Source organism: Brevibacillus brevis, from assembly GCF_001039275.2.
Taxonomy (GTDB): Bacteria; Bacillota; Bacilli; order Brevibacillales; family Brevibacillaceae; genus Brevibacillus; species Brevibacillus brevis_C.
Map to the genome: position 1 here is coordinate 3842108 of NZ_CP030117.1, position 111482 is coordinate 3953589.

The window sequence follows — 111482 nt, forward strand, 5'->3', positions numbered from 1 at the left end:
ACCCCGCTGCTCCCAGATGTAGCAAAGGTTACTACTACGTCACCCTTTTTCAAAACAGCGTTTGATATTACCGCCCCAACTCCCAGGGCTTCGTAGGCTTTTGAAATAATTGACAAGATTATTCCTCCCTTCTATACCAGATACACTTTCTTATTCTTGCTGTCATGCTTTGTAGCCCCGTTCAATAGGGTTACATCTTCTACATCTATAAAGGATTCAATATAAATATTGCTTGTCAAACCATTTAAAATTGCCCCTTTTACCGTCTCCAACTCAAGAGCCATTTCCAAAATGTTTTTTTCATTAATATCTGCCCTCCAATGCAGATGAGCTATCTCTGACTTTGCTACAGTTTCTAATTGCTCTATTTTTGAATCGATCTGATCAAAGTTTTCGTTAATTTTTTTAGCCCCTGTCAAAAGACTGTCAGGGGCGCTTGGATCGATAGATATACGATTCTTCATTTACGTCACATCCTTATGAGGTATGCACCATCAATGCCCGCGCTTTCGGAGTTATTGTCATTACAGTCGTGTTCTGCTTTATTCGAATTCTCAGCTTTGTGGAGGATGAAACAGTGCGTTCAAACTTCAATCGCGTAAACTCGTCATCAATAGGCGTTTGTTCGGTTGCCGATCCCATAGCCGCCCACGTCTTCCCACCATCGATGGAGTATTCAACAGTTTGTGACGTACCACTTGGTGTACTCAACTCCACGTATACAGTAACTTTCGTAAATGGGGCTGTTGCTGAAATTTCTCGACTCATATATACGCCATTCTTTTTATAGGCCATCGGGATTAGACTTACACTCGACTGGACGACTGGTGACGAACCAGATGTCTTAAATAAAGCCCGTACATGTACCTTGTTCGTTGGCTGCGTTAACCATGTCACATCCAAATCATCAAGTGCATACCAATTTCGCTCATCTATGGAGTATTGCCACAACAGCGCCGAATTTCGAGGTACAAGTTGACTTGCTGAAAGGACAAGTTGAGTCACTTGGTTGGTAGATACAGGATTAAATTGGAGCTTTGCATCGTTCATAAATTTGGCTCCGTAAAGCTTAAACTTCAAGTCGGAGTCCTGATGTGCTGTCCATGCCGAACCGTTGGAGCTTGAAAACAGGACACCCACGTCATATGGCTGGCGTGAAACAGTTTTCCTAGACAGGAGGTCTTGTGCACTCATTCGTGCTACAAACGCTCTATATTGACTAGAAGGTGTCAGAAGCACGATCGCATACTCCGTATTCGCCTGTAGTAAGATCGGCTCAGGAAACCTTACCTTTGTTGCCCTACTACTATCATTGGATACGTTCACCTGAGAAGAATTGATCGCGACTGAAGATAAGATCGTCATAGAAGGATAACCATTCACTACTGTGCGAAGTTGTACCGTTAAGTCCGCTACCGGGTCCTTCGTGCCCAAGTACAAATCAACTGATGTCACAAACCGCTCATCTGTAAGCATAAAGGTTTGTGCAAGTGGATCAGTCAGTCGCCAAGATGGAATCTGCCAAAACGTCTGCTCGACCACCTGCTTCCTACCAGTCCCTACATAAGACGCTTTCGCTTCATTTTGTTTGGTAGCCATCCTTACACCTCGTTCCAGAAATAGACTTCACGGGTTCCTGTGCGTACATTAGCTGGGATTATAAATGTGCAACTGAATCGTCCTTGAGCATTCGCTCTCACTGTGTTGGGCAGCGTACCGGCTGCCGATCCGTTTATCGGAGTAAGGTTTACCGGGATGCCATCAAATGTCGCCTTGATATTGTCACTGTTCGGTTCAAAACCTTCCCCGACCACTGTTACCTCACGCTGCCGTATGAATGGAACTTGTTCATCTAAAATGACCTTTGTTTCAGTCCGAGTCGTTCCCGTCGATCTCCAATCCGCCCACCATCCCCAAACGGATTGTGTAACTGTTGACGTCTCCACCCAGGTATCATGAGAAGGGGTCAAACGAATTGTGGCCAAATTCCCGAACACTTGATATGGATTTACATTCATGGTTTCTGTTGCAAAAGGTTGATCAATGAGTACCTCTTCGGTATATGGCAAGGTAATTAACCGCTCATGGAATCGCACGGTAGATGCTGCTTGATTTACTTGCATCTCTATAAAGCTATTCTCAACTGCTAACTGTACCGTTTTTTCACGCGGGTTAATCATTGCGTTAAAGTCAGGATGGGTAACGTCGGAGCGTTCAAAATTGGTGAAGTTATCTGTAAAAACACCCTTTTTCGCTAGTGACGGATCAGAGTTTTGCGCCGCCCGATCCAGGTCTGCCAACGCTTGGTTGTACTCTGCACGTTCTAAACGATCAAGGAGAGAACGCAGCTCGAGCATCGTCAATCGTTTAGGTTTCCGATTCGAAACTACAACAGCATCTGAATTTGGAGGTAGATAAAGCTCTCCTAGTTCTAAGACATCGGGTGGTGAAGAAGGAGGGTAAGGATTCATGTCCGACTGACCATGTATGACATGAACTTCTCCTTGATAAGTAAGGTAGTAAACATCTTTCCGCCCGAGAAAAAATTCATAGGTCGTCTGGAAAGTCGAGTTCGGTACAGGCCTATCACTTCCAAGCCATTTTACCCCGTTGTTATCCAACGTTACATCTGTCCCAATAACCATCAGTTTTGTATAGCGATACGTGACTGTATACGACGTCCCACCTGATGGCTCGGCACCTGCCAATGACCAGTCTACGGCATCACCTGAGAGTTGAAAGTCTGTCCCTTTGACATAACTTGTACTGCCGGCCTGTATCGAAACAATATCTACAACAGGTGTCATTGGTAAAAGGTCTGAGGTTCCTGCCACATTTCCCCGAGTAATTGTCTGTGTCTTCTCTACGGTTGCTGTAACCGTCTGTAAAGCTTTCACAGGCTTTGAATTTAGCGGGTAAAAGGATGTATTAGACAGATACGTCTTCGTTTCATTAACAACCACACGGGTGTCCAGTGCTTTGGGAATAGCAAGTCGCAGGGGAACCAGCTTATCAATTTGATATCCAAGAACATAGGCTCTGCCTGCGTCGATTACGAGCGTTACGTTCGCTGCATCCCTTGGCTCTATATATCCATCCATTCCTGAGACCAAGAATGAACCATTTGTGTCGTAGCTTCTACGAGCTAGAATCGGGGTAAATCCTTCGAGCTCAGGCGGTAATTTGGATGTGATGAGATCCCCGTTCACCAGACGATACATATGAGTTGCTTCTGGATCATCTACTACCCAAGTCGGATTCAAAATGGTTCGCTGAGCACCAGGCATGCCATAATTAAAAAACCCAACCGCAGGATCATACAGGGTTGGGTCATCTTCATATGTGATTGTTTCTGGATTGACCCGCAACCCAATGCTTTCCTCTCCAGTTCCCTTTATCCTCAGTGTTGTTTCCGGTACATCGTGGATGATTCCCCCTAGATATACCCGTGCTGCTGATACGATGACAAGCGTTTTCTCCTTATTAATCAATAACTGCCCGCCCTCTAAGATGTGACCTGATCCGAAGATTACGTCCCCTATTTGCTTATCCCGATAGAGTGACATGGCTTGTAGTTCGTTCAGCTCAGCAGTTTGAACCCGGCGACCGCCGACAAAATCAACAGACTTCCATCTATTCATAGGATCGAATCGGTTGTATACTTCCTTTGCCATCGTTACCCTCCTTACAGCTCCAAGATATACTCAATGCTTTCGCGATGGGTGACTTCCCGTTGCAGTGGCGACTGATTCGTCACAGCTAACAAGAAACCTATATCCTTCACTTCATCCGGTTTGACTACCTGTTTATTTACCGGTGACCCATCTACCAAGATCGTGCCCGCATATACTCCTGTTTGACGATAATTACATATTGGAAACTCGTCATACCTCAACCAAGCCTGTACATATAGCCAACGGCAATCAATTGCCCGCGCTTCAACTTCCTCAATGAGGCGCCACTTCTGGCCACGTTGTATGATCGTTCCATTTGTATCATCTGGCGTTACAAACCTCACTTGGTCAGCTCGCTTCAACGCAACAATCTCTGTCATCGTCTGACCATAGGAGACATCTGGAACCTTCTCGGAGTTTTCAGGGTTCCACGGAGATGTTTTTCCCACAGCGATAAACACATTCTTGTCCCTGTACAGATTAAAGGTCTGATACGTTTTCATGCCTTTTACATCACTTGTTTTTGAAGGCAACTCCTACACCCCCTAATTTGTTTTCGTAACCTTTGATTGTTGAATATAGAACACTTCGTCAACAAACGTTACGTCATCCGTAAAAAATACATTCGGTGACCACCAACTCATGCGATCATGCTTTATGCTTTGAAACGAATACTGAGTTCGCGAGTGGTTTGTCATTTTTTCCTTACCGCTCAGCTCATCATCCCCATGGTCAGTGGTAAGAATTGCCCCATATCTATCCATACTTTGACTTGCTGATCCTCGTTCATACTCGATCTTGTGAGATAACGCAATCGAAAATAAATATCGAAAGCCTGCTGGTCCCATTAATTTGACAATTCCTTGTGCTACACCAAGTGTCTCAGGCGTTGTGAAGATGACTGCTGTTAACGGGGCAAATTCCCAACCATCTGCCATTACTCCAAACTCAGAGAGTTCAACACCATCTTCAGGCATGAGGCGATAAGATTCTTGTAAGCCATATCCTTGTGAAAGAATGGATTCAACTGTCATCCTGCCATTGGTTGCTCTTAGCTTTGCAAGCAGGTCCTCATCATCGGCGGCATCTAATTCACGCCTCCAGAGCTCTAAGGAGTCCTCATACATGAGGTGAAGAAAAAAGGCTTTCCATATATCACTATCCACTGGCAAATAGTCGGAGACAGCGCTCATAATCGCACGCATATGTCTACTTTTTTTATAGTAACTAGGTAGTTCACTCAATAGAGCATTGACTTGCTCTTCGCTCATACGATAGTCACCACCGGATCAATTTGAGCATCTGGCCTTAGTGTAATGCTCGTTGTTGGTACTATAATTTTGGCATCCGTTGCGCCAGCCCCAACTAATACAGCAAATATCTGCGCTAAAAATAGCGTTCCTCCGACTCCAATCGAATTGGTATATGCCAGTATTGTTTGTCTGGCTTTTTCTTTGTCTATTCCCGTTACCACAACTTCAATAGGTACAGTTTGTCTACTGACATGTCTAACGACAAGATCAAGCCCTGGTGTTTTACGGCGATCAATTAATTCTCGAACTGTCTCCAATAAGTTAGGAATGGTGCCGCCAACAACCAAGTCAGCAGTTCCGATCCCTCTTATCAAGTTCAGTCCCCTTGCGTAGTTTACACCAGGTATTGACAGCGCCCAACGTTCATAGTCAGATAACGCTCCACCACGCTCAGGATTACGTTTATGGCGCAATATTCGGTTGCGTAAATCCTCCGTTGGCTCGTTTTTATCTAGTGCTAACCCGTAATCTATTGCCATGAGCTCTAGGTACTTCCTCGTTGCAGTTACAGCAAATGCTTGTTCGATGATCTTGCCACGTTCTTTATGATGTTTGAATAAGGCTAGTGCAATCGGAGCAAGAGCATCGTAAATAATTGAACCTTCACTTCTGTCCAGATCTTCTGGGACGGTGAGAAGCATTTCATATAAAATTTGCTGGAAGGTTGAGCTTTCCAGAAAGCTAAGATCAGTTTCAGACATTGATACTCATCTCCAAGACCCCTTCCTCAGTAACCATCAAAAAGGATATTTTCATGGTGTTACCTACCCACTCAAAAGAGAAATTCTCGCAACGTTCTATCCCATACAAATATTCCAAAGCCTCCTTTACCAACCGCTTAGCCTCTGCCTGCTTCCACGCTCTCGTTCCATCACTCCTAATCACTTCTTTCAGTTCATTCCCATAATCTGAGGAATAAATAGAAAACATATAGCGATCAGTACGTAATGCTTTTGTGGCTTTTTGGAGTAATGCCTCTTCTCCATCAATCATTACCGACTTGCCGTCAGGTCGAACGGCAAACTGTCCTGTTTCGAAATCAAACTTATACGTTCTAAGCACATTTTTAATGGGTCGTAGTTCCTGTGCTGGGCTATCATCTTTCACTGGGAAAACCGGAAAAATACTCATGGGCGTTTCACCCTATCTAGGATGTAATAGGCAGAGTCCACAGATAACACGTGTACTTTATCGTTCAATTTCAAAACGTCCTCAAATTGCAGTAACAAATAGTTATGTTTAAACGAGGTAAACGGCGCAGCCACGTCATCCGTGTCTAAAAAATCTTCCTTTTTCATGTCACCCAAATCACGTTCTGCTTTTTCTTGATGGGTAATCGTGACAATTCGTGTATGTCTCGTCAAGTGTTCTAAGACAGTAATAAACTCTTTCCCAATTGGTTCTGTCATACCATCTATCAAGATTTTCAAATCGGGTGGTGGCTTAATGACAGTTGCCAACTCTATCCGTATATCCTTTGGGGGTGGATTTGTCCCACCAATTCCTTGTTTTTGATTGGCACCTGAAAGTACGTGAGCAAGCTTTTGAAAGCCATTCACCTTCCATTCACCTCCATCTGCAAATCGAGTTTCATTTCATGGTAGCCAGGTCGTATCGTATGGCTGTCGCCGAAAACAGTAAACACCCCTTGTAGCTTCGTGATTTCCTCGTAGACTTCAATTTTTGTCCCTGCAATGACGTCATCGATGCCCAAGGAAGTAACGGAAGCCTGCTCCTTAACTCGGCTTAGATTCTGCAATTCTTGCTTAGCCACCTCAATTTTGTTTCCCCGGTCTTCATCTTGTATTTCTATCACCTTAACAAGATGGCCGTACCGTTTAGCGTTGATAGAATCAACTTCATCATGAAGGACAGAAATGTATTCACTGTCGCTTCCGACCACTCTTACAACTGTTCTCATGTCTGCAATTGATCGTTTCCGTTCCGCGTTTAATAGATTACTTCCCTGCTGGACTTTCCACTGAATTGTTTGCCCTCGCTGTGTTCCCACATAAATCTTCCCTTGGTCAATCCAGCACCAATACCGAACACCAGTAGAGCGAAACACTTGATTGAGGACGTCTACAACTGCATCCCATACACTCTTTCCGCGAATGACTTGTTTTTCCACGGCAGGCATTGCTCCTATGCCCCCAACAGGAATGCCATGCTGCGCGAAAATGCGCTTTAGAAGCTGATCGGCAGCCTCACCTGTTGAAACCACAGCTACATCGTTATTGAGTAAATAAAAGCCGAAATCATATGCTACTGCGTTGATATCTCCTTTTGCTGTCCTTCCTAAGTCAACAATCATACCTGTGAAAAGTGAGCGTGGAGTGCCGGACATAAAGGAAATCAACTCTATCAGGTCGCCTTCTTCTACATTCACATCAGGCCAAAAGCGATCCCGACCATTGTTGGTTTTAACAGCCAGAGAACGCTTTGCTTCCTGACGACTTCCGGACCATGTTGCTTCTGAGAAGGGAAGGAGCAGCGCTTGCTTACCCGGCTTTTGAAATCGAACCTCGTAATGATATCTTGGCAGCATCAGTCTCCCACCTTTCCGCCCAAGATTTCATCGTGAATTATACTTGTCAACCAATGATTTTTTTTCTTCTTTTTTCTTGGTGGCTGACACCTTCGCTTTTCGTGTATCCGGTCGCTTCCCTTTACCCGTTGTTTGGAAAGGAATGCTCACTTCAGTACTCTCCATGGTCACGAACCGATACTCTTTCAGTGCTAACTTGAAATCTATGTCAAACCCGTCCCATTCATAGGAAAAATCACGTATGGTAACAGCAGCATTGATTTCGCTACCTGTGACGGTAAAACGAATTGGATACCCTGAGTTTTTCCAACGTTTCATGGTTTCCACGAACTCCTCTGGGGATGGAAAACCATCATAATCGCACAGTCCCGGATCATATGTTTCAGGCCAAAAGGTAGAAAAAGAATACTCTTCCAAGGTTGGCTCTCCGATGATAGTCGCCTCTCCTATGGCGACAAGTTCAATATCGATGTAGCTGTGCCCGATCTTTACTGCTATTTTGGGTGGAATGACAGGAAGACGAAGCTTTTCAACGTTATTGTTCCAGGCTAACCAGAACTCAAGGTGCTTGTATTTCACTTGTTTCTATATCTCTCCTCTCAACATAAAAAGCACACCCGTTTGAGTGTGCTTCTACTTTATTAATCTCCTAGGCTTTTTAAGTGGAAACGCCTATTCTTGATTGACAATTGCTGTAATGGAAAAAATCCAGTAATATAAGTTATATAACTGGATTACACTAAAAATGACCGCAGGTGTTCCAGCACCTACGGCCTATACAACAGACGTTCCCTACATGGGGGCGGCTCAAGGATTAACTAGAGATAGACCTCTCCGGATTTGGACCCAAGGGAGGTCTATTTCTTTTTGGGGAAAGACAGGATCGCTACCACGAGCATTGCGAATGAAATCATCAACGTCAATGCTTGGAACACTGTCACAGGCGTCACCTCCCCCCGTTTCCGACATGGGAGATGAGCCGACCACCCTTGAGGAGCCGCTTCTGTTGTATATGGAAGATTATAACACGTGAAAGCTTCGGTATGAGAATATATTTCCTCTTATTCAAGCACGATAGAACCTGTACCAGCTAATACGTGTCCGATTTTTTCTGCAAGCAAATCAGCCATCTTCTCACATAAGCTCTCTAATTCTTCCTCAGAATTCTCTATTGTTGATTGCCCAGTCAATTGAATAGTGGGACGGAAGTCTATATAAAAAGAAGTTGGCTGCCCACTTGGACTTGTATACTGTGCCTGAGTTCCACTTGCTATAGAAGGTGTATAACTTGGAACCTGACTAAAAGCACCATCCAAAGCTGAAACTAATGAGTCACTTGACGCTTCAACACCCATTGCCATAGTCTCAGGAATAGCCATCCCACTATCTGTAAGGCGAGAAAAAGGACCCAGCTCAGCATCAGAATGTGGTAAGAATTGATCAGCCCATTCTAATGCACTGGCAATAGCATTTGCTACTTCGTCCTTAACAGATAAGATCCCGTCAACGATTGTCAGTATGATTTTTTTGCCGCTATCAAACAAGCCACTTATCCACCCATCAAACCAGCCGTCGATCGTAGTAAAGGCGTTGAAAAAAGTTTCCTTTATTGTCTCCCAAGCCCCCGACCAGTCACCTGTGAGGAACTGAATAAATGCTGTGAACAGACCTTTCCAGAATTCAAATTGCATTTTGAAATATGCTGTAATTCCATCCCAAACTGCTATCCCCGCATTTTTAACCCATTCCCAGCCTGCTACTAGATAAGCACTGACCATATCCCAATTTTCGTAGAGCCACCAGCCAATTGCTATTAAAGCTATTATCGCAGCTATTACAAGAAGAATGGGCCACAAAGCACTTATCGACGCTATGCCAAATCCAGCCATCGCACCTGACATTGCTGCAAAGCCTGCTGATACAGGCATCCATATTCCAGCCAAAAAGATTAATGGTCCCACCAATAAAGCTAGGGCAGCCATTACCATCAAAAATGAAACTGCCACCTTCGTGATGAACGGATGCTCTTTTGTAAATGACCCAATCCCCTTTGCAATTTTCGCAAGAAGACCAACAATTGGTTTTGCCACTTCTAATACGGAGTCACCTATCGGATCAATTGCTAGCTTCATTTCGTTTGCCATCGCTTGCCATTCATTCGAAACTTGGCCAACTATTTCAGTTGTTTTTCCTGCAAAATCTTCAAGTGGACCAGCATTAAGCATGGACATTAAAGCCTTCCGTCCAACATCTTCATACTGAGTTCCAAAGACGTTTCCCAAGACGTCATCTTGTAACTTCTGATCCTTGATAGAAGCAATCCCTGCTGTAATCGTCATGATCGCATTTTCTGCTTCTTTTCCACCGGCTTTGATTTGATCGAGCATTTTGAACAGTTTATCCTCACCGAAAATACCTTCAAGAGCGCCTAAGGCTTTCTCATCCAGCGCTTTGTTCAACCGAATACCAAATGACTCTTTAAAAGCATCACCAAGCTTGTCAAAATTGAGCGCCCCTTTTTCGGCTCCTGCAACGAACATACCCATCATCTGCTCTGCACTTAAACCTGCCTCTTTAAACTGTGGCGAGTATTCCCAAATAGTATCAAGCAGGTCGTCAGCCTTGTCTCCGACGCGATGGTATGCCGCAAAGATCATATCCAAACCTTTAATCGGATCAGTTGCCCATTGCTCCTGCATCATATCTAGAGCTTTGGCAGTCCCTGCTTGATCAAGATTTCCGAAAGAAGCCTTTTCGAGAGCAAGGGCTCCTTCGGCCACTTTTCTAATCTGTTCGTCTGTCCCCTCAAGTAACTGACGAAACCGTCCATAGGCTTCTGCTGCTTCCATTGGTGTTTCTACCAAACCTGATGTGAATACCCCTTTGGCGCTTTCTGACAAGCTTGACATCTCAGCGTCAGTAGCACCTACATTCGCCTGAAGAATACCAAGAGCTTGATCCATGTCATGCGCTGCCATAGCAGCAGTCGACAATCCTGCTGTAACGACAGCGCCTCCTGCTGTTGCCAGCCCGCCAATTTCCTCAAGGTGTCCTGCTACGGCATCTACATGTTCAAGTGATGCTGCTGCTTCATCACCAGCTTTTGCAGCTTCGCGCAGAGCTCTTTCCAGCCTCGAAGCCCCTTTACCATCAACGGCACTGGCTTCTTGATCTACATCAGAAAGTTCCCGGGATAGTCTTGTTGCTTGCTGGTAAGCGTCATCCAAGGCACGTTCCATTTCCCTGATCGCGCCGTCATCCATGTTTTCAATCGCATCTTCCACATCGCTTGCAGCATCTTCCACATCATCGAAAGCATCTAGGGTTTTGCCGAGCAAACGCAGGAGAGAAGTGAGTTGCCGACTTATCTTGTCTTCAAAGGCAAGAGTTGTTGTCGCTGCCATTGGTTATCTCCTCCTCCCCTTTACCCGCCGACCCTTTTGTCGTTCTAGTTTCTTTGCCTGCTCTGCTTTACGCTCCATTTCCATCGCTGTGGAAACCAAGACGAACTGTTTTTCGCGTTCTGGTAGGCATAGAATTTCTGACGGTAGCCTTTCTTTCTCTTGCCAGATATAAGAAAAGAGAGCCAACTCAGGACTCTCTTTTATGAGTTTTTTACCTCTTCCTCAGCCTCCTCATCATCCGAGAAATCGCTGATCTTAGAGATTGCCTCATGAAGTGCATCAATTTCATTCGGACTGAAAATGCAAGGGACTACATCAACAGCAGCAATCTTACCGAACTTCGCAAGCACTTGTTGAGAATCAATGTGAAAATCTGTACGATCCGTATCGATACCTGCAATGATGATCTCTGCTTTCAAACGCAAGTCATCAAACTCCACTTTCCGTTCTGCTTTACTCTTCTTACCGGAAACAGAAACTTTCAATGCTGCCTTTCTTGCCTTGAAATAAACTTCACCGGAGACCGAACGGATCGGTAGCTTAACGCCTTTCTTCTTCCAATCCCATACGTCCTTTACGACTTCTTCCGTATTCATGTTTAAAAAATCTTCCATCGTCAAAAACTGACTCATTTGAGATTCCTCCTTGGAATAGCCCTGGTATTTCAAATAAACTCGTAGTCGTCAACTGTACCTTCGAGGGTTGTATCCTCATCCAGTTCACCGTGACTCCATTTTGCTAATGACAGAGAGTCGGGACAAAAACCAGTCACTGCGACGCGATACTTGCCAGCAATTTTGTCGTCGAGTTCCCCAATGAAATTCACTTTCTTTTCGGGGTTTGCCGAGATTTCCATGATGAGCTGCTGGATATCCGATGTACGTTCAAACGTAGCTGTCATGCTAACAGATGATGCCAGCACACGATGTCTTTTCCGAAGCTTCCCAGCCCTCTTACTTTCACCCTTCTCAAATTCCTCAGAGAGCTCAAAGCCAATGCACTCGGGGAGTTCCCTTCCATTCTGGTCATAAAAATGCCCATGGGTACCGGAATACGTTTCTTTCATGCTGTATCACCTCACTTTGATTTGTTGTAGATATAAATTTTTTCGAGAGCATCTTGATGGCGGAAGCCAGCAATGAAATGGCCCGCATTACGAGCTGGTGTGTAAATCGGGTCCTCCCCGTGATATTCGGGGTCTTCAATGAATTCGTAATCATTCGCGATGACTTCCAGCATGGCGAGTGGTCTAAAGACCTCTTGCTTCATCATCTGGCAAAAGGCAGCGCGGCGAGCAGGGCTGTTGCTGTTTGGCTGCTGACGAATCCACTCCTTTCCTGCTTCCTCTTCTGCATGGAGAATGGTGTGGAAGGTGTCAGCCACCCGAATCTTGCCGTAATCTTTTGACTGATCAGGCCCCGGAATTGTCAGGGTATTTACAGGCTCCTGGATGATAACCTGCCGATTGTCCATGTTCAGCATGAGCACGCCAGCTTGCACCATTTCGATTAAGTCCGTATCCGGGTCCCACTCATGCGTTAAGGATTCGAACGGGGTAATGTACAATGCCATCGTGTAATTGAGAGGCAGTGAAGCCATCAGGGATGCAATGTAAATTGCCACTTTTGAACTCGCATAGGTGTTGCCTTTCCAACGTGCTCCACTTCCTACATTGACAACAGCCATGTGGTTCACATCGGTAGATGCTTTCATGATGGTTTGCTTGTTTTTATCCCTTGTTTCATCGCCGCCGAAAACAAACTTGATGTAATTACCTAGCGCATTTTGCTGTTTAGTCCAGTCTTCTGCTGCCGCATTTAAGGCAGGATCAGCAATTCCAAGAGTAAATACACCGTACTTGCCTTTCTGAGTCGCAAGGGCATTTTGATATGCCGTGTATTTTATTGCCTCCACACTGGTTCCACTGTTACCCCCAGTCAGGTTTACACCTGCTGTGGCTTCGGGAAGCGTATCAGCTATCTTTTTCAAGACAACAAACTCGCTATCACTGAAAGCCTGAACCAGCTCATCCACCGTTTTCGCTGCCCGACTGTCCACCAGCTCCGCTCCCCGATAGATCAGCAACTCTGTTTTAGTAGCATCCAACAAACTGGGCTGCACCACGACTTTCAAGTTATTACCTGCCTCGCCTTTGTACTTGGCTTCCACAAGTAGAACGTCAGTTGCATTCCTCTTCAAAGTAACACTTGCAACGGCCGCATTATCCCCTGCCACGCGGTACAGCAATACCTCCATTGGATAAGGGTTAGCTGCCCAAATCAAATGAAACGCTTCTGTGACTCCGAAGATTTTCTCAGCGGAAGCCTTGGTTCGGACTGTTACAAATTCCCCGATTGGGCCCCAATCCGCGACGATTGGTAATGCAAGCTTTCCACGATTGCCGATTGTTGTTTGCTCTTTGATGAAGGACTTCAAAAAGGAGTAGACACCGGATAAGACCTTGTTTTCTCCCAACTGATATTGTCCGGCCATTTACTTCACCGTCCTTTCCTTGAATTTCTTCACGAATTCCTCTGCCTGATCGACTGTCATCTCGTCTGGAGCATCAAAAAAGGTAGCAATTGCTTCGGTTCGGTTTAACCCGAACTTCTGCTCCGCTACCTGCAATATTTGCTCTTTTTTATAAGCTGGTTTATCCTGCTCCTGTTTGCGAGCCATAACGTTTGTCTCCTTTCCTCAGTGATTCATCATAGCGTGTATGAATAACTTCTAACGGGTCGTAAACCACCGGAGTATAAGGGATATAAGCGGTGTACTTCAATTCAAACGATCGGTCTAAGTTATCTGGCTTGCTCATGGTCAACCGACACTCTCGCAGATATCCCACTTGCTTCTTGTCCGGGCCGTAGAGTGGAAGAATCCAGCTCCGATCCGCAAGGTCTTGACTGACAGCCAAAGATAACCTCGTAAGTTGCTCTATATCCTTTGCCATCAGAACAAAGTTCATCGTCCCTTTCTCTCGGTATGCATCAGCACGCCGTGGCTCCGGAATACGAAATGGCTCTTCAACAAACCAAATGGGCCGTTTAAAGTCCTTGGGTACAGAAAGGTTCTCTGTTTGGATTCCTGTCAAAGAAAATAGCCAGTGTCGTACAGACAGCACATCATCCCCCATCTGGAAACAGCCTCCTTGCTAAATCATCTAGCTCTTCTTTTACCAACTCGTCCATGATTGACTCAACCTCTGCTGTCGATCTCGCAAGATAGTGAACGCCAGGAACGCGCTTCCCTTTCAAGATCATGCCGTCTGGATGATCAGGGACATAAATGAATTTTTCTCGATCCCAGTACCCCGGCACAAATTGCCCTTTCCTCTGAGTGAACCCTTCTTCCACGTAACGCGCATATGACAGGTTGGTGCCTACCGTGATTTCAGCTCGAAGCCCACTTAGGACCAAATCAAATACATTTTCCTTGTGACCAATAACCAGAGAGGCTCGAAGAATCCCGTCCCGTACTGGAACCCTATCTTGAGCTCCCCGTAACACCTGCATACCAGCCATACGGGCAACCCGATCCATAGAAATCTGTACTTCACGTTTGTTATGCTTTTTCAAACGTTTGTACATACGCTCCAGCTCTCTCTTATCTACCTTTGCCATCAGATTTCCGGTTCCTCTCCCGTGACAGGATCGATCATTGTAATCACTACTTCGTAATGATGTAAGCTTTCAGCTCCATACACAGGATAAGGGAGACTGACTACATACAGGTTGCCTGCGAATTCAGGTTGCTCAATCATGAGGCGCATACCTGCCTTCAAATCTCCATACAGGGTGTGCATGAGGAAGTCCTGAGGCGTCGCCTGTCGCCCTGTAAGCTGCTGAATGCGACCGGGGGAACCAGACACCCTGCAAGGCACTTTCTGAACAACAGGAAGCCATTCTGAGCGGTCTTTCCCCCCAGTGAAAGGGTCAGCTTCCCCCCCGACATTCAAAAGGGTAAAAGAGTGGCACAGAAGCCGCTTATATTCGGTTAGATCATCCACAGCTTCTGCCCCCTATTCTTGTTATATTTTTTGAGGATACCTTCGACTTTTGGATCATTGCTCACATAGGAAAACGTCTCCTGATAATCCCCTTGCTTGGTACTGCTCAATCGTCGATCTTGGGCCATGTCTTTGACCACCATTGCAACGGCCAGTTTCAATTCGAGAGGAACAGGATCAGGTACCGTCACCTGTCCCTCCACATAAACATTCGCCCGTAGAATGACTGGATCAAGACGACTTAGCTCCCACGAATCAAATTCAGCATAAAAACCGATCAGCTCATTACTTGTCAGAATTGCCATCGGTATTCACCGGCGTCTCTTCATCTGCTACAGGGTCATCTTCCAGCTTGTATCCCAATGGTTCGTACACGACTTCAAATGCTTTCCGCGTCACTTTTATTTTTTTCTTGTCCTTGCCAGTGGTGATTGTCAGCATATCATTTGGTTTTTTCATGAACGATAGCTCCTTTCTATAATTAAGGTGTAGGTACAAATCCGGTAGGACGCAGGACAGCAAATGCCCCTTCTTTGATTACAAGGAATGCAACTTGGAACGTAGCTTTCAATGCAACCATGTCTTGCTCAGCAAGAGAAAGAGGCTTCCCATCTGCTCCAGTAATGGAGTGAAGAGTCGCCTCACGTAAGATTTCATACTCAATATTTTTAAGAATGCCTGTCTTGGCCTTTTTGAAGTCACCAGCAATCAGGTCAGCTTTTGTTTTGTCCCAAGCACCATTTCTGCTGTACTCAATCGGCAGCGAATACAGTGAATCTTCAGCTACTCCTTCGCGTACAGATGAAAGGTAAAGAGGATCACCTTGGCTATTTTTCAATCCGCGCAAGGATGTCTTTAATCCGGTATGCCCAACAAACGCTCGTGGCTCTTGGTCATCAGCTTCAATCAGTGCCATGACATTGTTTACATCATCGGCCAGATTCTGACCCGCGACAGAACCGCGAGTAAAGCTGTTCCCCACATTGATAGCTGCCCCCAAGATATTAGAAGTAAACGGAGACTCCGTCCCCATGATCGTAGCTGCATCCAATTTAGTATGGAATGCTTCAACAATGTACGGCTTCAGTTCTTCAAACACATCGATTCGTGAGCGATCCAGTGCTTCCTTTGTCATTGGAATGATGACAGCCAGCTTCTTAGCGGTCAATGTAACCTGTGTCCAGGAAGCTGTCGAGGTTTTGATACGTTCTCCCTCCCCGACCCAGTAAGCCCCAGGCTTATCTAGAAATACTGGAATCTTTTTTGTTGCTGTTGTCATTGGTTCCAGTTCGGAAAGTTTCAAAATAGCCGAACCGCGGACTACATCCTTGATGATCTCTTGTGATGTCTCTTCCGGAATCAATCCGCTAAGGCTGCTGCTGAACGTTACTCCCTCATTGAATCTTTGCAAATCGAAATGAAGTGGTGCTCGTTTTACTAGTACCATGCTATTCATGAATGATTGCCCCCTTTTAGATGCGCTGCAATTTACGCAGGTCTGAGATATTTGGAATAGTAGACTTTTGGCTAGCTTGTGGCTTTGCTCCAGGAGTAGTTCCCCGCGGTGTTTCGTCTGACTTCAACCAGGGTTTGGAAGTGATCAACTCAGTCACATACTTATCGATGTTTTTAACCTTGCCTGCATCCGTCACTTCCACCTTAGACAGATCAGCCAGACGAATCGCATCCGACAATTTATCTGGGTCAATCCCCTGCTTTATTGCCTCCAAAGTGAAGGCATTTTCAATCCGGAGGGATTGGATTGTACCATTGGCGTTCTTCAGGTCAGTTTCCCGCTCTAACAACTTTTGTTCAGCAGTTTTTTCAGCCTCTTGCTTTTGCTTATGGGAATCAACGATCCCCTTTAAGTCATCTGTCTTTTCGATGCCCAGCCCTTTCAAGAAGTCCCTGACCGCTCCTTGTAGTGCGGAATCGTATTCCTCTTGTGAGGAAAAGGCTACCGCAGGCTTACTTTCCCCGCCCTTATCGCCGCTACCATTTTGTTGTGCGCCTCCGTCATTTGCTCCAGCAACTCCACCGGAACCACCGCCTCCATCGTTACCACCTTGCCCACCTTCCCCTTCGCCATCATTGAATCGTTGCAAACGGAATAACCATTGAGACTTTTTCACTTTGTTCCTTCCCCTTCCAGATTTTGAATTTCTAAAGACACATAATCCGGGTATTGTTGTGCTATTGCTTGAATCCCCAGCAACGCGGTTTGCATGATGGTAGAAACCCCAGCACATACAATGTCCTTGCCATGCTCAGCATAATTCGCATGACCAATGGCATGGATTTTCATTTCACCGTTGTCCAGAAATGCTTGAATCTTGATCACATCGATCTCGCCTCCTTTCAATACCAAAATAAAAAAACCGCCAACATAGCTCGGTTTTCTACAGTAAAAAAACATGGTATAATCTACCAGGATAAACCTCCTGGAGGATTGAGGAATAAATGGTACATCATCTTAAAAGAGCCTTTATCTTTTCAATCATTATTAATCTTCTTTATTACGTTGTTGTACCTATCATTTCAGGCATGTTCTTAACACATTTCTACGTACCTGATGTTGTTAATGCTTATGATAATGTGAAATATTTACAAAACGAAGTTGAGTTTGGCGTAATTAACAGAACAAACTTTTCCAGCATTCTCTTAAGTCTTCTTGCTGGCATAGGCATTTACGGTTTACTCATCACAACTATTCACTTTTTCAAAAAAGGCCGTCCTTAAAGTAGGCTAAACCGAAATCCCTTTCTCCCGTCTCCATTCCTCGTATGTTCGAGCTGAGGTGTATCCTCTCTCCTGATCAATCCGGTAAGAGCGCTCGCGTTCCAACTTCTCCAAGACCTTCGATTTCAATACTGGCCGCCAGTACGATCGGCAATTTGGATGATTTGGTATGCGTTCACCCTCACGCCCTGGATTGTCGGCTGTATCATAGTCAAGCGGATATCTCTTGCCGTCTAGCTTGCGGCACTCGGAAGAAGTCCACTTGTCCAACGTGGCACAAAATTCTTTTTCACTCACAATATCTGAATTAGCTTGGTAAGCCATCGTTTGCCCTTGGGCAGCAGCCCGGTTTAGTTCTGTACGAGCAAGGCGTTGGGCGCTTGACCAACTCTCTGATGTTCTTTTCGTAATCTCCTTAGCTGTTCGGGTCACACCCCATCCCTGAGTTGCACCCTGAGTAATTACATCTTCCATGGCTGCCGCCAACAGGTCAGTACGCATGCGAATCCGTATGGAAAAATGCCTGCCTTTCCATGGTCGCTCCAATGCAGCAAGTACCATCCCGGTATTGATCTGTGGAAGCCGAACCTCTACTTGTGCATCCTGTTCAATAAAATAGAGGTGATGGAACAGGCTGAGCTTGTACTCTTCCGCCCATTTGATTCGTAGTTGCTGCTCTTCTTCCATTCGGAGGGTGTGCAAGATAGTTTTTATGCTTGTCATGATGAGGTCGAGCCGTGCGGCGTTATAAATCAAGGACACTAGTTCTTCTCCGCTTTCAGCAAATCGGGCGTGGAGGTCAGTGATTTCTTGCACAATGCTTTTATTGGCTTTGGAGAACAGCTTTTTTAATTTGACCCCATGCTTTTCAATTCTCGCTTCCATTTCCTCTTGATAGCGTTCCTCTCTGCTCATGCAGCGTCACCGTCTGGACTGTTTTCATCGTCAGGGGGCGCATCATTATCTGTCGGCTCCTTGTCCTCCAATGCGTCGGGGTCGAGTATCCTCATTCTGCGTTCGGCCTCTTCGTCTTGTTCTTTCAGCAGCTTTTCACGAGATGCACGCGGATCATCCACAAACGGCAGCAGTGCCAGTCTTTCCTCATGGGACAACTGACCAACCAGTTTCGTCACGATCTCCACCATTTCCACCAGATTCACTGGCATGTTCTTGCTGAACTTCACATCGACAGCTTGATAATCCCACTGTTTTTTGTGTTTTCGATTCAGCATGCCAGTAAGAATACGAATTCGATTACGAAACCCTTTTCCGTACTGGCGCATCTTTATGCCCGCCTTAATGTCGGCATGGTAAAAGATGATTTTCAACGCGATTCCTGACGGAGCAGTCCCCACTTGGTCAGGGCGTAGGTGTGGTGTTCCAGTTTGATCCAGCAAGGATTCAATTAGTCGATTGATTGTGTTTTCTTCATGCTGGTCCTGCAAATCCCAAGTGATCGGCACCGCCTTACCACCAACAAGAATTTGCGATGTTGACCACATTTTCGCTAGATATTGCTTTTTCTTCTCTACATCGGTGATCAAACTCCCTTCCGAATCGTAAAGAATCAAATCGTCCAAATCGAGGTCCTCAAACAGCACTTTCGGATTTTTGAAGTATTCCTGCACATCTACCTTACCAGTGACAGCCTTGTTAATCGCGTCCATAAGATGCTTCAGGTCTGAAAGATCGCCCATCCCCTCAACCATCCCATCATCGCGGTTTTGCTGATGTTTCCGACGCCGATTGACGTAGTGCGTCCAAGGGACAACGGGCTTCTGCTGAAACTTACCATCTTGGTCCTTTACGCGGACAGTGATATTATGCGAGACGGGATTCTGTTCCCTGCTCATATCCAGAACAAAGGCAGTCCCTTCTTGTCGGAGGTAAGTAATCTCGTTTTCATCGTAAACTTCTACCAACATAGTTTTGGTGTTTCTGCTAACATCCGTCATCGTATAGTACCGAATAACCGCAATCAGCTTAGCTTTAACCGTTGTGTCATACACAGCAATGCATTCGTCAGCTTTGAACTCAGCAATGCATATCTGACCATCCTCGTCGAAGTAGTAGTATTCGAAAACCTCTCCGTCAATTGAACCGTCTTCGATAATGTCATAAGACAAGCTCTCTTCATCATTAGCCATCAGGACAGCTTGCAGCTTTTTAACGTACTCTTCTACGTCTGTCCCTGCCTCATTGGCAGAATAGCGAATAGGGTTACTCGCAATGTATGAAGTTCCGAAATCGATGATTTTCCGAGCAAAATTCAAGACTATTTTGTTATTCGGTTTGCCCTTTTCCTCTTGCTTGTAGAGAATGTCCTGGTCTCCATCGACATACCTTCGCATGAGCGAATAGTCCTTCGTCTGGTGTTTTTTTATTAGGTCTGATACCCAACGCCACGAATTATTTGCTTTGTTCTCTTCGTAAAACTCCTCTAGGAGCATCGTTTGCATTTTCATCACCCCCTGAATTGTTTTTTGGAACCATAACCATAACTGGACGTATACAATTCTTGAGGTGATTGAATTGGCTACGTTTTTCTCTTTTTTGTGTGCGATTTTTTTATTTGCAACGATTATCTTGGCTATCATTTTCAGGAGAAATAAAACGGCAAGCCTTGGAATTATCCTAGCAGGCTTAATGGTTTGTATCCCACTATTTTTCCTTGCAGATTGGGGATTAAAAAACCAACACAAGGCCGAAATAAATCGTGTAATTACAAAAAATCATGGTACGGTTATTGAAATTGATAAAGTAGATGCAAAGGAAACTCCTTTTTATCCGGAAGCCAGTGCATCCAACCGTTATTACAAGGTAACTTTTGAATTGAACAACGAGAAAATCATTGGCTGGTATAGAGCTACTAATTACATCAATGACATACACGCCACACCTTCAAAAGGATATCCTGAAAGGTGGATTTTACCTGGGTCTTTTGATACCAGTCACTAGGCCACTTTCCAAGGAATGACCTTGAATCTACTGATAAGCAACTGATGGAACACCTTGCTGTTCCAAACCAGATACCGAAGACCATCCATAGAGTGATCATTTTCCTTCACTGGCACCTCAGCGCGGTCGCCTGTAACATCTTCCGGATATCTGTAGTTCGTCAATTCTTGGATAACCTCTTTCAAATGATCGGAAATGAAAATGTTTGGCCTACCGTTGTCACTCTTCACTTTGAACAGAGTGGAGACAGCCCGTATGCCTTCTTTCAAGTGCTTCTGAGCTGCTTTAGCTGGCAAACCATTAGTCAGATACGTTTTAATGTTGCTGGCGTCCTCTGAGTCACACCAAAACATTTTGATCTTCCACTTCTTCATGATCTCCTTGTCTTGAGCCACCCAGCAATCTGAACTGCCGGGGACAAGAATCTCCATCTGAGCCTTGTAGATGGCATCAACAATCCACAACTCTCCGTTGGCGGTCATTGCCCCAACGAGAGTAACCCCGGGGTTGGTAAAGCCCCAGTCTTTGCCCGCCTCAATGTGAACAAAATGTCCGTCTTTGAACTTCTGCTCGCAAAGCGCGTGCGGTACTACATGTATCGATCGGTCAAATTCCTCATAGACCTGTCCAAAAAACACATCGAACCGGGCGAAAATCTCCCGGTCAACATATCGTTTCGGCATGGTTTCAATCATGCGCTGAATATTCTTTTGTAATTCTGGCAGCGGATTGTCTTTACTCGTCCAGTAAAAATTGCACCATTCAGGATCATTACGATATTCGTCCAGTTGCCCGCCTGCCTGCGTATGCTGCCCATTCAATACGATGTCATGATAAAACCAGTTCATCCCCTCTGGCGTAGTCGTCCAAACACTCCAACCGCCTTTATCAGCGAGAGCATAAGAGAGGTATCCGCTCCAAGTCTGCTCCTTCATCTTGGAAGCCTCATCAAGCCACACACCATCCAGCCCTTTACCAACTAGCGTCTTCGGATTGTCGGCAGATTTAAACTGAATGAGGATGTACCCTTTCAGCCACACTCGATTCTTAGACAAGTCCCAACTCTCGATCATTTCCTCAGGAATGACCGCTGCCAGCTCTTCCTGCTGAATCTCTGACATGGAATAGGTCGGAGATACACACCAGTATTCAAGCCTTGGCTTTGGCTTTTTCATAACCTTCAAATTCCGAGGGGGCTTATATGGTAAACCCTTGTCTGCCTCAAAGTCTGCTAGGATGTTATCGAAAAACTTTCGGGCTCCCACGTTCGTTTTGCCACCGCGTCGCCCGCAGTTCATAACCACGTTCCGGACATCACATTCCATGACTTCGATTTGCTTGCGATGCGGTGTCCATCCCTCAAATGGATCAAGATCAAGTGCCAGATTTGTCACGCGACCACCTCCGCACAATGATCTCCTTCTCAGTACCACCGCCATTACTCAACAGTTGCGCTTTCAGTTGAATAGCCTTCAATTTTTTGTCTTGGACCCTGGTCAGTGCTTCTTCAAGCGATAGGATATCTTCAATCGTTCGATACTCAGTCTCTTCGATTTCAGTAGTAACCAACTCATTACGAGACAGCACGACCGTCTTGGATTGCCCAGACTTTTCATCATGAACCTGTACAGGCTCTTTTATAGCGACTCTCTCTTGAAGGACCCGACGTTGCTTCTCAGTCAGCCCTTCCTTCAAGTCACGAATGCGGATCATCATTTCACGTTCACGCCATGTAAACAAACGGATCTCTTCGTCCGCCTGCTGCACTGGATCAAGGTTGATCCTATCAAATATCTCTACTTGCTCTGGAGTCAAGGCGTCCATCCAAATCGACTGGTATTCGCCCGTCTTGACTGCGTTGGTATTATGCTGTGGTGCACCGCCTCCAGCACCGTGGAAACGGCACACATCCCAGCCCGGCTTAGCCCAGTTTTTGCATTGCTCATGTCGTTGTTTGCTTCTTGCCTTGCATCTTTGTTTGTCCGGATTTCTTGCCATCTACATGACCACCACCTCACCACTTCATGGGGTTGTTTTCAAAAAGAAAAGAGCGCCCGATTTGGACACTCACTTATAATCATGATATTGTCTCAAAAAGACTCCAAATTCAGACATGAACGATTCTAAATATCCCCTCATCTGTTTGAAATGGTTATCATATTCTTTGTCGCGCTCTTCCTGATGATTAGAAAGCCAATCAGGATCCATCTCGAGTATGAATTGATACCATATTTCGGCCACCATAAGATAAGAATCAACAGCCTCCTGAGCTTCTACACTAATGGCAGCAGCCTTATAAAGTAAATCATGTTTATCCATAGTCAAATGGTTCAATATTAAAACTATAGAGTGATACTGACGCTCTACCATGCAGTTGACTAAAAGATTGAATGCATCTACGAGTTTCTCCTGTACATACTTTCCATCCCTGTATCTTAAAGAGAATGAGTTGAGAAATTCCCTTCTATGCTGGTCTTTTATCGTCATCCTCACCCCAATAAGAGTAATTGCTCCACCAATAATTGATCCTAAAAAACCAACCCCTGCTATAAGAAGATCTCTTTTGATATCGATAAAAGCATCAATGACAGCCAAGGTCATTGTTCCAACAATAACAATCATAGAGCCAAGTCCAAAATAAGCTTTAAATTTATCTATAGTATCTGCTCTCATTGCCTGATCCCTCCAACAGTAAATTTCAACAATGAGAGACAATATCCTACAAATATTTTAGAAATCGTCCTTCTGCAGCTCAATGTCCAACTCTATCAGCTTTTTCAGGTCATCTACTGTTTTGATCTCGATGTGGCCTAATTGGAAGTCCTTAACCCACTTTGCAATAGCTGCTTTCACGACTTTTCGATACTGCTCTTTTGATTCAAGAATACTCTCCATTACTCCGATCTCATACTGAAGAAGAAGATCGCCATCAGAAACACAGGAACGTTTGTTTGTATTTTTCATTGTGACACCCTCGGCTTTCCTGTAAAATGGAAGACGAGATAGCGAGTGAAGACAACTGCGGCCGCAGGTATCGCTATCTCAGCCGGGGTGACCCGGGTGATCAGGGGGACGTTAACGCGTCTCCCTCTTTATTTTGGGTAAGGTTTATGCAAAGCTAGAAGCTTTTTACGAATTTTCTTGTTCAATGGCATGAGGTATTTATGTTTTCCTTGTGTTGTGTAATTTTCAGCATGGGAATCAATATTCTTTCTGATCCACTCCAATCGTTGGCTTCCCTTCCCATACCTCGAATGAATTGATTTCCCATGAGTCTTTTTCCCATGGATGATGAAATAATGTTCACCACCCGTTTTGCCTTCATAAATCCAATTGGTTGCCTGATAAATCCCGCCATGATGATTCTGTTCAACATCGGCATAGCTCACAATCAATTGGACATTGGGTGACTGCTCTTTCAAGAATTTGATTGCCTTAGCCAATATCTCTGAGACAAACGATTTGTGAGTGGTAAGAGCTACTCTTGTGAGTTCACAACACTCTTTCTGATTCAGACCATAAGGTGAACCAATTCTGCTATTGGCCCCACGACTAAAAATAACAACTCCGATGAACTTACCATCTTCCCAAGCCCCTATTTTCACTGACTTGCCAGCAGGCAAGCTTTTGCTATAGTGGAAATTCTCACAAGCAAACTTTGCAGCCTCATGTGTCGCCCAATCGACTTTCAAATCAGTCATGCTCGAATTCCTCCCCGCAATGCGGGCAAATCACCAACTTGGAACTCAATACTCCCAGATCTCCTTGGTCCTCTACTGTTCCAGCTTCGAAATTCGGTATCTCGATCTCTCCCACCATTTGCTTGAGGTCTACATCATCAAAGCCCGATAAGGCAATGTCTACCCCTACCTGCTGCAATTCAACAAGCAATCGCGTGAGAGCGTCTGTGTCCCAATCACCGCTGATCTTGTTCAATGCAACATTCAAAACCTTCTCTTGGATTTCATCCAAGGACACAACAGAAACCTCTATTTCAGTAGTTCCTTGCTCTACAAGGATTTTAAAGCGTTGATGCCCGCCGACGAGATTACCTGTTTGTTCATTCCAAACCAGTGGCTCGACGTATCCAAACTCTTGAATGGATCGTTTCAGCTTCTCATATTCGATGTCGCCCGGTTGCAAATCTATTCTTGGGTTATACGGGGCTGGATTGATTTTAGAGACTGGTATTTTCCGTATGTCCATGCTGTTCAGCTCCTTCGTGGCGATAAAGTAAGAATAAAGAATATTGCCAGTCCTTAAATTGCTGCATGCCTTGATGTTGTTGGGCTGACAATGTTTTTTCCCGGTGAAACGAAACAGCTACTATTCAAACGGAAAAGTATATGTTTTCTTTCACCGCAAATAATGAGGTTGACGCTTAGAGCCTCATGCATTAGCTGGCTGTTGGCTTCTGGCGACCCCCTAGTCCAAATTGGGGTCTTCGCCTGCCTCTGTGATCTCCTGGCTGAATAGGTGCAGGAGCCACGCCTCTGCTGTCTTCCCGTTGAGAGAATACAGGGGGTTAATAGCTAATGCTGACCGTCCATCCAAGTCAGTTCGGCGCATGATGTGTAGCTCAATGAATGTCTTCACAATCTTGCGTGCTGTTGGATAGGAACAGTCTGCGATGCGGGCAAGGTCTTTGACGGTAAGCGGCGTCCCCTTTTGCCCGCGCTCATTGTCGCCTTGCAGGAGGTTAGTTCCCTCGCTGGCATAAGGTGCGATCTTCAACAAAAAACCAGCCTCAGCGAGTGACAGCTTTCTAAGCCGTCGCTTTGCCTTTTGGCTGGCTTTGATCTTCACGAATTTTGAGCTGCGACCTACTGGACGAAAAACTTTTACAATCTCGTCCGACCGGCGCAGCACTTCCTCCGTGTAGTATATTTCTCCTGTCACTGAGTCGACATACTGACGCACTACATTTCACCCACCTCCATGAAAAAAGCACCACGTGGGTGCTTTTAAATTGCCTCATCATCGGCCTGTTCTTCTAAATCAATCCCGAAAATGACTGAAATCCAGTTATTAACTGTATCTACATAATCTTCTTCATCCAAAGTCAATTGAAGGTGATCCGTCATCACATTTAACCACTCTGCATATTCACCCATTGTTAATCTTGCTACATTGTCAATCTCTACTTTTTTGCAATAAGAGAAATGCGTAGTCAATTTTCCAACCTGATCTCCGCTATTACCTTCTAACGAGAGAATAGCAGCACCTGGTGCATAAGAAATTTCCTTTTCGCAAACTGGACAATTGCATACCTTGTTTAAATATTCAGGCCGTGAGAATCCTTGTCTCTCAATTATAGTTGAGGCTTCGATTGTTCTGATTCTATGCCGTAAATTTGAAATATAAAAATAATGAGCAGGGCCGCCACCTTCATTTTTCCCATTTTTATGCAACTGGTAGTGGACGCCATGCGTTATTGACCCTAACCCATGATACATCATCATTATTTGAGCCGTTCCACCATACATCGATAGTACATGTTTTGATGCAGACAACTGAAGATAAAATTCTTTGAGATTCTCCAACTCATCATCGTTAGCAGCGGTCTCATCAAAATTATCAATCCACACGGCAACTGCTTTACATTCTACCTCTTTCAAAGCGTCAGCTATTTTTTCTAACCTACTTGGACGATTAAGAAGTTCATTGGATAAATAGAGGTAAGCAATTACTGGTAGCCCAGTTTTATTCACTTTTAACATCGTCTTAATAATTTGCAAATGAAATTGAATTGAACCAGAGAAGTTTTCTTCACCAATTAACATATAAGGGCAAAGAATAGCAAGTGGTAATAAAGAAGTGCCGTCACTTTTTTTAAGTGATGTTTGGATTTCGATATTTGCCTTGCAAAAATCAATTAGTTGTAATGCATCGAAGTTTGACGGTTCCGCCTTTTTAATGCCAAACGTAGTTTTAATCTCATCTGGCATGAGTTGAGCCATCTCATGAAGCCATGCACGTGGCTTTTTTTGTTTAAGGTGATACTTCCGAGGAAAAAAATAACGGTAAGTCTCTGGATCAATCAAAAATGGTTTTCCATTTGCCTCAATAGTACTCCCTAGGCTGTTTCTCATTTTTAAGGCATAAGGCTGACTAACCATTAGCGCTTCTGCATTCTGTAAAGCATAGGCTGCAGAAGACATCTCATTTGAAGCGGCCACACGGATAAAATGTTTTGGTAAGGAAACCATCGTCATCAAGAATAACCTCCATTTCTGGATTTAAATTCTCGATTATGCCTTTCTTCACATCCTCTACAAGAATGCTGCTTTTTTGTGCTTCAAAGACTTCAACTGCTTTCCCATTAATGGACAACAGACCAATTCCAACATTCTCAAAATAATCGCAATGATCTAGAGCCCTATGAACATACTGCTCAGGCATCCCAACATATACATAATCTGCAGCAATTGGATAAACTTTGGCCTGTTTATATGCCTTCTTCCAATCAGTCAGTTTTAACTCAATTGCTACGGTTACATTCGTAGCCTCATTCACAAGGAAAATATCAATCCACCGCGAACTAAGTTGAACTTCCGCAAATGCTCGGTAGCCCATTTTTGAGTATGTTTTTACAAGAGGCGCAATCAAATCTGTCTCTTTCATAGTCATATCGCCCTATCCACAAAAAATAAGCAGGTATTTGGCACCAATCGAGTTAGTTAATATTTCCAACTAACCCATCAATATCCCTGCTTTAGTTTTTTAAACACCTGACTTATTTTGCCAAACATTCTCAAGTTTGTCACTAGGGGTATTTTGTAGTTTCTTGTAGATTATATTCTTCGCTACTTTTTACAACAGTATTTAGCTCACCGAACAGGGAGCGAGTTGCCTGAGCCTTACCTCGCAAATATGTACCTGTCTGCTGGGCGCACAAAAGAAAAAGCACCGCTTGAGTGCTATGGAGAAACTTTTTGATTGTAAACCTCAAGAATACTCCAAAGTCCATAGGCAAAGAAAGCATAGAGACTTAAAAGTATAACGAGGACCAAGCCTAACATGAATACCTTCCCTCTTAACTTTATAAACCAAGCGATAACAGAAAAAATTAGAAGCGGCCCCAAAACATACATAGCCAATACTTCAAATATTGCAGAAGCTCCAGCATGCATTAAATTACGCATACCTTCAAAAAAATTTTGTTCAGACAATTGCATTCCCTCCCTATTCCATTTTGAGGTAATCACAGGAGGTTGTCTATATCAAAAGCCCCACTTCCTTCGGCAGGGGTCTCCGATGCTAACCAATCCTTACCTGCTGCGGTCACATGCTAAGGAGGTGCAAGATTGTGAAACCTTCACCAATTGTGTTTGATTTTGCAAAAAAAGCACCTCATTAGGTGCTTATTTTTTTCGCCTCGAATTTCAATTGGTTTTCATTAAGAACATACATTATAATTTGCCTCATTTCATCCCGAGTTACATAAATTCCAATTGATTCGGCATACTCTTCGATTTCTTCTGTCGTAAACGTACCGTTCTGATTTTTCTCCGTGATAAATCTACGCATTTTATTTAACTCTCTTGCAGACAATTTGCCAATTCCTCTATCACCACGAAATGCGTATGGTACATCTTTGATAGATAATAATTTTAACATTTTTTCCTCTAAAGCATCGAAACGAGTCACAAGATACTTGTCCGCATCGGATACATCAACGCTTTGGATGATACTTTCGCTTTGTATAGCTCTGTATATTGGGTTGTCAGGTTTCTCATCTAAAGCAGCTTGGCTAACCATCCGTTCGAAGACTTCTTTCAACTCGACTACACCTTTCATGTCATTAGTATAGAAGATCGTTCTTTGCTCGTTTATATCGAACGGAAGCGTCGTCCCTTTCTCGCAAAGCTGAACTAAAGGCTTTCTAACGGCATGCCTGATCGCAAGTTCATACATTACGTTAGGATTTAAACCAGTTAAGTTTGCCACCACAAGGTCGGCACTTAGAATTTGTTCGATTACCTGTCGAGTAATTGACCCTCCATCACTCATCCTGTGAGCAACTACTACCTCGAAGCCAAGCTTCTCAAGAACTGGTCCCAATACGGCATCAATTACCCCATCTGCTTGCCTTCTTATCAATGATTCGTCAGGACCAATGGGCGTAATAACAAAACAAATCTTCTTAGCATTCTCCAAAACGTTCAACCTCCCTTTTATGACTCCTTTCGACACAAGGAAGGTATTTCCTTTTACCCAGTCCCTCAACAGGAATATTGCCCCATTTGTCGAATCGTCTGTGTTAGGGAAGGTGATATCCTGTCAAGAGTCGCCTTCTCTAGCCTAAGCGACCAGAAGAAAAGGAAGGGTGAAGCTGTATGTTTGTTGCGCAGTTCGACAGAATAGCTGAATATAATTGGCTATCAAAAAAGTTCGCTGATGCTGTAAAGAATCTATACCCTCATCCAGTTGCTATTGTGACTCAACAGCTCTTTGATCCTGTGCTTTTTAACCAGTTCGTAGTTTTGAATGACACTACGATTGATATCGTTACTGGTAAAACAGAGAATAACTATGACACAAAATTTTCATGCTCAATCGAATCCTACCCAATCAAGTCGGTCCAGAAAATCTCAGCAGAATTTTCGGAGACTGCACTGATTCCAAATGACAAATTCGATATTAGCGCTTTAAAACAAAAGCTAACCATCTCCTTTCATGGGGGGCAAGAAATCGTAATTGACTATATGAAGGCACACCCATATTATCTGCAAGCGTTACTTAAAGAATTAGACCTATTCTCCAAAGAATTAAAAGCTAGAATGTAAGCCGCCAAATGGTGGCTTTTCTTATTTTTTATCATTGGAGACTCTTCAACTTACGACAAAGTTAGTTCATTCTTCCTCCGGATCACAGTGCCCGCCCATGCCTTCTTTCCTGACGATTACGTGGTGAAGCTTATTGCATGGCAACTGCTCTTTCACTTGTCGTCATAGAACGCTGGTCGGAAATTCCAGTATCTCGTCTTGGCTGGCTATTGTTAGCTTCACTACAACACCACCACCTGATTGTTTGTGTTTGTTTTGGGAAAAGAAAAAGCTACCCAGCCGAAGGCAAGTAGCTCATTCACAATTTTTCATGCTCTCATATTAACAGGGGTGAAGCCTAGTTTTGGTACAAGAAAGGTTCAGATTATGTACGAAAAACGCCCAATGGAAAAGACGGCTCAGATAATGGCAGCCGCCTTTAGGATGAATGTCACTTTATCTATTGCTCTATTCTTGTGAAAGTCATAGGTGCTCTTTGGCAAGCGTAGCTCAAACTCATAGATATGCTTGTCCCGTTTTTGTTCGAAAAAGCATTTCTGGATTATCTCCCGTCCTTCTACATGGAGTGCTCCAACTGCTCTTTCAATTGCCATGCATTTTTGCTCGTAGTTGCGGATCATCAACGGGCGTTCTTCCCTGAGAATGATCGTGTTACCGACAATATCGCGTCGAGTACCACGGCCATCAATATCCCCTCTCGTACCATTTCCCTCGATATTTGCCATATCTATTTCCGTGAAGTCGAACTGCTCAGGGAAATACTTCTCAACACTGTAAATCTCTACGGCAGCTTTCATCGACGGGTAGGCTTTTAATAGCTCACGTGCTTTCTCTTTGTCTTGAGCATTAACGAACAAATCTAATTGTGCGCTCATCTTTCCAATTCCCCCTCGTGGCAGCCCATGCTATAATTTTCTTGGCGAAAGAAATTATTAGGGCTCCCTGTTTGGGGGCTTATTTTTTTGTCATTTTATTTGAATCCAGAAATAATGTGTAAAATAAGATACACTTCTCGCAACCCCAAATTTTGGATACAATTAATAATATTAATGTTAAGGTTGGTGTTAATCATGACAATGATCAGAGGTTTCTTATACGCTTTAGCTAGGATTAGGTTTGATATTCTCGATAACTTTGCAAACGATGTAGAGGAGGCTATCTCAGGCCAGCGAGACTCCTACATTAAATACCTTGAAGAAGAAGCATCAAAGTTATCAGAAGAGGATAAAGATGTTTTTTGGGACTATAATATTGATCGCGTCGATGAGCTTCGAACAGAATACCCCAACACACTTCGTTCATCTGTTTTAATCAGCTGTTACAGTAACTTAGAAAAAACACTTGTTGATCTACATAAATCCATTCGAAAATCTAGTATCGTTCCCATTAGGAAGCTTGAAGATGATTCACTTTCTGGAAGTACCATAGAGAGAGTTGCCACCTGCATAAAAGAAGACTTGGGGATTACAGTCCCGTTCAACATAGATTCATGGAGTAGAATAATAGTTTACAAGGAAATTCGTAATAAAGTGGTACATGAGCTTGGAAGAATCTCATCATCAAGTCCCCTTGTTACTAAAATCGAAACCCTTCCACACGTTCACATTAACAACATAAATGAAATAGTTTTCGAAAATGAATTTTCAAGACAAGTAATTTATGACATGAAAACGTTTGTGAAGTCTCTTTTTAAAGAAATTCAGGAATTTAAAGAAGCTCATAAATTAATGTTTTAATTCGCCCCCTTTAAGGGGGTTATTTAATTTCTTTTTTGTTAAATATAATTTGTTGATATTTTCCTTTGCAGTCGGAAAAGTTACTGAAGAAGGAGTGACTTTTCGATGCGGAAATTGATTATCTTATTGGGCTTCTCTTTGTTTTCGTTCATTACCCCAAGCACTTATGCAGCAGATTTACATCCAAAGCCACCGATAAGGGATATTATCAATTCGATCGATCATTGGATTCGAAAAGGTTGGACACTTGAGCAGCATATAAGGCATGAATGTGAAGCACATGAATCATGGAAAATTCCTCGTGGACATAAACGGCTTAAAAATTTCAAAATTGTTTCTGTAACTCCATTTGGATCTGGCTATCAAGTCTATGCCACTTACGAAGTAACGGGGACAAAATGCCGAGTCCATGCGAAAGTAAGTAGGTGTGATGGCATTTGGGAAAATCAAGGGTTTACATTTGATTACCATAAGTAATGTTTTGTTAATACTTAATTGCTCATCATTACCAAGCTCTCTAAATCAGGTGCATAAGCAAAACCATAGTAAGGATCGCGTGTTGGCTCATGAATTTTGACCGTTTCTGATAATGACCCAGCAAAAACTTCATCTCCTCGGAATACAACTTCATCATAATCCCCATCAGTTCGGTACATGATCTTCTTAATAAGACCAGTTTTCCTATCAAATCCTATTTCAATTACGTCGTATACCCCGCCGAAAATCTTAATTTTAGGTTGCTTCATACATTTCCCTCCCATTTATCAAATCGTGTGATAAGTAAACTTATTTAAACTTAAAGCCAACGTGTAATTTGATGGAAATTTTGTTATACTTATAACAAATCACATAGAGGAGGAATGTTCGATGCTCTACATCCTCGGTTTTGTAGCAGCCATTATTGGTGCAGGCTACTTCTTAACTGGTTTGTTAAGCCTTAAAGCAAGAGACTCACATTCAATCAAGCATTACAGTGATGATGCATATGCTCAACAAACAATGATTCATCTGTCTCAAAACAACACAAACCCTTTTTAATACTGGCACGCTTTACGCGTGTTTTTCTTTTTCCCTTCTTCTTTCCAAAATTACCGTTTTGTTAAGCGATTGCTTTTAGCACACCTTTGCAAATTGCTTTGCACTCGGTTCCTCCTTCTACTTTGATTGCATAGTAACCGTGAGCATCAGCACCAACATAAAATTCCCATACTTCTGTTTCGTCGTTATAAAAAATACCAGCGTTACCGTACTTCTTCGCTATTTTCAAAAGCAACTTCCAAGCATCGTTTACATTTTCGATTGGGTTCCACGCGGGATACAAGAATTCAACCTGCTCCTTGCTCCACCCCATCACCTTAACTCCCAGCGTTTCAACGATCTGCTGCTCGGTCATACTATCCCCACCGCCTCGCATTCGCCTTCGCACTCTTCGTCGCTGAAGCTGTCTACCACCCATTCTGGATATCCGTTTTTCTGAAGCAAATTGCGGTTCTCTGAATCGGCTGAGCTGACAGACAGTTGACCGTGCATTCGTTCTGGGAAGTATTTCTTCGCGTCCTCCAGCGCTTGCTCTGGCGATTCTGCTGGCAAAGTAGTCGTCTGTTCAACGGTTCCTGATTGACCTTTGATCTTGTATTCTGTCATGGCTATTTGCCTCCCTAACTGTTGTGTAAATAGTGCTATCAATTCCTAAAATTATCCTGTGATATACTTACTTCATCACTTTTCAATGATTGGATGGTACTGCCAATGCTTTTAGATATTTTCCGTGAATGGGCTAAAGATAGGTCTCTTTCCCTAAAATTACTTAATGTCACTTCCGAAATTACCACCCATGAATTTGTAAACGGCATAAGGATCGCGGATCCATCATCAAAAGTTTTACATGAATCGCCACACTGTTTTGGCCATATCATTGTTTGGGAGTCACAACAATTTGAAATGGAAGTGCTTCATATCGAGTCTGAGGAATTAATTTATTGGAAGTACCATGAAAAAATAGACTGTAACACTAATCTGAATGAAATCACTTCTGACTATTTCAAGGTATTACAGACCGGATTACGAATTTAGCTCAATACACATTGTGTAAAGCGATTGAGCTCGTTTTCTTTCCTCCTGAAGTTCCAGATGGTAATATTCGGTCTATAAAGGAGGATTGATACTATGCATAAGAATTGGTTCTCCATTGGAGGTTTATTGATTGGCCTTAGTGGATCATTGATGTCACTAATTGTTTGCTATGACTATATTTTGGGTGAGTCCTTTAAAGGTCTCGACTTCTTGCTATTTTTGCTGATCATGCTTCCTGCCATTTTCGCTTTAGTTACGTCCTTTGTAGCCGCACCGATAATCTTGGTACCTTTTATTTGGTCGTTACCGTTCAGTACTTATCTGTGTATTGCTTCAGATGTAAAATGGTTTGCTATTTCCTGCGTTACATACCTTATTTCCGCATTTTTAAAATTTCAGGGAACCAAAAACCGTATCCATTTATCAAATTGAACGTTAATATTAATATCATGTCGTAATTTTTCATGAGGGGTATTCATGAAGAAATTTAGAGTACATACCAACGGCATTAAGATAATGGTTCACCAATTTAGTGATTCAGGTACACCAGTAATTTTTCTCCACTTTATTCGCGGCAATGCTGTTGTTTGGAATGGGGTAATACCCTATTTTGTGGATCATTACACTGCAATTGCCATCGATTTGCGTGGTCACGGAGAATCTGATCAACCTGAAACTGATTACGAAATTTCAACCCTTGCGATTGACTTAATAGGCGTTCTAGATTCTCTTAATTTTGATGCCGTCCATATTGTAGGAAGTTCCCTCGGTTGTTACGTTGGTACATACTTAGCATCAAAATTTCCTTCCCGAGTTTTATCCATCGTTAATTCTGATGGAGCAATGCAAAATCATTCAGGGCCAAACGGTAAATTTGCTGATAAAAAGGAAGCCTTTCTTGAGAAACTCCGGGAACCAGATTTAGTTTTCTCTTCGATCGAAGACTACGTTAATTACGAGAAAGCACGCAGAACCCATTGGAATCATGTTCTTGAGAAGGCAATCACCGATGGTTGGGCAATCTCGATGCGTGAACAAAAAGCTGGGCACTTTTCCCTCTACACCACTAATCAAACATTTATTCAAATCATGGGATCTTTGTACGATCTTAAACTTGAGAGCTTATATAAAACCCTCTCATGTCCAATACTTTTCCTCCCTGCAGCCATTCACCGGAACTTTGATGAAAAAAACCAATTCATACATGAAGTATTGAAATATGCACACCCCCTAAGCAAATGTGTAAGTATACCTGAGACAAAGCATATAATGTTGTTTGACCACTATAAGGAAGTAAGTCAAGAAATCTTATCGTTTTTCAATAATCTAGATAAACAGTCAGGCTTAACATAATGAGCTTGTGTGCCCGTCTATTTTTGTCCCAACTCCCTGTGGCATAATAACCACAAAGGGGTTGGTCACGTGGAAAAGTCGTTTTATTACTCGGTGTCTTGGTCCGAAGTTAATTACTTGAAAGAAACATTGCAGTCTATAGAGATACCGTTTGCAATTGAACAGCCGTCAGATAAACTGCAACTTGCTGCTGGAGAAGTTGCGTTTGTTTTTCCAGACATGCATGTAAGGGTTTATCGCCATATTCATGAGCTATTTGGCAGCCATGGGCGAGCTTACCCCAGATAATTCATTGGTAAAACGCCCAGTCTGTCGTAACATTCAGTGGTCTAGCTACCTGTTGTCCTTGACCGTCTCATGCGGTCTAGCATTCCCATTAGTTCCGGGTCATCACGTAATAAGCGCGGTGATTCCCGGGACTGGAACGCTCCTGCCCTTTCTTGCTCCATTTGCCACTGAACAGATGCTGGGAGACTGTCTACTCTTAACTTGCTATCTCTGATAGGTACAACCTTATGCGATTGCTTTTGTTGGAACTCCCGGTTAGCAATCTCTGCTTGTTCAGCAGTCCGCACCCCCTGAACGAACATCTTCTCCAGGGTCCCTTTTGCGTAATCCCAAGCCTTGCCTTTTTCTGCTGCATATCGCATTACCCAAGCCAACAAGTCCAACTGTACCCCGTCTTCGAGATAGCTATGTAGTAACTGCATGATAGTTGGATTAGGGTCGAAGTTGAAATAATGCTTGTATTGATCAATTACGCTATTGAAAACTTGCAGGTCCCTTCCACCGACCACCACCACGCTTTTATGCTGTTCCTTGGAATCAGTAGTAGTGGTATCAGGAATCAGTTTAAGGGAATCAGGAATCAGAGAATCAGCAGGGCTTTTAGTAGGCTCGTCACTACCTAGGTACGGAATTTCCGAGGAAAGCCCTAGGCTATTCTGAGGCTGTGCCTTACCTTGGTCGGTCACAGCCCTAGGCTTGTCCTTACCTACTTCGGGCTTTGGTATTTTGCTCGCTGCTTCTCTATGATGAGGATTTTGATGGTCCTTAAATTTTGGAATACTAATGAAGCGCTCTCCATCCACTTCGTATCTGATGATAAAACCAGCGTGATGTAATTCCTGCAAGCACTGGTCTACCTCGACATTCTCATATGGGAAAAGCTCACCCTTTATTCGCTTTGGTCTATCCTCTAGAAACCCCTCACGATCTGCTAAGCACCACAAACCGATGAACAATAATCTTGTGTGGGGACTGAGATCAGACAGGTCCTCGTTTTTAAAAAATCCTGGTTTGATGTTCCTTGCTCTAGCCACTTCCTTCAACTCCTCCCGGCTATGATGCTCCTCCCTGATAGAAAGGAAGGAGAGTCTTTTGTTGGTATTCAATAAACGCTAAGCGACCCGCTCGCGTGTTATGAGCCTTCCAGTGGCATGTACCTGACTGAGTAACTGGACCGCATGCTAGTGCAACGTTCCAAGGTTCCCCGGTTCCTCCTTGGCTTCGGAAGATAATATGGTGCCCTTCTAATGTCCATACTTGCTTACTACTTTTCTTACAAAGCACGCAGTAGCCCTTATCCCGTTCCCACACCTCAGCGAGAACTTTGGAAGTAATCTTCCCGCGATCCTTTTGTTTCTTAACTCTTCGCTTAAATGTAGGTTTAGGAACGACTCGAACCTCATTGAACATGCTCATTTTTATCGCCTTCCTTTTTTGCAAGTACTCTGTATTGCTTTATCTTGATTGGAGTCCATTCCGGATAGTACCTCCTCATGAATGCCGCTGCGAATCGTTTTAGCGTCTCGGCATCTTCAAACACTCGATACATGTCGGGGAGTAGAAACCATCGCTCTATCATTGCTCAGCTGCCTCTTCATCGGGTTCAGCTTGACCTTCTTCTACGACCTTATAATCCACATCGAAAATGTTGTCTGACTCAATTCCGTTATCTTTCCGAAGCTTCAGAACGGCTTCATCAGTCGAAAGCTTCTCCTGCACTTCGATGCTAATCGGCATGTATTTCGCCATTTCCTTGATGCAGGTTTTCTTGCACATACTCTCAAAGTGGTCTTTCCATGGACCTATCAGCTTCCCGTCTTTCTTGGCAGCAGAATGCGTCATGGCATGCTTTTGGCATTGCTCGGCCGTCATGGTTACAAAATCAAAAGCTCCATCTTTTAGTCGATAAGCTGAATAGTAACGAACTGGCTTCCCTTGATCATTTGCTCCCCTAGATTTAATGGCTGCGATAGCTTGGGCCATCATAATGTCCATGAAATCATCCTTACTCGGAGTGAAGTTCTCTAGGTGGTGCAGCATATCAAAAGGAACATGGACTAGACGCTTGTCTTCACCTTTGATGTAAATGAACAAGTCGTTTTCGTAGACGGTCTCAGCATAAATCTTAGAAACATCACCAGTGCGCCGAATCAAATCAATCTGTCCTTTATATCCAATCTGAAACTGGCATTCCATTTGCTTAGTACGGTTGTTTTTGAACGGAACTAAATAGGCGTGTCCGATTAAATTAGGCTCCAGTCCCAACGTTGCACAGTTCATAACAGCTCCCACAATTGATGCAGGTGTACAATCAATAAGTGCAGGCGTCCTACTGATTGCTGTTAACGTGATTCGAGCTAAACGCTCAGGCGTCATATGTTTTGGTACTAACGATTTGATCGCTTGAAAGTTGTCTGCAAGCTCTTTCTTGATGACTGCATTGAAGTTTTCAGCCTTAGTCATCGTGCGCTGAGCTAGTTGCCCGGCTAAGGCCGACTGATTAACTTTCTTATCTTCAGACATTACTCATCCCCTCCAATTACCCGAAATATACGGCCGCGCTTCCCGGTCTTCCATGTAAACCGAAGATCCCCTTGAAAATACGCTTTTTCGCTTGTCTGCATATAGCCCTTAATCTGATTCTTTGCTGCTTCCTCTCGCTGTTCGGCTTGGCTTTTAGCTACTCTTGCTAGATGCAACTCTTGGATAATCGGGTATGCCTCCTCAGGTAGCTCAATTGAAGAATCCGAAACAGATTCAGGAAATGCATTCTTGAGATAGTCAGTATCTTGATGAGAGAAGACTGGCGGAATTTTTGCCACCACATGCTCTTCCCAGAATCCTTTTTCGATAGTAATCAGGTTCTTAATCAGCTCTTCATCCCGTTCGATTACCCGCCATTGAAAATCCCAGCCTCCAATCAGAACGGCGATAAACCATCTATCTGCCCCTGTAACAGCCATGTAATGATTGCATTGAAGAATGTACTCCGTTGGAGCCTGCGTACCGGACCAGTCATCCTTGCAATATTCAGATGTGTTCTTGCATTCCAAACCTGCATTCTGTCCAGGTAGCCAGCGATCAATGTTTGCTAACATGAAGGGATGCTCGGGATGCTGGAATATCGCGTTTTGGCGCCATACTTTATATCCGGTATCCTCTGCAAACCAATCAGCAATAACAGGTTCCAGAAGTCGTCCTGCCTTCATTTTTGGATTGTCCTCTACCGGAGGTAGCTCTCCCAGTTTCTCTAGGTAAACTGCCATCGGTGATTTGTAGCGACTTAACCCGCATATCGCGGCAGCATCGGAACCACCAATTCCAAGACGTCGATGTTCCAGCCAATCTTCATGCTGCATGTTTAGCGTATTCACCAAACGAATGGCTTGCATGCTCTGTCCCTCCCTCTTGTTTTTTAGAGGTAAACGAGTTACGCTAGAAATAACCAAGTTTTAGCCGTTAGACTCCGTTGCCGCGGAGTCTTTTTCATTGTCCAGCTCAACGTCTTCTAATGTGGTCCAGTATTCTTCCCCTCTGAAATCTCGTACCTTGACATCGACACCATGGTATTCTTCTTTTGCGTCAACGATGGTGACCTTGTGCTTCAGAGTCCCTGTTCTCCGGATCAAGTCCTCACGCCTCTTTACATTGACCGGCCTGCTCCAAACCACGTCCATCCTCCTTTCTTTTTTGGATACGAGGTGCCGCGTCCCAACCTCTACGCGGCCGTTGCAGCTCCCTTGACTGCGCCACGCTCTTTCTCCCTCGCTATGTAACCTGTCTCATCAGTGCCGGTAGGTTATTCCCGGCAGACTGAGGCAATGTTGCCCCAGTTTCGACTATTTGAGTAAGCGCCTTGCCTGTTCTCTGATTCCATCAATGAAATCCTCAAAGTCCATTGTTGCTTTCCCATCAACTAATAGCTCGAGTTCCTCGATAACATCCCGTACTGTCCATTCAATTCCACTGTTATCAATATCAAATGCCAAAGTTTCTATCGCACGCTGCCTGCTCGGTTCCGTTTTCTCTACATATTCTTGAAAATCAAGCACTGGTGCGCTCATACTTAATCTCCTCCTCTAATGCTGCGATCTCCCTTACACGCCACTCTATTTCATGGGCCAAATCACGTTTATGAACATCTAGTTCTTCACGAAGACGTTTCATTTGAACGTATTGCACATCTACCGCTCGCCAATCATCATCAGCTTGGCGATATGCTTCTTCCGCATTTTCAAGTTCACGCTGCAATTCTGCTATTTGAGAAGCCACTGACTTTTTCAAAGGCTTGTCCTCCTCAACCAGGTATGGTACTCTTCGATTTAGAAGTGTTTTTTTAAGCCGTCCGTTCGCCGCGGGCGGTTTTCTCTTTTTCTGCCATTCGTTCTAATTCAACCATTTCCCCAAGAGTAATCACCTTGCGTCCAACCGGGTGATCTCCGTCGCATACCAATTCGATGACACCTTGAGCTGTTGTTAGTTCCTTCATGCCTTCTCCTCCTCTAAATCTTCTTTAAATAGAAGTAACCGATCACGATAGTTTTCGTTTTGTTCGTCTGCTGTCGTATATTGCTTTGCGACCTCCGGCATCAGAACTTCCGTCATAGCAGCGTCATATTGGTATGTTTTTTCGAGTACCTCGAGCATTCTCCGATTCCAGTCTTGATTTGTTTTCATTGAGCCCGCCCTCCCGCAAATAACATTTCTTGTCGTTCGCGGCGCATTAACTCGCGTGGATCGGTTATGACTATCTCCAGGTCTCTTGCTTCTAATAACCAGTTGTGTTGATGAATGGCTGGATCAATACCGTAGCGTTCATCCATCAAGATATGTACGTCATCACACGCCTGGAATAGGTCTTCAATCTGCTTACCCGCTTCCTTCAAGAGACTTTCTTCATCTGTCGATAACGAATCCCATGGTCGCCTTTTACGCTCCCATTCAATCAATGCCTGTGCTTCATGGATTACATCCTGGCACTGTTTGATGAGGTTATATAAAGTAGCTGTAAGATTAACCAACAAGCGCGGGTCAGTCGGTGGTGGTGCATCGCCAAACAGATGTTTTAACATCCGAACCGATCGGTGATTGCCGCATTCCTTCACGAACGCTTCTGCATCCTCCCGGGATGGCGTAGCTCGGCCATTAATTACATCCGATACCCAACGTGCCGATCTTCCTAGCCTCTTCCCAAGTGATTCGTACGTCAGTTGTTCGCCTGTACGCTGATTTTGATAAGCATATTCGCAGATGTCATGTATCCGAGAGCGAGAATATAGTGAAATCGTTGTGCTGTTGTTCCCCATCTGTTCTCCTCTTTTCTAATTGGTTTTCGAATTACAATGAAACTGTGCTCATCTTTCAGACTCCCCCTCGTGGCTCACGTTGGGGGCATTTTTATAATTACAGCCATCATGTAACCTGTATAAAATCCTTGTAGGTTTTCCTCTTTTCCTGTCGAATATTGGAAATTGTGTAATCTCTCCAATTCATTACAGGAAGGAGGTGTAGTAAATATGGCGGTATATCTTATTACCTACGATTTGAATAAATCAGGTCAAAACTATGACAAACTCTACGAGCAAATAAAGTCATGCGGCGCTTGGTGGCATTATCTGGATTCAACTTGGCTTGTTGACTCAACCCTGAACGCTACTCAGATACGCGACAGAATGAAAAATGCTATGGATGATAATGACTTCTGTTTAGTTATTAAGCTTACAAACGAGAACTATCAGGGATGGCTCCCGAAAAAAGCTTGGAACTGGATTCATGAGCACTTAGGTCATTCACGGTATTGACAATTCGACGATGGTTCCCATGAAACTAAATTTCCATTGTCGCTATCACCGTAAGGATGTGCCGTCGCCACCGCGGCGGCTCTTTCTCCCCAAATTATCTTATTGATAATTTGATTTGCTAACACGGCTGTTTCATCACTAAACTTGTCTGGATTATCGTGAAGTTTCATGTTTTGTAGAGCCAGTGTCAGTAAGTGGTTTATTACGTGGAGCTCTTTCTCAGAAAACACTCTGTTTTCACCTCTCTTTCATCACACAACTGCATGCAGCGTCGAGTCTTGGCAGTAACCCCACCTGACCTTGTTATCACCCTTACCTGGTGAAATGGTGGAATGTATTATGGCGCGGCTCATATCTTCGCTCGCTCCCGCTCTTCGGCGCTCTATGCAGTTGTGTGAGGGTCGTCCAGCACTCCTTTAGGCTGTTTCCTCTTTCTTTACTGGTTGATCTGTTTCAGTGACTTCCTTTGGTTCTGCTGGTTTTGACTTAAGTAGAACCTCTAAAGCATGGACCATTCGTTTCATATCAGGTGCAAACTCACGATGGAACTCGATACCTTTAGGTGGTTTGATCATGGTTATGACTCCTTTCAAGCTGATTTTGATTCATGTTCAACGCTCGTTTTTTGAGCGTTGGTGTCAAAAAAAAGATACTCGATTGACCTTTTTAAAACTTTAGAAATCCTATAAGCCACTGGTAAAGAGGGAAGGGTATATCCTCGCTCGATATTAGAGAGCATACCTCGGGAAAGTTCAGCTTTATTTGCGAGATCATCTTGAGTCAACCCAACATCCTTACGTGTATTAATTAAATTTTTTCGAGGAATAAGCTTTTTCACATATATACACCTCACTTTCTTTACGCTCATTTTATGAACTCCTAGATAACAATATAAGCTCATAAAATGAACAAGTCAACACTTTTCGCTCAATTAATGAACGTTTATTATATGAGCATTTTGCTGTAAAATGTACTCAAGAAATGAGCGTGATAGACTATGGGATTTAAAGAACGATTAAAAGAGTTAAGGAAAAGCAAAAAGATGACACAAGAGGCATTAGCATCTGCTATAGGAATTCCAGAATCAACAATACGTCGCTATGAATCTGTTGATGATGGTCTTCCACGCCGCGAACGTCTTGAACGAATTGCTGACTTTTTTGAAGTATCTGTGGACTACCTTATTGGTCGCAAACCCGATATATTTTTCAACCAGGGAGATAACCTTTATCTTGTAGAACTAAAGACCTCCTCCCCTAACGACAAAAAGGATAAGAAGCTTTCCGAGTTTGAAAACCTCTTTTTCTATGAGTTAGAAAAGCTAAGCGAGGAAGATAAAAAGAAGGCTTTAGAACACGTGAGGTACTTGAGATATCTTGCAGAGCAACAGAAATGACAACGAGACGAGCTACTTAATAGCCGTCTCGTTTTTATTAGGGAATAGATTGATTAATTAAAAGGGGAATGTAAAGAAAAATAAGGCACGCATTTTTTCCGTGCCTTATTTTATTACATATTTAAAAATGTTTGAGGACTAAACTCATTTCATTTATGATATTCCGCTCGGAATAGGGTCGCAACATCCCCACGAAATAACCTTTTTACATAGGAACTCCCATTCAGGTTTCACATAATCAGGTAGTATATTAAACAAATTAGTCTTCTTTTCGATTTTATTTTCCAATTGAATTATTGCTTTTTCAATCTCTGGTTTTGGTTGGAGTCTTCTTTTATCGTCAAGTTTTTTTTCTAACCCATCTTCGAGAATGTCTCGTTCAAACTCCTCTATTTTTCCACCTATGCCTTGCAACAATACGGTTTCGTCTTTTTGCTTATCTATATCGTCAAGTGAGCATGCAATCAAATTTGGAACATCAATTAGTAAGTCTTTAAGAAACTGTAAATGCTCTTCATTTTTGAGTTGCTTTGCTTTTACACCATCTTTAATATCAATATATTTCAGCTTCTCACGGTGTTTATCCAATAATTCTATTTCGTGTAGCATATTCAAAACGTCCCTACAGGATCCATTTGAACATAAAAGATATAGGGACGGGGGAATAAGATTTTCCTTTTCTCTTACTTCAAGGCTATATATATCTACAATTGAATTGGCTTGATATTTTGCATACACTTTTGTTATCTGTGCTAATGTCTCCCCCACTTTACCTGTTGGATAAAGTTTGTCACTATCTGAAACAACCAAAACTATCTTTTTCCTATTTATTTTATAATCTAATTCTTTATATGTATTTACCCCACCCCCGCCACAGTGATCCAAATTTAATTTCATATTTAGTCTATTACGATTTTCTTGTATATACTTCTTTGCAATTTTTTCATAGAATTCACAGTCACTGAGATCCTCAGATATAAATGTCGTAGCAGAAATCCTATCCATTAAATAAAAGTAATCCAAGGATACTTTGAAAATATGCTTTTTTCCGCTGAATCCTCTCACTATCTCATTTTCTACTTTTGAAGTTACTATAATATAGTCTGTACAGAATTCTTCTAACGAAAAGAAAAAAGTACATTTAGCTAATAGAGAAGTATAAATACCTCGACAACTCTGTTCTATTAGTGGATAGTTCCTCAGGTATTTTAGGGTTGCATAGGAACTAATAACTTGATGATGTCCATCCATTTGAGCGCGTGCCAAATTATTTAATGATTTAATCTCGTTGCTCTCAAAGGTAAGTATTTCTTTGTTTGTTTCTAAGAATTCAATAACTGAGTCATCTATTTTGATTAGCATCTAAAAATCCTCCGGACTAAAGAACCCAATAGGCCATGATAATAAGTAGCCTTGCTCATTATAACCAGTAACCTCGACAGTAGAATCAAATGAATCTTGTTTATTGAAAATCATTACATTAACAATATCATTTTTAAATCCATCAATTTTTTGTGATAGTAATTGTCCTATTCTATTAATAATTGTTTCGCTATGTGTTTCGATAAGGACTTTTATGTCAATTTTCCCAATTGAATACACTAAAATGTTAATTAATGTATCAATCAGCCTTGCTTGTAATGCAGGATGAAGGTGTAATTCTGGTTGCTCTATTACTAAAATATGTATTGTAGGTCTAGTGTAGCTTGACACATACCTATTAGGTTTATTAAACTTTAAAACTTTCCAAAAAAGCAATATAATTGGCAGAATTTGAGAATGGCCAAATCCCGTATCAGCCAAATTCATTTCTTCTGGACTCGAATTATATTTTATTCTTAACGAAGTATGTCCACCTTCTAATTGTGTTGTTATCTCGAAACCAAAGTGTTTTGAGGTCCATTCACTAAATTCTGATTTCTCCTTATCTGTCATATTATGAAGGATCATTGGGATATTTTCACCTTGAGGGTCAATTTCATCCACAGACAACCCCTGAATTCTGTAATACCTTTCAGCTCTTGCTCTAATCGGTCCAATATAATTAACTCTGGAAAAACAATTTTGCAAATAAAAATTGAGAAAGATTAGTATTGGATTGATGTGTTTTCCTATTACTAAATTTTCTATATTCTTAAAAATAGAACTGTCTTTTGTAATATCTTTAAATGTTTCTTTTAATCTCCTTTGAGAATCTACCCCTTTTAGTAGGCTCTCTAAAATCTCTTCCGATTTTCCAAATTGTATCTCTTCAATAATTGAGTAAATCGTTTCTAAACTTGTTTTAGAATGCGCATATTTTTTTAGTAGTAAAACAAGCTCATTGCTAAAATGCTCATCAATCGGTATTCCTTTCTCACTTTGCTTACTCACTAATCTAGGTAACATACTTGAAGAATCAGCAAGATAATTAAGCCCAAATTGATTATTTTCAAATTCAATATCGTTAATAATTAATTTCCCGAGCTTTTCTTTACTTTTTAAAAATATCTGAAAGGTATGATTCTCAAATTCAACTTTTATTTGTTCTATGTATTTTTCCTTGCAAGTAATACAAACTTTAATGTGATAAGGACCTTTTCCCTTATCAGTAGCTCGCCTTCTACTATACCCCCCTCGATATCTCATAACAAAAATTGGTGTTAATTCGTAAAAATAATCCCGTGGAACAGAAAAACTAAATTCAAAATCAATACTCTCAGAGTTTTTTTTGTTTACACTTTCTTTATAGCTACCGAAATCAACATATCTACTACTGTACCAGAGTATTGGATCATAAGTCCTTGTCTCGAGTGTTTGCTTCATTAAAGGAAAAAACCTTAAAAATGTACTCTTCCCAGAGCTATTTTTCCCAACCAGTAATGTTAACGGCTTTAAATCAATTTCTCCTGTATCTATAAGGCTTCTTAAGTTTTTTATTCGAATTTTTTTCAGCATAATTTTCACCCTTTTTGAATCGACTTTTTAATTTGATTAGAGTAACTACTAAAAGCTCGTAGCTTTGTAATTTATACCCGTAAACTCCCATTTTTCAAACTTTTTATTAATCTCTAGAAAAGGATACTAATTATTATTCTCCACATAGTTCTCATTACCTACTGCATTCGATCGGGTTAATCCGACATAAAACGACAAAACCTCCTGATCAGTGATCAAGAGGTTTATTTTTGCAATCAGTTAGGCACGGGTAGTCCTTCTTTTAGAACGTCTGCTTTTGTTTAGCTAATCAATTTCGTGAATTAGCCATCATATGATATAGTTCAAAATCACTTCAGTATTTTGTCTATTGGTTTTTTTAATGCTTCTTCACAAAACCACTGGCTTTCATATAATCCTGTATACAAAGCAATTTGCCATGAATTTACCTCAGCATACTTAAAACTTTCTATCTGTTTAAGCAACTCATCCCTAACTAGAGCCGCTCCTCCTTGTTCAAATGAACTTTTTAAAGAGTAAATCTTCCCTGATAACTCATTACTTGCGTAACTACTATATAATTGACCAAGGCGAAATCTACTAAAGTGCTTAATTACACGTATTTTTTTTAAGTCGTCCCAAGATGATTGACTAGGTTCCGCTATAAAATAAACAGTAAGGGGCAGTTCTTCTACAACTTTTAAATATAGCCACGGCTCATCCTCTATGTTATCAAAATAAGGATGTATAAATTCTTCTTCTGGCGAGTTAGGTTTAGAGGATGATTTAAGTTTGTTACAACCCATGCATGCTGGAATTAAATTTATTGGACTTATAGAGAGTGCAGGAAATTTTTCTTTTGGCAAATAGTGGTCTAAACTATCAACAGGTCTATAACCACAAATTGGACATAGTCTATGTTTAGGAAGATCCATTATGTCATTATATATCTCCCTTCCAGGTTGTCCTTGTTTGGCCAATTTATCAGTGTATAGCTTGACCATTTCGTTTTTTGTTATTTTTGGAGGTATGCATTTATCTTCAACTATTGTTGAAACAGTGTTAGTTTCGATTTTCTTCTGTAGAATATTACTCCAGTCAGCTATATTGCCTTTACTGGCCTTAAATCGTCTAACTAAATCCGTGTCTGTATAATTGCTGATGCATTTTAATAGGACTTCTTCTGTAGAAAAATTAGGTTTAGGGACTCTTCGCATTTTTAACTACTCCTTATACATCAATAGTGACCTTAGAATAGTGCGAGCTTCTATACCTAGTTCACCATTAAACTGTTCAACTATTTCATCATACCCCTTACCCTGTTCTACCAGGTCCTCTAATATTTTATGAAATCCAGAATACGTAACCTCTAAGCCAAATACTTCTCTTGTTAATGTTCCTACATTCTCACCAAACGTCTCAATTTCAGGTCTGAGAACAGAACAACTTTTACTGCTTCTCTTGATAATTGATACACAGCTTCGGGGTAACTCTTGAAGAATAACTGGTGAATGCGTTGCAATAATTGCTACTCCATTTTGAGAAATTAATATATCTGATAATGCTCTGATAAATGAAGATAGCAATGGTGGATGCAAATGAGATTCTGGCTCATCTAGAATAACTAACGACTTTTCATCAACTTTTTCAATTAACTTTGTAATGGTCAATAATATAATCTTATGTCCAGAACTTAGACGATTAAATATTACTTTCAATTCCTCAATTCTACTTAAATCGACTTCTCTTAACCCAAAACTTTTAAAAATCGCATCACTTTCTAGCATTTCAATTGCTTCTTCCCACTTATGAAACTTCCTTTTATCAGTCGTTTCTTTGATAAATTTAATGCTACGGATAAATTCATCAATTAACGTTTCTGGTGTCTTTGTTACATATCTTTCAACCGAGTTAGACTCATTTTTTTCAATTAACTCACTGTCTTTTAGACCAATATAAGAATACAAAGGACCTTTTTCTTCATCGATTTTATCTCGATAATGTGGAGTATTATCAAATGCGCTAAATGAGATGAAAATTGTATTTGCAAATAGATTAGTTGAGTCGAAGTTTTCATTATCATAAAAATAACTATCTGCATTTTGAGATTTAGAGTCATATAGTAAAGAGTAAATCATATCGTTAATAATTGTTGTTTTTCCAACGCCATTACTGCCAATTAATGCATGTATATTAGTTGGAGGCATTGAATCTGGCACGACTTCAAAGTCAAACTCGACTGATTCCCTATCATTATAGGTATGGCAATAACTAAATGAATAAGGTGTTAGTGGTACACCACCTTTCGCAACTCTGTGGAATTGATCTTTTACAGTGAATACTTTATAATCGCGAAGCAATGATTTTCGTGTGATATTAAATTCCCTAACCTTTTCAAACAGATCAAGATCATAAGCGATATCATTCAATCCTTTTAAAATCTCGTCTCTTATGGTAGGACCAAGTTTATTTAGGTTCTTAAAATAATCTATACCTTGTCCTAGACTGAAGTAACTGGTATCTAATTGAGTGAATTTTGATGGAATCGCTGTAGATTCATTATCCTCGATTGACATCGCAATTTTTACAAAACCTATTTCTGTTTTATTTCCATGTTCGTCCAAAAAATACATCCTATAAGAGGTGTAGTAACCAAAATCGTTCCATCCATCTTTGATCAAATGTACTCCGGGATGAGTAAGAGCTGTTTTAAAAGCTCTTTCGTAAAATTGCATACTAATATCTCCATTCTTTAAACTAACTTTATTCTAGTATTTTAATGAGCCATTGGATGATTGAACTATTTTGCCCCTATTCGTAACTCTGTTTCAATTATTTTCTTTATTATCTTGTCATTATAGCTAACAGCGTCATAACCATAATGAGTTCTCCTATGACAATTCGGGCAAATTGCTGCCACCCACTCTGGATGATCTGGTCCTCCGTCTGATAATCTTCGCGTATGGTGTACTTCCAAAAATGGCTCCCCTTTTGTGTTTATAAAAGGAGCTTCATTACCACACGCTTCGCATACTCCGTTTGCTCTTTTCAGTGCATACAGCTTTACAGCCCGACTTCTCTCTCGATATTGAACTATACGTTCTTTTAGGGTAGTTCCCTGGCCATGATTTGTGATAACTAATGCCTTATTCTTAAGTTCCTCTAATGACAAATCACTTAATTCAGTTGCACCAACAATCTCACTATTATTAACTACCTCAATTGGCATTAACTCAAACACAATTACTTTCCGATCTTGCCCCTTGTTGTCTTTATCCCTTACTTTGTACCCGATACATATCATTTGACCTATGTACCTTACATGGCCAGTTCGTATGTACTCAAATAGATGAACATCCTTACCGTCGTCCACATGCTCTATAATAGCCTTATTCCCCTTGATGAATTGCATATCTCCTTCTTGACCTTCACCGGTATACAAGAATATGCCTTCTTCATTCCAACCATCTTTGTATCCATACTCTTCACCGCGTTCTCCAGTAAACAGCATGATAAAAGGAAACCTGGAAGAAGTTGAGATTCTTCCGTAACTCTGTCCAGCAAACAGTGTGTGAAGATCAAGTCTTCTAAACTCAGCTCCGGGTACAAATATACTCGTTACATCTATAGGCGTACTCTCAATTGGATTTTCAGCTACGTTCTCTTCCATTTCCATTTCGGCTTCCGCTGGGAAAGTATATTTACATTCAATTAGTCGTTGGCGAGCTATGTCCCGTTCTTCATCAGTGAATAAATCTTTATACTCTTTATCTAGCATAAGGGCTTCCATCGAGAGATCAAGGCGTCCCTCCAACAACAATCTAGCTAAACCAGATTGATCCTTACCCCTGAGTAAAGTCTTCGCAACAACCACACCATTTTCGCTTGCAAGCCTTTGAGATAATCCAGAAGGATTGTATGTAGTCTCTCGCCTTGTTTTTTGGCAGGTATCAAGTAAGGCTTTATGAAATTTCAAACTAAGGTCCATGATGTCAGCCCCTTGGCATATAAGAGTGAATGTATATATTTCGGCAAATAGTCCCAATTACCTACAACATTCCATCGTGTATATCCGACATAAAACGACAAAACCTGCTGATTAAGTCGTAATCAATACATCAAATTGTCACTAGTAGGAAAAAAGTAGGAATGGTAAGATTATTTACAGAACAAACGTTCCTGCTAGAGGTGAATCAATGAAGCTATCTTACACTCCTACCCCTCTTGAAACTTGGATAAGCCACTTTTACAAGCAACTTGGCATAAAAACACCTGACGAATTAGACGAACAACGTATTGCAAGAACATTAAACATCCATCTCTTTTACAAAGAGATCCCATCAATGTCATATGAGTTCGGTCGGTTCAAAAGTATAACGATAGACAAACGACTCCCTTCACTTGTGCAAAGGGAGCATTTTTATCATGAGCTTTGTCATATCCTCCGTCACTCCGGACGTCAGCTAATGATGCCCGCTGCCTTTCGTGAACTACAGGAATGGGACGCAAGGAATTTCACAAGATACGCCGCTTTACCACTACATATGCTGAAGAACTATGATTACAAGCAACCTGAGATACTAGATATCTTAACAGAGCAGTTTAAAGTTACACCCGAACTGTGTTCAGATAGATTGCTAAGAATCAAATCAAAATTGTCATGCAACCCAATCCGATTCATCTCGTAACAAATCAAAAGGACTAATCAATATAGGAGGGAGACCATGTTGCGGTTAGCTGTTTATGCACGTGTCAGTTCAGACGATCAAGCAGAACGTGGTACGATCGAAAACCAACTTGAATTTGCTCGTAAGTATGCGGATCTCCATCAATTAGAAATCGTAAAGTGGTACAAGGATGACGGCGTAACAGGAACCGTCCCACTTGAAGCTCGTCCAGCCGGACGCGAACTGTTACAAGATGCTAAGAATGGCGAGATTGATCTCCTTCTCATCTACCGCTTAGACCGACTTGGACGATCTGCCAGAATCATCCTGAATTCCGTTCACGACCTAGAAAGTGACGGTGTAAAAATCCGTTCCATGACGGAGCCGTTTGATACCGGAGATCCATCTGGCCGTTTCCTTTTAACCATTCTAGCAGGGGTGGCTGACTTAGAGCGTGAGACCATCATAGAACGTCTGTGGTACGGTGCAAACCGCGCTGCACGGGCTGGTAAATGGCTTGGAGGTATTGTCCCCTATGGATACCGCGTAGACAGTGAAGGCTATCTGGTGGTTTGTGAAGAGCTACTCCCTCGCTCAGATATGACAGAGGCAGGAGTTGTTAGGCTGATTTTCCATATGGTTGCTAACCAAGGCCACTCATGCATTAAAGTCTCAGAATACTTAAATGCCTTAGGTGTTCCTACGGCTTACGCAAGGGATGATCGGAAAGTTACTCGAGGAAAACGAAAACAGAAAACTGCGGGTATTTGGCGCCCCTCAAGAATACGTGGGATCATTACGAGTACCACTTACTATGGATTACACATCTATGGAAAACGGAGCAAAAGAAAACGCGATTTGATAGAACGCGAAGTTCCAGCCATTGTTGATATTGAAACATGGGAAAAAGCACAGGCAGTCCTTCGAAGTAATCAAATAGAAGCAATGCGTAACACCAAGAATCAATATTTACTTAGAAGCCTACTAAAATGTCAGTGCTGCGGATTAACGTATGTGGGGATTCATTATCCTGGAAGTAAACGAGCTTTGAAAGGATTCTATGTCTGTACCGGTAAACAAGCATTTAAGGGTCCAATGCAAGGGAAGTGTACATCAAAGAATCTACCGCAAGATTGGATCGAGGACCTTGTGTGGAGAGATTGCTTGTCCTTTATTAATCAGCCAGGGGAAGCCCTTCAGGAGATTGCTGCAGCTAGGGAAGTAAAGCAGACTAAGAAGGTCGATTTAGAGTCCGAAATAACACTTATTCAAAAGAGCATCGATGATAAAGATGTAGAACGACAGAGTATCCTGGACCTCTTCCGTAAAAGCATCATCACTTTTACCGATTTAGAAAAACAGATCCAAAAAATCAATCAAGAGAAAGAGATTCTCGAACAACGCTTAAAAGAAATAAGGAGCTCGCTGCAAGTTGACCACGATTACTCTACGAAGATGATGAATGCTTTTCAATTACTCACATCACTACGAAATAAACTAGATGACAATCCATCATTCGAAACGAGGCGTGAAATCGTAAAAGCCCTCGTTGAACGAATTCAAGTACATACAACACCTAGTGAAGGTTCAAAACGCCCTCGCGCTTCAGTTACAGTTCAGTATTCTTTTGCCAAGGATATTATCTACACGGACAAGGATTACACGAACCAATTAACAGAAACCGAGCAGGAAAGGTAAAAACCTGCTTGGATCGTCCAATCGTGACAACCCCTGATTCCAGCGGCTGGCGCAGTACCTCTAATACATGCCGAGAAAACTCGGGCATTTCATCTAGGAAGAGGATCCCACTGTGAGACAAGCTACATTCTCCGGGACGCGGGATTTGTGCGCCACCGCCAATCAGTGCAGTAGCCGTAATCGTGTGATGCGGTGCACGAAAAGGTCTCTCCTCGACAAGCCCACTCTCCCGCTTTAATTGACCAGCAATACTGTATATTTTCGTCACTTCGTAAGATTCATGAATGGTCATGTTCGGCATGATACCAGGCAGGCAAGTAGCTAAAAGAGTTTTTCCTGAACCTGGAGGCCCCACCAATATCACATTATGAAATCCGGCTGCTGCAATCTCCAAACCACGTTTTACAAATTGCTGTCCGTAAACATTGGCAAAATCGGGAGGCAGCTGGTTGGTTTTTGTCTTGCCTGTTTGTGTTTCGTGATAAATCAAGTCGGGGTCCTTACTATGAAGTCCTTCTTTCCAGTAGTTCACGGCCTCTTCCAGATTGCTCGCAGGCAATACGGTAATGTCGACGAGCCGTGCTTCCGCTGCATTTTGTTCGGGGAGAATCACGTGGGTAAATCCTGCTTTTTTGGCTTCTAGTAAGATGGGGAGTACACCCGTGCCAGGGCGAAGTGAGCCGTCTAATGCCAACTCTCCTAAAACGAGAATTCGTTCCTGTCTGGGTAGCATTTGTTTAGAGGCGAGTAAAATTCCAAACGCAATAGCAAGGTCGAAACCAGAACCTTCCTTGCGCTGGTCTGCTGGTGCCAGATTGACGGTGATCCGCTGCATTGGGTAGTCGTATCCTGCATTCCGCAAGGCAGCACGAACACGATCTCTCGCTTCTTTTACTGCTGAACCGCCAAGTCCAACCAAATCGAATTGAGGTAAGCCATTTGCTATGTCTGTTTCTACAGTGACTACCATTCCATCTATGCCGAGTACAGTGCCTGAATAGCTGCATGCGTACATGTTCTCTCCCCCTCTGGTTATAGGGTAGGAAAAGATAGAGGGGGTGGGCAAGTAAATTGGAGCTGTTGACAAAACTCCTATACAAATTTGTGAAAAATCTTTAACTTTGTACTTCATAGAAAAGTAAAACTTGAGCAGTTGAACATTGATTTCCACTATGTTTTCGTATTAAAAGTGAATCTCTTCGTTTTTTGTCATTACAATAATCCTTATATGTTTGCCATTTACTTTCTTGTCTACTTTTCCAAAGAAATCATTCTAGGTTTCATCTGGTCTAACAATGAAGCTATTTGATTTACCGTCAAACGCGGCTTAGTCGGCGGTGGTGCATCACCTAACAGATGTTTAATCATCCGGACTGATCGGTGATTACCGTATTCTTTCACGAACGCTTCCACATCCTCTTGGGGTGGTGTCGCTCAACTATTAATCAGATCCGCTACTCAGCGAGCTGATCTCCCAGTTTCTTACCAGTGATTCGTACGTCAGTTGTTCCCCTGTTCGCTGATTCTAATGAGTATAATCGCAGATGTCATGCATCCGAGAGCAAGAGTACAGTGAAATTGTTGTGCCCTTGTTCTCCATCTGTTCTCCTCTTTTCTATTTGGTTTTCGAATTACATTGAAACTGTGCTCATCTTTTTAGCCTTCCCCGTTACTCGCCTTGGGGTTTTTCCTATTGGAATTAACAATTTAACAGTTGCTACATTAGTTCTTTTGAAGTCCTTGATTAGCTGGTTGAACCACTGAATGCAATAAATACAGCAGGAGGTTTCGTTTAGACGGAAAATATGGCTCTCCACACGATTTGGAGGAAGTGTTCTACAGTTAATAGCATTGTTCTCACCTCGCTTTCATCTCACACTGCATGCAGCGTCGAGTCTTGGCATTGACCCCATCTTGACCTATTTATCTCACTTGACTGGTGAACTGGTGGAATGGCGCGGCTCATATCTTCGCTCGCTACCGCTCTTCGGCGCTCTATGCAGTTGTGTGAGTGTCGTCCAGCACTCCTTTACGCTTTTTCCTCTTTCTTTACTGGTTGATCAGTATCAGTGTCTTCCTTTGGTTCTGCTGGTTTTGACTTGAGTAATACCTCCAAAGCATGGATCATTCGTTTCATATCAGGTGCGAACTCACGGTGGAATTCGATACCTTTAAGTTGTTTGATCATTGTCGGCCTCCTTTCAGGCTACTTTGGGTTATACAATTCCAAAACAACAAATTTCGTTAGTTTATCGTCAGAAAAAATTCCTACATCAACTGAAAGTACTTGTGCAATTACTTTTAGCCTTTCAACATCCAGACGTACATTGCCTTATTCATTATGGCTATACCCTTGCAAGGAAATCCCCAGTATACTCGCCATATGTGTCTTTGTTACTCCCTTTGCTTTTCTTAATTGATAAACGTAGCATGAACCATTTTATCACCTCCCCACTAACGAATTTCGTTATCGTCAAATTATTCTTTTAATTAAACTCTTAAATCCCGTTAACTAACTACCTAAATACGTTAGTTATTGATAATATTAGGAGGTGATTTTGTTGGAAACGGTTGGGCAGAGAATAAGAAAACTAAGAAAAGCTAATAACTGGACCCAAGAACAATTTGCTAAAAACGTGTTAATGTTTCTCCACAAAAAGTCTCTAATTGGGAGCGCGATTACACTCCTCCTAGTGTTAAAGATATAGCTAGAATTGCCCAAATCTGCAACATTGAATCAGACTATATATTAACTGGGCGGACTTCCCCCCTTACCTCTTCAGCTAAATCAGACAAGCACCTGTCAGAATTTGAAAACCTCTTCTTTTTCGAACTAGATAAGCTAAGCGAAGAAGATAAGCAGAAGGCTTTAGAGCATGTGAGGTACTTGCGGTATTTAGCGGAGCAACAGAAATGACAACGAGACGAGCTACTTATTAGCCGTCTCGTTTTTTAGAACTGGAAGGTATGGGGAACGTTACCATTAAACTATTTCAATTATATTCATATTTACAAAAAAACGACGAACATACTAATCATATGTTCGTCGTTTTTTTAAAACTTAAAGTACGTTTCATGACCATTCCTATGATTATCTACTATTTTCCTAAATTCATCTATTTTCCCATTTTGGGAGTATGTTTCTTTTAAAACTTCAAAAAGCGAAAAGTTATAGTTTGAGAGTGCATTCTCGGATATTTTTAACAATAAATCACTGTTGAGAGTATAATTAAATTTTTTGCAAATTCTCAAGAACAATTCAGGGTCTTCATCTAGAACCATTTGGCCAATATTATTATTACCAAATAACTCCAATACTTCTTCGGACTTGTCTAGATTGAGTAATATATAAAGTTTCTTCCGTGTTAATTCAGAATTCAAATCAAAAAGGTGTTCACAATCCTTTATAAGATTGTAAGCAATTGAAAATTCTCCTTTTTCCATATAAATGTCAACCATTTTAACTACTATTTCTTTCCGATTTGTAAGTTCATTAAATAATTGGTGGTACAATTCGAGGGCTTTATCATTTTCTTGATACATATGATATGTATTGGCTAACCGTAGCTTCACATCTAGATAATCTTGTGTTCTTTTAGTAAGGTAGTGTTCTATAATTTTTAGGTTAAATCTTGGTTTTGTCCAATTTCTATTGTCCATTTTCATAAAAATACTTTTATATCGTAATAACATTCGATCGTTTTGAATACCAAAATAATCGTACAATTTATGAAATGCCAATAATATTTTTTCTCTACTCTCATTTCTTAGAACATAAAAATCAATAAGTTTTTCTAGACTTAGTCTATGAGGAAACACCTCAATTATTTCTTCTAGTTCCTTTTGAATTAATTCAGGTTCCTCTAATAAACGCTCACCTGATGTGATTTGATCTAAAATACTACCTAACTTTTCTTCAATAATATTTTCAGAAATCGTTTTTGAGAACAATCTTAAATAGTCCTTTAATAATGGTATTTCTTGATCCATAACGTGTTCAGTAAGTAATAACGTTTCCGCTAGTTCTATTTCTCTTTCAGAATGAAGAATACCAATATCCTCTTCCCTTACTACTGTTTCATTATCGTTAAGGTAATTACAAACATTCTTAATTAATTCCTTTTCTTTTAGCTCGTTAGTTAAAGGTATTCTTGTTAATGTAAATAAAACTTGAACTGGTTCCTGCCAAGTAAAGCGTTCAGCTTTTGATATCCCCTTTATTATTTGTTTTGCCCCGTCAAGATTTTCCAAATTATTAGCTGATAGAAAAACGACTTTGTCTGCAAGTAATGAGGTACACAAACTACTTATTTCTGTTACTCCAGTTCTTGAATCAATAAGTAAGAAGTCAGGAGCAATCTCATTCTTTATTTTTTCCTGTAAATCTAGAAAAAAAACAGTCCCTTCACTATTTGAACTATAAAACATTTTATGCCAGTCAATGTAAGCTAATTTTCTCCAATAATCCCCATTTAATACAGCACCTGCTGGGATTACTACGATTTCACCTTGCGTCTTTTTAATCGGTTTTTTGCATACTGAAAAATCTTTAATACTTTCGAAAACAGTTCCATTCACTGAGAACTCATAAATATAATCAATTAAACCTTTATTTAATTCATTTCCTATTTCAGGGAACTTGTAATGGACCCCAGGAGCTTCTAAGTCAAAATCAAGTATACAAACTTTTTGTCCAAATCTAGATAAATAAGATGCGATGTTAGCAAGCGCAAGTGTTCTTCCTACACCACCTTTATATGAATAAAAAGTAATTGTTTCCATAATGTCACCTCTTTAAGCAGTTGATAAAAATCTGGATAATTGTTTATTAGCTTTTTCTATTTCATTTCTCTGCAGTATTTCTTTAAATTTCCCATTATACAACACGGAAGAGAATTTACTCATATTTGACTCTTCAGTTGTGGCCAATTCTTCTCCCTCTTTATCTTCTTCAATATTAATGACTAAGCTAACATCAGGTAACCATTTCTCTAAAATATTTTCCTTATGTAATCTTTCCGATGCAGAATTCTCACCATCTATAGTCATTGAAAGTTTCCAAACATAATCATCTTCAACTTTTAAAATTGAATCTCGAACGGATATTTTTCCGCTTCTAATTTCCTCGTATCTATCTAAGCTAATAGGAGTATATAACCAAATCAACTCTTCATCTGTTATTTCACACCAATAACATAAGTAAATTTGATCGGTACTACTTTTACAAGAAAACAGTTGGGGACCATCAAAGTATATATAAGTTTCTAATATCTTAAATTCTCCTATTGTATTTTTGTGAATGATTTCCATTTACTATATACCACCTATATCTATAATTTTAAAACTTTCGTGAATAGACCGAGCATCATTTATCCACCAACTAACATGAGATTTAGTTTGTAAGGCTTTTTTAGCTGGATTCTTGCTATCTTCAAGAATTGCGCCTGATTGTTTAGTTACTATCCCTTGAGCAATATAAAATTTACCTCCATTTTTTTTAACTGACGCCATGTTTGGCGCATATTTAATTGCATCTTGGATTTCAAGGAAAACAGATACAGCTGATACTTCGCATTTGTCTCTAAACTTTATCTTTGGATACAAAATAGAATGTGGATGAAAATCATTAAACTCTGGAGGATTATTTAAAACTACTCTAAAAACTTCAACTTCCCTGCTCTCCGATGATTGAGGGGGGCAATTATCTGGAAGCCTGACAATTATATCTGGGGCAAAAAGACATTCAGTTATTCTCATTATACCCATACCTACCTTATTACTTAAGTATTTGTTTTCTACAATTTTACATTTTGTTTCGTCATATTAGATTATTAATTCTGTCATTACTTCTTTATTCGATAATCAGACCTAAATACCTATGACATCTTCAACATCTAATGCGACGAGAAACGACAAAACTTCTGATTGAGTGCTCAAGAGGTAACTGTTTTTTCATCTTCAATTTTATTATTTTTTGCTATTGACGATTCATTTTTCATATCATCCAAATCTTCTATTAAAAATTCTTTCTGAACCAATTCTTCCTTTGTAATTATTCGATTCCTTTTACAAAGCACAGGTATGTAATTATCCCCAATAAGATAGCTATCCGATTTCACTGGATGAAGTAAGTACCATTTTTCTTTCTGTCCTTCCTTGTCCATCTCAATTGATACTACCTTTTCAGTGTTAAAAGCAAGCACACTGTTTAAAGGTTTTAGCAATACCACTATTAATGCTGAACAAATAAAGTAAATTATTGCTAATACCAGGAAATACTCAAGTGACATTGTTTCTGGCTTTGTTTGGTACATTCCCCCTATTATTGATCCAGTGGAGTATGGCACTATAGCAGTAGCCGCCGCACAATATATTCCTGTTGCTAACATAAAGAATCTCCGGTTTCTTAGACTGTCCAAACCTGTAATTTTTTTGCGCATGGCAGCCATCCCAAATATTAGGTAGAAAAAAAATATTACATAAATTAATGCGACTAATGCAATCCATGGATTATACCAGTGGGTATTATTTGCAAAGTAATCCCCAATAAGGACCATAAAAATAGTAACGACAATCATACTGAAAATGAAATGCACTATTTGATGGAGGAGTCTTTGTTCTTTTGTATAAAACTTTTTCTCAAAATCTTGAGCTGTTACAAACGTTACTGGTAAAAATGTTAGTAACTTAAATACTATCGCAGATATTCCTACTACTATAGTAGGCACTTGTAAAGTTGATAAAAGCTTCGTTAATAATTCTTCCATTAACTCATCCCTCTAACCTTTGTATTTGTTGTATCAAATTATCATTGTATTCGCGAGCGTCCTCAACATAGTGAACTCTTCTATGACAGTTAGAACAAATAGCTGCTACAGGCTGATCCGCCGTCTATCATTCTCAGCAGCTTTTCTACCTATCCACGCTTATTCGTTTTGATAAACCCTTTGTCGCGCTCTTATAGTTCGCTTGTTTTTCGCGTCTTGTTCAATCTCCCAAATGATTTGTTGAATTACTGGTGAAGGAAAGAAGTGTTTACTTCTACTTTTAGGATCTAAGTATCTTCTTAGATGTCTTTTTAAAAATTTGTGAATCTCTTCAAGACTGATGCAAATAAAACCAGGCATATCTCGTCCATCATCCGTAATTAACACTTTTCCAACTTGATGATAATTACCGGTTACTACTGGATTTATAGATAATTCAGGTACTAGCTCATTAACCCTAGAATGTGAAGAGAATCCCATTCTCTCTAACCCATACTTTAGCCTGTCTATTCTTGTTAAGCAAATGTCATTGGGTGTTATCCTACCTGCTTTTACTTCGCATAGAATACCTATATTCTTATTGTCATCAAAATTTCTAAAGAGTAGCTCATGCTTGTCTGCTTCTCTCCCGCCGACGTTTTCATAAGTATATTTTTGGCGAATAGCCAGGATATCAATGTCTGCACTTTGCGTGGAATCAAGTCCATCATTATGCAATACAAAATTGTCCAACAGAAAAAAGCCATTCAATCTGAAGTACCAATAAACCATTTCTTCAGCGAAATTCCTCATGCACTTCTCCTAACTTTTAATATGGATTCTAAAATTTAGAGTTCAATTGTTATATTTTCCTTATTTATTAATACTTTATTATTCCTTTGCTTATTCAGTTGATTAACAATCTTATAGTGTTTAGAGGATTTTAAAGCAGATTTGATTTCAAATGTAATTACAATATGATTAGTTCCTTCACTCAAATACTCTGTTATATCTAATTTATTGTTATATTCATATTTGCTTTTAGCATATAAAAACTTTCTTTTACTCTCTTCTATATTTACTAAGTTCGTTTCATTCTCTTTTCCCTCACTAATCTCTAGGAATGTAGTTGCGAAATCATCTTTGCTTATAGTTTTCTCGATAACAACTTTGTTATTTTTGTCTATTACAAAAAAATTGATTGTATTGGGCATTTTATTTTCAAAATACATACTAACTTCAGTAGCTGAGAATTTAATTACTGATTTCCCTTTTACAGAAATATCGTATGTCCCCAATCCAATTATGATAAAACTTAATGCCAGACCAATCCAAGGGAAGATTATGTTTATGAATAGATTCTGATTTGGTAAAAAGCGATTAAAGAATGTTTGGTAAATACTTAACCAATACTTATGGGTTAGGTAAGATGTAAGTATCAGTGCGCCTATTAACACCATACATAATATTACACTGTCTTGATAAATTAGTATTAATACCGTCGCTGTTAAAGTAAGAAGGAAGTGAGTGACGAGCATTCCCACAATGCTTCTAAAGTTTTTGTCAGCTTTTTCTTCATACTCAAGCCGAATCCCTACTTTTTCAAAATTACCAAAGTTAGTGAATTCTGATACACAATAAGAAAAAGCGTGCCATAATAAGAAAGAAATTGAAGACAGTATTAAAGGAAAAAGAATATGTTCTCCTCCTAAAATAAATCCTCTTGTATCATTTATGTAAAGAGATTGATATGACTTACTCAAATAGTCCAATAAGAGTTTGAATAAATAAAAGGTTACACCGATTGAACTAATTACAAGAAGGAGTCTACTATTCCTATCTCCAAATGTGAGTTGTTTCTTATTTTCGATCATTACACTCTCCTTAAAGAATTTTCCTTGCTGCTTACATAATCAGCAATAGAACTATTAACCGTATAAGAATCTAAGCCATAGTGTGCCCTTCTATGACAATTCGGACAAATGGCAGCGACCCACTCCGTATGATCTGGGCCTCCATCGGATAATCTTCGCGTATGGTGTACTTCCAAGAATGGCTCTCCTTTGGCCGTTTTAAAAGGAGCTTCATTACCGCACACTTCACATATCCCGTTTGCTCTTTTCAGAGCATACAGCTTTACAGCCCTACTTCTCTCTCGATATTGAACTATACGTTCTTTTGGCGTAACTTCTTGACCATGATTTGTGCTCACTAATGCCTTATTCTTAAGTTCCTCTAATGACAAATTACTTAATTCACTTGCGCTAGCTGTCTCACTACTATTAACTACCTCAATTGGCATTAGCTCAAACACAATTACTTTCCAATCTTGCCCCTTGTTGTCTTTATCCTTGAGTTTGTACCCTATACAAATCATTTGACTATGTACCTTACAATGCAAACTCCTTGCTAAATAAGGCTGAATGTATACAATTCGGCAAATAGTCCTAATTACCTACAACATTTCATCGTGTATATCCGACATAAAACGACAAAACCTCCTGATCAGTGATCAAGAGGCATATTAGTAATCTTGTAAAAAGAACGTTGTTAAAACTAACCATCCCGCTAGCTTTGATGTTGTTTTTGATATTCGTACTAATTAGAGTAATACTTTATCTATCACTGCGCACTATCTTCCCAAATATAGTTGGTCTATTGGTTTCAAACTGATGAATAAGTTCTTCTCCAAAAATACTAATTGATTGTTCCCAGGGATGCCCTAAATATCCCCACTTATATTCTTTATTCAAAAAGAAGTAATAATCACCATCTGGGTAAAACCCTATTCTTGCATGGCCATTCTCTAGATGCGGATTGTAGAGGTAAGATTTGTGTTGCCAATCCAGTGCGTAGATATATTCGTCAGACCCTGTTACTGCCCTAAGGTTGGTAATACACTTCTCTTCAAGATCATCGATATCGTCATCCGTATATTCAGTAATATCAAAAGTAACAAAAGGTACCGGTAAACGATAGGAAGGCCAATCACTGCTATGGACACTAGGTTTAAAATTGAAATCCTTATAAAATTTATCCCAAACCAGACCATATTGCTCATACGCCAATGGAATCCAAATGTCCATTTTACATCTTCCCTAGTTTAAGTCTTAATCCATTTCTTAATTGCTGCAAGGCCAAATAATTGCAGTGGCAGCTGATCTTCAACCTATCTTTCCTGAATCTTTTCTTCTAATTTCCGAAGCATTAGTTCCACATTTGTTAGTTCTATCCGATCTTCACTGTCTCTGAAGTCGTCGTACTCGAACATTCCAGTAATTCTGATCTTATCTACTTCTATAAACCTCAATAACCTCTTGGCTTCTTCCCTTAGTAATTCACGTACTCCTTCATTGATAATCAGCGTTCCATTAGAACCATTTAATAATGCAAAAGACAAACCTAAGAATCTCAAGAAACTATATCCATCGCAATATTCCTCGTAAATGTTATCTAATACTTTATCTAAATCATTGGTATCACTAGCTACTATTTCTAGTTCTTCTTTGATTCTTCGGTACTCAAGATCTCCAAAAGGTATTTCCGGCGTTAACAAATGCACTAAGTCTAGATCAATATATTTCCCCTTGAAATCTAAGCTGATAAGCTCCAGATAGAAGACATGCCCATAATGCTCTTCAATCTCTGGAGTCACATAGACCCATTGCTCGAAGTCCTTTATGCTTAGTTTCTTTTTTAAAACCTCGCTAAATTTTATCTGAATATCGATAAGATTCATTTGCTGAGCCCACCTTTCCAGCTCAATTTATTACAGCAGACGATGCTGTATTAGGATCTCACTAGCAATCACATCAATTTCCTCTTCTGATTGCCTGTTTGAAAGGATTATAAGCTCATCTTTTAACTCAAGAATCAATTCTGTAGGCCAATGTTTCACCAGTCTTATCAATATCCAATAAATCCACAATTCATCATTGCCGAATAAAACCGGTCTTAAATGAGGAATGACCATCTCCCTCATTTCAACCAGTATTTTTGCGATTACTTCAGCACCCGGCCAGTTCATATCTTGTAACCACATTAGAAGACTTGGTATATGCCCTTTTAAACGTTGATGCTCTATGCTAGATAATACTACTGCGGCATTATCCCAATATGATTTATCGAAAGGTTGTATTAACATGTCCAAATATTCTTCTGAAGCATGTTTTAGTTTTTCGATTGCATCATTTTGAAGTATTTCGGGAGTATCCAAGTGCAGGAATTGAATAAGCTGTTTTATACTCTCTGCTTCATTTTTATATGATGGTAGTTTCTCATTTTCAATGTTATCTGTTAACAATCCAAATTTTTGTTCATTACACCATATCGGTTTAGAAAATGTGATCACCTTCATTTCCTCACTTGAGGGAGTATTTTCAAGTTTAACCGTATAGAACAGCTCATTTATTTCTAAATTTGATTTCTCCTGTGATTCACCTATCGCTTGATATATTTCTCCACTGATTCTAATACTGCCGTCTTCATTGTTTCTCCAACGAAAAGTCTCTAACTCACATAACTCATAGTGAAAGAATGCAATCCATCCCGTTCCATCTGGTAAGAAAACAATCTCTATGTCTTCCTGAGCACCCGGTCCATACATCACATCGATTGACCATTTCCCAATCATCATATATTTCTCCTCCAATTGGTTATCCATCCAGAAATTATATAATTTATTGTACTAGTAAGAAGACTGAACACATGGTAGGATCACGAAAAAAAGAACTAATGTTCCTATTTGAGGTTATTAGATGGACTTATCTTACACTACTCCCCCACTTGAAACCTGGATAAGTCAATTTTACAAACAGCTAGGAATATACGTACCTGAAGAATTAGATGAGCAACGTATTGCAAGATCACTAGGTATCTATCTCTTTTACAAAGAGCTCCCATCAATGGCATATGAATTTGGCCGCTTCAAAAGTATTACGATAGACGATAGACAAAAGACTCTCTTCACTTATACAGAGGGAGCATTTTTATCATGAGCTATGCCATATCCTTAGGCATGCTGGTCGTCAAATTATGATGCCAGCTGCATTCCGTGAGCTACAGGAATGGGAAGCCAGGAATTTTACGAGGTATGCAGCTTTACCGCTACACATGCTTCAGAGTTATGAGTTTAAACTGCCAGAGATCGTCGAAGTACTCTCCGAGAAATTTAACGTCTCTTCAGATCTGTGTAATGAAAGAATAGAAAAGATAAGGAATAAATTGTATACAAAAATACCTATGCAACTAATTTTTACTAGGAAATCTTTCCTGTTTCTTGCCTTTCATTTATACTAATTAGAAATTCAAATCATGATTGGACTGAAATGCTATTGAGTGAAATCAAAAAGGACCTCTATATTTTAAAAATACAACTATTTAAACTGTTCTATAGTAGATATTTTATCTTTTCATTTTTACTATTTTATTCTTTCTTACCACTAATGATCACTTTGGAAGTTTTCATATATGCCTTTATTTTATACTTCTGTATTTTATCAACTTTGATCTTTTATAAATGTGCTACTTTGTCTACACTTTCTCTTTCTTTAAGAGTTAGCATCCAAGTTTGTGCGCTAGTCTTCTATTGGGGAGCTTTACTATTACTTTATTCACTTCTTAGCATGTTTTTTTTCGGTGAAAACACTACACTAAAACTATCTTTTATGGTTATAAGTCTAGTGCTCCCACTTGTATTCGCTCTTAATGCCTTAATTGAGTCTATGTACGAAATCATTGATAGTCTAAATAAAATAAAAGTAACAGATTTTAAAAAGACTTTTACTATTACGATCATCTTTATAGTTCTGGTTGTTCTTTTAACTGACATTGTATTTTCAATAATATATTCATCTGTCATATTGTTAGGTGACGTTTTCGGTTATTTAACTAATAAGCCAAATTTCACCGAGATCAAAAAAACTTTTAATACTAAGACGATTGAAGCATTTTATAACATCTTTTATTTTACCTTTTCAATTCATTATGCCATTCCTTTTACAGGTGACTCCATTTTTACTAAGCTTCAGGAACTTGTTAACAAAAGCTCTGTTCTAAGTATAATCCAAATAGTACATGTACTGTTTGCTAAAGCTATTGACTTACTAATACTTGGTTTGGTTGCAAATAAGTTTTTTAATTTCTCGAAAAAGAAGAAAAGAATTCGTAATTACATTCGTCCATAACAGACTTTCTTTATTTAAGAACCAGAACATACACTCTTGTATTTGAACTTTATTTTATTCTAAGGTGGGATATCAAAGATGAGACTCGCTATATACACGTGTAAGTTCTGACGATCAAGCTGAACGAGGTACTATTGAAAATCAGCTAGAATTTGCTCGTAAGTATGCAGATCTCCATCAGTTAGAAATCGTTAAGTGGTACAAGGATGACCCGAGTTACTGGAACCAATCCACTAGATGCTCGTCCAGCAGGCCGTGAACTGTTACAAGATACTAAGAACGGAATTATCGATCTCCTTCTTATTTACCGGTTAGACCGACTTGGACGATCCGCTAGAAACATCCTGAATTCCGTTCACGAGCTAGAAAGTGACGGTGTGAAGAATCTGTTCTATGACAGAGCCTTTCGACACAGGAGATCCCTCTGGACGCTTCCTCCTAACTATTCTAGCAGGAGTGCTGACTTGGAACGTGGGACATTCTGGAACGTCTATGGTCGGTGCAAACCGCGCTGCGCGATCCGGGAAATGGCTAGGAGGTATTGTCCCCTACGGTTATCGAGTGGACAGTGAAGGCTATCTAGAGATTTGTGAAGAGCTACTCCCCTATTCAGACATGACAGAGGCAGGAGTTGTTAGGCTAATCTTTCACATGCTTGCTAACCAAGGCCATTCTTGCATTAAAGTATCTGACTACCTAAATGCATTTGGTGTCTCTACGGCTTACGCAAAAGATGATCGGAAAGTTACTCGAGGGAAACGAAAAGAGAATACTGCGGGCATCTGGCGCCCCTCAAGAATACGTGGGATCATTGCGAATACCTCTTACAAGGGAGTACATTTCTATGGAAAACGGAGCACACGAAAGCGCGATATCATCGAACGTGAAGTTCCAGCCATCGTTGATGTAGAAACGTGGGAAAAATGCAGAAAATCCTTCGAAGCAACCAAATAGAAGCAATGCGTAATACAAAGAATCAATATTTACTACGTAGCTTACTAAAATGTCAGTGCTGCGGATTAAGTACGTGGGGGTTCATTATCCTGGGAGTAAACGAGCTTTGAAAGGATTCTATGTCTGTACCGGTAAACAAGCATATAAGGGTCCAATGCAAGGGAAATGTACATCAAAGAATCAGCCGCAAGATTAGATCGAGAACCTTGTGTGGAGAGATTGCTTGGCCTTTATTAATCAGCCAGGGGAAGCCCTTCAGGGGATTGCTTCAGCTAGGGAAGTAAAGCAAACTGAGAAGGTCGATTTGGAGTCCGAAATGGCACTTATTCAAAAGAGCGACGATGATAAAGATGTAGAACGTCAAAGTATCCTGGACCTCTTCCGTAAAAGCATCATCACTTTTACCGATTTAGAGAAACAGATCCAAAAAATCAATCTAGAGAAAGAGCTCCTCGAGCAACGCATAAAAGAAATACGGACAAGTCCTTCTTTCCAATAGTTCACGGCCTCTTCCAGATTGCTCGCGGGCAACACGGTAATGTCGACGAGCCGTGCTTCCGCTGCATTTTGTTCGGGGAGAATCACGTGGGTAAATCCTGCATTTTTGGCTTCTAGTAAGATGGGGGTACACCCGTTACAGGGCAAAGGGAACCGTCTAATGCCAACTCTCCTAGAACGAGAATCCGTTCCTGTCTGGGTAGCATTTGTTTAGAGGCGAGTAAAATTCCAAACGCAATAGCAAGGTCGAAACCAGAACCTTCCTTGCGCTAGTCTGCTGGTGCCAGGTTGACGGTGATCCGCTGCATTGGGTAATCGTAGCCTGCATTTCTCAAGGCAGCACGGACACGATCTCTCGCCTCTTTTACTGCTGAACCGCCAAGTCCAACCAAATCGAATTGAGGCAAGCCATTTGCTATGTCTGTTTCTACAGTGACTACCATTCCATCTATGCCGAGTACAGTGCCTGAATAGCTGCATGCGTACATGTCCTCTCCCCCTCTGGTTATAGGGTAGGAAAAGATAGAGGGGGTGGGCAAGTAAGAATTTCACTCTCCCCAAACAACTACCACTCCTCCACACATTTATAGAAAACTTTCACTCCAACAGGTATACTGCAAATAAACAGGTAAGGAGTTGGTTCTATTTGATTTTTACTGTTGATCGCCATCAAATTTCCATTCACTACGAGCATGCTGAACCTGTTCAGATCGACTGGGACGTAATATACAGTGTTTCTTACTATAAGATCGATTGCATTGAGTACGAAATGGGATACCTCGTTTTTGACTTGGTATACGGTGAGTTTATTGAGATTAGTGATAGTGATCAAGATTGGGAAAAAATCGTAAATGATCTCGAAAAATACTTACCCTCGCAAACAAGCGATTGGAGACATTCTTTACGTAATTGGTCGATCGACGATGGCATTCTTTATCTTTATGAAAAAGCGTAAGAATGAAGAAAAACTGGACTTCATCACTTTATCTGACGATTTAAAACGGGTATTATTGCTGTTGTGACAACTGCACACTCGTACTCTTTCACCCTTCAGCTCACTGCTTTTTTTTCAATTCATGCAACAGTTCAATGATTCGTTGGTTTTGATCCACTTGCGTTACGATGTTCTGGTTCAGCTTCCGAATCGCGTCGTAGATTGCAAAAAGTCCTGCCAATAGTAGAAAAGCAAACAACCATTCCATGTCGCTTTTACCTCCTTATGATGAACGTTGATATAAAAAAGACCCGCGATCGAATGCGAGTCTTTTCTCGTGCTGTATTGATTCTTCTTGAGCAGATCGAGCTACTTCTGATAGACAGAGATGTATTCTTTTTTCACCTGATCTGCTAACCAAACGAGCTCATTTCCATGGTAAAACTTCACACCATCTTGCCAAGCTTGCCTCGCATCAATTCGCAAAAGTACGGGATGTTCGTCTCGTCTTTTCCCAACCTGCTGTGCTGTTTGGACGTCTTCAGACAGATGCACATACTGTCTTCCTTTTGGAACAAGCCCGCTAGCCAAAATAGAATCGAGGAATCTTTGCGGTGTGCCATGAAAAAGGTACGCAGGCGGTTCTTTTTCTTCCTTCTGGATCTTTTGCGGCACTGAATGTCCATAGAGGGCGCGAATTTTTCCTTGATTGATCTCATGGCGCTTTTTTTCTGATGATGCAATCATCGTATGTAAATCTTCTTCGGTAACCGCTCGCCACTTGCGCTGTTCATGAAGTGACAAAAGCAATTGCTTGATAGGTACCCATCCTTGTTCGTCTAATTCAAGCTCGTATTCATGGGGTGCATGACGAAGCGCATAGGACAATTCTTTACTCAATTTTTGATAATCCATACACTCATCTCCCAGTACAGATCAAAGCCACTTCCTTACGCCAAAAAGTAACCGAGACTCACGATTGCAGCAATAAATAGGTGAACGATGAAATTCCCTGTTAGTCGAACCCAGAGCTGTTGGCTTTTCATCGTCCAAAATCCATAGAGGAGGGCAACGACCAGGTAAACTAGAACATAAACGAAAAACACAGGACTGCTCTCCTCTTTAGGACATTTCTTTTTTTATGTTAGCAATTAGCTTGTCAGCATTGTTTTCATCGTTATCAAACATAACCAGGTCTTGCAAAGCAATCCCTTCCACGGATTGAATTGCTGTGGACATAGAATCTGCCAGTTGCTGCATATCAGCTTTGTCTGCTACTTCAACATCTAGAACCAGTACAAGTTTTTTCTTCATGGTGAAAATCCTCGCTTTACGATAAGAATAGATAGTGCGATCGAGCCATATCATCCCCATTATACATAATAATCCGGTATACATCGACAACGGGTACTAACAGCTTAATCCAAAATCTCTATATATGCGGAAACACTTGATTTTAATATCTCGATCAGCTCCTCATCCATATACATGTATTCATCAGGGATACCCAAGCAAATGATCCTTTTATCCATCAGTTCTGAGCTAAACTTTTCCTGTAACCGCCTTATATGTTTTTTCTCCATACAAAAAATGAGATCAGCCCAGCGGATAAGACCACTTGTTACTTTGATACGCGCTCCGGTTTCAGTACCTGCTGAACTTACTTCATAGTCATTGATCCCATGAAAAATTTTTTCTGCCGTCAAGCTTCTCCATTTATTTCTGCTGCAAATGAACAGTAGCTTCATTCTTCCTCCTCATCCAAATCTTCAAACTGCCATTCCTTTGGTACCGGGAAATAAGCGTCATACTCTTTCCTGGAATCCTCGCTCATTTCCTCTAGCCATGGCCAATAATGCATGACATAGTCCTCTCCAAAACCCATCCGCCAAAACAAACTGTAAGGATGTTCTTCCGGAAACACAATCCATGGCGGCAAATAGAAATGTGGTTGATACTCTTCTAAGCTTTCACGTATTTCCATCCACGATTTCCCAAGTGAATTTTGACCGTTACTCGTACGATCGATTAAGACTGCATCTCCAGTAGAGAGCAGAATTTCACGAATGATAGGGCACTGTTCTACTTTTGCTTGCAATGCCTTGCGTATGATCTCTTCTTCATGGACAGTTCCTGAAACTTTCTTGGCCTGCAAATAGTGTTCCGCGGTTGTCCATCGTTCCCCCTCCAATTCTATTGGATGACTGGAGAAATTGGAGAAACAGCCGTAAGGTTTAGTTGGTTGATCGAAGTGAATTTCGAGGGGGTGCTGTATATGTTTTCGGATATGATCCTGCATGAATACTTATACCTCCCAATCTAGCGTAACGTTTCCATCATGACTAACTGACAATCCACGCCTTCTGTAAATACTTCCGAAATATCTCATCCAGCTTGTCGGTTGGGTCTTCCAGATCACTTGCATATTGGCTAGATAGTACAGTCAGACGCTCAATTTGTTCCTCAATAAAATGGTGAAGCTCTTCGATTCTTGGCTCCAAGTTCAACTCATCCCCAGCTATTTTTCTTTGAAGTAGCTCAGAAATTTTCCCTTTTAACGTAGAATCAGTTACCAGTTCTGTAACTAACCGATCAAATCCAATGGGAGGATTCGTTTGATACGTTTCGATCCAGATGCATGCGAGGATCGGGCGTAATACATAAAAGTACTTTTTGATTTTGACATGCTCGCCTTGCAGATAGTCGCGAAAATTTCCTTTTGCCATACTGAGATAATGATGCAAGGAAGCTTTTGGGGAAAATACCTCCTCTTGCAGCCTTACCAGCTCATCTCGAAAGCCTAGCGCATCAAGATAAACCATCTCTGACACAAGCCATTCTTGTAGAGGGGGATTCGATTTTCGATATAGCTTGAGAGCTTTTCGGATATCCCAGCCGTTTATATCTAAGAGATCATTGATCGGTACTTCCACCACATCCCGTTTGTCATCAATGGACAAATACCATTCGGGTTTCTTCACATAAACAAAACGTACATCATAATCGCTATCTTTTGACGGAAATCCCCATGCCCGGCTTCCTGATTCAACAGCGAACAATATTTTCAAGTCATGCTCTTGCTCGATTTCTTTTAACTTTTCCAAGATGATCTTACGCAAGGTTCATTCCTCCTTCACAACAAAGTACAGGATTTACTTACACTTTGAAAAAAACTCGCTGAACCAATTAAGATTCAGCGAGCTTTTTGTTCTATCTTATTTTACGGTAACTTCAATTTCCACTGTATAGCCTTTGTATTTTGCTGTAATAGTGGCCTTACCTTTCTTTTTCCCTTTTACAGTACCATTGTCTGATACGGTGGCTACGGAAGTCTTCGAGGACTTCCATGTAGCTTTGGAACCACTGATATCATCGCCATCATATGTGAGCTTGATCTTTTCGGAGTCACCTTTTTTGACCGTAATGGTATCGTCATCTGCCTCCAGCTTGCCTGAACCTGATCCGTCAACTTTTACTTCAATCTCCACTTTTTCGCCTTTATACGTAGCGGTAATCGTTGCCGTACCTTTTCCTTTGGCAGTAATCGTACCACTGCTGCTGACAGTCGCTACAGAAGTTTTAGAGGATTTCCATGATGCTTTAGAGCCACTGATGATGTCGCCATCATACTTCAATACAACGATTTCTCTGTCACCTTTATCCAACGTAATGCTGGTATCATCAGCTTCCAGTAATGAGGAGGAACCATCAACAGTAACATCAATATCTACTGTTTCGCCTCTATAACTAGCTGTAATCGTTGCCTTACCTTTACCTGTCGCTGTAATAGTACCGCTGCTGCTGACAGTTGCTACTGAAGATTTAGAAGTTTTCCAGGTTGCTTGGGAATTACTGATCACAGCACCATCGTAAGTCAAAATAATGATTTCACGATTTCCTCTCTTCATGGAGAGTTTCGTGTCGTCCGCTACCAGCTTACCTGAAGTATTTGCATCAACTTTTACTTGAATCTCTACCTTGTGACCTTTGTATTCAGCTGTAATGTAAGCAGTTCCTTTACCTCTAGCTGTTACAACCCCGTCACTTACAGTTGCGACAGACGAATTGGATGTTTTCCAAGTTGCTTTGGAACCCGACAATCTTTCATCGTCATATCTTAACTGAACAGTTTCTCTTTGTCCGTCTTTCAAGGAAATACTGGTATCATCCGCTTCCAGTCTACCTGAGTCATCTGTATCGACATAGACCTCAATTTCTACCTCGTCGCCTTTGTATTTGGCTGTAATCGTAGCTGTACCTTTGGCTCTAGCAGTAACAACCCCATCATCACTGACTCTTGCTACGGAAGTATCCGACGATTTCCAAGTTGCTTTGGAACCAGACAGTTTATCATCGTCATAAGTCAATTTGATTGTTTCTTTATCGCCTTTTTCCATCTTAAGTTTTGAGGCGTCTGCTTCTAACTTCCCATCTGAGTTGCTTTGACCTACATTTACTTGAATTTCTACTTTTTGGCCTCTATATTCCGCAGTAATAATTGTGCTTCCAGAAGATACACCCTTTACTTCACCATCATCCACGGTAGCAATAGATTTATCCTCCGTACTCCAATCTGCCTTAGATCCAGCTAAAGTCTTATCAGCATATTTCAAACTAATTGTCGATTTCTTACCTTTTTTAATATTGATTTCAGAACGATTTGCTTCTAAAATCTCAGCTTTTGAAACGGTGACTCTGATTGTTACTTTATCTCCATTATATCTTGCTGTAACAATAGTCGATCCTGCCTTCTTTCCTGTCACGACTCCATTGTTAACAGTTGCGATACTAGAAGTGCCTACTTCCCAGTCAACCAGTCCATTATCAATGGAGCTGCCATTATACGTAAGGCGAATGGTTTCTTTTGAACCTACGGAGACATTCATTGCACCAGAGTCGGCTTTCAGGCCAGAAGTGCTTGCTACAACGCTATAGGCTTGTAAAGGTTGTGGTGTCGTAACTTGTGCAGAAGCGATCCCTGTAACTGAAAACTGAACAGTACAAATAGTTGCAACTGCTAAGGAGACGTTTTTCATTAAGTTGCTTTTGATCTTTTTCATGTTTTTACCTCCAAATTATTTCCTATACTTTTATTGACGTATGAGATGGAAAAATGTCACACCAAATATGCTGTTTTTTTGAAAAACATTTGTCTTTTTTTCTAACAAATGTTCGCAAGCCAATTTCAAAAGCAAAAATGATACTAGTCATGGGCTTGTCTGCGCCTCATCCAAAAAAATGCTTCCCAGCTTTTGAGCCGGAAAGCGGATATTGATGCTTGGAGGAGTTTCATCGCGTCGAGTACAGTACATAGTACGCTGGCTCTGCGACTGATGCTGTAGACGTATCCCCAATATATCCGTAGTCGAGAGCCCGTTTTTCCTAAAAAGCACTCTCATAATGCTCAATGACTGGCTTCATGATGTCTCCACCTTGCGTTGATGTACCTGTGTAAATCGCGATGACATCAAAACGAAAGGCAGGGATTGCCCGTGAGCTTTTTTGCAAGTATTCGACGGCAAGCTCGCGCAGCTTCTGTTTCTTTTTCCAAGTAATGGACTCGCCCGCTGTTCCAAAAAATTGGCTGCTCCTCGTTCGAACCTCAATGAAAACCAAGCAATTTCCGTCTAGAGCAATTAAATCCATTTCCCCACGTTTTGTTCGAACATTTCGATCGACAATGCGGAAACCCTTGTTCACTAAATAGCTTTCAGCAAGCTGTTCTCCTCTTTGACCAAGAAGACGGCGGCGATCACTCATTATTTGGTTCCTCCGCCTTTATCGATACGATAGACAAAAGCAAGGATCTCTGCTACAACTTGATACAGCTCCGGAGGAATTTGTTGATCCAAATCCAGCTTGCCCAACACCTCTACAAGCGACGGGTCCTCTTGTACCGGTATATCATGCTCCTTTGCTGTCTTCAGTATATTGTCAGCTACGTACCCCTTGCCTTTTGCCACAACCTTTGGCGCTTCCATGATACCCGCCTGGTATTTTAGCGCAACTGCCTGTTTGCGTTTTTGCTCTGAAGAGGATGGCGGCTTCATACGCGAAGGTCAACCCCTTTATAGTCAGCCAGGATGGGGCCTTTGGTTTGGATCGGACTTGTCGACTTCCCGCGATCGGCCGGGACTTGCTGGACCCGCATAGCGGATAGATGGTAACCAACATCCTGTAATTGGTCAGCAAAACGATCCTTGGAGCCTTGAATGAGTGCCTCCACCCATGGTGTATCGTTAAAAATTTGCAAGTTAACAATTCGATTAACGATACTGACATCAATCATAGTTGTCCCCATACTTTGGAGTTCCAAATGAAAGAAAAGACGACAGTTCTCCGGATCAAGCTGTCCAGAGCCTTTCTTTTTCGACTCAATTTGGACAAAAGCCGTCTCATCCCCATCTGCTTGGCGAATCGGAATTTGCATAACGATTTGAGACAAAGCTTGGTTAGAGGGCTGTACCATCATCAACTGTTGTCCGGTCACTTGTTGCAGCAGTTGATCTGCCGCTTCACGCAAGGCGGTTGGAAGTGTCTGAGCTGACGCTTGACTGATTTGCAACAAGAGAGATTTGACTGTATCCATCTGCTTTAATGAGTGCGAATCGATTGCCCCCTGTGAAAATGCCTGTCCCATCAATTCTCTCTCGTGAGTTACGCCTAAATGACGAAACAATTCAGCAATCGGGTTAGCAGTTGTAGCTCCATTCGTTACACCAGATGCTTGAGACATCATTTGTGGAATAACTTTTTGCCCCGCCTCTGTCACTACGGCCCTTTGCTCTGCCACCTGCTTGTTTTGGATCGGCTCCTGATTCGTCTGTGATGACTGAGGAATGGGCAATGACTCGTTTCGAGCAACTTTTGACTCGACGCTTGGATCACTGGTTTGGTTAGGCAGCAACTGATTACTCTTTCCGATCATGGCGTTTGGCTGCGATTCCACCTGCTTACCGGCAGTGTTTGGTACAGGTACTGTCTCAGTGGAAACAGTTGACGAAACAGCTTGTGATGGCGATGGAATGTTACTGGAAGCCTGCGTTAATGGTTGGGGCGATGTCTGCACTTGCGATGTAGGCTGACCGCTCTGCGAAGACAGCGGCTGTGTCTGGCTTCCTCCAGTCGCGTTCTGCGAAGCACCTTGATTGGGCTGATTGCCTTGTGGCATTTGTTTGACTGCCAGTCCCTCATCTGTAGCATCGTTCCCCGCGATAAGTAAGGAGAGTCCCGTCAACTTATCTTTTAACTGACTAACAAGCTGTTTGACATCTCCTGTTGTTGCATTAGCTTGTCCGGGGACTTGCTGTGATTGGCTTTGCGACATTTGACCTGTCGTGTGTGAAGGCTGGCCCTCTCCCTCTAAAAAAAGCGAGGCTTGCTGAAGCAGGTTTTGTATGAGCTGACCCATTGGCTTGTCTGATAAAAAGGCTTTTAGCCCTCCGATTGTATCGGGAGTCAGTGGCAAACTTCGTTTCATGGCAGTCATGAATGCCTCAATAGTGGCATTGTCTACGCCTAATCGCCCAGCAACGGCTGAAAAAGCTTGTATGGTTTCTTTATTCACAGGAAGATTGGCACCAAGCAGAGCTTGCACGATCGCTTTGTTCTCTTTTGTATCGGCAATCCCTAGTGAACGCATTAGCCCTTCTAGAGATGCTTCTTTGCCAGCTCCTTCCCCGACGCTTTCCAAAACCTTCAAAGTGACGACACCTGTTGATGGTTGGACTTGCAACCAAGCTTTTTGGCCCGGTTCCAAACTTGCTTCCATTTTAGCCTGAACCTGCATTCCCCCGACTTGTACGAGCGCCATATTGTCCGGGTAATGCTTGATTACCGTGCCTTTAAACACTTGTCCGGGAGTAAGCTCAACCGGCTTCGGAGCGGATATGGGTGCTTTTTGCACGAATGATTGAATAAGTTGCGACGGGGAAAACATGCAGATCCTCCTCCTGTAGCTCGTATGTTACTAGCACTTTTTAGGCGTGTTCTTTTACGCCAGTGAATGTCTTGCGATGAATCGGCGTTGGTCCAAATCGAGCGATTGCTGTCAGATGCTCAGGGGTGCCGTAGCCTGCGTGTTTGTCAAAGCCATAGGCTGGATATTGTTCGGCATACTGGGCCATCAATCGATCACGGGTAACCTTCGCTACAATCGATGCGGCTGCAATCGAAACGCTCTTGGCATCTCCACCGATAATCGGAACCTGCTCGCAATCCATTCCGGTTAGCTGCACGGCGTCAATCAATAAAGCATCTGGAGATTGACCCGCCTGTTGGATCGCCAGCTTCATTGCTTCTTTTGTAGCAGCTAATATATTGATCGCATCGATTCTTGCTGCATCGACAATTCCGATTCCCACAGCAAGTGCATCTCTTTGAATGATTTCGCAAAAAGCTTCCCGAGTGGATACGGGTATTTTCTTCGAGTCATTCAGGCCTGGCAAGTAAAAATCCTTGGGCAGACACACGGCACACGCAACAACTGGGCCAGCCAAAGGACCTCTTCCGACCTCATCTACCCCGAATATGTACTGATGCCCCTTCTCATACATAGCTTTCTCATAGACGGTCATGTCAGCCCACATCTGTGCGAGCTTTTCTTGACGTGCAATCGCTGCTTCCGCCTGCTTCGCCAGAGTCTGTACACCTGCTCTTTTATCTTCTTTCAGCAATTGTAAAAAATCTTTGGGTACCTCGTCCAACTTTTCCATCGTCACTCGTATTTCTTTTATCGACATATCCGCTAGATTCATTGACTCATTTCTCCTTACCGATCCTCATAGTAAAAAACCTGCCTACCGTATATGTCGATAGACAGGTTTTTGATGACTGGAAAGCTTATTCTGGAAAAGATACTGGCTTACCAATCGGTTCGTCCATTTCCCAGTCAATCGGGCGCTCGACAGAGATCGTTCCCAGCTTGCCGGAACGCAGCTCACGCAAGAAAATTTCCGCCGCCTTGTCGTAGTCGATATTTCCGCCAGAAATGAGACATCCGCGCTTCTTCCCGATTTCTTCGAGCATTTCTACTCGATCCTCAGGCAGTTCTTTTAGCTTGAAACGTTCGATCAGGCGTTCCGGATAGTAGTGCATCATGTAGCTAATGACAAATAATGCTACCTCCGTAAAATCGATGAGCTCGTCTTTAATTGCCCCACTTGCTGCCAATCGCAGACCTACCATTTGATCTTCAAATTTCGGCCAAAGAATACCAGGCGTATCGAGAAGCTCCAGTGTATCGCCCATTTTCACCCATTGTTGCGCCTTGGTTACCGCCGGGCGATCACCTGTTGCCGCTACCGAGCGCTTGGACAAGCGGTTAATGAGGGAAGACTTGCCGACATTGGGGATTCCCAAGATCATGATGCGGATGGCACGACCTTGCATCCCCCGCTCACTGCGCTTTGCCAGCATGTCAGCAGCTAGCTCCTTACACATTTCTGGCAGCTTGTTTACACCTTTTCCACTCAGGGCATCAATCGGCAATGTGCGAATGCCTTGTTTGCGAAAATAAGCAATCCACTCATCTGTTGCCCGATCATCCGCCAAATCTGCTTTGTTAAGTAATATCAAACGTGGTTTATCACTGACAATCTCGTCAATCATCGGATTACGGCTGGAAAGCGGCAGACGTGCATCGAGAAGTTCAATGACTACATCGATTAACTTCAGCTTTTCCGTTACTTGACGACGTGCTTTAGCCATATGGCCAGGAAACCATTGGATCGTCATGATGTCTCACCTACCTTGAAGCTTTACGTTATCTTGTCAAGCGAATTCCCGCAACCGGCCAAAAAGTAAATTCAGCTCTACCAACAACCGTACTGACGGCAACAGGACCGATGGCTCTGCTGTCATGACTGTTCAACCTATTGTCGCCCATCACAAAGATATGGTCTGCTGGTATTTGGACCGGGGGAAAATCGTGGGTAAAGAACGGCTCTCCCTGCTGCTTCGCTTGTTCTCTTAATTGTGCAAGATACGGTTCCTCTACTACTTTGTCATTGACCAGCAGTTGATCGCTTTTGACCTCTACTGTATCACCCTCAACAGCAATGACTCTCTTGATGTAATCCCGTTCCTTTTCAGCATGGAACACGATGATTTCACCAGGCTTCGGATCTTGCAAAAAGTAAATCGCCTTGTTTACCACTAATTTTTCGCTGTTATGTAAGGTACTTTCCATGGATTCGCCTTCTACAATAAACGGGGCGAACAAAAAGGTACGAATGAGAAACGCCAAGACTAAAGCAATCCCAAGTGCCTTTATCCATTCCCATAGTTCATTTTTCTTCTTATGACTGGAGGTAATTTCTTCGCTCATGACTTACGATCCTCCCATGAAAGCTCGTCCAACCTTAGCTGTAACATATGTCAAGATGAACTATTTTATTTCAAGATCGTTAAATGGAAAAAAGAGGCCTGGCAAGCAGGCCAGTCCTCTTTCTAAGCATTACGCTTATCGACGAATTTCTTTAATACGAGCTGCTTTACCTACGCGATCGCGCAGATAGTACAGTTTCGCACGACGTACTTTACCATGACGCACGATTTCGATCTTGTCGATCTTAGGCGTGTGTACTGGGAATGTACGCTCAACACCTACGCCGTAAGAAATCTTACGAGCTGTAAATGTTTCGCTGATACCTGTACCGCGACGGCGAATGCATACGCCTTCGAACAGCTGGATACGCTCACGCTGACCCTCGATAACCTTAACGTGTACACGAACAGTGTCACCAGGTCGGAACGCAGGAATGTCCTGTTTCAATTGCGCTTTTTCCAGTTCACGGATAATTTGGTTCATTTGAATTTCCTCCTTCCGATAGACGTTCTTACTCGTCTAACCCATAGGTCCAGCCGCTTGGCTGCGTTACGAGTAGCGGACCGCCTTAGTCAGCGGGCAAAATTGCCACAAGAAGTATATTAACACAGCGGGCACAAAACTACAAGACTCTTCTCCTATTTGTTCCCTACTTTTTTTCCTGCTCCAATTCAGCCAATAGCTTTTTCATTTCATCTGTCAGGGCAAGCTTTTCCAATAAATCTGGACGTCTTGCTTTCGTTCGACGGAGCGATTCTTTTAACCGCCAGCTTTCAATATTGGCGTGGTGCCCTGACAACAGTACATCTGGCACTTTCCAGCCGCGAAACTCAGCCGGTCTTGTGTAATGAGGGTATTCGAGCAGTCCTGTTGAAAAGGAATCCTCAACAGCTGACGTCTGGTTTCCCAACGCCCCTGGTTGCAAACGAACGACACTGTCAATGACCACCATCGCCGCAAGCTCTCCCCCAGTCAGGACATAGTCGCCAATCGAGACCTCATCTGTGACAAGATGCTCCCGAATTCGCTCGTCGTACCCTTCATAATGACCGCAAATGAAGACGAGGTGCTCTTCTTGTGCTAACTCTTCTGCAAGCTTCTGATGATAAGGCACACCCTGAGGACACATCAGAATCACTCGGGGTTTTTTCTCTCCCGTCAAGGCTTCTACGGCCCGGAACAAAGGCTCTGGCTTCAACACCATTCCTCCGCCACCGCCATAAGGGGTGTCGTCTACCGTACCGTGTTTGCTCTCAGAGAAATCGCGAAAATTGGTGACGTGAAAATCAACCAGTTCTTTTTCGCTTGCCTTCCCCAAAATACTGCTGGATAAAACACCTGTAAACATTTCGGGAAAGAGCGTAAAAATATCGATCCGCATCTGAAAGTTCCTCCCTACAGCAAGCCTTCCATCAGATGGCAGACCACACGTTTGTTCGCGATGTCCACTTCCTTGATGCACTCATCGATATAAGGCAGCAAGATTTCTCCGCGTTTTCCCTTCACTACCCACACATCGTTTGCTCCTGGCTGCATGACATCCACGATTTTCCCCAGTTCTTCGCCCTCGTCCGTTACGACAACGCAGCCGACGAGCTGATGAATGTAGAACTCGTCCTCTTCTAATTCCATCAGCGCTTCTTCTGGAATTTTCAACTCTCCGCCCTTGTACTTTTCGATATCGTTAATATGCTCATAGCCTTGAAAGCTCACAATCTCAAAATTTTTATGCGAGCGACGAGAAGCGATTTTCAATTTGAGCGGCTCACTGAGTGTCGGATGGAACAGGTACAGCTCATTTCCTTTGCGAAAACGCTGATCTGGAAAGTCAGTCGTTGGTGTTACACGTACTTCACCACGCAGACCATGCGTATTAACCAGTTTGCCTACTCCGTAAAAACTATTTTGGCTCAACGTGTTCATTCCTCCTTTTCTTTGTTCCCATTATTCTTTTGTAGCCGAATCTCATGTACCAGGCCATCTTTTATCATGATTTCCGTTCCGGACATCATTTCATCCCATACATCGCCCTCTTGAATCGTGACAGGGCTTTGAACAGTCTGGTAATCGATCTCGCTTCCCTCTGGGAGATTTTCTACCTGCTGGAGGGTATATGTCAGGTGATCTATCTTTTCCTTGCGTCGACGCTCTTCCTGCGCGATTTTTTCCTGCGCCAACGCATATGTATCCGCAGACTTTTTCTTCGCCTCGGTTAATAGCTTTTTCGATTGAAACTGCCACTGCTCCCACTCTTTACGCTGCAAACGAAGCCGTTGGCTATACTGATCAATGAGAGCAGCCCGTGATGCTTCCGTAATAATCAGTTTAACCTGTACCGTCCGAAATATAGTAAGCACCTTCGCCACTCCTTTCGGAAAAACCATCATGGTTTATGAGCATCTTGGATACTAGAAAAAAGACTGGGAAAGCTCCCAGCCTTTTCTCATACAATTTCAACCGTGACACGCTTGTCCGTTTCCACGGATGCGGCGATCACGACCGTGCGCAGGGCTTTCGCGATTCGACCTTGCTTGCCGATGATCTTCCCCATATCATCAGGGTGCACCGACAATTCAAAGACGAGAGTTCGCTCTTTGTCCACTGCGTTAACACGAACCTCATTCGGATGATCGACGAGAGCTTTAGCGATCGTTTCGACCAGCGCTTTCATCATCAAACCTCCAGATGACCGACTTATTTGCCGTATTTGGTTTCGTGTACTTTTGCGAGTACGCCTTCTTTGGAGAGAAGGTTACGAACGGTGTCAGTTGGAGCTGCACCATTCAGGATCCATTGTACCGCTTTGTCGGTATCAATTTTCACCACTGCCGGTTGAGCAACCGGATTGTAGTAACCGATTTCTTCAATGAAACGGCCATCGCGTGGGGAACGGGAGTCAGCTACTACTACACGGTAGAAAGGAGCTTTCTTGGAACCCATACGCTTCAGACGGATTTTTACTGCCATGTTGTGTCACCTCCTGTATTAATCAACGCTAGAAGAGCATCTGCGTTGGTGCTACTATATCTGAACCATCGCGGCCAACTGACAAGTCAGTGTCGCGAAGAGATCATGCCTACTTACTTGAACGGTGGCTTGAAATTAAAGGGGAAATTCATCCCGCCCTGATTGTTGCCTCCGCCTTTTCCCATGAAAGGTAATCCGAAGCCTTTTTTCTTCGACTTCTTGACCATCTTGTCGGCAGCGCCTGAGAATTGCTTCATCATCTTTTTCATTTCCTCGAACTGCTTGAGGAAACGATTGACTTCTTGAATACTCGTTCCGCTTCCGCTTGCGATGCGCTTGCGACGGCTGGCATTCAATAAATCTGGATTCGCGCGCTCTTGTTTGGTCATGGATTTGGCGATCGCTTCAACGCGGGCAATCTGCTTTTCATCCACGTTCATTTTGCCCTTCATCTTGTTCATTCCTGGCAGCATGCCGAGAATGTCTTCAAAAGGACCCAGGTTGCGAAGCTGCTGCATGGAGTCCAGGAACATGTCGAAGGTAAACTCACCTTGACGCATTTGGCGTTCCATATCGCGTGCTTTGTCTTCATCCACGGATGCCTGTGCTTTTTCGATCAGGCTAAGTACGTCCCCCATACCTAAAATACGGGAGGCCATACGATCCGGATGGAACGGCTCGAGCGCATCCAGCTTTTCACCCATCGCCGCGAATTTGATCGGCTTGCCAGTGACAGCTTTGACGGACAGTGCCGCACCGCCTCGGGTATCACCGTCGAGCTTCGTGAGAACCACACCAGTCAGTTCGAGCTGGCTGTTAAAGCTCTCTGCTACATTGACGGCATCTTGACCTGTCATCGCATCCACGACGAGCAAAATCTCATCGGGCTTGGTTACCTCGCGAATCTGCTTCAACTCGTCCATCAGCGCTTCGTCAATATGCAGGCGACCTGCGGTATCGATGAGGACTACGTCGAGATGATTCGTCTTCGCGTGTTCAATCGCTTGGCGAGCGATATCGACAGGACTGACTTGATCACCGAGAGTAAAGACGGGAACATTGAGTTGCTCCCCTAAAACCTGAAGCTGCTTGATCGCAGCAGGACGGTAAATGTCTCCCGCTACCAGAAGCGGCTTGCGGTTTTGCTTTTGCAAGTACTTGGCCAGCTTACCGGTTGTGGTTGTTTTACCTGCCCCTTGCAGACCTGCCATCATGATGACGGTCGGCGGACGGTGCGCCATCGTGAGCTGAGCGACGTTGCCACCCATCAGAGCGACCAGCTCTTCATTCACGATCTTGATCACCATTTGACCAGGCGTCAAGCTTTTCATGACTTCCTGACCGACTGCGCGCTCCTTGACACGAGCAACGAAGTCTTTTACTACTTTAAAGTTAACGTCTGCTTCCAGCAGGGCCAGACGAACTTCACGCATCGCTTCATTCACGATGGTCTCGTCTATTTTCCCTCTGCCGCGCAGTTTGTCAAACGCGTTTTGCAGCCGATTGGCTAAGCTCTCAAACGCCATGCGAGCCCTCCTAATCCATCTCTGACAGTTGGTGGAGCAAAGTGTTCAGCTCGTCTCTTGTCTCGCTCTCCGAAAGCTCACTTACAAGTTCGTTCATGCGATTCAACACGTCCATGCGCTTTTCATGACGCTCAGCGAGGCGAAGCTTCTGATCGTATTCAAACAGTTGCTTCTCTGCCCGCTTGATATGATCATAAACAGCTTGGCGGCTGACCTCATGCATCTCGGCAATTTCTCCGAGCGATAAATCGTCCAGATAATACAGCTCAAGATATTCTCGCTGCTTGCCCTTGAGTAGCGGCGCGTAAAAGTCAAACAAGAGATTGACTTGATTGGTCTTTTCTAACATGAAACCAATCCTTTGCTATGAGGTACTCGTTTCAAACTGTAAAGACTTTTTCTTTACAGCACGTAGATTATAGTACCTAATTCCACACCTAGTGTCAAGGTTTTTTATTGACATCATTTTTTTATATCGGAAACACTATATTTTTACGCGTTTTCTTGCTCTTCCGTTTCATCTTTTTGGATCAATCCAGCAAATAATGCATGAACAAATTGCTCGGGATCAAACTGTTGCAGGTCATCCATTTTTTCACCCAAACCGACGTATTTCACCGGAATGTTCAGCTCGTTGCGGATCGCGATGACGATACCGCCCTTTGCTGTCCCATCCAGCTTGGTCAGGACTAAACCTGTTACACCAGCAGACTGTCCAAACGTTTTCGCCTGCGAAAGCGCATTTTGCCCAGTCGTAGCATCCAAAACTAGCAAGACCTCGTGCGGAGCTCCTGGCAATTCGCGTTGCAATACGCGGTGAACCTTCGCCAGCTCTTCCATGAGATTGACTTTGTTTTGCAAGCGTCCTGCCGTATCGCACAAGAGCACATCGACCTGTCGGGATTTCGCTGCCTGAATCGCATCGTAGATCACTGCAGCCGGATCAGAGCCTTGCTGCTGCTTGATTACGTCAACTCCTACACGCTCTCCCCAGACTTCCAACTGTTCAATCGCTGCTGCACGGAAAGTGTCGCCTGCTGCCAACAGCACTTTTTTATTTTGCTGCTTGAACATATGCGCCATTTTACCGATCGTGGTCGTTTTCCCCACTCCGTTTACCCCTACGAACAAAATGACGTTCAGACGACCGTCCTCTACGTTCAGAGTCGTATCCGCAGCAGCATCATTTTTCAAAAGGGCAACCAGTTTTTCTGAGAGAATCGGCTGCAAGTCGATCGCATTCTCGATTTTTTGCTTGCGCACTTCTGTCCGCAGGTCGTCAATGAGCTCCATTACGGTATTGACTCCCACATCGGACGTAATCAAAATTTCCTCTAGTTCATCGAAAAAGTCATCGTCGATCTTTTTGTAGCGACGTACCAGATCCTCTACTTTTTCTACTAGCAGGTCTCTCGTTTTAGCCAAACCATCCGTAAACTTCTGGGTGACCTCTTCGGACTTTTGGACAATAGCATCACGAAGGCGCTTGAAAAAACTCATGTTCATCTTCCTTTGCGGGTAGTATCAATTGAATGGCAAATCCGTTTAAGAGGCTGATTCGATAAACTTGTCACTGTCCTCCAGCTTCACAGAGACGAGTTTGGACACGCCGCCCTCTTGCATCGTGATACCGTATAGCACGTCTGCGCTCTCCATGGTGCCTTTTCTGTGCGTGACGCAAATAAACTGCGTCTGGTTGCTGAAATGGTGCATGTACTCGGCGAAACGGTTAACGTTTGCCTCATCCAAAGCCGCTTCTACCTCGTCCAATACACAGAATGGCACTGGCTTCACACGCAGGATGGCAAATAGCAAGGCCATGGCTGTCAAAGCACGTTCGCCCCCGGATAAGAGCGCAAGATTTTGCAGCTTCTTGCCAGGTGGCTGGGCCACGATATCGATGCCCGTCTCAAGCAGGTTATCTGGGTTCGAGAGCACTAGATCTGCGCGTCCTCCGCCAAACAGTTGGACAAACACGTCGCGGAACTGCTCCGAGATTGCATCAAATGTTTCTTTAAAGCGGCGCGACATCTCTGCGTCCATTTCTTGGATCACTTGATAGAGCATGTCCTTTGCTTCATTCAAATCAGCTTCCTGCGAGCTTAAAAACTGCTGACGCTCGGACAAGCGCTCATATTCCTCAATCGCGCCAAGATTCACAGTGCCAAGTGCCCCAATCTGCTTTTTGAGACGATTGACCACTTGTGTCTCTTCCTGAATCTCGCCACGTGCCGGATATTTTTGCTTCGCCAGGTCGTAGCTCATTTCGTATTCTTCGGAGAGTTTATTCAACAGATGATCGAGCTCTACCTCGTTACGGTTGACCTTCACTTCTTCCTGATGAAGCTTTTCCTCGAGCGATTTGACCTCGCGGCGGATTTCCTTCACCTGCTGTTCCACTTGCTCCTGTTTATAAAAGAGCGTCGCCCGCTCACTTCGCCGTTCTTGAATCAAGCCAGCCACACGGTCTTTATCCTGACGCAATTCGCTAATGCGCTGATCCAGCTCAAGCCCGGACGATTCGTTCGTACGCTCCAGCTCATCAAGAGATGCCAAGTTCGCGTTTTGTTCTTCCCATTCGCGCTGTAATTGGCTTTTTTGCTCCAGCAAACGCTCTGTTTGCTCCAAGCGTGATTGATACTCTTGCTTGACCTGCGCATTCAGTACTTTGAGACTTGTTATTTTTTGATTCATTTCTTCTTTGGATTCGAGCTGCTCTTGGCGTTTCGCCTCTGCTTCTGCGATCTGCGCACCGAGCTCTTTTTCCTCTTGCTCCATGGCAGCCAAAGAGGCTTGCAGCTGCTCTTGCTTGCGTTTGGCTTCTTCCATCTCACGGCGATAGCCTTCAATATCTTGTTCAACAAGCTTTGCTCGCTCGCCCAAGGATCTGCCTTCCGATTCTTTTTGCTGCAAGAGCCCTTTTACTTCCTGTTCTTTCAATCGCAGACTTTCGCCTTCAGTACGTAGAGATTCTTGCTCCTGCTGCATTTGCGCCAGGTCCTTCGTTAATTGCTCCATAAGGGTAGTATGCCCAGAAATTGCCTGGTCGATTTCTACCAGCTGCGCTTCCAGCTCTTCTGATTGACGGTTGCGTCCAAGCAGGTTCGTGCTGTTCTTTTTCAAGGCCCCCCCTGTCATGGAGCCACCCGCATTCACGATATCGCCTTCCAGGGTCACGACTCGATAGCGGTAGCCAAGCGTACGGGCCACACGGTTTGCCTGCTCCAGCTTTTCCGTAATAATGACATTGCCCAATAGACTTTCGAGGATGGGTCGGTACGTTTCCTCAAAGGTCACGAGCTCACTCGCAATTCCGACGACTCCACTCTCCGCCTCCAACTGGCGCTTATCGCTTGCCTGCAAGGTGCGAGGACGGATGACATCGAGCGGTAGAAATGTTGCCCTACCCGCATTGTGCTGCTTCAAGTGAGCAATGGCTGCACGACCGGATGCTTCGTTGTCCACGACGACGTTTTGCAGTGCGCCACCCAGTGCGACTTCCATCGCTGTCTCGAATTGCTGTGGCACGACAACGAGCTCAGCGACCGCTCCATGAATTCCTTTGAAGCCCCGCTCGCGTGCTTTCAAAATTTCTTTTACACCTTGCTGAAACCCTGCGAACTCCGACTGCATTTCTTTTAACAGGTCAAAACGCGACTTCGCTGCTTCCCGCTTTTGTTCCCAGTGGCGCAGCTCTCGACGGGCTGTTTCAAGGCGGGCTTGTCCTTCGCGCATGCCCTCGACCAATTCCTTGTATCTGACGCCAGTTTCTTGAATGGTAGAAACGATCTTCTCTAATTGATCTTGGAGTTGGCTCAACTGAGCTAGACGCTGCTCTTCTTCTTCATCGAGCTGTTTTTTTCCAGACATTTGACGTTCGACTCTGGCCTCGCTTGTCTTGAGAAGCTGCTCTTGATGGCGATTTTCGTTGCGCAGATTCGCCATTTCGTTGAGCTTTTCGAAGTAATCACTCTTCAAACGCTCGACATCATCTGTCAGTGATTGCACCATGGAAAAAAATTGACCTTCTGCTTCTTGCAGCGAAGCGTGGGCTTCTGTCATGCGGCGATCCGCTTCCTTGGCCCTCTCTTGTTCTTCAGCCAGTTCGGCCTCAAGACCGTGCTGCTTCTCAGTAATCCGATGCATCTGCTCCATCGTCTGCTGACGATTCGCATTGAGATTGCGCATGCGCTCCCGCAATACTTCACGTTGTCCTTCGACTTTCTCAGTCTCTTCACTGACTGTCAAAAGCACTTGTTGCAGTTCTTCGATAGATTGGTCGATTTGGGTGACATGAAAACGCGCCTGCTCCAAATCAGCCTCTTGCTTAGATGCTTCAGTCGTCTGTCCGATTAACAGATGCTTGAGTTCCTCTACGCGTCCTGTGGCTGCTTCCCACTTCGTATGAGCTGCTTCAATTTGCTGCACGTAAAGAGCTACTTCATGCTCAACCAGCCGACGATGAAGCTCCTTGTACGTCTTGGCTGTTTCTGCCTGCTCCTGCAAAGGTCCGATCTGCTCCGTAATTTCACTGACGATATCGTGAATACGCACCAGATTTTGCTCGGTGTCATCGAGCTTTTTCTCCGCCTCGCGCTTGCGTGTTTTGTATTTGACGATTCCGGCAGCTTCTTCAAATATTCCACGGCGATCTTCGGACTTGGTACTGAGAATTTCCTCAATTTTACCTTGACCGATAATGGAATACGCTTCTTTACCCAGCCCGGTATCCATGAACAGCTCCATGATGTCTTTTAGACGGCAGGATCTGTTGTTTATGTAGTACTCACTGTCACCAGAACGATACACCCTGCGGGTAACGGATACCTCCGAATATTCCACATCGAGCGAACGATCTGTATTGTCCAAGGTGAGTGTCACTTCTGCGAAATTCACTGGCTTGCGCTTGTCACTACCCGCGAAAATAATGTCTTCCATTTTCGCTCCACGCAACGACTTTGCGCTCTGTTCCCCCAGCACCCAGCGGATCGAATCAGAAACGTTACTTTTCCCACTTCCATTCGGTCCCACTACCGCTGTTACCCCTGGTACAAATTCCAATTCCGTGCGATCGGCAAAGGATTTGAATCCAGCCAGCTCCAGGCGTTTCAAATACATACGTACGGTCCTCCTTAAGAAACCATCCAGACTGCCTGCCAAACTGACAGACTTACAAACATGCAAGGATCGGATGGCACCCGAAAAGAAGCCCCTGCATCGAACAGGAGCTACCTACTACGAGCCTACATGGTCATCTGTAGGTAAGTGTATCATAGATAGCGGTCATCTCGCAGTATTTTCCCTATGTTTCCCACCCGAAAGAAAAAAGCTGCACCATCTTGTAGCAGATGATGCAGCCCTTCTCGCTGACGAGTGATTATTTATCCCCCAGCTTGACCAACGCTCGTGCAGCAGCTTGCTGTTCCGCTTCCTTTTTGGAGCGGCCAGAGCCGATGCCAAGCGAACGATTGTTCAAAAGCACCTCAGATACGAATTCTCGATTATGAGCTGGTCCTTTTTCTTCTACAATTCGGTAATGGATGTCTCCCAGATTGTCTTGTTGAACAAATTCCTGCAACTGGCTCTTGAAGTCTGTTACCTGGGCAAACTCTCCCTTGTCGATGCGCGGGTACACGTATTTTTCCATAAAGGAAAAGACTGCGTCCAACCCCTGATCCAAGTAAAGCGCACCTACAAACGCCTCAAAAACGTCCGCTAGCAAGGCTGGTCGCTGACGTCCACCTGTCAGCTCTTCCCCTTTTCCCAGCAATACGAGATCGCCAAAATTCAACAGTTCAGCAAACTTGACGAGAGAAGGTTCACAGACAATAGCTGCACGCAGCTTCGTCATTTCCCCTTCGCTCATCTTCGGAAAAGTTTTATACAAAAACTGGGAGACAGTCAACTCCAACACAGCATCCCCCAAAAACTCTAGCCGCTCATTGTCTGATATACGTTTGCCGCGTTGCTCGTTCACGTAGGAAGAATGGGTGAATGCCTGCCGCAAAACGCTTTCATCGCGAAAGCGAAAGCCTATCGTTTCTTGCAGCTGTGCAAAATTCATCACCCTCACCACCATTCCAGGAGACTGCCTACTTTTTCTATCAGTAGGGCTCATTTATGCTTCGTATCGCTTCAGGATTACCGTTGCGTTGTGACCGCCGAATCCAAATGTATTGGAAACAGCCACATTGACGGTCGCCTTGCGCGCATGGTTCGGAACATAGTCCAGATCACATTCTGGATCCGGGTTTTCCAAGTTAATTGTCGGAGGCAATACTTGATCACGCAGTGCATATGCCGTCGCGATTGCCTCGACTCCACCAGTAGCACCCAACAAATGGCCTGTCATCGATTTGGTCGAGCTGACAGCCAATTTGTATGCGTGCTCGCCAAACACACTCTTGATCGCTTGTGTTTCTGCGATATCTCCTTGGCCAGTAGAAGTACCATGTGCATTAATATATTGGACTTCCGTTGGGTCAACGCCAGCGTCTTTCAGTGCACTTGCCATGCAACGCGCTGCCCCTTCGCCACCAGGAGATGGAGAAGTAATATGGTGTGCATCTGCGCTCATCCCGTAGCCAATGACTTCCGCGATAATCGTTGCTCCACGTTTTTTCGCATGCTCGAGCTCTTCCAAGATCAGCACACCAGCACCTTCGCCCATTACGAAGCCATCTCGATCTTTGTCAAACGGACGACTCGCTTTTTGCGGGTCATCGTTTCTGGTGGACATCGCTTTCGCTGAGCAAAAGCCTGCAAATGCCATTGGACGCACGGTTGCTTCTGCTCCACCTGCGATCATGACATCTGCGTGATCGAACTGGATCAGACGCAGTGCATCACCGATTGCATTTGTACCTGTCGCACAAGCGGTAATCGCACTGGAAGTTGGTCCTTTTGCTCCGTATTGAATGGATACTGCACCAGACGCCATGTTCGCAATCAGCATCGGAATGAAGAATGGACTCACGCGACGCGGTCCTTTTTCCAACAATACGGAATGCTGTTCTTCCCATGTAGTCAGACCACCGATTCCGGACCCGATGTATACACCCACTCGTTCCGCATTTTCTGGCGTGATCTCCAGTTTTGCATCTTCTACAGCCATTTTGGCAGCAGCTAATCCAAACTGAACGAATCGGTCTGTACGTCGGATATCTTTCTTGTCCATATACTGCTCAGGATCGAAGTTTTTCACTTCGCCTGCAATTTGTGTTGGATAATCAGAAGCGTCAAAGGCAGCCACACGGTCAATGCCTGATTTTCCTTCCAGCAAGCTGTTCCAGAAAGTCTGTGCGTCATTCCCTACTGGAGAAACGACACCAACGCCAGTAATCACCACTCTGCGTTTCATTACAATCACCTCTATATGAAAGTCAGCAGTCAGCTTCTTATATTCACTGCTTGCAAAACGTGTATTTGTTTGGATTATGTACAGGTGACTATTGAAGGAGAAGTCCCGTATGGTACGGGACTTCCAACAGATCAACCTACTTGTGAGATTCTATGTATTTAACAACCTCACCAACAGAAGTGATCTTTTCAGCATCTTCGTCGGAAATCTCTAAATCAAACTCATCTTCGAGTTCCATTACGAGTTCAACCACATCCAGGGAGTCAGCGCCCAGGTCTTCTTTGAAAGAAGCTTCCAAAGTAATTTTGGACTCATCTACACCCAGACGATCGACGATGATTTTCTTCACACGCTCCAAAGTATCTGCCATCTTGCTTCACCCCCTCTCCCGTATTATAGTGGATGAGCTTTCAAAAAACCAGTTTTCAGAAAATGCTCGGTAGTTTTCTTCCTACATGTACATTCCGCCATCTACGTGCAGCGTCTGCCCTGTCATGTAGTTGGCTGCGTCGGATGCCAGGAATAGCACGACAGATGCGATATCATCTGTTTGTCCCAAGCGGGCAAGCGGAATTTGGCTTGTGAGCCCTGCTTTGACATCCTCCGGCAATACAGCAGTCATTTCTGTATCGATAAATCCTGGCGCAACAGCATTCACCGTGATATTACGGCTAGCCAGCTCGCGAGCAGCCGTCTTCGTCAAGCCAATAACTCCAGCTTTTGCCGCCACGTAGTTTGCTTGTCCAGCGTTCCCCAAAACACCTACCACAGAAGTGATGTTGATGATTTTGCCTGAACGCTGCTTCATCATTGGGCGTGTCGCTGCCTTGACGCAGTTGAATACACCCTTCAGATTCGTCGCAATAACATCGTCCCACTCGTCTTCTTTCATGCGCATGATCAGGTTGTCGCGAGTAATTCCCGCATTGTTCACGAGAATATCAATCGCACCAAAATGATCCAGGGCAGCTTTGAACATGTCGTTGACATCTTCCGTAGAAGAAACGTTTGCGCGAATCATGATGGCATCGCGGCCCATTTCCTTAATAAGCGCAACAGTCTCGCTCGCTGCCGCTTCACTACCTGCATAATTGACAACTACATTCGCGCCAGCTTCTGCCAGCTTCAATGCAATCGCACGCCCAATACCACGGGAAGCCCCTGTGACCAGTGCTGTCTTTCCTGTTAACATAGTATCCCTCCGTTCAAAAGCTCAGTAAGCGAATCCATATCCTGTACAGAGATAATTGTCGTATCCGCTGGTGCGATTTTCTTGATCAATCCAGCCAAAACTTTTCCTGGCCCGATTTCAACAAAAGTGGTCACGCCTGCTTCGACCATCCATTGCACAGAATCCTCCCACAAAACTGGAGCGGAAACTTGTTGAACCAATTGATCTACAATGATTGTAGCCTCAGACACCGGTCTAGCCGTTACGTTTGCCACAACAGGCACGGTCGCTTCTTGTACTGTAACGCCAGCTAAAACTGCTTGCAGTTTATCTGCTGCTGGCTGCATCAAGCTCGAGTGGAACGGACCGCTTACATTCAATGGAAGGACACGCTTTGCGCCCGCTTCCTTCGCTTTTTCACCGGCCAGCTTCACACCTTCAGCAGAACCAGAGATGACAATTTGCCCCGGGCAGTTTATGTTCGCTAATTGAACAGGATGTCCAGATGCTGTTACTTCTTCACAAACCGCATGCAGTGCCGCGCGATCCAAGTTCAAGACAGCGGCCATTGCACCTTGTCCAGCTGGAACTGCCTCTTCCATGAACTGACCACGAGCTCGCACTGTTTTGACTGCATCTGCAAAGGACAAGGCCCCGGCTGCAACCAAAGCAGAATACTCACCCAAACTGTGGCCCGCTACGAACGCAGGCTTATAGTCAGGCAACTTTTCGTTCAAAGCTGCCATAACAGCGATGCTTGCTGTCAAAATAGCTGGCTGTGTGTTTGCGGTCAGCTTCAATTCCTCTTCTGGTCCTTCAAAACAAAGTCCCGACAAGGAAAAGCCGAGCGCTTCATCAGCCTGCTCAAATATGTGACGGGCCGCTTCCGATTGTTCGGAGAGAGCTTGTCCCATTCCTACAAATTGTGAACCTTGCCCCGGAAAAACAAAGGCTATTTTCCCCATTCTTACTTGCTCCCTTCTACCGGAGTCGTGCACCACTTCAAGAGCGTCGCTCCCCAAGTCAAGCCGCCACCAAACCCAACCAGAATCAGGTTATCGCCTTCTTTTACGCGACCAGCCTTTACTGCTTCATCCAACGCTACTGGAATGGAAGCAGAAGACATGTTTCCATAGCGATCCAGGTTGATCGCAACTTTATCCTCAGACAGACCGAAACGCTGTACAGCGGAGTCGATGATGCGTTTGTTTGCCTGATGCGGTACCAACAGGTCGATCTCATCCTTCGATACGCCTGCTTTGGACAAGACAGCCTCTGTTGCTGAATTCATGACGCGAACAGCGAATTTGAAAACTTCTCCGCCTGTCATGTAGAGATAATGCAGTCCTTGTTCCACAGACTCAACAGATGCAGGCGTTCTGGAACCACCTGCTGGCAAGCACAAGAGGGACCCGCCTGACCCATCTGCCCCGAGCTCAAAGGACTGGAAGCCGTAGCCCTCGGTAACTTCCCCGATAACAGCCGCACCCGCACCATCTCCGAACAACACACATGTATTTCGATCTTTGTAATTCGTAATTTTGGACAAGGTCTCAACGCCTACGACCAATACTTTTTTATACAAACCGTTTTGGATGAACTGAGTCGCTGTTGTAATTCCGTACAAAAAGCCTGTGCAAGCCGCGGAAAGATCCATCGCAGCGGCGCGTGTAGCACCCAGCTTTTCTTGCAGCAAGCAAGCAGTAGACGGGAAAGACATGTCAGGCGTTACGGTAGCGACAATGATCATATCCAGCTGTTCCGCGCTGATGTTTGCTTTTTCGAGCGCTTCTTTGGCAGCCTCGTAAGCCAAGTCGGAGGAAGCTTGCTCCGGTGAGCTAATGCGGCGTTCTCTGATTCCGGTACGGGAAACAATCCACTCATCAGAGGTTTCCACCATTTTCTCCAGATCAAAGTTCGTCAACACCCGCTCCGGGGTATAAGAGCCTGTAGACAAAATCCCTACTGAACGCTTTGCACTCATCTGCTTCACTCGCTTTCTCCCAAAGTATTTTTCTGTAATGATTGCTGGATAACCTCGTTCACGTCCTGCTGAATAAACCGCGTAGCACTGACGATCGCGTTTTTCATTGCACGCTCATTTGAGGAACCGTGGGCCTTGATCACTGGGGATTTCAATCCCAGCAAGGGAGCACCGCCGTATTCCGCATAATCCATTTTCTTTTTAAAGCGAACCAATCCCGGTTTCAGAATGGCCGCACCTAGCTTATTAATCAGGCTGGAAGTAAATTCCTGCTTCAACTGCGAAAAGATAGTGGAAGCAGCACCCTCTACGGCCTTTAACAAAACGTTCCCTACAAAGCCGTCGCATACGAGCACATCACAGGCTCCTTGCATAACATCGCGTGCTTCCACGTTTCCTACAAAGTTCAAGTCAGCTTCTTGAAGGAGAGGAAAAACTGCTTTCGTCAATTCGTTCCCTTTTCCTTCTTCCGTCCCGACATTCAGCAAGCCTACTGTCGGCCGCTCGAAGCCCAACACTTTTTCAGCATACAAGCTCCCCATCACCGCGTATTGTACAAGCTGATGCGGCTTGGCATCCATATTGGCTCCGACGTCCAGTGTCAGCGTTACTCGGCCTTTTGTATTCGGGATATAGGCACAAAGCGCAGGACGCTCGATTCCATCCATGCGACCTGCATACAACAAGCCTGCTGTCATTAATGCACCCGTATTCCCAGCCGAGATCATCGCGTCAACTTTTTTCTCGCGCGCCATCTCAACTGCTACAACCAGCGAAGAATTTTTCTTACGCCGAACAGCTCGAACCGGTTCATCATCTGGCAAAATCACTTCCGCTGCAGGAACGATTTCAATGTTTGCCGGAATATCCTGCGGCAAGTGGTTCCGAATAGCCTGTTCATCTCCCACCAATACAACTGTAATGGCCGGGTTTTCCTTGATGGCAGCAAGCGCCCCTAAAACGGTACTCTTCGGTGCGTGATCGCCGCCCATCGCATCCACTGCAATTCGCAACCGTGACTCCTCCTTACTCCTCATCCATGCTGTTATGGTAGCTCGACATCTCAACTACACGGAAGGTTGCGGTAAAGACCAATTCACCTTGGACCTTCGTCTCTACACGTACCTTGCATTCGTCGCCGTTACGGCTTCTCACCACTGCTTTAGCAACCAGCTTCTCCCCTGCTCGTACAGGACGGACAAAGCGGATTCTCGCCGTAGCTGTCAACGCTACGTCTGCGTTAATTACTGCTACCGCCAATGAGTTGGCCTGAGCAAATATATAATGCCCTCTGGCAATTTGTGTTTTCGAAAAAACGTGTTCTTCTTTTATTTCCAATACGGAAATAGCCTGTGAATCGAGCTGTAGATCAACCATTTCACCGATGACTTCATCGATGCCCAATGATTTTACAGGATCAAGACTTTTCTCTGCAACTGTCTTAATGCGTTCACGCAACTCCGGTATCCCTAATTCCAATCGGTCTAAACGTATGGTTTGAATACTGACATGAAATAACTCAGCCAGATCTTCGTCCGTCGCAAATGGATTATCCGCCAGATACTGCACTAAGCGGGACTGGCGATCTTTTTTTGGCAAGCGGGCGATGCCGAACACCCCCTTAAGCAGGATTCAATTGTACTATGTATGATTGCGAGCTGTTTTTAATACCTGGTACCAAAACACAGTATAAGGGAGAAGATGTGGAATTACAAGTATCGTTCACGAATTTAGGTAACCGTCCCTAACGATAAATGAGCCGAATGATCTCCTCAATCCCGGGTTCTTTCATCTGAATGTCCAAAGGCTCACCCCACCCCGCCACTTCGGCAAGAATTCGCGGAGAAGAAATTTTTCCTTTGTCGAAGTATATCGAAAGTACATTCTCTGATAGCTCCATCCGCTCGATTCCCTCTAGTTCGTAAAGCATTTCGGGCGGTTGTCGAAATTCGATTCGAATGAGGCTTGGCAGCCCTATCTGGCGTCGCAAATCGGCCAAGCTCGTATCCATCATCTTTTTGCCATGGTTGATCACGATGATTCGGTTGCAGAGTTGCTCGATATCGTCCATATCATGAGTCGTCAATAGAATGGTCTTCTTCTGGGATTGATTCACTTCTTTCAAAAACGCTCTGATGCGCGTCTTCGCGACCACATCCAAACCAATCGTAGGCTCATCTAAAAATAGGACCGGCGGATCATGCAGCAGTGCTGCTGCTAAATCAGCTCTCATTCTCTGACCCAATGACAGCTTACGCACTGGCGTATCCAGGAATTCATGCAGATCCAGCAGTTCCTGATACGCCTCCATCGATCGCCGATATGCCTTTTCTTCAATCTTGTACATCGCTTGCAAAATTTCGAAGGAGTCTTTGACTGGCAGATCCCACCATAGCTGTGTTCGCTGCCCGAACACCACACCAATTTGTGAAGCTACTTGCATTCTTTCCCGCTGTGGACTATAGCCGCCTATTCGTATTTCCCCCTGACTGGGATGAAGAATTCCTGCGAGCATCTTGATTGTCGTCGATTTTCCTGCGCCATTCGGCCCGATATATCCCACGAACTCGCCTCTGTCAATGGAAAAGGAGATATCGTGGACCGCTTTGACTTCCCTTCGTTCACGAGAAAAGAGTGTTCGTAGAGAAGCAAAGCGCCCCTCTTTCGCTTGATTCAGGAAAAATGATTTTTCGATGTGCTTTGCTTCAATCATGTTACTCCTCCTTAGCTCCCAGTACTATGGTAATGTCGAATCCCGACATTCCACAGCATACGAGCGAAATAAAAAGCAACCGCTGCGGCTATCGGGGTGAGTAACGGATAAAACCATTCGCCCCCTTTACCCAACAGCGTCAACATTGGCAAATAATTCATGTACGCGATCGGTATCGCTGAGAAAAACAGCCATTTGAGCCAGTTTGGATATAGCCCGATCGGATAATTGGAAGCATTGGCTGGCGCATAAATGGTAAAGGTCAGCATGTCTTTCATCTGATGCGTCCAAAAGGCGACCCCAGCCGTAGCAAGGCCAATGGAGAAATAAATCACTCCGCCAGACAAAATGGCAACCGGTGAAAATAGCACCAACCCCATGATCGATTTCCCTTCCACCGCAAGACCCGACAATGAGATGACCAAAACAGACACTCCTTGCACCAACCCTCCCACTCTCGACAAATCAAGATTGCGTGTCAATAGCAGAAGCAAAGGTGAAACAGGACGGATGAGCAATTGATCGAGCTCCCCTTGTACAATGTACTTCTCAAAGTCGTTGATTTCCGGGGCAAATAGTCGATACAAGGAAACAGATGCCGAGGAAATCCCGTAAAGCATCCCAACCTCGTATATATTCCATCCAACCACATCGTGAAATCGGTACAAAATCGCAGAAAGAATAATAAAATCAAGCACCATAATCATTCCGGTCGTGGCAGCGCTCGTGACAAAATTTATCTTGTACTGCATTTGCGAACGAATGCTGGCCGCAATCAGTTTGCGATAGAGGGCAAACATGTGGTTATCCTCCTTGAATTTCTAGCTTTCTTCTAGCCATGTTCGTCACCAATAAAGCAACCGCTGTCAAAACGAGTGCCCAGCCAGCTTGGACAAGCATGGCATAAGGAGGAGCAAGCTCTAGCAAGGTCATGACCGGATAATAAATCATCGCGGAAAAGGGCAAATAAGGAGCTACCTTTCCAATCATCCCGGGCATCAAGTCTATCGGAATCATTTGTCCACCTAACCCGAAGATCAATGACAAAAGGATGAGGTGTACCCAGCGAATTTCTGTCGTCCAGAAGGAGGAAATGCCCGTGAGATAAAAGAGCAGCATGCCTACGTAAGTTCCTAGCAGAAGCGAGAGGATAAACGAGAAATAAGTGAACGGATCGGAGGGAAAAAAGAAGCCTACCACTAATCCTAGCAGCAAGCCGATCGGAACACTTCTGTAACAAGCGTTGTACAAAAGTCGCCCAAACTCCTGACTGAGCATGTACCATAGATAATGAACAGGCTTGATCATATCCAGACTGACAGCCCCGCTTCTTACCGCTATTTGCACATTCAGACCCGGCGAGATAAATGTCGTCATCCAGAGAACACTTTGGCAAATCGCGATGTAATACCCCATCGTTTTGACATCATAGGGGCCGTATACTTGTTTTCCAGAAAGGACACCCGTCCAAATGGCAATAAAAACAAGCCCAAAAATCGAGCTTGCGACATTGTTGATGACATGCGATAAACGATACTGAAGATTTCGACGATAGCTCTTGCGAATAATCCGCCAATAGACCATAGAACCCTCCTCTTGGAAAAGTCAGGATTACTAGAATAGCAGGGGCCGTACACAAATGCAAGAGAAAGAGCCCTTCCCATTTGAAGGACTCTCCCTGATAAATCCATTTGCTGTCACGCTGGTCACCCATTCACGCCAGCCAAATGGAACTTATCCTCTTTTTTATGGATCAATAGCTTCATGTGGAAGCTACAATCACCTCTACATCGTTGACGTGCAGGGCCTCAGCTATTTCCTTTTCAGGCAGCTTATCGGTCACAATAATATCGATCTGGTCAAAACCGGCAACGCGATACAGCATGCTTTTTCCAAACTTGGTATGGTCGGTGAGTATGATCACTTGATCGGCGCGTTTGATCATTTCTTTGATCAGAAAGCCGTGATCTTCCTGCGTAGACATGAGTCCTTCCTTTGTAAGACCGCATGCACCAACCAGTACCTTATCCACATGAAAATCAGCGAGGTTTTGAATCACGCGTGTACCGAGCACACATTGATCCTCTGCATGTACGTCTCCGCCCAAAAGCTTGACAAGAACGCCTTCTTTTCGGGACATACTGGCGGCAGTCGCTAATGAATTCGTGATAATGACATGGTCGCGGGTCTGCAAGGTTTCCACCGTGAGCTGAACAGTTGTGGACGCATCGAGCAGCAAGTAATCGCCATCTTTGATCAGACGGGCCGCCGCTGCTGCAATACTGCGCTTTCCTGTCAAATCAAGCTGCATACGTTCCTGATGGGAGTAGTTCTTTTTGTTGAGGCTGGGCAATACTGCTCCTCCTCTGGTTCGCAGGATTTGACCCTGCTCCTCCAGCTTGACCATATCACGCCTCGCTGTGTCACGGGAAACGCCAAACTGCTCAACTACCTCTTGCACGCTGATTCGCTGGTACTCCTGCAAATACGCAAGAATCGCAGCGAGCCTCTCCTCTTGAAACACGAAGCCTCAACCCCATCCTTCTCTTGACTTCATTATAAGTCATTTAAGCAATTTACGCAAGCGATAATAAGCGTTTCTAAGTAATCATAAGCAGTATAATAGAACAAAAAAAGCAAGGCGATTTCTCACCTTGCTTTCTTAGCAGCGAATATTACTTCGCTACTTTCACGCCTTTGTAGTGACCGCAGCTTGGGCAAACACGATGCGCAAGCTTGTATTCGCTGCAATTATCGCATTTGATCATGCCTGGAATCTCTAATTTGAAGTGCGTACGACGCATTCTTTTACGGGTTTTGGAAGTTCTCCGTTGAGGTACTGCCATCTTCCTTACACCTCCTTCAACTGACAAATGCTAAGAAGCTCTATTGGGTGGACAGTATAGGCAAAATGCTTATGCCATCCTTCAAAAATGAGACGCTGCCACGAATGGTCGGCGAATCATCTTGAATACAGTAGGAATACTTATTTGCTGTCTTTGAAAAAGTCAGCCAACCCAGCCAATCGCGGGTCAACACGCTCATTCTTGCAGCTGCATGCCACTTCATTACGGTTCACACCGCAAGTCGGGCACAGACCTTTGCAATCCTCCTCGCAAAGCGGGAAGGTCGGCATTGCCAGTAAGAAATCCTCTTGCAGCAGCGAGTCCAGCTGGATTTCATCGCCTTCCAGAGGAAGAATATCGCTGTCCTCGTCATCTTGCAGGATTGGATCATCCGCAAGCGCAAATGTCTCAGAGAAATCTACTGTTGCCTGATCGACAAAAGGATTCAAGCATCTTGCGCAGACAAAATTCACATCTGCCTTCATGCTTCCTTTTACGTAATAGAGATTGCCTAGCTGTACAGCTTCACCACTCGCAGTCACAGGAGTCATTCCGCGAATCTCATGGTGGCGCTTCTTCAGCTCATCTGCATCCAAGGTTACCTGGAATGGCAACGGCTCTCCTTTTCGGTGCTCTAACTCTGCTAACTTAATGTTCATAGCATTTCACCTCATGCACAACAAAGATGATTATAGACCCTGCCCAAAGCTTTGTCAACCATTTTTGCTTGACAGCTAGTTTGCTCAGGTAGATTTCGGTTTTTGTCCATTCAAGTACGTAATCGCTTCTTCTACCGTCTTGACCGGAACCACTTTCATTGAAGTTCCAATCCGCTTGGCAGTCGCTAACGCCTCCTCATAATTGGAGTTCGTATCTGGCGTATCCTGCGGAGCAAAGAAGATCTCTGCGCCCGCTTTGTCCGCTGCGATTACCTTTTGATTAATGCCACCGATCCTGCCTACTTTTCCGTCTAACGAAATCGTGCCTGTTCCTGCAATTTTATAGCCTTTAGTCAAATCCGTCTCCGTATTTAACTGGTCATAAATCTCCAGCGTCATCATCAATCCAGCAGAAGGTCCACCAATCCCTTGCGAGGCAATGGTTACTTCTTTCGGAATAATGATTTCCTGTTTGTTGTCAGGGCGTACACCAATTCCAACTGACTTGGATTCAGGTAGTGGTTCCAAGGTTAACATCGTTTTGGCCTCTTGTCCATCTCTTGTGTACGTAATTTCGACCTGATCGCCTGCTTTTTTTGCAGAGAGGGCTGTCAGCAAATCTTTTGCCTCAGACGTGCGAACTCCGTCTACAAACGTAATGACATCACCGATTTGCAATTTTTTATGGGCAGGGAACCCCTCCAAGGTACCCATCACCCACACGCCCTGCTTCTCAACTTTCACTTCAAAACCGGCAAGACGGAATGCGACTGCCTCCGCAATTTTTTGTGAATTGTCCATAACTGCTTGTTCTCGGCGGATAAAATCTTCGCTGTTCTCGCCCTTGCTGACAACGAGTTCCTTGGGCATCAACTCAACATCCTGCGCCATTTTTGCATACCAATACCATGGCAAATTCGCTTCGCCCATTCGAACCGTCGTGAGCATGAAGGCGCCGGTCTCGTCTTTTTTGCCGCCTTCCACTTGAATCATCGGCCCCAACTCAATCGCTGAACCTGGACGACTCACGTAATAATTCGTTGGTACAAAAAAAGAAATACCCAACAAGACAAAAACCAAGGCAAGTATCCAGCTAAAGCCTCTGGTTCCTGTAGATCTGCGTCTGTTGGCATAAAGCTGTTCCTCACTCATTCTTGCGCCTCCCAATTTGCAATTAGTTCCCGAATGCGTTCGATATGTTCAGTTCCCGCACGTTCGCCTAGCTCGATAATTTCTTCGACACCCGTGTACGCGATACTGCTATAGTGTCCAACATCCGGCCTGATTACGATGTCTGCTGCAATGATTCGATGTCGCAGAATTTCCCTTTCCATCACATCAATCGTCTGGGCGATGACATCAAAAATACTTTTGACCTCCATCCGTGTATCGAATTGGGCGACATCTACCGCAATCACGATATCGGCACCCATTTCACGCAGCACCGTCACAGGCACACGATCAATGACTCCTCCGTCGACTAAAAGCCGCCCCCCTACTTTTTCAGGTACGAAGATGCCTGGAATGGATATACTCGCCCTCACCGCTTGATCAATCGGGCCTTCACGAAAAACGACTCGCTCTCCAGATTCAATATCTGTTGCCACAATAGCAAGTGGCTTGTTCAGCTCTTCCAAGCGCTTTCCGTGCGTTAATAGACGAATTAATTGCTTGATCTTCTCCCCTGTAACAAACCCCATACTGGGTACAGTCAAATCGAGCCAATGCTTGCGTTTTAAATTAAGGGCAAGCTTTCCCATCATGTGCGGTTCAATTCCGTTGGCATAGACCGCTCCAATCAGACTACCCATACTGGAGCCAGCCAGCATATCAATCTGGATGCCATGTGCTTCTAGCGCACTCAATACACCAATATGCGCAAAACCGCGAGCGCCCCCAGAACCCAGAGCTACACCCACGATTGGTTTACGCTTTGTCTCCATGGAAAAACCCCTCCCCCGTAACTAGCCTATGTGGTAAATCGCTGTACCTTTCACACTTGGGAGATATTCGTCGACCAAGCTTACGCATAGTTCTCCCGCCTGCCACGTAGACATGTACTACTACTTTTCTTCGATTCAGGAGGAATCCATGTCACGCCATTCACCCGTACTTACTTTGTTGCTCGCCATCTCGACAGTTTTTATTGTTATTTCGTTGATTGCTTACTCGCAGATTTCTTTTGAAGCTGCCGTACGCGGTCTGAAAATATGGTGGGAGGTAGTTTTCCCCTCTACCCTTCCCTTTATTGTGCTGTCTGAGGTGTTGATGGGTCTGGGCGTCGTACATTTCGTCGGCGTGTTACTGGAGCCATTAATGCGCCCACTGTTTAACGTTCCAGGCACTGGCGGGTTCGTATTGGCTATGGGCTTTTCATCCGGCTATCCGGTAGCCGCAAAGCTGACAACACGCCTGCGTCTGCAAGGCAATGTGACGAAGGCTGAGGGTGAACGTCTCGTCTCTTTTACAACGACGGGAGACCCCTTATTCGTCATGGGAGCAGTGGCAATCGGATTTTTTCACAGTGAGCAAATGGGCATCACGCTAGCTGTAACTCATTATTTGTCAGCTGTACTCATGGGCGTACTCTATCGTTTTCATGCACCTTTTGCCATTACTTCAGCCCCATTGGAGAAAAATTCACTTCCACTACCTTTACGCGCTTTGCAAGCGATGCATCGGGCACGTGTCCGCGATGGACGTCCGTTCGGAAGATTAATGGGAGAAGCTGTGCAATCCGCCCTGAATACATTGCTCATGATCGGAGGCTTCATCATTGTTTTCTCGGTATTAATTCAACTATTCTCCACGATTCATCTGACACAGATCATCAGTACGCTTCTCTCGATCATTCTCGGTCCCTTTGGTTTTCCACCAACTTTTTCCCAAGCAATCGTGGCTGGATTGTTCGAAGTAACTCTCGGCGCACAAGCAGCGAGCATTGTGCCTGACAATGTTTCCTTGGTCTGGAAAGCGGCCATTGCCAGCGCGATATTGTCCTGGGGCGGCTTGAGTGTTCACGCCCAGGTCGCGAGTATCTTGAGTGAAACGGATATTCGTGTCGCCCCCTACTTGATTGCCAGAGCGCTGCACGCGTTTCTAGCTGGGATTCTGACCTTTGTCTTTTGGGGTCCTCTTGCCACAGTCAGCTCCTGGTTCGTGGAGAAAGCCGTCCCCGTATTTGTGCAGGTGAAATCTGAGATTCCGGAAACAAATTGGTGGGAGACCTTGCTGCTATCAGGGGGAATCGCCATCGGCGTCGGTGCGATTCTGTTATGTACCAGCCTGACTCTTTTGCGCATGAACCGCAGCAAGACGCGATAATCTACTCCGCCATTTTTCGCTTCAGTGCCTCTTCGACGACTGGGGGCACCAAATCGGCGACACTCGCCTTGTATTTCGCAACTTCCTTTACAATACTTGAACTTAAGTATGAATATTGATTGTTCGTCATCATGAAAAACGTTTCGATATTTTCATCGAGCTTTTTATTAATCGAGGCGACTTGCATCTCATATTCAAAATCTGAAACAGCGCGAAGACCACGAATGATCACCTGCGCGCCCTTTTTGTTCATATAGTCAATCAACAAGCCGTCAAATGAGTCCACTTCTACATTTTTCATGTCAGCGGTTGCCTGACGAAGCAAATCGACACGCTCTTCTACGCTAAACAATGAGTTTTTCTTAGAATTGATCAAGACGGCAACAATGACCTTATCAAAAACGTTGGCACCCCGCGCAATAATGTCGAGATGCCCATAAGTAACAGGGTCGAAGCTTCCTGAACATACGGCGATTGCCATAGCGAGTTATCCTCCCTTGGTGCTCTTTTGCACCTTGATTTGAAAGTTAGGCTTGTGGCTCCAAATCGCAATAATACACGGTAACGGCCGTATCCCCATACTTAGCCGCTCGCTCCTTCACACAATGACCAATCGTATCTGGAAAGGAGTCTGCGATATCATGCTCAGCCACGATCCACGCTCCGTCCGCCAACATCCCCAGCTCCTGCAACATCTCTATTTCTTCGACAATTTTTTGCTGGGCGTACGGCGGGTCCAAAAAGACGAGATCAAATTTTTGATTGCGCGTACTGAGTGTGCGAATGGCACGGTCCGCATCCATCCGATATAGTTCTGCATAATCGTCTAGCCTGCAAGTGCTGACGTTTTGTTTTACCACGGCAAATGCTTTGTGATCTCGCTCCACGAAAACAGCTCGGTCCGCTCCCCTACTCAATGCCTCGATCCCGAGACCACCTGTTCCTGCGTATAGGTCCAATGCCCACCCGCCATCGAAATACGGACCAATCATATTAAAAATCGATTCTTTGACTTTATCGGTTGTCGGTCTGGTTCCTTTACCCGGAACTGCTGCCAACCGTCTTCCTCTGTGCTCTCCAGCGATGACTCGCATACTCATTTCACCTGTCTGCTTTCCTATGTATGTTGTAAGAGGTTATTCAACGCGTATTGTTAAACGCGATTTTTAAGACTGAGAATGATATCATACTATCACAACTGCATACACCCGTAAAATTAGCAACTGGAAAAATTTATGTGCAAGAAAGGTATACAACCCATTTCGATTGGAAAAGATGATGAATAGCGACGCAACGGTGTCGCTGACAACCGCGGAGAAGACTTACGTTTCCCCATAAGCTCTTCCTCCGGTTTCTCCTCTCCCATAATTGAAAGGCTGTTCACTTTGGCGCACGACGTGTCTGATAGGAGCATTTCGTGCCATCGCTCCCTTCATCGGGAGGAGTTGAACGGCTGCCCCTCGTCATTTGGCGATGGGGTATTTTTTTGTGTGCAGCGCATACTACATGTACCTGCAACACCCCCTACATGTATATTGCCTGAAAGGAGTGAGTCGTTCATGGCAGAAAAGCGACCGTCTGCACAAAAGCTGAAGGCGTCCAAAGCCCAGTCCATTGCGGACCGTACTGGCAAAGATGTCGAGCTGGCGCGAGACATGCAATCACGTGCAGATCAATCGGACATCGTCAAACATGGGCAGTAGCTATACAAGAGGCCAGCCACTTCGAATCGGCTGGCTTTTTACTTTTCCACCTTCAATTCCCTCGGCATTTCTTCTATGCAGTTACAGATACTATACAAAAATAGCTGTGAAGGAGGTATCCGCCATGCATACGGTGTGGAAGGGCTCGATCAGCTTCGGCCTCGTCAATATACCAGTTCGCATGTTTACTGCAACGGAAGAGCGCGATATTCGCTTTCGCCAACTGCATAAAGAGTGCAATACCCCGATCAAGTACACAAAAATGTGTCCCCACTGCCAGCGCGAGGTTGATACAAGTGAAATCGTCCGTGGCTTCGAATATGAAAAAGGACATTTTGTCATGATTGACGATGAAGATCTGGAAGCCATTACGCCAGAAACACGCAGAGCCATTGAAATTATCGACTTCGTAGATTTGTCAGAGATCGATCCGGTTTATTTTCACAAAAGCTATTTCCTATCCCCACAGGACACTGGTGAAAAAGCATACGCTCTGCTGCGCTCGGCTATGGAACAGACAGGCAAGATCGGCGTTGCACAGGTGACGATGCGCAATCGGCAAAGCCTGGCCGTTATTCGACTGTATGAGCACTGCATCATGCTGGAGACGATCTTCTATCCAGATGAGGTACGTCCCGTCAGTCAAGTGCCTGCCTTGCCAGAAGCCACTGTACCGTTGGCCGAAAACGAACTGAAGATGGCAACTGAGCTCATTAGCAATATGACGATCCCTTTTGATCCTGAAAAATATACAGATGAGTATCGAACTGACCTGCAAAAATTGATTGAGAAAAAACTGGAGGGTCAGGAGATCGCCACAGCACCTACCGTGGCAAGAACCAATGTCATTGATCTCATGCAAGCTCTCAAAGAAAGCTTGGAGTCTACAGCTGGTCAAGCCGCCGTACCCATCAAAATCGAGCCTGAACCGACTCCGTCAAAGCCTGCGCGAAAACGCACCACTGCTGCCTCCTCGTCCGAAAAAGAGCAAGCATCGAAAAAGGCGAGCGCAGCAAAGACTACGACTACTTCTACAACCAAAACACTACGCAAAAAGAAAGCTACCCCTGTTTAATTTGCAACAAAAAAACCTGCCCACTCTGGACAGGTTTTTTTGTATTCGCATCAAGACATCTAGTTTGGTGCCATCTTCCTACATGGTTCAATATGGATATGAACGGCGTTAATGCGATGAATCTTGCGCATCTGTTCTTCAATTTTCTCGGTGATGGTGTGGCTCTCCACCACATTCAGACCGGGATCTACATGGATCACAACATCAACCAGCACGCTGCTTCCATGGTAGCGGGCTTTGATGTCACTGATATCCTTCACTCCCGAAATGGAGGAAATGGTAGTTCGCAGGTCAGCAAGCTTGCTCTCGTCAAAGCCATCTGTCAAACGGTGGGTTGCTTCCCTGAAAATGTCCCAAGCAGTCTTCAAGATGATGAGACCAACAACAAAAGCAGCTAAAGGATCAAGCCAGTGTAATTGGAATTGTGCGCCAGCTACCCCGATAAACGTCCCGATACTGACGAATGCGTCTGAACGGTTGTCAGCGGCTGCTGCATCTAGTGCTTGGCTATTTGTTTTGATGGCGAGCTTTTTATTGTAGCGATAGACGAAAAGCATGATGACTGCGGTTGCAAGTGCTGTCCACCCTGCCAACAGGTCAGGTGCCGCATGCTGTGGGTCTAATAAGGATGGTACGGCATTCGTAACGACTTGAACTCCGACAAATAGCATAATAAATGATGCGACAAGTGCTGAAATCGTCTCCGCCCGAAAATGGCCATACGGGTGATCTTTATCAGGTGGTTTCCTTGCAATACGCAGCCCGATTAAAACAGCAATCGATGCGACGACATCCGTTGAGTTGTTAAGACCATCAGCCATTAAAGCTTCCGACGCAGTAACATACGCAACTCCTATTTTTAATACAGAGCAGAATATGTAGGCGAAAATACTCACCCACGCTCCACGTTCTCCTTGTTTTAGATCCGAATAAACATCCATACCTCATCACCTCAAAATACTTCTCCATCCTGCTTCGAAAACGAGAAAAATCAAAGCGCTGGAAGCAGTTGCTTTTTTTCGAACTTCATCGTAACAGATAGGATTCATGTGGGTCTACAGAAACAGTTTTAGTCCGATTCATGAGAATAGGGGGGAGGAAAATGTGTTGCACACCCGCAATATTTTCACTGGAAAATTTCCCTTGAAATTCATTGGACTTCCCGTTATCCTATTCTTGCAATCCAAAATAAAAAAGCACGGGAGCTTGGAATTCACCAGGCTGAGAGGATGGTACTGTGCCATCGACCGTTGAACCTGAACTGGGTAATGCCAGCGGAGGAATGTCATATACGACACGAAAAGATGCGTGTATCTTTAGGATTAGGATACCCGTTTCTTCTCTACTCTCGCGTTGGCGTCGCATGTTGTTATGCGGCGCTTTTTCGTGGGATGTTTCTTTCGCCTCCCTAAACGGTTCTCGCTTTCGTGCAACCAAAACAAGGAGGTTTTTCTTATGTCATTGGTGTCATCTTTTCCAGGCAGTCACAAAGTATACGAAATAGGTAGTCGTGCGGACATTCGCGTCCCGATGCGAGAGATTTCTCTTCATCCTACCGAAGGATTGTCTGGCTCCACACCCAATCCTCCTCTTCGCGTGTACGATACGAGTGGCGAATATACCGCAACGGGGTACGTTCCTGACATTCAAGCAGGACTGCCCTCCATCCGCCACATGTGGATCGATGAGCGAAATGATGCGGAAACGTATGTCGGTCGCGAACCACAACTAGTTGACGACGGCATCCGAAACGAAGAAAAGGCAGCCACCCTCCCCACTTTCCCTCGAGAGGGCTACAAACCAAAACGGGCAAAGCCAGGGAAAAATGTTACCCAGCTTCATTATGCCCGAAAAAATATCATCACACCGGAAATGGAATACGTTGCCATTCGCGAGGGTGTCTCCCCTGAATTTGTACGGGCAGAAATTGCCGCTGGACGTGCGATTCTCCCTTCTAACGTCAATCATCCGGAAAGCGAGCCGATGATCATTGGCCGCAACTTTCATGTCAAAATCAATGCCAACATCGGAACGTCAGCTGTCAGCTCTTCGATGGAAGAAGAAGTCGAAAAAATGATTTGGTCGGTCCGTTGGGGTGCCGACACTATCATGGACCTCTCGACGGGAAAACATATACACACCACGCGGGAGTGGATTATCCGCAATAGTCCCGTTCCAGTCGGTACTGTCCCGATTTATCAAGCACTTGAAAAAGTAAATGGGAAAGCCGAGGATTTGACATGGGAGGTTTACCGAGACACCTTGATTGAGCAAGCAGAACAAGGCGTCGATTACTTCACCATTCATGCTGGTGTTCTCTTGCGCTACATTCCTATGACCGCTAACCGTGTTACCGGTATCGTCTCTCGCGGCGGATCGATTTTGGCCGCATGGTGCCTGGCCCATCATGAGGAAAACTTTTTGTATACGCATTTCGCTGAAATTTGCGAAATTCTGAAGGCCTACGACATTTGTGTATCCCTTGGAGATGGACTACGTCCTGGCTCTATCGCGGATGCGAATGACGAGGCGCAGTTCGCGGAGCTTGAAACATTGGGAGAACTCACAAAAATTGCGTGGGAACACGACGTACAAGTCATGATTGAAGGCCCTGGTCACGTCCCCATGCATCTCATTCGCGAAAATATGGATAAACAGTTATCCATTTGCCATGAGGCTCCTTTTTACACACTGGGGCCACTCACGACAGATATTGCTCCCGGCTATGATCACATCACTTCAGCGATAGGGGCCGCCATGATCGGATGGTTCGGAACAGCGATGCTCTGCTACGTAACACCTAAGGAGCACCTCGGTCTACCCAATAAAGAGGATGTCCGCAACGGTTTAATCGCATACAAAATCGCAGCGCATGCCGCTGATCTTGCAAAAGGACATCCGCGAGCAAAACAGCGTGACGACGCCTTATCCAAAGCTCGTTTTGATTTTCGCTGGAACGATCAATTCAATTTGTCTCTGGACCCAGAACGCGCCCGCGAATATCACGACGAAACATTGCCAGCAGAAGCCGCCAAGTCAGCCCATTTTTGTTCCATGTGCGGACCAAAATTTTGCAGCATGAAAATTTCGCACGACATTCGTCACATTGCCAATGAACAAGGGGGTGCCCAAGACCCCGCCATTCTTGCAGGGATGCAGGAAAAATCGCGTGAGTTCCGCGAACAAGGAAGCCGTTTGTACCAGCCGTAATGAAGGAGGAAGCCTATGGAGGAAGCCAGTCGTTTACGCGAAAAGATCAGTCGATTAGAAGCTGAGCTAGAGCAATTTAAACAACAATTGCGGCTGATTCAACAGGACTGCAGCCACGTCTATATCGAAACTCCACTTACGCGAACCTGCTCGAAGTGCCTGCAAACCGAAAGCCTTTATTATTAATAGAAAAAGGTCGAAATCCCTTTGGTGGATCTCGACCTTTTTTCTTGCTTATTTCGTCATTCCAACTTGCAATGGAAGTCCTTCTTTATAATAGAGAGAGGGCGATAGCAGAATGAAGAAAATATGGATATGCAGAAAGCCTTGCTTCTTCAAAATGCCGTGTATGGCACTAGCAATCGCGTCATGCTGCTTTTGTTCACGGGGAAACATCATGATCTCTACAGACAAAGGACTGTTCGTCAATTGCTCTACCTGAAGCAGCTCTAATTTCACCTTTTCCTGAGCTACTTCAGCAATTTTGGAAAACTCTTCTATAAGAATCTGAGAAATGGGCTCTATGTCTTGCTTCGCAAAGCCTTTAAACCGAAGAAACGGCAAGTCAATTCCTTCTTTCGTAAATGAGTTCGCACAGTCATTATAAACATGTCTCTAATTGTATATCAATGAAAAAAGGATTAAAGAAAGTGAACAACAAACATTCCCAACTGGAGCAAGAGACGCAAAGAGGGCCATATCAGAGAGCAGCTCCCTTCCCATGAGGTGTGGTGGACGTACCACGGAAGGAGGAAGCAGCTCAACCAGATACAGCCCAATCCGCTGACCCATTGGTTACTTTATACACGTAGTATAGCCCGAATTCAATACTTAATCAATGAAAAAGTTTCGTAAAATTCTAACAGGAGTTCATCCGACAGCACCACTCGTATAGATTATGCCTATCCGTGAAACTGTATTAGAAAACCGGGCACGTCCCAACTAAACATAAAGGTGGCAGCTATGGAACTAACTCCGCTTTTTCCTTTTGAGCCTATCAGCACGGAAGCTATACCTGTAGGACCACAATGGATAGGCCAAGTGAAATGGGATGGTGTTCGCATTCTTACCTACTACGATGGACAAGAGGTCAAACTGTTCAACAGAAAATTAAATGAACGGACTTTCCATTATCCAGAAGTAACCGATCTTCGGTCGTATTGTCATGCCGATTCTGTGATTTTGGATGGGGAAATAATCGCTCTCGGCCCGGACGGAAAGCCTTCTTTTTACGAGGTCATGAAAAGAGACGGGCTGCGCCGTTTAGAGAAGGTCTCCCAGATACAAAAGCTTGTCCCTGTTACATACATGGTTTTCGATGTCCTGTACTGGAATGATGAATGGGTAACTTCCTACCCACTATCAGAGCGACAACAAATACTCGCAAAAATCATCACTCCTACTTCTCATGTGCAGCTCGTTGAAAATTTTGCTGATGGAGACGCTCTTTACCGTGTCATAGAAGCTCAAGGCATGGAAGGAATCATGATGAAGGATGCGTCGAGCAGCTACTTGATCAATGGGAAAGATCAACGCTGGAGAAAGAAAAAGTATTACCGGGATCTCATCGCTGTCGTAGGCGGCGTGACGCTTCGGAATCAGATTGTCAATTCGTTGCTTCTGGGCCTGTTTGATCAACAAGGTTCTTTTTGGTACATCGGCCATGCAGGTACTGGAAAATTGACGCAAACGGACTGGCGCGCTTTAACGGAGCGAATACAGCCCCTCGTCCAACAGAAGATGTCTTTTGTTAACAAGCCACCACGCGTAGCCAATACTTTATGGATACAGCCGGAAATTACCGTCAAAATCAAATTTGCAGAGTGGAAAGAAGGGCATTCCTTGCGACAGCCAAGCATACAAGGCTTTGTGGATGTCCCTCCCCACCAGTGTGTTTTGGAGTAAGGAACCCCTTGACTTTCGACCTCATTGTCGAAACGAACCAGACTGTTTTGCTTTCCCCAGCTTTTGCTTGCCATGATTAAGAGCCTGCATTTCCCCGTAGCTCGTCAACAGCGCTATCAGTAAGAGGGCAATATACGCAACGGCTGTCGCCACCCCTCCAACCGCTGATTTATCCTTGAAAAAGTCCCCAATCAAAATCACGATCACACAACCACTCAAACAGACTGTCGTGGTCCATACCATCGACCGGTAAAATCGATAAAGCTTCGTTCCTTCGGGAATGAGGCTTTGCTCTCTTCCTTTGTTCTTTCGCCTTACGTGAATGAGCAAAAAGATCGCCAACGGGAATTGAAAGACGAGCACGAACAACGGCAAGCTATAACTAATAAATTGATCGATATTCGCTACATTTGGAAACGCAAATATGGACGATACAACGATGAACCATCCACACGGAGCATTGAATGTATTGTAATGCCGCTGTCCCCCAAATGATCCCACCCCCACTAAAAATGCCAAGTAAGCGACTATGACTTTAATTGTGAAAGCCGGGAACCAAACACTAAAGAGGATCATTTCGACCCTGTCCAGAAAATCTGTGACGTGGATTTGCTGGACGAGAATATAGATGGGGAAATTCAGTCGACTAGCGATAATGAAGCCCATCACCCCGAGCAAGACAAGCAACATAATCGTCGTCCCAAAGCCAACAATGATGATCCCGTGTTTCATCGCAGCATAAAATAGTCGCGGCTCTACAATGGCATGTAAGAACGCCCCAATGAGAAAAATATCACCATATACACCCACTGGTAAAAAGTTGCTAACCACGATCTGATCCAATCTATTGGTTAAGATTGGTTCTAATCGCTCTACGTTGTATTCATTCATCAGCAGGAAATATAACGAAATGCACATGATGAAATAAAGAGGAAAATAAAACTCATTTACTCGCGCCGCCACCTCAAGACTCGTTTTGCCATAGTACATCATCAGCAGGACGAAGACGAGTAAGATGACCTCCAATGGTGTGGAAGGCAATAAAGAGATATGTAAAAAATCAGCAGCCCCTTTAATATCGATCGCCAGAATGATCCAAATGTAAAACAAAATGAGGAGATTGATAACTCCACCAATCCACTTCCCGCCAATAATAAACAAGATTTCAAAGATATTCTTCCCAGGGTAAGCCTCCACCAGCTCACTCAAAACGTAGGCGATAAAAATCGCATAAAAGATGGGAAAAATTTGAGAGAACCAACCATCCATCCTCGCTACCTGAACGACAGACCGCAAGAAACCGATCATCATTCCTGTCATCAAGACACTGCCGACGAGCCAGGCAATTTGTCGATGATTGACAACTTGCTTGTGAATCATACTTGGGCCTCCTTATACGAACTGATCCACCCACCGTTTCACATAAGGCGAGAACATATTCATGATATTACTCGTGGGCAGGATTTGATAATACTGGAATTGCAATGCAATCAGAAAAACAATGGTTAAGGTGTAGAAAATAACAATGACTCGCTGCTGTCTTCCATCCATGCCTTTTCGCTTCAGGATGAATTCTCCAATGGAAAGTAACAGCATGAAGACAAAAAAGACCAGAAATATTCTATTCATGATCATCTTCACCTTTGGTTATATTCTTCGTTGTCTGTCCGAAATTGACCACGTTCACTTTGGACCGGATTTCATATGTGATTTTCGGAAGCTCCTCATTCCACCTGTTCCGATATCGGTATCGCCACTCTCGCGGATAGTTCCTTGACAATGCGATTCCTAAGCCAATGAAATCTGTATGTTTCTTTTGTATCGTTTGCATCATATGGTTTACACCGTTATTGATTTGCTCGACGAGCTTCGCTTGCAGCATTCTAATATTTTTCTCTTCCTCGAGATCGAGGTTTGACAAATTCTCCACCACAACGGCAGAAGCGTAAAGATCAATTTTGAAATGGACGTGGCCTTTCTTGATCACGGGCTTGATATTTGCCCTTCCTTTCGAAAGAGTTATCGTAAGCCGT

144 protein-coding genes, 2 pseudogenes and 1 riboswitch (2 of these 147 running past the window's edge) are annotated in these 111482 nt (G+C 43.6%); of the genes and pseudogenes, 27 read left to right on the forward strand and 119 right to left on the reverse strand.

Features of this window, described 5'->3' with window-relative positions; all coding sequences use genetic code 11:
* The 25 genes from AB432_RS18235 to AB432_RS18350 all read right to left on the reverse strand — a co-directional run.
* Positions 1–116, reverse strand: partial view of a glycoside hydrolase family 78 protein gene (locus tag AB432_RS18235; protein ID WP_048033484.1) — the beginning only. Its footprint begins 3199 nt before the window's first position; only the first 116 of its 3315 coding nucleotides appear in the window; the start codon lies at positions 114–116; its stop codon lies off the left edge, out of view.
* Between the two features lie 15 nt (positions 117–131).
* Positions 132–464 carry a hypothetical protein gene (locus AB432_RS18240; RefSeq protein WP_053079602.1) on the reverse strand — a complete coding sequence of 111 codons (333 nt, stop codon included), beginning with the start codon at positions 462–464 and terminating at the stop codon, positions 132–134.
* Between the two features lie 13 nt (positions 465–477).
* Positions 478–1599, reverse strand: a complete 1122-nt coding sequence (locus AB432_RS18245; protein ID WP_048033485.1) for a hypothetical protein — start codon at positions 1597–1599, stop codon at positions 478–480.
* Positions 1600–1601: 2 nt separating this feature from the next.
* Positions 1602–3674, reverse strand: coding sequence for a DUF4815 domain-containing protein (locus AB432_RS18250; protein WP_048033486.1), 2073 nt, complete (start codon positions 3672–3674; stop codon positions 1602–1604).
* A gap of 11 nt (positions 3675–3685) precedes the next feature.
* A complete protein-coding gene (locus AB432_RS18255; RefSeq protein ID WP_235617495.1) occupies positions 3686–4207 on the reverse strand; it encodes a hypothetical protein in 522 nt (173 codons plus the stop codon).
* Between the two features lie 12 nt (positions 4208–4219).
* On the reverse strand, positions 4220–4945 hold the full coding sequence (locus AB432_RS18260; RefSeq protein ID WP_048033487.1) for a hypothetical protein: 726 nt from the start codon (positions 4943–4945) through the stop codon (positions 4220–4222).
* The gene (locus tag AB432_RS18265) at positions 4942–5688 is read right to left on the reverse strand and encodes a baseplate J/gp47 family protein (protein WP_048033488.1); all 747 of its coding nucleotides are present in this window, start codon (positions 5686–5688) and stop codon (positions 4942–4944) included. Before AB432_RS18265 ends, AB432_RS18260 begins: the two co-directional genes overlap by 4 nt.
* Positions 5681–6118, reverse strand: a complete 438-nt coding sequence (locus AB432_RS18270) for a DUF2634 domain-containing protein (protein ID WP_048033489.1) — start codon at positions 6116–6118, stop codon at positions 5681–5683. Before AB432_RS18270 ends, AB432_RS18265 begins: the two co-directional genes overlap by 8 nt.
* The gene (locus AB432_RS18275; protein WP_048033490.1) at positions 6115–6546 is read right to left on the reverse strand and encodes a DUF2577 domain-containing protein; all 432 of its coding nucleotides are present in this window, start codon (positions 6544–6546) and stop codon (positions 6115–6117) included. The genes AB432_RS18270 and AB432_RS18275 overlap by 4 nt, the downstream gene beginning before the upstream one ends.
* Positions 6543–7535, reverse strand: coding sequence for an XkdQ/YqbQ family protein (locus AB432_RS18280; protein ID WP_048033491.1), 993 nt, complete (start codon positions 7533–7535; stop codon positions 6543–6545). Before AB432_RS18280 ends, AB432_RS18275 begins: the two co-directional genes overlap by 4 nt.
* Positions 7536–7562: 27 nt before the next feature.
* On the reverse strand, positions 7563–8114 hold the full coding sequence (locus AB432_RS18285; protein WP_048033492.1) for a hypothetical protein: 552 nt from the start codon (positions 8112–8114) through the stop codon (positions 7563–7565).
* Positions 8115–8392: 278 nt separating this feature from the next.
* On the reverse strand, positions 8393–8485 hold the full coding sequence (locus AB432_RS31545; protein ID WP_221629570.1) for a putative holin-like toxin: 93 nt from the start codon (positions 8483–8485) through the stop codon (positions 8393–8395).
* Between the two features lie 111 nt (positions 8486–8596).
* On the reverse strand, positions 8597–10939 hold the full coding sequence (locus tag AB432_RS18290; protein ID WP_048033493.1) for a phage tail tape measure protein: 2343 nt from the start codon (positions 10937–10939) through the stop codon (positions 8597–8599).
* 200 nt (positions 10940–11139) lie between these two features.
* The gene (locus AB432_RS18300; RefSeq protein ID WP_048033495.1) at positions 11140–11571 is read right to left on the reverse strand and encodes a phage tail assembly chaperone; all 432 of its coding nucleotides are present in this window, start codon (positions 11569–11571) and stop codon (positions 11140–11142) included.
* Positions 11572–11603: 32 nt separating this feature from the next.
* Positions 11604–12005: a phage tail tube protein gene (locus tag AB432_RS18305; protein ID WP_048033496.1), complete on the reverse strand. Its 402-nt coding sequence runs from the start codon at positions 12003–12005 to the stop codon at positions 11604–11606.
* A gap of 11 nt (positions 12006–12016) precedes the next feature.
* Entirely contained in the window at positions 12017–13432 is a 1416-nt protein-coding gene (locus AB432_RS18310; RefSeq protein ID WP_048033497.1) for a phage tail sheath N-terminal beta-sandwich domain-containing protein, read from the reverse strand.
* A complete protein-coding gene (locus tag AB432_RS18315) occupies positions 13433–13618 on the reverse strand; it encodes a YqzN/YkzM domain-containing protein (protein WP_048033498.1) in 186 nt (61 codons plus the stop codon).
* Positions 13593–14075 (reverse strand): hypothetical protein, encoded by a 483-nt coding sequence (locus tag AB432_RS18320; RefSeq protein ID WP_048033499.1) that lies wholly within the window; start codon positions 14073–14075, stop codon positions 13593–13595. Before AB432_RS18320 ends, AB432_RS18315 begins: the two co-directional genes overlap by 26 nt.
* Entirely contained in the window at positions 14065–14562 is a 498-nt protein-coding gene (locus AB432_RS18325) for an HK97 gp10 family phage protein (RefSeq protein WP_048033500.1), read from the reverse strand. The genes AB432_RS18320 and AB432_RS18325 overlap by 11 nt, the downstream gene beginning before the upstream one ends.
* Positions 14562–14948 carry a hypothetical protein gene (locus AB432_RS18330; protein WP_048033501.1) on the reverse strand — a complete coding sequence of 129 codons (387 nt, stop codon included), beginning with the start codon at positions 14946–14948 and terminating at the stop codon, positions 14562–14564. Before AB432_RS18330 ends, AB432_RS18325 begins: the two co-directional genes overlap by 1 nt.
* Complete coding sequence (locus AB432_RS18335) at positions 14936–15253, reverse strand: hypothetical protein (protein WP_048033502.1); 318 nt, start codon at positions 15251–15253, stop codon at positions 14936–14938. Before AB432_RS18335 ends, AB432_RS18330 begins: the two co-directional genes overlap by 13 nt.
* On the reverse strand, positions 15234–15407 hold the full coding sequence (locus AB432_RS30800; protein WP_201265891.1) for a hypothetical protein: 174 nt from the start codon (positions 15405–15407) through the stop codon (positions 15234–15236). The genes AB432_RS18335 and AB432_RS30800 overlap by 20 nt, the downstream gene beginning before the upstream one ends.
* A gap of 22 nt (positions 15408–15429) precedes the next feature.
* Positions 15430–16404 carry a phage major capsid protein gene (locus AB432_RS18340; RefSeq protein WP_082195958.1) on the reverse strand — a complete coding sequence of 325 codons (975 nt, stop codon included), beginning with the start codon at positions 16402–16404 and terminating at the stop codon, positions 15430–15432.
* A gap of 16 nt (positions 16405–16420) precedes the next feature.
* A complete protein-coding gene (locus AB432_RS18345; protein ID WP_048033503.1) occupies positions 16421–17080 on the reverse strand; it encodes a hypothetical protein in 660 nt (219 codons plus the stop codon).
* Entirely contained in the window at positions 17077–17289 is a 213-nt protein-coding gene (locus AB432_RS18350) for a ribosomal-processing cysteine protease Prp (RefSeq protein WP_048035878.1), read from the reverse strand. Before AB432_RS18350 ends, AB432_RS18345 begins: the two co-directional genes overlap by 4 nt.
* Positions 17290–17408: 119 nt before the next feature.
* On the opposite strand from AB432_RS18350, the gene AB432_RS31320 reads away from it, so the two are divergent.
* Positions 17409–17687, forward strand: a complete 279-nt coding sequence (locus tag AB432_RS31320; RefSeq protein WP_048033504.1) for a hypothetical protein — start codon at positions 17409–17411, stop codon at positions 17685–17687.
* Between the two features lie 6 nt (positions 17688–17693).
* On the opposite strand, the gene AB432_RS18360 is transcribed toward AB432_RS31320, so the two are convergent.
* Positions 17694–18602 (reverse strand): minor capsid protein, encoded by a 909-nt coding sequence (locus tag AB432_RS18360; RefSeq protein ID WP_048033505.1) that lies wholly within the window; start codon positions 18600–18602, stop codon positions 17694–17696.
* The gene (locus tag AB432_RS18365) at positions 18599–20146 is read right to left on the reverse strand and encodes a phage portal protein (RefSeq protein ID WP_048033506.1); all 1548 of its coding nucleotides are present in this window, start codon (positions 20144–20146) and stop codon (positions 18599–18601) included. The genes AB432_RS18360 and AB432_RS18365 overlap by 4 nt, the downstream gene beginning before the upstream one ends.
* A 64-nt stretch (positions 20147–20210) precedes the next feature.
* Here AB432_RS18365 and AB432_RS18370 point away from each other — a divergent pair, with 64 nt between their 5' ends.
* Complete coding sequence (locus AB432_RS18370; protein ID WP_162630256.1) at positions 20211–20645, forward strand: hypothetical protein; 435 nt, start codon at positions 20211–20213, stop codon at positions 20643–20645.
* On the opposite strand, the gene AB432_RS18375 is transcribed toward AB432_RS18370, so the two are convergent.
* The 11 genes from AB432_RS18375 to AB432_RS18425 all read right to left on the reverse strand — a co-directional run bounded on the left by AB432_RS18375 (position 20642) and on the right by AB432_RS18425 (position 28805).
* Positions 20642–22039 carry a terminase large subunit domain-containing protein gene (locus AB432_RS18375; protein ID WP_048033508.1) on the reverse strand — a complete coding sequence of 466 codons (1398 nt, stop codon included), beginning with the start codon at positions 22037–22039 and terminating at the stop codon, positions 20642–20644. The two genes, AB432_RS18370 and AB432_RS18375, sit on opposite strands and share 4 nt — an antisense overlap.
* Positions 22020–22643 carry a hypothetical protein gene (locus AB432_RS18380; RefSeq protein ID WP_048033509.1) on the reverse strand — a complete coding sequence of 208 codons (624 nt, stop codon included), beginning with the start codon at positions 22641–22643 and terminating at the stop codon, positions 22020–22022. Before AB432_RS18380 ends, AB432_RS18375 begins: the two co-directional genes overlap by 20 nt.
* A gap of 69 nt (positions 22644–22712) precedes the next feature.
* Positions 22713–23318: a hypothetical protein gene (locus AB432_RS18385; protein ID WP_048033510.1), complete on the reverse strand. Its 606-nt coding sequence runs from the start codon at positions 23316–23318 to the stop codon at positions 22713–22715.
* 57 nt (positions 23319–23375) lie between these two features.
* On the reverse strand, positions 23376–23609 hold the full coding sequence (locus tag AB432_RS18390) for a hypothetical protein (protein WP_048033511.1): 234 nt from the start codon (positions 23607–23609) through the stop codon (positions 23376–23378).
* Between the two features lie 128 nt (positions 23610–23737).
* Complete coding sequence (locus AB432_RS18395) at positions 23738–24346, reverse strand: Mom family adenine methylcarbamoylation protein (protein WP_048033512.1); 609 nt, start codon at positions 24344–24346, stop codon at positions 23738–23740.
* A complete protein-coding gene (locus AB432_RS18400) occupies positions 24339–24851 on the reverse strand; it encodes a ParB N-terminal domain-containing protein (RefSeq protein ID WP_048033513.1) in 513 nt (170 codons plus the stop codon). Before AB432_RS18400 ends, AB432_RS18395 begins: the two co-directional genes overlap by 8 nt.
* 219 nt (positions 24852–25070) lie before the next feature.
* Positions 25071–25565: a hypothetical protein gene (locus AB432_RS18405; protein WP_048033514.1), complete on the reverse strand. Its 495-nt coding sequence runs from the start codon at positions 25563–25565 to the stop codon at positions 25071–25073.
* Between the two features lie 44 nt (positions 25566–25609).
* On the reverse strand, positions 25610–26860 hold the full coding sequence (locus AB432_RS18410; RefSeq protein WP_048033515.1) for a hypothetical protein: 1251 nt from the start codon (positions 26858–26860) through the stop codon (positions 25610–25612).
* Positions 26808–27269 (reverse strand): hypothetical protein, encoded by a 462-nt coding sequence (locus AB432_RS18415; RefSeq protein ID WP_162630257.1) that lies wholly within the window; start codon positions 27267–27269, stop codon positions 26808–26810. Before AB432_RS18415 ends, AB432_RS18410 begins: the two co-directional genes overlap by 53 nt.
* 296 nt (positions 27270–27565) lie before the next feature.
* The gene (locus AB432_RS18420) at positions 27566–27817 is read right to left on the reverse strand and encodes a hypothetical protein (protein WP_048033517.1); all 252 of its coding nucleotides are present in this window, start codon (positions 27815–27817) and stop codon (positions 27566–27568) included.
* Between the two features lie 184 nt (positions 27818–28001).
* Positions 28002–28805 (reverse strand): TIR domain-containing protein, encoded by an 804-nt coding sequence (locus AB432_RS18425; RefSeq protein ID WP_053079603.1) that lies wholly within the window; start codon positions 28803–28805, stop codon positions 28002–28004.
* 179 nt (positions 28806–28984) lie between these two features.
* On the opposite strand from AB432_RS18425, the gene AB432_RS18430 reads away from it, so the two are divergent.
* Complete coding sequence (locus AB432_RS18430; protein WP_048033518.1) at positions 28985–29434, forward strand: hypothetical protein; 450 nt, start codon at positions 28985–28987, stop codon at positions 29432–29434.
* 398 nt (positions 29435–29832) lie between these two features.
* On the opposite strand, the gene AB432_RS18435 is transcribed toward AB432_RS18430, so the two are convergent.
* Positions 29833–30309 (reverse strand): hypothetical protein, encoded by a 477-nt coding sequence (locus AB432_RS18435; protein ID WP_048033519.1) that lies wholly within the window; start codon positions 30307–30309, stop codon positions 29833–29835.
* Between the two features lie 195 nt (positions 30310–30504).
* Here AB432_RS18435 and AB432_RS18440 point away from each other — a divergent pair, with 195 nt between their 5' ends.
* On the forward strand, positions 30505–31170 hold the full coding sequence (locus tag AB432_RS18440; RefSeq protein WP_162630258.1) for a hypothetical protein: 666 nt from the start codon (positions 30505–30507) through the stop codon (positions 31168–31170).
* 105 nt (positions 31171–31275) lie between these two features.
* Positions 31276–31647, forward strand: coding sequence for a hypothetical protein (locus AB432_RS18445; protein ID WP_048033521.1), 372 nt, complete (start codon positions 31276–31278; stop codon positions 31645–31647).
* A 14-nt stretch (positions 31648–31661) separates the two neighbouring features.
* Here the strand turns inward: AB432_RS18445 and AB432_RS18450 are convergent, their stop codons facing one another.
* Positions 31662–31916, reverse strand: a complete 255-nt coding sequence (locus AB432_RS18450; RefSeq protein WP_048033522.1) for a hypothetical protein — start codon at positions 31914–31916, stop codon at positions 31662–31664.
* Positions 31917–32037: 121 nt separating this feature from the next.
* Between AB432_RS18450 and AB432_RS30805 the strand changes: the two genes are divergently transcribed.
* The gene (locus AB432_RS30805; protein ID WP_201265892.1) at positions 32038–32208 is read left to right on the forward strand and encodes a hypothetical protein; all 171 of its coding nucleotides are present in this window, start codon (positions 32038–32040) and stop codon (positions 32206–32208) included.
* A gap of 61 nt (positions 32209–32269) precedes the next feature.
* On the opposite strand, the gene AB432_RS18455 is transcribed toward AB432_RS30805, so the two are convergent.
* Positions 32270–32563, reverse strand: coding sequence for a BC1872 family protein (locus AB432_RS18455; RefSeq protein ID WP_048033523.1), 294 nt, complete (start codon positions 32561–32563; stop codon positions 32270–32272).
* On the reverse strand, positions 32560–32814 hold the full coding sequence (locus AB432_RS18460) for a hypothetical protein (RefSeq protein WP_048033524.1): 255 nt from the start codon (positions 32812–32814) through the stop codon (positions 32560–32562). The genes AB432_RS18455 and AB432_RS18460 overlap by 4 nt, the downstream gene beginning before the upstream one ends.
* Positions 32815–32907: 93 nt before the next feature.
* Here AB432_RS18460 and AB432_RS18465 point away from each other — a divergent pair, with 93 nt between their 5' ends.
* From AB432_RS18465 to AB432_RS18480, 4 genes are all read left to right on the forward strand, one after another.
* Positions 32908–33243, forward strand: coding sequence for an immunity protein TriTu family protein (locus tag AB432_RS18465; RefSeq protein WP_162630259.1), 336 nt, complete (start codon positions 32908–32910; stop codon positions 33241–33243).
* Between the two features lie 93 nt (positions 33244–33336).
* The gene (locus AB432_RS18470; RefSeq protein WP_048033526.1) at positions 33337–33675 is read left to right on the forward strand and encodes a hypothetical protein; all 339 of its coding nucleotides are present in this window, start codon (positions 33337–33339) and stop codon (positions 33673–33675) included.
* 45 nt (positions 33676–33720) lie between these two features.
* Positions 33721–34596, forward strand: a complete 876-nt coding sequence (locus AB432_RS18475) for an alpha/beta fold hydrolase (RefSeq protein ID WP_048033527.1) — start codon at positions 33721–33723, stop codon at positions 34594–34596.
* 69 nt (positions 34597–34665) lie between these two features.
* On the forward strand, positions 34666–34884 hold the full coding sequence (locus AB432_RS18480; protein WP_048033528.1) for a hypothetical protein: 219 nt from the start codon (positions 34666–34668) through the stop codon (positions 34882–34884).
* Between the two features lie 41 nt (positions 34885–34925).
* Here the strand turns inward: AB432_RS18480 and AB432_RS18485 are convergent, their stop codons facing one another.
* From AB432_RS18485 to AB432_RS18530, 10 genes are all read right to left on the reverse strand, one after another.
* Positions 34926–35990 (reverse strand): DnaD domain-containing protein, encoded by a 1065-nt coding sequence (locus AB432_RS18485; RefSeq protein WP_235617496.1) that lies wholly within the window; start codon positions 35988–35990, stop codon positions 34926–34928.
* Positions 35938–36300 (reverse strand): HNH endonuclease, encoded by a 363-nt coding sequence (locus AB432_RS18490; RefSeq protein WP_048033529.1) that lies wholly within the window; start codon positions 36298–36300, stop codon positions 35938–35940. The genes AB432_RS18485 and AB432_RS18490 overlap by 53 nt, the downstream gene beginning before the upstream one ends.
* A 159-nt stretch (positions 36301–36459) precedes the next feature.
* Complete coding sequence (locus tag AB432_RS18500; RefSeq protein ID WP_048033531.1) at positions 36460–37407, reverse strand: recombinase RecT; 948 nt, start codon at positions 37405–37407, stop codon at positions 36460–36462.
* A complete protein-coding gene (locus AB432_RS18505) occupies positions 37407–38276 on the reverse strand; it encodes a YqaJ viral recombinase family nuclease (RefSeq protein WP_048033532.1) in 870 nt (289 codons plus the stop codon). Before AB432_RS18505 ends, AB432_RS18500 begins: the two co-directional genes overlap by 1 nt.
* A gap of 60 nt (positions 38277–38336) precedes the next feature.
* Positions 38337–38555, reverse strand: coding sequence for a hypothetical protein (locus tag AB432_RS18510; RefSeq protein WP_235617497.1), 219 nt, complete (start codon positions 38553–38555; stop codon positions 38337–38339).
* A 168-nt stretch (positions 38556–38723) separates the two neighbouring features.
* The gene (locus tag AB432_RS18515) at positions 38724–38948 is read right to left on the reverse strand and encodes a hypothetical protein (RefSeq protein WP_048033534.1); all 225 of its coding nucleotides are present in this window, start codon (positions 38946–38948) and stop codon (positions 38724–38726) included.
* On the reverse strand, positions 38929–39168 hold the full coding sequence (locus AB432_RS18520) for a hypothetical protein (protein WP_048033535.1): 240 nt from the start codon (positions 39166–39168) through the stop codon (positions 38929–38931). Before AB432_RS18520 ends, AB432_RS18515 begins: the two co-directional genes overlap by 20 nt.
* 52 nt (positions 39169–39220) lie before the next feature.
* Positions 39221–39373, reverse strand: coding sequence for a hypothetical protein (locus AB432_RS30555; RefSeq protein WP_162630260.1), 153 nt, complete (start codon positions 39371–39373; stop codon positions 39221–39223).
* The gene (locus AB432_RS18525; RefSeq protein WP_048033536.1) at positions 39370–39561 is read right to left on the reverse strand and encodes a hypothetical protein; all 192 of its coding nucleotides are present in this window, start codon (positions 39559–39561) and stop codon (positions 39370–39372) included. Before AB432_RS18525 ends, AB432_RS30555 begins: the two co-directional genes overlap by 4 nt.
* Complete coding sequence (locus AB432_RS18530; protein ID WP_048033537.1) at positions 39558–40190, reverse strand: helix-turn-helix domain-containing protein; 633 nt, start codon at positions 40188–40190, stop codon at positions 39558–39560. The genes AB432_RS18525 and AB432_RS18530 overlap by 4 nt, the downstream gene beginning before the upstream one ends.
* Before the next feature lie 210 nt (positions 40191–40400).
* Between AB432_RS18530 and AB432_RS18535 the strand changes: the two genes are divergently transcribed.
* Positions 40401–40685: a hypothetical protein gene (locus AB432_RS18535; protein WP_048033538.1), complete on the forward strand. Its 285-nt coding sequence runs from the start codon at positions 40401–40403 to the stop codon at positions 40683–40685.
* 416 nt (positions 40686–41101) lie between these two features.
* Here the strand turns inward: AB432_RS18535 and AB432_RS30810 are convergent, their stop codons facing one another.
* On the reverse strand, positions 41102–41260 hold the full coding sequence (locus AB432_RS30810) for a hypothetical protein (RefSeq protein ID WP_201265893.1): 159 nt from the start codon (positions 41258–41260) through the stop codon (positions 41102–41104).
* 14 nt (positions 41261–41274) lie between these two features.
* Positions 41275–41553: a helix-turn-helix transcriptional regulator gene (locus AB432_RS18545; protein ID WP_053079605.1), complete on the reverse strand. Its 279-nt coding sequence runs from the start codon at positions 41551–41553 to the stop codon at positions 41275–41277.
* 129 nt (positions 41554–41682) lie between these two features.
* On the opposite strand from AB432_RS18545, the gene AB432_RS18550 reads away from it, so the two are divergent.
* The gene (locus AB432_RS18550) at positions 41683–42081 is read left to right on the forward strand and encodes a helix-turn-helix domain-containing protein (protein ID WP_048033540.1); all 399 of its coding nucleotides are present in this window, start codon (positions 41683–41685) and stop codon (positions 42079–42081) included.
* Positions 42082–42234: 153 nt separating this feature from the next.
* Here the strand turns inward: AB432_RS18550 and AB432_RS18555 are convergent, their stop codons facing one another.
* The 5 genes from AB432_RS18555 to AB432_RS18575 all read right to left on the reverse strand — a co-directional run bounded on the left by AB432_RS18555 (position 42235) and on the right by AB432_RS18575 (position 48985).
* A complete protein-coding gene (locus AB432_RS18555; RefSeq protein ID WP_048033541.1) occupies positions 42235–43443 on the reverse strand; it encodes a hypothetical protein in 1209 nt (402 codons plus the stop codon).
* A complete protein-coding gene (locus AB432_RS18560; protein WP_048033542.1) occupies positions 43444–45018 on the reverse strand; it encodes an AAA family ATPase in 1575 nt (524 codons plus the stop codon).
* Positions 45019–45347: 329 nt separating this feature from the next.
* Positions 45348–46214 carry an HNH endonuclease gene (locus tag AB432_RS18565; RefSeq protein WP_048033543.1) on the reverse strand — a complete coding sequence of 289 codons (867 nt, stop codon included), beginning with the start codon at positions 46212–46214 and terminating at the stop codon, positions 45348–45350.
* Positions 46215–46220: 6 nt separating this feature from the next.
* Positions 46221–47732 carry an AAA family ATPase gene (locus AB432_RS18570; RefSeq protein WP_048033544.1) on the reverse strand — a complete coding sequence of 504 codons (1512 nt, stop codon included), beginning with the start codon at positions 47730–47732 and terminating at the stop codon, positions 46221–46223.
* Positions 47733–47797: 65 nt separating this feature from the next.
* Complete coding sequence (locus tag AB432_RS18575) at positions 47798–48985, reverse strand: HNH endonuclease (protein ID WP_053079606.1); 1188 nt, start codon at positions 48983–48985, stop codon at positions 47798–47800.
* Positions 48986–49193: 208 nt separating this feature from the next.
* Here AB432_RS18575 and AB432_RS18580 point away from each other — a divergent pair, with 208 nt between their 5' ends.
* Positions 49194–49685, forward strand: a complete 492-nt coding sequence (locus tag AB432_RS18580; RefSeq protein WP_048033545.1) for an ImmA/IrrE family metallo-endopeptidase — start codon at positions 49194–49196, stop codon at positions 49683–49685.
* 36 nt (positions 49686–49721) lie between these two features.
* Positions 49722–51362 carry a recombinase family protein gene (locus tag AB432_RS18585; protein ID WP_048033546.1) on the forward strand — a complete coding sequence of 547 codons (1641 nt, stop codon included), beginning with the start codon at positions 49722–49724 and terminating at the stop codon, positions 51360–51362.
* Here the strand turns inward: AB432_RS18585 and AB432_RS18590 are convergent.
* The gene (locus AB432_RS18590) at positions 51304–52377 is read right to left on the reverse strand and encodes a YifB family Mg chelatase-like AAA ATPase (protein ID WP_082195960.1); all 1074 of its coding nucleotides are present in this window, start codon (positions 52375–52377) and stop codon (positions 51304–51306) included. The genes AB432_RS18585 and AB432_RS18590 overlap by 59 nt on opposite strands.
* A 1014-nt stretch (positions 52378–53391) precedes the next feature.
* A complete protein-coding gene (locus tag AB432_RS30815) occupies positions 53392–53550 on the reverse strand; it encodes a hypothetical protein (RefSeq protein ID WP_201265894.1) in 159 nt (52 codons plus the stop codon).
* 498 nt (positions 53551–54048) lie between these two features.
* Here AB432_RS30815 and AB432_RS31120 point away from each other — a divergent pair.
* Positions 54049–54279 (forward strand): annotated as a pseudogene (locus AB432_RS31120) (transcriptional regulator); the annotation flags it as partial.
* Positions 54280–54416: 137 nt separating this feature from the next.
* On the opposite strand, the gene AB432_RS18605 reads toward AB432_RS31120, so the two are convergent.
* From AB432_RS18605 to AB432_RS18650, 10 genes are all read right to left on the reverse strand, one after another.
* Positions 54417–56144: a KGGVGR-motif variant AAA ATPase gene (locus AB432_RS18605; RefSeq protein WP_048033547.1), complete on the reverse strand. Its 1728-nt coding sequence runs from the start codon at positions 56142–56144 to the stop codon at positions 54417–54419.
* A 12-nt stretch (positions 56145–56156) separates the two neighbouring features.
* The gene (locus tag AB432_RS18610) at positions 56157–56672 is read right to left on the reverse strand and encodes a DUF6575 domain-containing protein (protein ID WP_048033548.1); all 516 of its coding nucleotides are present in this window, start codon (positions 56670–56672) and stop codon (positions 56157–56159) included.
* A gap of 3 nt (positions 56673–56675) precedes the next feature.
* A complete protein-coding gene (locus AB432_RS18615) occupies positions 56676–57119 on the reverse strand; it encodes a hypothetical protein (protein WP_048033549.1) in 444 nt (147 codons plus the stop codon).
* Positions 57120–57295: 176 nt separating this feature from the next.
* Positions 57296–58129 carry a hypothetical protein gene (locus tag AB432_RS18620; RefSeq protein ID WP_048033550.1) on the reverse strand — a complete coding sequence of 278 codons (834 nt, stop codon included), beginning with the start codon at positions 58127–58129 and terminating at the stop codon, positions 57296–57298.
* 159 nt (positions 58130–58288) lie between these two features.
* Positions 58289–58921, reverse strand: a complete 633-nt coding sequence (locus AB432_RS18625; RefSeq protein ID WP_048033551.1) for a hypothetical protein — start codon at positions 58919–58921, stop codon at positions 58289–58291.
* Between the two features lie 35 nt (positions 58922–58956).
* Entirely contained in the window at positions 58957–59982 is a 1026-nt protein-coding gene (locus AB432_RS18630; protein ID WP_048033552.1) for a hypothetical protein, read from the reverse strand.
* Complete coding sequence (locus AB432_RS18635) at positions 59982–60509, reverse strand: HNH endonuclease (RefSeq protein WP_235617498.1); 528 nt, start codon at positions 60507–60509, stop codon at positions 59982–59984. The genes AB432_RS18630 and AB432_RS18635 overlap by 1 nt, the downstream gene beginning before the upstream one ends.
* Positions 60510–60723: 214 nt before the next feature.
* Positions 60724–61194, reverse strand: coding sequence for a DUF2716 domain-containing protein (locus tag AB432_RS18640; RefSeq protein ID WP_048033553.1), 471 nt, complete (start codon positions 61192–61194; stop codon positions 60724–60726).
* Between the two features lie 83 nt (positions 61195–61277).
* On the reverse strand, positions 61278–61847 hold the full coding sequence (locus tag AB432_RS18645) for a hypothetical protein (RefSeq protein WP_113732280.1): 570 nt from the start codon (positions 61845–61847) through the stop codon (positions 61278–61280).
* A gap of 30 nt (positions 61848–61877) precedes the next feature.
* On the reverse strand, positions 61878–62771 hold the full coding sequence (locus tag AB432_RS18650; RefSeq protein WP_082195961.1) for a DUF5071 domain-containing protein: 894 nt from the start codon (positions 62769–62771) through the stop codon (positions 61878–61880).
* A gap of 344 nt (positions 62772–63115) precedes the next feature.
* Here AB432_RS18650 and AB432_RS18655 point away from each other — a divergent pair, with 344 nt between their 5' ends.
* The 5 genes from AB432_RS18655 to AB432_RS31135 all read left to right on the forward strand — a co-directional run bounded on the left by AB432_RS18655 (position 63116) and on the right by AB432_RS31135 (position 65746).
* Positions 63116–63406: a hypothetical protein gene (locus AB432_RS18655; protein WP_235617750.1), complete on the forward strand. Its 291-nt coding sequence runs from the start codon at positions 63116–63118 to the stop codon at positions 63404–63406.
* 146 nt (positions 63407–63552) lie between these two features.
* Positions 63553–64293, forward strand: a complete 741-nt coding sequence (locus AB432_RS18660; RefSeq protein WP_162630261.1) for a hypothetical protein — start codon at positions 63553–63555, stop codon at positions 64291–64293.
* Positions 64294–64499: 206 nt separating this feature from the next.
* Positions 64500–64865 (forward strand): recombinase family protein, encoded by a 366-nt coding sequence (locus tag AB432_RS31125; RefSeq protein WP_268811839.1) that lies wholly within the window; start codon positions 64500–64502, stop codon positions 64863–64865.
* Positions 64750–65247, forward strand: coding sequence for a recombinase family protein (locus tag AB432_RS31130; protein WP_235617499.1), 498 nt, complete (start codon positions 64750–64752; stop codon positions 65245–65247). The genes AB432_RS31125 and AB432_RS31130 overlap by 116 nt, the downstream gene beginning before the upstream one ends.
* 223 nt (positions 65248–65470) lie before the next feature.
* On the forward strand, positions 65471–65746 hold the full coding sequence (locus AB432_RS31135; RefSeq protein ID WP_235617500.1) for a hypothetical protein: 276 nt from the start codon (positions 65471–65473) through the stop codon (positions 65744–65746).
* Positions 65747–65858: 112 nt separating this feature from the next.
* Here the strand turns inward: AB432_RS31135 and AB432_RS18670 are convergent.
* Positions 65859–66233, reverse strand: a pseudogene (locus tag AB432_RS18670) (magnesium chelatase domain-containing protein).
* Positions 66234–66391: 158 nt separating this feature from the next.
* Between AB432_RS18670 and AB432_RS18675 the strand changes: the two are divergent.
* Positions 66392–66700 carry a hypothetical protein gene (locus tag AB432_RS18675; RefSeq protein ID WP_048033557.1) on the forward strand — a complete coding sequence of 103 codons (309 nt, stop codon included), beginning with the start codon at positions 66392–66394 and terminating at the stop codon, positions 66698–66700.
* Positions 66701–66800: 100 nt separating this feature from the next.
* Here the strand turns inward: AB432_RS18675 and AB432_RS30820 are convergent, their stop codons facing one another.
* The 40 genes from AB432_RS30820 to AB432_RS18865 all read right to left on the reverse strand — a co-directional run bounded on the left by AB432_RS30820 (position 66801) and on the right by AB432_RS18865 (position 100175).
* The gene (locus AB432_RS30820; protein ID WP_201265895.1) at positions 66801–66947 is read right to left on the reverse strand and encodes a hypothetical protein; all 147 of its coding nucleotides are present in this window, start codon (positions 66945–66947) and stop codon (positions 66801–66803) included.
* A gap of 101 nt (positions 66948–67048) precedes the next feature.
* Positions 67049–67594: an RNA 2'-phosphotransferase gene (locus tag AB432_RS18680; protein ID WP_048033558.1), complete on the reverse strand. Its 546-nt coding sequence runs from the start codon at positions 67592–67594 to the stop codon at positions 67049–67051.
* Between the two features lie 35 nt (positions 67595–67629).
* Positions 67630–67785 carry a hypothetical protein gene (locus AB432_RS30825; RefSeq protein WP_173628896.1) on the reverse strand — a complete coding sequence of 52 codons (156 nt, stop codon included), beginning with the start codon at positions 67783–67785 and terminating at the stop codon, positions 67630–67632.
* 16 nt (positions 67786–67801) lie between these two features.
* Complete coding sequence (locus AB432_RS18685; protein WP_007719678.1) at positions 67802–67993, reverse strand: hypothetical protein; 192 nt, start codon at positions 67991–67993, stop codon at positions 67802–67804.
* Positions 67994–68097: 104 nt separating this feature from the next.
* Positions 68098–68427 carry a low molecular weight protein tyrosine phosphatase family protein gene (locus tag AB432_RS18690; protein WP_048033559.1) on the reverse strand — a complete coding sequence of 110 codons (330 nt, stop codon included), beginning with the start codon at positions 68425–68427 and terminating at the stop codon, positions 68098–68100.
* Positions 68424–68978, reverse strand: a complete 555-nt coding sequence (locus AB432_RS18695) for an NADAR family protein (RefSeq protein ID WP_048033560.1) — start codon at positions 68976–68978, stop codon at positions 68424–68426. The genes AB432_RS18690 and AB432_RS18695 overlap by 4 nt, the downstream gene beginning before the upstream one ends.
* Positions 68979–69021: 43 nt before the next feature.
* Complete coding sequence (locus AB432_RS18700; protein WP_048033561.1) at positions 69022–69798, reverse strand: nucleotidyltransferase domain-containing protein; 777 nt, start codon at positions 69796–69798, stop codon at positions 69022–69024.
* Positions 69799–69894: 96 nt separating this feature from the next.
* Complete coding sequence (locus AB432_RS18705; RefSeq protein ID WP_048033562.1) at positions 69895–71739, reverse strand: Ig-like domain-containing protein; 1845 nt, start codon at positions 71737–71739, stop codon at positions 69895–69897.
* A 322-nt stretch (positions 71740–72061) separates the two neighbouring features.
* Positions 72062–72439 carry a YraN family protein gene (locus AB432_RS18710; RefSeq protein ID WP_048033563.1) on the reverse strand — a complete coding sequence of 126 codons (378 nt, stop codon included), beginning with the start codon at positions 72437–72439 and terminating at the stop codon, positions 72062–72064.
* Positions 72439–72729: an EscU/YscU/HrcU family type III secretion system export apparatus switch protein gene (locus AB432_RS18715; RefSeq protein ID WP_048033564.1), complete on the reverse strand. Its 291-nt coding sequence runs from the start codon at positions 72727–72729 to the stop codon at positions 72439–72441. Before AB432_RS18715 ends, AB432_RS18710 begins: the two co-directional genes overlap by 1 nt.
* Complete coding sequence (locus tag AB432_RS18720; protein ID WP_048033565.1) at positions 72726–74618, reverse strand: flagellar hook-length control protein FliK; 1893 nt, start codon at positions 74616–74618, stop codon at positions 72726–72728. Before AB432_RS18720 ends, AB432_RS18715 begins: the two co-directional genes overlap by 4 nt.
* A gap of 40 nt (positions 74619–74658) precedes the next feature.
* On the reverse strand, positions 74659–75435 hold the full coding sequence (locus tag AB432_RS18725; RefSeq protein ID WP_048033566.1) for a ribonuclease HII: 777 nt from the start codon (positions 75433–75435) through the stop codon (positions 74659–74661).
* A gap of 85 nt (positions 75436–75520) precedes the next feature.
* Positions 75521–76414, reverse strand: a complete 894-nt coding sequence (gene ylqF / locus AB432_RS18730) for a ribosome biogenesis GTPase YlqF (protein WP_048033567.1) — start codon at positions 76412–76414, stop codon at positions 75521–75523.
* Positions 76415–76442: 28 nt separating this feature from the next.
* Positions 76443–77006: a signal peptidase I gene (gene lepB / locus AB432_RS18735; protein WP_048033568.1), complete on the reverse strand. Its 564-nt coding sequence runs from the start codon at positions 77004–77006 to the stop codon at positions 76443–76445.
* A gap of 135 nt (positions 77007–77141) precedes the next feature.
* Positions 77142–77489, reverse strand: a complete 348-nt coding sequence (gene rplS / locus AB432_RS18740; protein ID WP_015891886.1) for a 50S ribosomal protein L19 — start codon at positions 77487–77489, stop codon at positions 77142–77144.
* Between the two features lie 166 nt (positions 77490–77655).
* The gene (trmD, locus tag AB432_RS18745; RefSeq protein WP_048033569.1) at positions 77656–78387 is read right to left on the reverse strand and encodes a tRNA (guanosine(37)-N1)-methyltransferase TrmD; all 732 of its coding nucleotides are present in this window, start codon (positions 78385–78387) and stop codon (positions 77656–77658) included.
* A gap of 14 nt (positions 78388–78401) precedes the next feature.
* Positions 78402–78929 carry a ribosome maturation factor RimM gene (gene rimM, locus AB432_RS18750; protein ID WP_048033570.1) on the reverse strand — a complete coding sequence of 176 codons (528 nt, stop codon included), beginning with the start codon at positions 78927–78929 and terminating at the stop codon, positions 78402–78404.
* Positions 78926–79363 carry a YlqD family protein gene (locus AB432_RS18755; RefSeq protein WP_048035885.1) on the reverse strand — a complete coding sequence of 146 codons (438 nt, stop codon included), beginning with the start codon at positions 79361–79363 and terminating at the stop codon, positions 78926–78928. Before AB432_RS18755 ends, rimM begins: the two co-directional genes overlap by 4 nt.
* Positions 79364–79449: 86 nt before the next feature.
* The gene (locus AB432_RS18760) at positions 79450–79677 is read right to left on the reverse strand and encodes a KH domain-containing protein (protein ID WP_007719711.1); all 228 of its coding nucleotides are present in this window, start codon (positions 79675–79677) and stop codon (positions 79450–79452) included.
* Positions 79678–79700: 23 nt separating this feature from the next.
* The gene (rpsP, locus tag AB432_RS18765; RefSeq protein WP_047067992.1) at positions 79701–79973 is read right to left on the reverse strand and encodes a 30S ribosomal protein S16; all 273 of its coding nucleotides are present in this window, start codon (positions 79971–79973) and stop codon (positions 79701–79703) included.
* Between the two features lie 113 nt (positions 79974–80086).
* Positions 80087–81499: a signal recognition particle protein gene (gene ffh, locus AB432_RS18770; RefSeq protein ID WP_048033571.1), complete on the reverse strand. Its 1413-nt coding sequence runs from the start codon at positions 81497–81499 to the stop codon at positions 80087–80089.
* 10 nt (positions 81500–81509) lie between these two features.
* The gene (locus AB432_RS18775; RefSeq protein ID WP_048033572.1) at positions 81510–81848 is read right to left on the reverse strand and encodes a putative DNA-binding protein; all 339 of its coding nucleotides are present in this window, start codon (positions 81846–81848) and stop codon (positions 81510–81512) included.
* 143 nt (positions 81849–81991) lie between these two features.
* Positions 81992–82999, reverse strand: coding sequence for a signal recognition particle-docking protein FtsY (gene ftsY, locus AB432_RS18780; RefSeq protein WP_048033573.1), 1008 nt, complete (start codon positions 82997–82999; stop codon positions 81992–81994).
* 45 nt (positions 83000–83044) lie between these two features.
* The gene (gene smc / locus AB432_RS18785; RefSeq protein ID WP_048033574.1) at positions 83045–86617 is read right to left on the reverse strand and encodes a chromosome segregation protein SMC; all 3573 of its coding nucleotides are present in this window, start codon (positions 86615–86617) and stop codon (positions 83045–83047) included.
* A gap of 259 nt (positions 86618–86876) precedes the next feature.
* Complete coding sequence (gene rnc / locus AB432_RS18790; RefSeq protein ID WP_026043146.1) at positions 86877–87563, reverse strand: ribonuclease III; 687 nt, start codon at positions 87561–87563, stop codon at positions 86877–86879.
* 54 nt (positions 87564–87617) lie between these two features.
* The gene (gene fabF, locus AB432_RS18795) at positions 87618–88859 is read right to left on the reverse strand and encodes a beta-ketoacyl-ACP synthase II (protein WP_048033575.1); all 1242 of its coding nucleotides are present in this window, start codon (positions 88857–88859) and stop codon (positions 87618–87620) included.
* A 136-nt stretch (positions 88860–88995) separates the two neighbouring features.
* A complete protein-coding gene (gene acpP / locus AB432_RS18800; protein WP_005834336.1) occupies positions 88996–89229 on the reverse strand; it encodes an acyl carrier protein in 234 nt (77 codons plus the stop codon).
* Between the two features lie 81 nt (positions 89230–89310).
* Entirely contained in the window at positions 89311–90051 is a 741-nt protein-coding gene (gene fabG, locus AB432_RS18805) for a 3-oxoacyl-[acyl-carrier-protein] reductase (RefSeq protein ID WP_047068008.1), read from the reverse strand.
* Positions 90045–90995: an ACP S-malonyltransferase gene (gene fabD, locus AB432_RS18810; RefSeq protein ID WP_048033576.1), complete on the reverse strand. Its 951-nt coding sequence runs from the start codon at positions 90993–90995 to the stop codon at positions 90045–90047. Before fabD ends, fabG begins: the two co-directional genes overlap by 7 nt.
* A gap of 2 nt (positions 90996–90997) precedes the next feature.
* Positions 90998–92014, reverse strand: coding sequence for a beta-ketoacyl-ACP synthase III (locus AB432_RS18815; protein WP_048035886.1), 1017 nt, complete (start codon positions 92012–92014; stop codon positions 90998–91000).
* A 5-nt stretch (positions 92015–92019) separates the two neighbouring features.
* Positions 92020–93027, reverse strand: a complete 1008-nt coding sequence (gene plsX / locus AB432_RS18820; RefSeq protein WP_017249375.1) for a phosphate acyltransferase PlsX — start codon at positions 93025–93027, stop codon at positions 92020–92022.
* Positions 93028–93040: 13 nt separating this feature from the next.
* The gene (gene fapR / locus AB432_RS18825) at positions 93041–93631 is read right to left on the reverse strand and encodes a transcription factor FapR (RefSeq protein WP_048033577.1); all 591 of its coding nucleotides are present in this window, start codon (positions 93629–93631) and stop codon (positions 93041–93043) included.
* A gap of 127 nt (positions 93632–93758) precedes the next feature.
* Positions 93759–94727, reverse strand: coding sequence for an ABC transporter ATP-binding protein (locus AB432_RS18830; RefSeq protein WP_048033578.1), 969 nt, complete (start codon positions 94725–94727; stop codon positions 93759–93761).
* A gap of 11 nt (positions 94728–94738) precedes the next feature.
* Positions 94739–95527: an ABC transporter permease gene (locus AB432_RS18835; protein WP_048033579.1), complete on the reverse strand. Its 789-nt coding sequence runs from the start codon at positions 95525–95527 to the stop codon at positions 94739–94741.
* A gap of 4 nt (positions 95528–95531) precedes the next feature.
* The gene (locus AB432_RS18840) at positions 95532–96311 is read right to left on the reverse strand and encodes an ABC transporter permease (RefSeq protein ID WP_048033580.1); all 780 of its coding nucleotides are present in this window, start codon (positions 96309–96311) and stop codon (positions 95532–95534) included.
* Between the two features lie 178 nt (positions 96312–96489).
* Positions 96490–97251 (reverse strand): DeoR/GlpR family DNA-binding transcription regulator, encoded by a 762-nt coding sequence (locus tag AB432_RS18845; protein ID WP_048033581.1) that lies wholly within the window; start codon positions 97249–97251, stop codon positions 96490–96492.
* Between the two features lie 151 nt (positions 97252–97402).
* Positions 97403–97573 (reverse strand): 50S ribosomal protein L32, encoded by a 171-nt coding sequence (rpmF, locus tag AB432_RS18850; RefSeq protein ID WP_005834357.1) that lies wholly within the window; start codon positions 97571–97573, stop codon positions 97403–97405.
* Positions 97574–97713: 140 nt separating this feature from the next.
* The gene (locus AB432_RS18855; protein ID WP_048033582.1) at positions 97714–98232 is read right to left on the reverse strand and encodes a YceD family protein; all 519 of its coding nucleotides are present in this window, start codon (positions 98230–98232) and stop codon (positions 97714–97716) included.
* An 84-nt stretch (positions 98233–98316) separates the two neighbouring features.
* Positions 98317–99384 carry a SepM family pheromone-processing serine protease gene (locus tag AB432_RS18860; protein ID WP_048033583.1) on the reverse strand — a complete coding sequence of 356 codons (1068 nt, stop codon included), beginning with the start codon at positions 99382–99384 and terminating at the stop codon, positions 98317–98319.
* Positions 99381–100175: a patatin-like phospholipase family protein gene (locus tag AB432_RS18865; protein WP_048033584.1), complete on the reverse strand. Its 795-nt coding sequence runs from the start codon at positions 100173–100175 to the stop codon at positions 99381–99383. The genes AB432_RS18860 and AB432_RS18865 overlap by 4 nt, the downstream gene beginning before the upstream one ends.
* 148 nt (positions 100176–100323) lie before the next feature.
* Here AB432_RS18865 and ylbJ point away from each other — a divergent pair, with 148 nt between their 5' ends.
* Positions 100324–101556 carry a sporulation integral membrane protein YlbJ gene (gene ylbJ / locus AB432_RS18870; RefSeq protein ID WP_048033585.1) on the forward strand — a complete coding sequence of 411 codons (1233 nt, stop codon included), beginning with the start codon at positions 100324–100326 and terminating at the stop codon, positions 101554–101556.
* A gap of 1 nt (position 101557) precedes the next feature.
* On the opposite strand, the gene coaD is transcribed toward ylbJ, so the two are convergent.
* Both coaD and rsmD read right to left on the reverse strand, forming a co-directional pair.
* Positions 101558–102037 (reverse strand): pantetheine-phosphate adenylyltransferase, encoded by a 480-nt coding sequence (gene coaD / locus AB432_RS18875; protein WP_007728199.1) that lies wholly within the window; start codon positions 102035–102037, stop codon positions 101558–101560.
* Between the two features lie 46 nt (positions 102038–102083).
* Positions 102084–102650: a 16S rRNA (guanine(966)-N(2))-methyltransferase RsmD gene (gene rsmD, locus AB432_RS18880; protein WP_048033586.1), complete on the reverse strand. Its 567-nt coding sequence runs from the start codon at positions 102648–102650 to the stop codon at positions 102084–102086.
* 465 nt (positions 102651–103115) lie between these two features.
* Between rsmD and AB432_RS30830 the strand changes: the two genes are divergently transcribed.
* Both AB432_RS30830 and AB432_RS18890 read left to right on the forward strand, forming a co-directional pair.
* Positions 103116–103259, forward strand: a complete 144-nt coding sequence (locus AB432_RS30830) for a hypothetical protein (RefSeq protein ID WP_016743266.1) — start codon at positions 103116–103118, stop codon at positions 103257–103259.
* A 124-nt stretch (positions 103260–103383) separates the two neighbouring features.
* Entirely contained in the window at positions 103384–104334 is a 951-nt protein-coding gene (locus AB432_RS18890) for a non-homologous end joining protein Ku (protein WP_048033587.1), read from the forward strand.
* Between the two features lie 59 nt (positions 104335–104393).
* Here AB432_RS18890 and AB432_RS18895 read toward each other — a convergent pair whose 3' ends face one another.
* Positions 104394–105275 carry a cation diffusion facilitator family transporter gene (locus AB432_RS18895; RefSeq protein WP_048033588.1) on the reverse strand — a complete coding sequence of 294 codons (882 nt, stop codon included), beginning with the start codon at positions 105273–105275 and terminating at the stop codon, positions 104394–104396.
* A gap of 247 nt (positions 105276–105522) precedes the next feature.
* Positions 105523–105635, forward strand: a riboswitch (TPP riboswitch).
* Positions 105636–105789: 154 nt separating this feature from the next.
* Between AB432_RS18895 and thiC the strand changes: the two genes are divergently transcribed.
* Together thiC and AB432_RS30835 are read left to right on the forward strand one after the other, a co-directional pair.
* Entirely contained in the window at positions 105790–107544 is a 1755-nt protein-coding gene (gene thiC, locus AB432_RS18900) for a phosphomethylpyrimidine synthase ThiC (RefSeq protein WP_048033589.1), read from the forward strand.
* A 15-nt stretch (positions 107545–107559) separates the two neighbouring features.
* Positions 107560–107730 (forward strand): hypothetical protein, encoded by a 171-nt coding sequence (locus AB432_RS30835; protein WP_173628881.1) that lies wholly within the window; start codon positions 107560–107562, stop codon positions 107728–107730.
* Positions 107731–107778: 48 nt separating this feature from the next.
* Here the strand turns inward: AB432_RS30835 and AB432_RS18905 are convergent, their stop codons facing one another.
* Positions 107779–108108, reverse strand: coding sequence for a DUF1904 family protein (locus AB432_RS18905; protein WP_048033590.1), 330 nt, complete (start codon positions 108106–108108; stop codon positions 107779–107781).
* Between the two features lie 399 nt (positions 108109–108507).
* On the opposite strand from AB432_RS18905, the gene AB432_RS18910 reads away from it, so the two are divergent.
* Positions 108508–109449 carry an ATP-dependent DNA ligase gene (locus tag AB432_RS18910; protein WP_048033591.1) on the forward strand — a complete coding sequence of 314 codons (942 nt, stop codon included), beginning with the start codon at positions 108508–108510 and terminating at the stop codon, positions 109447–109449.
* A 21-nt stretch (positions 109450–109470) separates the two neighbouring features.
* Here the strand turns inward: AB432_RS18910 and AB432_RS18915 are convergent, their stop codons facing one another.
* The 3 genes in view from AB432_RS18915 to AB432_RS18925 are tightly spaced (at most 12 nt apart) and all read right to left on the reverse strand, a layout consistent with a single transcriptional unit that may run on beyond the window.
* Entirely contained in the window at positions 109471–110829 is a 1359-nt protein-coding gene (locus AB432_RS18915; protein ID WP_048033592.1) for a GerAB/ArcD/ProY family transporter, read from the reverse strand.
* A 12-nt stretch (positions 110830–110841) separates the two neighbouring features.
* On the reverse strand, positions 110842–111078 hold the full coding sequence (locus AB432_RS18920; protein ID WP_048033593.1) for a hypothetical protein: 237 nt from the start codon (positions 111076–111078) through the stop codon (positions 110842–110844).
* Positions 111071–111482, reverse strand: the 3' portion of a protein-coding gene (locus AB432_RS18925; RefSeq protein WP_048033594.1) for a Ger(x)C family spore germination protein. Its footprint extends 755 nt past the window's final position; 412 of the gene's 1167 nt are visible here — the last part of the coding sequence; its start codon lies beyond the right edge, outside the window; the stop codon is at positions 111071–111073. The genes AB432_RS18920 and AB432_RS18925 overlap by 8 nt, the downstream gene beginning before the upstream one ends.

Bases quoted from the DNA above. Each gene is read 5' to 3' on its own strand.
- AB432_RS18860 (WP_048033583.1), bottom strand. From the start codon at position 99,384: ATGAGTGAGGAACAGCTTTATGCCAACAGACGCAGATCTACAGGAACC.
- AB432_RS18830 (WP_048033578.1), bottom strand. From the start codon at position 94,727: ATGATTGAAGCAAAGCACATCGAAAAATCATTTTTCCTGAATCAAGCG.
- rpsP (WP_047067992.1), bottom strand. From the start codon at position 79,973: ATGGCAGTAAAAATCCGTCTGAAGCGTATGGGTTCCAAGAAAGCTCCT.
- AB432_RS18690 (WP_048033559.1), bottom strand. From the start codon at position 68,427: ATGAAGCTACTGTTCATTTGCAGCAGAAATAAATGGAGAAGCTTGACG.
- AB432_RS31320 (WP_048033504.1), top strand. From the start codon at position 17,409: ATGGTACATCATCTTAAAAGAGCCTTTATCTTTTCAATCATTATTAAT.
- trmD (WP_048033569.1), bottom strand. From the start codon at position 78,387: ATGCGGATCGATATTTTTACGCTCTTTCCCGAAATGTTTACAGGTGTT.
- AB432_RS18500 (WP_048033531.1), bottom strand. From the start codon at position 37,407: ATGTCTGAAGATAAGAAAGTTAATCAGTCGGCCTTAGCCGGGCAACTA.
- AB432_RS18280 (WP_048033491.1), bottom strand. From the start codon at position 7,535: ATGCTGCCAAGATATCATTACGAGGTTCGATTTCAAAAGCCGGGTAAG.
- acpP (WP_005834336.1), bottom strand. From the start codon at position 89,229: ATGGCAGATACTTTGGAGCGTGTGAAGAAAATCATCGTCGATCGTCTG.
- AB432_RS18315 (WP_048033498.1), bottom strand. From the start codon at position 13,618: ATGGCTCGCAAACAGGAGCAGGATAAACCAGCTTATAAAAAAGAGCAA.
- AB432_RS30830 (WP_016743266.1), top strand. From the start codon at position 103,116: ATGGCAGAAAAGCGACCGTCTGCACAAAAGCTGAAGGCGTCCAAAGCC.
- AB432_RS30835 (WP_173628881.1), top strand. From the start codon at position 107,560: ATGGAGGAAGCCAGTCGTTTACGCGAAAAGATCAGTCGATTAGAAGCT.
- AB432_RS18385 (WP_048033510.1), bottom strand. From the start codon at position 23,318: ATGAGAGCAGATACTATAGATAAATTTAAAGCTTATTTTGGACTTGGC.
- AB432_RS18240 (WP_053079602.1), bottom strand. From the start codon at position 464: ATGAAGAATCGTATATCTATCGATCCAAGCGCCCCTGACAGTCTTTTG.
- AB432_RS18890 (WP_048033587.1), top strand. From the start codon at position 103,384: ATGCATACGGTGTGGAAGGGCTCGATCAGCTTCGGCCTCGTCAATATA.
- AB432_RS18705 (WP_048033562.1), bottom strand. From the start codon at position 71,739: ATGAAAAAGATCAAAAGCAACTTAATGAAAAACGTCTCCTTAGCAGTT.
- AB432_RS18530 (WP_048033537.1), bottom strand. From the start codon at position 40,190: ATGGGGAACAACAGCACAACGATTTCACTATATTCTCGCTCTCGGATA.
- AB432_RS18490 (WP_048033529.1), bottom strand. From the start codon at position 36,300: ATGAGCATGTTCAATGAGGTTCGAGTCGTTCCTAAACCTACATTTAAG.
- AB432_RS30805 (WP_201265892.1), top strand. From the start codon at position 32,038: ATGCTCTACATCCTCGGTTTTGTAGCAGCCATTATTGGTGCAGGCTAC.
- AB432_RS18260 (WP_048033487.1), bottom strand. From the start codon at position 4,945: ATGAGCGAAGAGCAAGTCAATGCTCTATTGAGTGAACTACCTAGTTAC.
- AB432_RS18360 (WP_048033505.1), bottom strand. From the start codon at position 18,602: ATGAGCAGAGAGGAACGCTATCAAGAGGAAATGGAAGCGAGAATTGAA.
- AB432_RS18560 (WP_048033542.1), bottom strand. From the start codon at position 45,018: ATGCTGAAAAAAATTCGAATAAAAAACTTAAGAAGCCTTATAGATACA.
- AB432_RS18645 (WP_113732280.1), bottom strand. From the start codon at position 61,847: ATGAATCTTATCGATATTCAGATAAAATTTAGCGAGGTTTTAAAAAAG.
- AB432_RS18380 (WP_048033509.1), bottom strand. From the start codon at position 22,643: ATGGCAAGAAATCCGGACAAACAAAGATGCAAGGCAAGAAGCAAACAA.
- AB432_RS30800 (WP_201265891.1), bottom strand. From the start codon at position 15,407: ATGAAAAAACCAAATGATATGCTGACAATCACCACTGGCAAGGACAAG.
- AB432_RS18550 (WP_048033540.1), top strand. From the start codon at position 41,683: ATGGGATTTAAAGAACGATTAAAAGAGTTAAGGAAAAGCAAAAAGATG.
- AB432_RS18835 (WP_048033579.1), bottom strand. From the start codon at position 95,527: ATGTTTGCCCTCTATCGCAAACTGATTGCGGCCAGCATTCGTTCGCAA.
- AB432_RS18395 (WP_048033512.1), bottom strand. From the start codon at position 24,346: ATGACTGATTTGAAAGTCGATTGGGCGACACATGAGGCTGCAAAGTTT.
- AB432_RS18430 (WP_048033518.1), top strand. From the start codon at position 28,985: ATGTTTGTTGCGCAGTTCGACAGAATAGCTGAATATAATTGGCTATCA.
- AB432_RS18575 (WP_053079606.1), bottom strand. From the start codon at position 48,985: ATGGACCTTAGTTTGAAATTTCATAAAGCCTTACTTGATACCTGCCAA.
- AB432_RS18630 (WP_048033552.1), bottom strand. From the start codon at position 59,982: ATGATCGAAAATAAGAAACAACTCACATTTGGAGATAGGAATAGTAGA.
- AB432_RS18615 (WP_048033549.1), bottom strand. From the start codon at position 57,119: ATGAGAATAACTGAATGTCTTTTTGCCCCAGATATAATTGTCAGGCTT.
- rimM (WP_048033570.1), bottom strand. From the start codon at position 78,929: ATGAACACGTTGAGCCAAAATAGTTTTTACGGAGTAGGCAAACTGGTT.
- fabF (WP_048033575.1), bottom strand. From the start codon at position 88,859: ATGAAACGCAGAGTGGTGATTACTGGCGTTGGTGTCGTTTCTCCAGTA.
- AB432_RS18920 (WP_048033593.1), bottom strand. From the start codon at position 111,078: ATGAATAGAATATTTCTGGTCTTTTTTGTCTTCATGCTGTTACTTTCC.
- AB432_RS18620 (WP_048033550.1), bottom strand. From the start codon at position 58,129: ATGGAAGAATTATTAACGAAGCTTTTATCAACTTTACAAGTGCCTACT.
- AB432_RS18465 (WP_162630259.1), top strand. From the start codon at position 32,908: ATGGTACTGCCAATGCTTTTAGATATTTTCCGTGAATGGGCTAAAGAT.
- AB432_RS18310 (WP_048033497.1), bottom strand. From the start codon at position 13,432: ATGGCCGGACAATATCAGTTGGGAGAAAACAAGGTCTTATCCGGTGTC.
- AB432_RS18410 (WP_048033515.1), bottom strand. From the start codon at position 26,860: ATGACGATGGTTTCCTTACCAAAACATTTTATCCGTGTGGCCGCTTCA.
- AB432_RS18610 (WP_048033548.1), bottom strand. From the start codon at position 56,672: ATGGAAATCATTCACAAAAATACAATAGGAGAATTTAAGATATTAGAA.
- AB432_RS18400 (WP_048033513.1), bottom strand. From the start codon at position 24,851: ATGGACATACGGAAAATACCAGTCTCTAAAATCAATCCAGCCCCGTAT.
- coaD (WP_007728199.1), bottom strand. From the start codon at position 102,037: ATGGCAATCGCCGTATGTTCAGGAAGCTTCGACCCTGTTACTTATGGG.
- AB432_RS18725 (WP_048033566.1), bottom strand. From the start codon at position 75,435: ATGAATCTAGCGGATATGTCGATAAAAGAAATACGAGTGACGATGGAA.
- rnc (WP_026043146.1), bottom strand. From the start codon at position 87,563: ATGAATTTTGCACAGCTGCAAGAAACGATAGGCTTTCGCTTTCGCGAT.
- thiC (WP_048033589.1), top strand. From the start codon at position 105,790: ATGTCATTGGTGTCATCTTTTCCAGGCAGTCACAAAGTATACGAAATA.
- AB432_RS18640 (WP_048033553.1), bottom strand. From the start codon at position 61,194: ATGGACATTTGGATTCCATTGGCGTATGAGCAATATGGTCTGGTTTGG.
- AB432_RS18695 (WP_048033560.1), bottom strand. From the start codon at position 68,978: ATGCAGGATCATATCCGAAAACATATACAGCACCCCCTCGAAATTCAC.
- AB432_RS18290 (WP_048033493.1), bottom strand. From the start codon at position 10,939: ATGGCAGCGACAACAACTCTTGCCTTTGAAGACAAGATAAGTCGGCAA.
- AB432_RS18305 (WP_048033496.1), bottom strand. From the start codon at position 12,005: ATGAAAGAAACGTATTCCGGTACCCATGGGCATTTTTATGACCAGAAT.
- AB432_RS18625 (WP_048033551.1), bottom strand. From the start codon at position 58,921: ATGAGGAATTTCGCTGAAGAAATGGTTTATTGGTACTTCAGATTGAAT.
- AB432_RS31125 (WP_268811839.1), top strand. From the start codon at position 64,500: ATGACCCGAGTTACTGGAACCAATCCACTAGATGCTCGTCCAGCAGGC.
- AB432_RS18440 (WP_162630258.1), top strand. From the start codon at position 30,505: ATGACAATGATCAGAGGTTTCTTATACGCTTTAGCTAGGATTAGGTTT.
- AB432_RS18325 (WP_048033500.1), bottom strand. From the start codon at position 14,562: ATGGCAAAGGTAGATAAGAGAGAGCTGGAGCGTATGTACAAACGTTTG.
- AB432_RS18650 (WP_082195961.1), bottom strand. From the start codon at position 62,771: ATGGATAACCAATTGGAGGAGAAATATATGATGATTGGGAAATGGTCA.
- AB432_RS18335 (WP_048033502.1), bottom strand. From the start codon at position 15,253: ATGGCAATTCTGACAAGTAATGAGCTGATCGGTTTTTATGCTGAATTT.
- AB432_RS18445 (WP_048033521.1), top strand. From the start codon at position 31,276: ATGCGGAAATTGATTATCTTATTGGGCTTCTCTTTGTTTTCGTTCATT.
- rsmD (WP_048033586.1), bottom strand. From the start codon at position 102,650: ATGCGAGTCATCGCTGGAGAGCACAGAGGAAGACGGTTGGCAGCAGTT.
- AB432_RS18840 (WP_048033580.1), bottom strand. From the start codon at position 96,311: ATGGTCTATTGGCGGATTATTCGCAAGAGCTATCGTCGAAATCTTCAG.
- AB432_RS18710 (WP_048033563.1), bottom strand. From the start codon at position 72,439: ATGAGTGATCGCCGCCGTCTTCTTGGTCAAAGAGGAGAACAGCTTGCT.
- rplS (WP_015891886.1), bottom strand. From the start codon at position 77,489: ATGAACCAAATTATCCGTGAACTGGAAAAAGCGCAATTGAAACAGGAC.
- AB432_RS18855 (WP_048033582.1), bottom strand. From the start codon at position 98,232: ATGAACATTAAGTTAGCAGAGTTAGAGCACCGAAAAGGAGAGCCGTTG.
- AB432_RS18865 (WP_048033584.1), bottom strand. From the start codon at position 100,175: ATGGAGACAAAGCGTAAACCAATCGTGGGTGTAGCTCTGGGTTCTGGG.
- AB432_RS18555 (WP_048033541.1), bottom strand. From the start codon at position 43,443: ATGCTAATCAAAATAGATGACTCAGTTATTGAATTCTTAGAAACAAAC.
- AB432_RS18685 (WP_007719678.1), bottom strand. From the start codon at position 67,993: ATGAAGAAAAAACTTGTACTGGTTCTAGATGTTGAAGTAGCAGACAAA.
- AB432_RS18895 (WP_048033588.1), bottom strand. From the start codon at position 105,275: ATGGATGTTTATTCGGATCTAAAACAAGGAGAACGTGGAGCGTGGGTG.
- ylqF (WP_048033567.1), bottom strand. From the start codon at position 76,414: ATGACGATCCAATGGTTTCCTGGCCATATGGCTAAAGCACGTCGTCAA.
- AB432_RS18515 (WP_048033534.1), bottom strand. From the start codon at position 38,948: ATGAGCGCACCAGTGCTTGATTTTCAAGAATATGTAGAGAAAACGGAA.
- AB432_RS18245 (WP_048033485.1), bottom strand. From the start codon at position 1,599: ATGGCTACCAAACAAAATGAAGCGAAAGCGTCTTATGTAGGGACTGGT.
- lepB (WP_048033568.1), bottom strand. From the start codon at position 77,006: ATGAGCGAAGAAATTACCTCCAGTCATAAGAAGAAAAATGAACTATGG.
- AB432_RS18320 (WP_048033499.1), bottom strand. From the start codon at position 14,075: ATGGGGGATGATGTGCTGTCTGTACGACACTGGCTATTTTCTTTGACA.
- AB432_RS18535 (WP_048033538.1), top strand. From the start codon at position 40,401: ATGGCGGTATATCTTATTACCTACGATTTGAATAAATCAGGTCAAAAC.
- AB432_RS18455 (WP_048033523.1), bottom strand. From the start codon at position 32,563: ATGACCGAGCAGCAGATCGTTGAAACGCTGGGAGTTAAGGTGATGGGG.
- ftsY (WP_048033573.1), bottom strand. From the start codon at position 82,999: ATGAGTTTTTTCAAGCGCCTTCGTGATGCTATTGTCCAAAAGTCCGAA.
- AB432_RS18915 (WP_048033592.1), bottom strand. From the start codon at position 110,829: ATGATTCACAAGCAAGTTGTCAATCATCGACAAATTGCCTGGCTCGTC.
- AB432_RS18415 (WP_162630257.1), bottom strand. From the start codon at position 27,269: ATGAAAGAGACAGATTTGATTGCGCCTCTTGTAAAAACATACTCAAAA.
- AB432_RS18605 (WP_048033547.1), bottom strand. From the start codon at position 56,144: ATGGAAACAATTACTTTTTATTCATATAAAGGTGGTGTAGGAAGAACA.
- AB432_RS18720 (WP_048033565.1), bottom strand. From the start codon at position 74,618: ATGTTTTCCCCGTCGCAACTTATTCAATCATTCGTGCAAAAAGCACCC.
- AB432_RS18270 (WP_048033489.1), bottom strand. From the start codon at position 6,118: ATGAGTATTTTTCCGGTTTTCCCAGTGAAAGATGATAGCCCAGCACAG.
- AB432_RS18815 (WP_048035886.1), bottom strand. From the start codon at position 92,014: ATGAGTGCAAAGCGTTCAGTAGGGATTTTGTCTACAGGCTCTTATACC.
- AB432_RS18580 (WP_048033545.1), top strand. From the start codon at position 49,194: ATGAAGCTATCTTACACTCCTACCCCTCTTGAAACTTGGATAAGCCAC.
- AB432_RS18660 (WP_162630261.1), top strand. From the start codon at position 63,553: ATGATCACTTTGGAAGTTTTCATATATGCCTTTATTTTATACTTCTGT.
- AB432_RS18340 (WP_082195958.1), bottom strand. From the start codon at position 16,404: ATGAATAGCATGGTACTAGTAAAACGAGCACCACTTCATTTCGATTTG.
- ylbJ (WP_048033585.1), top strand. From the start codon at position 100,324: ATGTCACGCCATTCACCCGTACTTACTTTGTTGCTCGCCATCTCGACA.
- fabG (WP_047068008.1), bottom strand. From the start codon at position 90,051: ATGTTAACAGGAAAGACAGCACTGGTCACAGGGGCTTCCCGTGGTATT.
- AB432_RS18365 (WP_048033506.1), bottom strand. From the start codon at position 20,146: ATGCAAACGATGCTCCTAGAGGAGTTTTACGAAGAGAACAAAGCAAAT.
- AB432_RS30815 (WP_201265894.1), bottom strand. From the start codon at position 53,550: ATGATCAAACAACTTAAAGGTATCGAATTCCACCGTGAGTTCGCACCT.
- AB432_RS18775 (WP_048033572.1), bottom strand. From the start codon at position 81,848: ATGTTAGAAAAGACCAATCAAGTCAATCTCTTGTTTGACTTTTACGCG.
- AB432_RS18450 (WP_048033522.1), bottom strand. From the start codon at position 31,916: ATGAAGCAACCTAAAATTAAGATTTTCGGCGGGGTATACGACGTAATT.
- AB432_RS18565 (WP_048033543.1), bottom strand. From the start codon at position 46,214: ATGCGAAGAGTCCCTAAACCTAATTTTTCTACAGAAGAAGTCCTATTA.
- AB432_RS30810 (WP_201265893.1), bottom strand. From the start codon at position 41,260: ATGATCAAACCACCTAAAGGTATCGAGTTCCATCGTGAGTTTGCACCT.
- ffh (WP_048033571.1), bottom strand. From the start codon at position 81,499: ATGGCGTTTGAGAGCTTAGCCAATCGGCTGCAAAACGCGTTTGACAAA.
- AB432_RS18250 (WP_048033486.1), bottom strand. From the start codon at position 3,674: ATGGCAAAGGAAGTATACAACCGATTCGATCCTATGAATAGATGGAAG.
- AB432_RS18590 (WP_082195960.1), bottom strand. From the start codon at position 52,377: ATGTACGCATGCAGCTATTCAGGCACTGTACTCGGCATAGATGGAATG.
- fabD (WP_048033576.1), bottom strand. From the start codon at position 90,995: ATGGGGAAAATAGCCTTTGTTTTTCCGGGGCAAGGTTCACAATTTGTA.
- AB432_RS18505 (WP_048033532.1), bottom strand. From the start codon at position 38,276: ATGCAAGCCATTCGTTTGGTGAATACGCTAAACATGCAGCATGAAGAT.
- AB432_RS18585 (WP_048033546.1), top strand. From the start codon at position 49,722: ATGTTGCGGTTAGCTGTTTATGCACGTGTCAGTTCAGACGATCAAGCA.
- AB432_RS18265 (WP_048033488.1), bottom strand. From the start codon at position 5,688: ATGTCTGAAACTGATCTTAGCTTTCTGGAAAGCTCAACCTTCCAGCAA.
- smc (WP_048033574.1), bottom strand. From the start codon at position 86,617: ATGTATTTGAAACGCCTGGAGCTGGCTGGATTCAAATCCTTTGCCGAT.
- AB432_RS18470 (WP_048033526.1), top strand. From the start codon at position 33,337: ATGCATAAGAATTGGTTCTCCATTGGAGGTTTATTGATTGGCCTTAGT.
- AB432_RS18715 (WP_048033564.1), bottom strand. From the start codon at position 72,729: ATGAAGCCGCCATCCTCTTCAGAGCAAAAACGCAAACAGGCAGTTGCG.
- AB432_RS18910 (WP_048033591.1), top strand. From the start codon at position 108,508: ATGGAACTAACTCCGCTTTTTCCTTTTGAGCCTATCAGCACGGAAGCT.
- AB432_RS18525 (WP_048033536.1), bottom strand. From the start codon at position 39,561: ATGAAAACAAATCAAGACTGGAATCGGAGAATGCTCGAGGTACTCGAA.
- AB432_RS30555 (WP_162630260.1), bottom strand. From the start codon at position 39,373: ATGAAGGAACTAACAACAGCTCAAGGTGTCATCGAATTGGTATGCGAC.
- AB432_RS18545 (WP_053079605.1), bottom strand. From the start codon at position 41,553: ATGAGCGTAAAGAAAGTGAGGTGTATATATGTGAAAAAGCTTATTCCT.
- AB432_RS18300 (WP_048033495.1), bottom strand. From the start codon at position 11,571: ATGAGTCAGTTTTTGACGATGGAAGATTTTTTAAACATGAATACGGAA.
- rpmF (WP_005834357.1), bottom strand. From the start codon at position 97,573: ATGGCAGTACCTCAACGGAGAACTTCCAAAACCCGTAAAAGAATGCGT.
- AB432_RS18760 (WP_007719711.1), bottom strand. From the start codon at position 79,677: ATGAAAGCGCTGGTCGAAACGATCGCTAAAGCTCTCGTCGATCATCCG.
- AB432_RS18475 (WP_048033527.1), top strand. From the start codon at position 33,721: ATGAAGAAATTTAGAGTACATACCAACGGCATTAAGATAATGGTTCAC.
- AB432_RS18460 (WP_048033524.1), bottom strand. From the start codon at position 32,814: ATGACAGAATACAAGATCAAAGGTCAATCAGGAACCGTTGAACAGACG.
- AB432_RS18390 (WP_048033511.1), bottom strand. From the start codon at position 23,609: ATGAAAAATACAAACAAACGTTCCTGTGTTTCTGATGGCGATCTTCTT.
- AB432_RS30820 (WP_201265895.1), bottom strand. From the start codon at position 66,947: ATGGAATGGTTGTTTGCTTTTCTACTATTGGCAGGACTTTTTGCAATC.
- AB432_RS18680 (WP_048033558.1), bottom strand. From the start codon at position 67,594: ATGGATTATCAAAAATTGAGTAAAGAATTGTCCTATGCGCTTCGTCAT.
- AB432_RS18435 (WP_048033519.1), bottom strand. From the start codon at position 30,309: ATGAGCGCACAATTAGATTTGTTCGTTAATGCTCAAGACAAAGAGAAA.
- AB432_RS18570 (WP_048033544.1), bottom strand. From the start codon at position 47,732: ATGCAATTTTACGAAAGAGCTTTTAAAACAGCTCTTACTCATCCCGGA.